This is a genomic window from Paenibacillus hodogayensis (genome assembly GCF_039536325.1).
Classification (GTDB): domain Bacteria; phylum Bacillota; class Bacilli; order Paenibacillales; family NBRC-103111; genus Paenibacillus_AB; species Paenibacillus_AB hodogayensis.
The window spans coordinates 57672-173014 of sequence record NZ_BAAAYO010000005.1 but is presented as its reverse complement, the minus strand read 5'-3'; the positions used below and the strand labels follow the sequence as shown (position 1 = coordinate 173014).

Below are 115343 nucleotides of genomic sequence, written 5' to 3'. Positions count from 1 at the left end.
AAAGCAAAAAAAAGTACCCGCGCCTGTTTCGGCAGCGGGCCTAATGCGGAAAATCCGGCGACAAGACCGCCGGACAGCCCGAAAAAACCCGGGCGGCTTGAGCGGCCCGGGCTTGTATGCTTATCGCCGGCGCGGGCCGGTATCCGGACGCTCCAGGACGTCATTGCGGCCGGAAGCGCAAAATGCGGTCGTCGTCTTGCTGCGGGGTGCCGCGCCCGTCCCGGTTATTCGTTAGCACGTAGAGCGACCCGTCGGGACCTTCCAGCACGCTGCGCAGGCGGCCATAGCGCTCTTTCCAGAGCGGTTCGACTCGATCGACCTTGGGCTCCGTTCCGGCCGCCAGCGTCAGCTTGAGCACCTGCATGCCGCGCAGATTAGCCACGAGCAGCTGCCCTTTCCACGGACCTTGCGTGATGAACGTCATACCCGACGGCGCCCAAGTCGTATCCGCCCCCGAATGGAGCAGCGGCGGACGAAGCGGCGCACCAGCCGCCTTCTGCTTCGGCTCGGTCTGATCGCCCTCGATAAGCGGCCAGCCGTAGTTGCCGCCCTTCTCGATTACATTGATCTCGTCCTTGGCCGTCTGCCCGTGCTCGGAGCTGAACAGCCTGCCGGTGTCCGGCTGCCAGGCCAGCCCTTGGGGATTGCGGTGACCCAGACTGTATACCGGCGACTTCGGGTCCGGGTTATCGGCGGGTATGGAGCCGTCGGAGCGAATTCGCAATATTTTCCCGGCCAGACTGGCCATACTTTGCGACTGCTCCCGTTCCTGCGCGTCCCCGACGGTTATGTAGAGCAGGCCGTCCGGGCCGAAGCGGATTCTCCCCCCGTCGTGCGTCTGCTGCCCGGGCAGCCCGTCCAACAGTACGCGGTCGAGCTTGGCTTTGCCGCCCTCCAGCTTCAGGCGGAGCACGCGGTTTTTCAGCGAACCGTTCGCTTCATACGTATGATACGCGTACATGTAGCCGTTTCCGGTAAAATCGGGGTCCAGCGTCAGCCCGAGCAGTCCGCTTTCGCTGCGGCTGACGACCGGCTTGTCGGTAAAGGCGAATACCGGGTCGGCCGCCAGCCGGCCGTTCTCGATAACGCGGATCGCGCCCGCGCGCTCGGTGAAAAACAACCGGCCGTCCGGGGCGAATACGGCGTCCCAAGGCACGTTCAGCTTATCGGCTACGACCTCCGCCTCGCCGTATGGAATGGAAGTTTCCTCGCGGCCACCGGCCGGCGCAGGTGCACCCTGCGACGGCTGTGGAGTCACTGCGCCGACAGGCTTCCGCTCGCAGGCCGTCCCCAACAGCAGCGCGATCGTGACGGCAATCCCTCCCGCGTATAAACCGGTTCGTCTCATCGTCTTGTTCTCCCTCCCCACGTTTTACGTTCATCCGTTAGCTTTTGGGCCGGTAAGGCTTTCTGGACCTCGGTTCCCCCAAAATTTCGGCCCACATCATACCGCGCAGCGCTTCGCTCTCCGACAGCTCCAGGCCGCCGTCTCGGCCCTCTTTCTTGACGGCAAACGCTGCGGCTTCCTCCTGCTGCCAAGCCTCAGCAGACGGCTTGACGGCTGCGAGGCCGCTTGAACGGTGATCGCCGCGCCCGTTGTCCGGGAACGGAGCAGCCGCTTCTCCAGCCGCCGCGCTCCCGTCCGGAGGCACGCCGTGCGCGGACGCTTCCGCCGCGTTTCTTCCCGCACCGGTGCGGCCGTCGCGTTCGGCCGACGGCTCGGTCGGCTCGGGCCATTTCCTTCCGGCGCTTTTGCGGTCGCTCCCGCCCCCGAACGGAGGCATCATCGGACTGCCTGTCCGCCGCCCCTTCCCGGCTGGTCCGCCCGGCGTCTGCCGGCTTCTGGCGAGCAGCGTCAGCAGAAATCCGCCGATCACGATCACAAGTCCCAGATTGCGGAGCACGAACTCGACAAGATCCTTCATTCTTATTCCTCCCGTCTCGCCGGAATATCAACGCTCACTCGCTGTCCTTGCCGTCCTTGCCCGCAGGCCCCATCTTGCCGAATGAAGACCGCATCTGTGTGTCGGCGTCGATATTCCGCATGTTCATGTAGTCCATGACGCCCATCTTGCCTTCGCGCAGCGCCTCGGACATCGCAAGCGGCACCTGGGATTCGGACTCCACCACACGCGCGCGCATTTCCACCACCCGTGCCTTCATCTCCTGCTCCTGCGCGACGGCCATTGCGCGCCGTTCCTCCGCCTTGGCCTGGGCGATCCGCTTGTCCGCCTCCGCCTGCTCCGTCTGCAAGTGGGCCCCGATGTTTTTGCCGATGTCGACGTCGGCGATATCGATGGACAAAATCTGGAAGGCGGTCCCTGCATCCAACCCTTTGCCGAGCACGGTCTGGGATATGCGGTCGGGGTTTTCCAGCACTTGCTTGTGCGTATCGCTAGAGCCGACCGATGTGACGATCCCTTCCCCGATCCGGGCGATTATGGTTTCTTCGCCGGCTCCGCCTACAAGTCTGTCGATATCGGCGCGAACCGTCACCCGCGCGCGGACTTTGACCTCGATTCCGTCTCTCGCCACGGCGGATACCATCGGCGTCTCGATGACCTTCGGATTGACGCTCATCTGAACGGCCTGGAGCACGTCCCGGCCCGCCAAATCGATCGCGGCAGCCCTTTCGAACGAAAGCGGAATTTGTGCCCGCTGGGCGGCAATCAGGGCGTTGACGACGCGGTCCACATTGCCCCCCGCCAAGTAATGGCTTTCCAACTGGTTGACGGATATCGGCAAACCGGCCTTGTGCGCCTTGATTAAAGGGTTGACGATTCGGCTCGGTATAACACGGCGCAGCCGCATCGCCACGAGCGTAAAGATGCCGACGCGAACGCCGGAGGCGAGCGCGGAAATCCACAGCATCACCGGCACGAATGTGAAAAATACGCTCAGCACGATCACGCCTAGAGCCACAAGCAGCAAAGCGCTTATCAACGTTGTATTCATTACAGAAACATCCTCCTTTTTCATTACCAATCCGTATTGTCCATGGACGGAACCCCGTCTATTCTTCCTTGACGACGACGCGGCCGCCCTCTACTTTCACCACCCGGACTTGCCGGCCGGCTTCGATATACCCGCCCTCCGTAACGACGTCCACCTTCTCGCCCAACACTTCAACCGTCCCCGCCGGCCTTAGCGGCGTCAGCGCGAGACCCGCCGCCCCGAACAGATGCTCTCTGGAGTCGTGGGACACATAGCCGTTATCGGCATTGAGCTCGTCCCGCAGGATGAACTTGTTCCATACCCCGCGGCGCTTGAACAGCCTGACGACCGCAAACACGACGACGGCGGCGAGCAGGGCGGAAATACCGAGCGACAGCAAAGCGTTCTCCGTATCGAAGGCGGCCAGCACGACGCCGCTCATGATCGAGATAATGCCCAGTATGCCGAGAATGCCGAAGCTTGGCGCGAATACTTCGACCAGCAGCAGCGCGATCCCGGCGACGAACATGACAATATGCTCGATTCCGGCGAAACCGGCCACATAATGACCAAAGAAATAAAGGCCGAAGCCGGCGATGCCGAGAACGCCGGGCAGTCCGAATCCGGGCACAAGCAGCTCGATGGCTACTCCGGCGATGCCGATGAGAATCAGTACGACTTTGACGGCCGGGTGAACGAGCACACGCGCCAGCTTCTCCGCGAACGTCGGCTCGAAAGGAATAAGCGTTGCCCCCTGCAAGCCCAAGTGCATAACCGTCTCGTTCACATTGGCGGCGATTCTATCGGCATAGCCGACCTTCAGCGCCTCCTCCGCAGTCAATGAAATGATTTCGCCGGCAGACGAGGTACGACCGATTTGAGGCATATCGACGACGAGGTTTTTATCGACCATCCCTTCGGCGATGGCCGGATTGCGGCCTCTCAGCTCGGCGGCGGCCCTCATCTCGCCGGACCAGTGGGAGACGACCTTCGCCGTCTCGATTTCGTTGCCCGCCCCATCCACAACGGCGGCGGCGCCAATCGTGCCCCCCGGCTCCATCACAATCGTGCCGGCGTTCAGGGCGATATAGCTTCCCGCGGATACGGCCCGGCCGTGGACAAATGCTGCCGTCGGCACCGGGCTGCCGCGGATCAGCTTGCCGATCGCCTCCGCCGACTCGAGCGTCCCTCCGAGCGTATCGATGTCCAGCACGACCGCCGCGGCGTCGGCGCGCTCCGCATCCGCGAAAGCGCGCTGCAAAAAACGGTACAAGCCGCTTTCGATGCTCTGCTGCACGGGAACGACATAAACAAGCTTGCCGGAAGACACCGGCAGCGACTCCGCCTGCGGCCGCGCGATCGGCGTCGAAGCGGCCTGGGCACCGGCACCGAGCAAGGCTGCGCTTGCCAGCACCAGCGCGATCAGGCCAAACGCAAGCAGCTTCAGCCGCGGTATGGGCCGCGGAACAGCATTGCGCATAGTTCCTCCTTCTTGACGGCCGTCCGCTGACGGAAGCCGCCTGGTCATAATGTCCAACTGTCTTACGTTATATTACGCAAACGTCCGCCCCATGTTTCAGTTTGGCGGCACCGGCATGCTTCCAGGAGCAAACGTGGCATATTTACTTCCGGCGAAAGATGTGCTATCTTTATTTCGATGAATATAGAAATAGCATTACCGGCTGAAAGGGAGGGAAGATGATGACGGAACAACATGCGGACGTACGGGAAGCGGTCAAAGTATATAAAGCACTGGGAGAACCGACCCGGCTTAAAATCGCTCTGCTGCTTACGGAGGAGCAAAATCTGTGCTGCTCCGATATCGGCAGCAAGCTGGAATCCGTGGCCGGTTCGACGCTGTCCCACCATCTGAAACAGCTGACCGACTGCGGACTGTTGAATCTGCGGAAGGACGGAACTTATATTTACTATAGTGTGAACCGAGACATGGCTTTGAAATACGCGCCTTATTTATTGCAGTAATTTTTTTTGTTTACTATTTCTATATTATTAGAAATATAAAAATATTTTCGGATCCGGAGAGGAGTTTTTTCTTTTGTCCAACACGTGGAAAATTTACATGCTTGCCGTCGTCAGCTTTTTGGTTGGTACGTCCGAGTTTATTATTGCCGGAATTTTGGATAAGGTGGCGGATGATATCGGGGTTTCGCTTTCGTCGGCCGGTCAGCTCATTACCGTGTTCTCGCTGGCGTACGCCTTCGGAACACCCTTTCTGATGGCCGTTACGGCCCGCGTGGAAAGGCGCAAGCTGCTTCTCTTCGCGCTCGGCGTCTTCATTGTCGGCAATATCGTCGCGGTCGCGCTGCCGGGCTTCGCCTTCTTGATGGGCTCGAGGGTCATCCTGGCGCTCAGCACCGGCGTATTCGTCGTTACGGCTATGACCGTCGCTTCGGAAATGACGCCGCCCGCCAAGCGCGGGAGCGCAATCGCCACGCTCGTAATGGGCTTCAGTACCGCTTTGATCGTAGGCGTACCGATTGGCCGGGTAGTAGCCTCGGTTTACGACTGGAAAATGATATTTGCAGGCATCGGCGTCCTCGGCCTGCTGGCGATGGTTCTGATCGCTACCGTCATCCCGCGTACGGGCGGCGAGGAACCGGTGCCGCTGCGCGCTCAATTGAAGATGATCCGCGAGCCGAGAATCGCCGTTGCCTTGTCGATTACGTTCTTTTGGATTGTCGGTTACTCGATCGCGTATACGTATATTTCCCCGTTCCTGCTTCAGGTGACCGGCATGAGCGAGAAAGGCGTAAGCATAGGGCTGTTCGCTTTCGGCATCGCCAGCTTGTTCGGCTCCAAATTCGGGGGCTACAGCACCGACAAATGGGGAGTGTCCCGCACGCTGATCGGCGGCATGTTGCTCCACGCAGCGGCTCTCGTGCTGCTGGCGACGGTCGCCCACTCCCCGGCGCTCGTATTCCCCGTGTTGATGCTGTGGGCTTTCGCAGCTTGGTCCACCGGACCGACGCAGCAGGTTCACCTGATTTCCTTGGCCCCGGAAGCTTCCGGCATTATGCTGAGCCTGAACAGCTCGATTTTGCAGCTGGCGATGGCGGCCGGCGCGGGCATCGGAGGCGTGTTCGTGAACCAGTCTTCGCTGCTGTCGGTCAGTTGGATCGGCGCAGTCGGAGTCGCCGTAGCCGTAGCTACAGCCGCAAGCTCCCTGACGGTGTCGCGCTACCGCTCGCTGCGCCGTGGGAAAGAACCGGCGCTGCCCGATATGAACGTGTAATTCAGACAAAATCCCAACAAAAAAACACTCCGCGAGGAGTGTTATTTTTGCGTTTAAGGCACGGGCTGCGGACTTGCTCGTCCGACACGCCTAAGAAAGAAGCTTCTGCACGAGCTGATTGACCAGCTTGCCATCGGCACGGCCTTTCACCTTCGGCATCAGCGCGCTCATCAATTTGCCCATATCCGCTTTGGAAGATGTACCGGTTTCTTGGATGGTCTGCTGTACGATAGCATGAATTTCTTCCTCGGTTAACTGCTGCGGCATGTAAACGGCAATGACATCAATTTCTTTCCTGACGGTATCGGCGAGGTCGCCGCGGTCCGCTTTTTCAAATTCATGGAGGGAGTCTTTGCGCTGTTTGATCTCGCGATTCAGAATATCCAGCACTTCGTCATCGCTCAGCGTCTTCTTTTGATCTATCTCAACGTTTTTAATCGCCGATCGAATCATGCGGATGACGGAGAGTTTGAACTTGTCCTGATTCTTCATCGCTTGCTTCATATCATCATTCAATCGTTCGCTTAGGCTCATGAAAACAAAATCCTCCTAGAACTTTCTCTTCCGAGCAGCCTCCGACTTTTTCTTGCGTTTAACGCTAGGCTTCTCATAGTGTTTGCGCTTCTTCACCTCAGCCAAGACGCCGTCTTTGGCAATGGAACGCTTAAAGCGACGAAGTGCAGCATCGATGGTTTCATTTTTGCGAACTCGAGTTTCGGACACTAGTTTTCCCTCCCTCCGAACAGACCGTCCAAGACAAAACACGGTTTATCAAACTACATTATAATTGATACGGAAAGGGGGTGTCAACCTGCTGGTATGACTCGGCAAAAGTCGGCCCTTTTCGAACGTCGTTTGCAAGCGTCAGCCTCGGACGTTCAAGCCCCCGAGCTTCTCGCCGCCAAGCACGTGAACGTGAATATGGTAGACGACCTGGCCCCCGTCTGAGCCGACATTGTTGATCAGCCGGTACCCGCTTTCGGCGATGCCGAGCTCCTCGGCCACACGCTTGGCGGCCAGCAGCACCTCGCCCAGCAGCTCCGCGTCCTCCTCGCCGGCCTCGTTCATCGAAGCGATATGCTTTTTCGGAATGACGAGCGCATGCGTCGGCGCTGCCGGCTGGATGTCGTGGAAAGCGAGCACGTTGTCGGTTTCGTACACTTTGCGCGAAGGGATTTCACCCTTGACGATTTTACAGAAAATACAATCCATCGGCGATTTTCCTCCCCTGAACATGCAAATGGTCGATTAGAACAATCGGATGACGACCTGAGACAAAAATTCCATCTCCAGCCGCTCGGTCATGAAGTCGACGATATGCTTCTGCTGCTGTTCCTGGGTCTCCGTGTCTTCGGGGTCCTTCTGCAGCTTTTCCTCGGAAGCGATCAGCGAATCGCGCAGCCAGGCAAGCTCCCCCTGCTGCTCGGATATGGTCTTGACGATGTGATCGATCTCCTCGGTCTCCAGCACGAATTCGGTCAAATAATTGTAGCTGCCGCCGAACAAAGCTTCTTCCTTGTAAAACGCTTCTTCGGGGTACTTGGTTTGAACGTATTGCTGCAGGGCGAGACCGATAAAATGCGCCGTCACCTCGGGCTTGCAGTTCATTTTCAGATAACGCAAAAAGCCTTGCGGGGAATTGCCCTCGGAATTGCTCATATCCGGCTCGAGATCGTACATTTTCGTGTACACCCAGCTCAAAATTTTAATTTCCGCCCCGGTATAGATCCGATGCACGAGCAGCTCGTGAAAGTCGTCCTTCAGCTCGGCAATGCTCTCGATGGAATCGCTGTAATGGACGATCTGGTTGTACAGCAAATTTTTATAGTTAAGCATATCGTGGAAATCTTTTTCAGTTTCAACGCGGGACAAAAGCCCGTACAAGGTGTGCTTCAACACGACGATGTTGGCGACGTCGGCAAAAACCGGATTGTTCACCAGGTGTTCGTCGTGCGCCAAGAAGAAATCGACTAAACCGTCAATATCCCCGACGTTGTTATACGTATAATCTACCATGAAAAGTGGAGACTCCCTCCCGGTGGTTTAAACAAGCTCTCTCCATGATAACAGAAAAACGGCGCGGTTGCAGCTTTTGTTGCCCGCAAGCCCGCGGAGCCGTTCTACCGCTATGTTTCGAGCCTTTCCAACTGCCGGAGCTTACCCAACCGACCTTCGGGGGGGGGGCCGGACTCCTAGCCGAGTACGATCAAATCCTTGGCGACGGAGCCGTTGACCGACTCGCAGCCGTCCTCCGTGACGATGACGATGTCCTCGATCCGAACGCCGAATTTGCCCGGTACGTAAATGCCCGGTTCGATGCTAAACACCATGCCCGGCTCGATCGGCTGGGCGTTGCCCCCCTGGACCGCCGGCTCCTCGTGAACGTCGATGCCGAGTCCGTGACCCGTCCGGTGGATAAAATAAGCGCCGTAGCCGCCCGCCTCGATGACGCCGCGGACGATCCCGTCCACCTCGGACAGCGTGACGCCCGGACGGACGGCCGCGATGCCGGCAAGATGCGCTTCCTTGACCAGCTCGTAAACGGCGCGCTGCTCCTCGGACGGCTCCCCGACGCTGAATGTACGCGTCATATCGGAGCAATAGCGGTTCAGCTTGCCGCCGGTGTCGACGATGACGAAATCGCCTTTGCGGACGATCGACGCCCCCGGCGAATGATGCGGATTCGCCCCGTTCGCTCCTGCGGCCACCGTCGGGTCGAACGACAGCTCGCGAATGCCTTCGCGCTTCCATAGCGCCAGCAGCTCCTCCAACAGTTCCGCCTCGCTGCGGCCTTCGCGAATAAGCGGAGCGAACGATTCCATGACCCGGTTCAGAACGGCGGCGGAATCCCGAATGCGGTCCAATTCGTAGCCGTCCTTCACCTGCCGCAGCGCCCCCAGCAAGGACGCCCCGCCGCTCCACCGGACATCGGGCAGGTGCCGCATCAAGCCCAGCAAGTGGCCGCTCGGCCATTCTTCGTCAACGACCACGCTTTGTGCGGCAGTCAGCTTTCGTGCGAGCAGGGCGGCGGCATCTTCCCCGTCGCGCCAATAAACGGTGTCCAGCCCGACCGCATCGAGCTCGCCGCGGTGCAAATCGGGGGCAATCACTACGGGAGTCTCTTCGCGCTGGACAACCAAGGCAAGCAGACGCTCGTGCGCCTCGATCCAGACGCCGGTAAAGTAAAAAAAATTCGCTGCGGAGGCGACGATGACCGCATCGCTCCCGCTTTGCCCCAGCCGTTTCTGAAGCTTGCGAATCCTTTCCAGATAAGGGGGATTGTGCATGATCATTTTCCTTTCCAAGGGAGAATGCCTTTCGCTTCGCTTTAGGCCGGCAAAGCCGAGCGCTTATTTTAACTTATTCGGCATTAGGCGGCGGCTATCCTCTATTTGCTTGCTTCCGGGCCGACCACACCGTCCAACGATCTCTTTCCACAATATCGCGATCGCGTTCCGGAATGAGAGCACGTAGACGGACTATCAGCGTCCGGATCTCTTCGTCCGACAATTCGTGCAAAATGGAGCGGCCGCGCCGCGTCTCCAGGTCGTCCGCAAGCTCCCCAAACCTTCTATACGTATTGCGCGTTTCCCAAAATCTCGCCTCGTTAACATGCCCGAAACCCGCTTCTTTCATTGCGTTTACAACCGTTTCCGAGGAGTGTCTTCGCGATGTTTCTATGTGCGCGAGACGAGGAAAAAGCTCGAATATAGCGCCGCGAAAATGATGCTCGCTGCCGGGCAGCAAACAATCTTCGGGGGTCCGGTCTTGTACGATCAGAATGCCTCCCGTCTTCAGCACTCTTCCCGCTTCCCGGAAACACGCATTCAAATCGGACAAATGATGGATGAGCGCCCGTTCGAGCACGATGTCTAAGCTGCCGTCCGGAAGAGGCGTATGCATAGCGTCGCCCGGCAAAAACCGGATATTCGGATAGGCGGAGCAGGCTTCTTTGGCGGTGTCGAGCATGTTGTTCGAAAAATCGATCCCGACCGTTTCCGACGCGCCCAGCTCGGCCATTTTCTTCGTATAAATGCCTCCGCCGCAGCCGATGTCCGCTACGCTTTTCCCTTTAAACGACACGATGCTTTCGAGCAAATCGGCCCACCCTTGGTCGGCGCTCCGCGATGTATACGTATGTCGGTTTTGTTCGGCATGAAAATCGATGGGCATAGCGATCTCCCCTTTGTTTCATTGTATGAAACACGGTTGCATCAAATGAACTATATACACCGATTATACCCCCGGTTGGGAGTCATGTAAATCCGATTATTTGTTTAATTCCGCCCAAGAAAAAGACAGCCCTACCTGCAGGCTGCCCGCTATATTTTACTATTTAGGAGTGCCGCATTATTTGGGCGGAGGCACCGTATCGCCCAAGTCCGGAACGGCTTTGAATTCGATATTCGCCGATTCCGTTCCGTCCAGCTCGAAAACGACAATTTCATTTTCCCCTTGACGAAGCAGAGGAGCCGGAACGTACAAGCTTTTTTGCGGTCCCCGGCTCCAATATCGCCCAAGATTAAAGCCGTTTACCCACACGACTCCCTTCGTCCAGCCTTCCAAGTACAAATAAGTGTCCGCGATTTGTTCCGTATGCAGCTTCCCTTTATAGAAGGCCGGAGTCGGTCCGGTCTCGATTCCGCTCCAAGCCAAGCCCGATAAATCGTCAAGCGGAAGCGGACGAATGGTCCAATCGTACAAATACTGATAGCCGAACCGGACGCCTTCGGTAATTCCTTTCGGATCTTTCATGTATGTGCCGTAATTGATTCTGCCCATGTTTTCCACCAAAATGCTAAGCTTCACGCCTTCCTTGGGCACTTCGAAGCTTATTTTCGCATCCCGGTTCCAACGCTCGATTACACCCAAAAAGAGTCCGTCCACAAAAATATGCGCGCGGTCGTGAACGTCCTGCAAGTTCAGTTCGTGCGCGGGTCGAGGTCCGGAAATCCGAGTCTCGTACAAAATAAACCCGTAATTTTGGCCGAGCTTCTCCATCGGTAACGGATAGACGGATTCGACCGGTTCGGACAGGGCATCCAAGCTGGCAAACAATCCCGCTCCCGCGGTCATGGGAATCGGGCCGTACGCCCGCTTCTCCACCGGATCGGGCAATTGAAGGGCGGGAAGCTCCACATACCGGGACAACACCTCCCGCACGGCGTAAAACTTGTCCGTCGGGTCTCCCGCCTCCGTTAGGAGCACGTCATAGTCGTAACTCGTAATCGTAGGCTGATACTGGTCCGGCTCCGGGCAGTTGGCCCCATTCCAGAATCCGAAATTCGTTCCGCCGTGGAACATATAGAAATTGACCGAACCGTCCTGCCGCAGCATCTCCTCCAGTACGGCCGTCACCTGATCGGCGCTCCGCGTATGATGATGCTCGCCCCAGTGATCGAACCACCCGTTCCAAAATTCCATGCACACGACCGGCTCATCGGCTTGATACTCCCGCAGCTTCGCGAACGCCTCCACCGGACGGGAGCCAAAATTCACCGTAGCCAGCACGCCCGGCAGCGTCCCTCCTTGCAGCATCGCGTCCAGCGGACCGTCCGACGTGAACAGCAGCGCGTCGATGCCCCGCTTCAGCAGGCTTTGCCGCAAAAAGTCCAAATACCGCTTATCGTTGCCGTAGCTGCCGTACTCGTTCTCGATCTGCACGGCGATGATCGGCCCGCCGTTGACGGAAAGGAACGGCACCAGCTTCGGCAGCAGCACGTCATAGTAGGCTTCGACGCAGTCTAGGAACGGTTCGTGAAAGCAGCGCAGCTGCATATTCGAATCGGCCAGCAGCCACGCCGGAAGCCCCCCGAACTCCCATTCCGCACATATATAAGGACTTGGCCGGACGATCGCGTACAAGCCCAACTCGTCCGCCAAGCGCAAAAACTGCTCGATATCGGCCATTCCTTCGAAGCAGAACTGACCCGGCTTCGGCTCGTGCACGTTCCAGGCGACGTACGTCTCCACCGTATTGAAGCCGCAGGCTTTCAGCTTCGTTAGCCGGTCCCGCCAATATTCGGGAACCGTGCGAAAATAATGGACCGCCCCGGATAAAATTCTCAGCGGCTTGCCATCATACCAAAATTGACCGTTTTGCGTTTCCAATCGTGCCATGCGCGTCCCGACCTTTCGCTCGTCTTGATTTGGGTTCTCCCGTCCATCATAAAGAACAGGGGGAATTGGCGCCATGCGCATACCGTCCGTTTTTTTGACCATTTGTGCCGGCGTCTCCGGCAGTCTTATAATAAAAAGGTAAAAACAGTTCTTAACATACGGGTGAGACGAATATGGACATCGAGCTGTACTTCCCCAATATGACGAGCACGCTGCAAATTACCGGCTGCGGCTGCGGCGTCAAGCCGCCCGGCTGGTCATTTCCAGCCCACCATCACCACCTCTTCGAGCTGCTCTACTGCTTCGGCGGGGCAGCCGTCCACCATGCGAACGGCCAAGCGGTACCGTTTCGAAAAGGCGACTGGTTCTGGATCAAAGCCGGCGTGAAGCACGGCACCGACAACGACGGCCCGGAGCCGTACACCTTTTTCAATATCCATTTTGATATCGACGACCCAGAGCTGCGCAAAACGTTAAGCTCGGCGGATTTCGGACTGCTGCCCCATGCGGAAGCGGAACAGACCGGACTCCCCGCCCTGGTGGAGCGAATTGAACGGATGATGGCCGACAGTTTGCCGGCGCTGGCGTCGCCGCTCGTCGGCCCGGAGCCGCTGCCGCCGCTGACGCTTCGCCCCGGACAGAAACTGGAGCTGCAGGCCGTCATCCTGCTTATGATCCAGCAGATCGTCGACAGGCTGCCTCAGACGTTCCGGGCGGAGGCGCCCGTTCCGGCACAGCCCCCCGTCACCACCTCGCTGGAGACCGATGTGGCCCACCGGATCGAGGAGCGTCTGCGGCTGATGGCGCTCGGTTTGGCTGGCAATTCGATCGAGAGCATCGCCCGGGAACTGCATATGAGCCGCAGCCAGTGTACGAAGACGTTTACGAAAGTGTACGGCGTTTCACCCCGCGGCTACGTCAGCCGTCTGGTAACGAACCGGGCGAAGGAGCTGCTCGTGACGACGAGCATGTCCGTGGAGGAAATCGCGTTCGGGCTGGGCTTCCGCTCGGTGAGTCATTTCTCCCGCCAGTTCCGGCGCTGGACCGGGTTATCGCCGCTCCAATACCGGCCGAAAGGCGGATAAACAAGAGTCGGGGCGGCAGCGGTGGCTGTCCGTCGGGTATGCCATGAAAGATGAAAAACCGAGATGTCCGGAAGGGCTGAAGCACGCGCTCAGCCCTATTTTCCGTTTGCTTCGTCGGCGAAAGCTAGGTTTGGTCCCATGCGCATTCCCGTCGCGGTGCTCCTTAAGTTTCATATTTCCTGATAATTCGACAAAATTTGACGTGGTTCATAGAATCCACCAAGAAAATATTGTATACTGATTGAAGATTCGACAACTAATGCCGATACATAAAAGGACGGCCGATTCCGGCACCCGTTATATATTTTACCTTGCGAGGGGTGTAGCAAGTAGCATGATTCAAAAAAACGCAAAAGTGTTTGCTTTAGGCCATCTCATTTTCCCGGTAGTGCTGCTGCTCCTCTTCCTGAATCAGACTCAATTCGTGCTGCTTGCACTTGCGGTTTTATCGTTTTTGTTCACGTCTTTTCTCATCCACAGAGCTTATGTCGTCGGCGATTTGAGCCAGATGCTGCGCATGCCGGGACTGGCCGTCATCGTGTTCATCGACATGGCCATCGTCACCGTCGTTTACGTGCTGCCGAGTTGGAGCCCGGGCGTCAATCCGACGTGGCTGCTGCTGTTTCTATTGCCTCTTTACGCCTCCGAGCTGGGCAAGCGGACTGCACTTGTCATATGCGGGCTTGCCGTCGCGGAGATTTCGCTGCTCACGCTCGTGCAAGGCGGTTCTTTTTTGTCGCTTAATACGGTCATGAGCCTGCTCGGCATTATCGTCATGATTGTTCTCGTAGGCCGGACGTCGGATAACTTGGTTCGTATGGCCTACTACGATTCGCTGACCGGCTTGCCGAATCGCGCCATGTTCAAGGACAGGCTGACCGCCTTGCTTACCAAACGCGGCTCGCGCCAGAAAGGACTCGCCGTTCTGTTTCTCGATCTGGACCAGTTCAAGCATGTGAACGACACCATGGGACACGAAACCGGAGATGCCCTATTGAAAACGGTTGCAGATCGCATTCGCTCGCGTATCGACAAGGATTCCCTGCTCGCTCGCATGGGTGGCGACGAATTCGCTCTGCTCGCGCCGAATATAACCAGCGCCGACCAAGCGACGCAAATCTGCGGCATTATTTTCGAGAGTTTGAGCGAAGGCATTCTGCTTGGCCCGCACGAAATTTACGCGACAACGAGCATCGGCATCGCGCTGTATCCGACACACGGTACCACCCCGGACATTCTGATGAAAAACGCGGAAGCCGCCATGTACCGCGCCAAGCAGCAAGGCCGCAACCATTACCAGTACTACTTGGCGCCGGAGAAGACGGAAGCGCAGATCGAGCGCTTTGCGATGGAAGCGATGCTGCGCAAGGCGCTGGAGAAGGACGAGCTGCTCGTCTATTACCAGCCGCGGGTAAACACGAAATCGGAAAGCGTCGTCTGTGTGGAAGCTTTGGTCCGGTGGCAGCATCCGACGCTCGGCATCGTCGCCCCGAAAGATTTTATTCCGCTGGCGGAGGAAACCGGCCTCATCGTCCAACTCGGCGAGCAGGTGCTGCGCAAGGCGTGCAAGCAGATCAAGAAATGGCAGGACGAGGGCATGGACGAGCTGTCGGTCAGCGTCAATTTGTCGCCGCTGCAATTCCGCCAGCAGCATCTGCCCGGCGTTATCGCCCGCATTTTGCGGCAGGCCGGCCTGAAACCGCGGTTTCTGGAGCTGGAAATTACGGAGAGCGCGGCCATGCAGAACGTGAACCGGAACATCCTCATGCTGCGCGAGCTGAAGGAGATGGGCGTAAAAATATCGATCGACGACTTCGGCACCGGCTATTCCTCGCTGAGCTATTTGAAAAAATTTCCGATCGACGCCCTCAAGGTCGACCGCTCGTTCATTAGCGGCATCCATGAAGATCCGGACGACGCGGCGATCGTCAACGCCATCATCGCCCTGGCCAAGACGCTGAAGCTGAACGTGACCGCCGAAGGCGTCGAGACGGAATCCCAATACTTATATTTGCAGCAGCACCGCTGCGACGAGGCGCAAGGCTATTTGTTCGGCAAGCCGATGCCCCCGGAAACGTTCGAGGAATGGTACAAGCTGAACATGAGGGAGAAGGACTTGATGTTTTCCCCCGATTTTTGACAGGTTCGTTAACCTCTTCCGTTCATCGTATATTAAAAAGCCGCTTCCCCATTCCGCCTTGCGCGGTAGAGGGGAAGCGGCTTTCGCTTATAAGAGGACTGCATCAACGGCTATACAGCCGGGGTTCTGTTATCCTGTCGGCGGCTGGCACATCCGCCCTGGCAACGCTCCGGAAAGCGCGGCTTCCCCGTCCAAGGTCACGGTATGCGCCCCGTCAAAGAAATAGAGCAGCTTCTCCTTTAACGGCCGCCGCCAGATGTGCTCGATCGCCCTAGCGTACAAGCCAAGCTGAACGGCGTAGCGCTGCTTCAGCAGCTCCAGCCGGTCGCCGTACACCGCATCCGTCTTGAAATCGAGCAGGACGAGCTGTCCGCCCTCCTCGAACAGGCAATCGATCACCCCTTGCACAAGCACGGTCTCGCCGCGCACCGCCTCGCCTGCTCCCGGGTAGGCTTCCTCCGCCGGCAGGGCATAATTGAAGGGCACCTCCCGGTACACCTTCTCCGCCCTCAGCAGCCGGTTCCCGACCGGTCCGCTGAAAAAGGCGGCGATCACGCCGGGATCGATTTCTGCAAGATGCTCGGCCAGCAGCATTTGGCGCGACACCATCCGCTCCATCGTGGTCGCGACGACCGACTCCGTCACTTCCCCGGTTAACGGGATATGCTGCATGACCGCATGGTAAAGCGACCCTCGTTCCGCGGCCGTCATCGCTTTTTTGCCAAGGAAATTCGGCCGCTTGGCCAAGGAAAGCTGCGGAGCTCCGTCCGCCGTGCCGTAAGGCCGCGAATTCTTCCCTTCCGCTCCGCCGGCAAGCGCTCCGACCCAGTCGGCGGAAGCTTGCGTATCGTCGGCGCCGAACGAGCGCTCCGCCAGCCGCTTCAGCTCCGATACCGACGTATTGGAGAACAGGGCAGACGCCTGCTCGAACGGATACGTCCAATCGAACCGACCGTCCAGCAAACGATCGTTTTCCTCCACGTCTCTGCGCTCCACCCGTTCGAGCCGGGTCACCGAATCCAGCCGTTCGTCCGCTACAAAGCCGGCTTCCACAGCTGCGGCCGCTTGCGCGAAGCCGAGCGACGAAACAATGCCGACATCCCATTCGGAGGCTTCGCCGGCCATCGCTTCGGGCGCTTCATATGCCGCATCCTCCTCTGTCCCCGCCCGGAGAATGCGGGCGGCGGGATGGCGCACCAACGCCGGACCGAGCCAATCGAGGTACGTGCGAGCCCGCGCCATCTCGTGCTCGGGCAGGCGCCAGCCGCTTTCCTCCTGTATCCGGCCCCATTTTTGCAGCGCGTCTTCCGCCGATTTGAGCGTACCGACGAGCACGAGCTTTTCTTTGGGGCGCGTCAAAGCGACGTAGAGCACCCGGAACTCCTCGGCGAGCATCTCCATCTTCATCCGCCGCCGGATAGCAAGCATCGGCAGCGTCGGGCACGCCACCCGCAGTGCCGGATCGGTATACATGGGCCCAAAGCCGAGCTCTTTGTGCAGCAGGAACGGATCGTACAGGTCGGTCTGGTTGAACGTTTTGCCCAAACCGGCTGCGAACACGACGGGAAACTCGAGCCCCTTGCTTTTGTGAATCGACATGATGCGGACGACGTCCTCCTGCTCGCCAAGCGCCCTCGCCGCCCCCAGATCGGTCCCGCCGTCGCGCATCCGCTGGACGAAGCGCAAAAACCGGAACAAGCCGCGGAAAGACGTCGCCTCGTACTGGCGGGCCCGGTCGTACAGAGCGCGCAGGTTAGCCTGCCTCTGCGTGCCGCCGGGCATGCCCCCGACGAAATCGTAGTAGCCGGTCTCCCGGTAAATATGCCAGATCAGCTCGGCCAGAGAGCCCTGTTTCGCCTCATCCCGCCAGCGTTCGAGCAGCATCCGGAAACGGACAAGCTTGTCGCGCAGCGCCGGGGTCGCGGGCATAGCGGGCCCTGCCTCTTGGCGGGGCGACTCCGCGCCGTCATATGCCGCCAACCAAGCCAGCACGGCCTCGTAGAACGGCTTACCTCGCCCCACGATGCGAATCTCGGCGAGTTCGGCCGCCGTCAGGCCGAACATCGGGGAGCGCAGCACGGACGCCACCGGAATATCTTGATACGGATTGTCGATGACATGCAGTAGAGACAGCATAATTTCCACTTCGGTAGCGGTAAAATATCCGGTATTCAGATCGCCGTAGCCGGGAATGCCCGCGGCCCTCAGCTCGTCGACAAATACCGGAGCCCACTGGGACGTGGCGCGCAGCAGGATGACGATATCCCGGAATACGATCGGTCTCAGACCGCCCGATCCGCGGTCGTACACCCGAAACGGAGGGTGCCCGTCCATCCCCATGAGCCGGCGTATTTGCGCAGCGACGAACCGGGCTTCCAGTTGAGCCGTTTCCGTCTGCTGCTCCTCCTGCTCGAGACTGGCGGCGGCGGCGCTTGCCGCAGCGGCCGGTCCGGTTGATCCGCTATCGTCGGTTTCGTCCGCATCGTCCCCGGCATACGCGGCCGGCTGCTCGTCCTCGCCTCCGCTTCCCCGGTCGATCAGCACCAGCTCGATCGTCTCGTCGTTCGGACTGTCCGGATAAGACGCCCCGCAGACGAGCATCGCCGCGTCGTCGTATTCCATTTCCCCGACCCGCTCGCTCATAATTTGCCGAAAAATATAGTTGACCCCGTCCACGATTTGCCGGCGGCTGCGGAAGTTGCGGGCCAAGTCGATCTTGCGTCCTCCCTGCGGCTCCTCCTCCGCGGACGGGCCGAACGTTCTATATTTGGCCATAAACAGCCCCGGCTCGGCGAGACGGAACCGGTAGATGCTCTGCTTCACGTCCCCGACCATAAACCGGTTGCCGGGGGCCGGCCGGGCGATGAGAGCTACGATCGCTTCCTGAACCGTATTCGTATCCTGATATTCGTCCAGCAAAATTTCCACAAACTGCTCGCGGTATTGCTCCGCCGCATCCGACGGAAGCAGACGGCCGGGCGCGGAATCGGGGTGGCGCAATATATCGAGGCAATAATGCTCCAGGTCGGCGAAATCGACCAGCCCCTTGGCCGCCTTGGCTCGCTTGTACCGGTCCGCGAAGGCGATCACGATATCGGCCAGCTTGCCTACGACCGGGGCCATCGCGGCCAGTTCCTCCGCGTACTGCTCCGGCGAACGCTCGAACAGCTCCTCGCGGATGTCCGCAAACTGCTTTTTGCACCGGTCGCGAAGCTGCTTGACCCTTTCCTGCAGCGCCTTATCCACGTCTTTGCCGCGGGAGGCGTTCAGCTTGCCGAACGAAGTCGAGCGGAACGATTCGTACAAAGCGTCCCAAGATAAATCGGCCGCCGCCAGCGCTTCGCGGACCTGATGCAGATCGTCCTTCACGTTGTCCGCATACGGCAGCGGTCCGCCCGGACGGCCGCACAGCGCAAGCGCCTCCTCCAGCAAGCTTTCCATGCCCCGCAGCTCCAGACGCACATCCTCCAGCAGCGCGGGCCTCCATGGATCGGCATCGCCGGCGAAAGCGGAAGCGTCCCCCGCCCGCGCGAAGCGCTCCGCCATTTCGGTCAGCCAATGATCCGGCCACGGATGGCTGCGGGAATAATCGTACACCCGCTGCACGAGCCTGAACAGCGCATCGTCGCCGCGCTCGCCGCCAAAGGCGTCCGCCAGCTTCCAGAACGGACCGTCCTCCTCCGCTTGGCCGTACTGTTCCTCCAGCAGATCGCTCAGTTCGTCCTGACGCATCAGCGCGGCTTCCGTCTCATTGGCGATACGGAACGCCGGATCGAGCCGAATCCGCTGATGATGCCTGCGGATGACGTCCAGGCAGAACGAATGCAAGGTCGTTATCGAGGCCCGGTGAATGAGCGCCGCCTGCTTGCGCAAATGCTCGGAATGCGGCTGCTCCGCTAGCCGCTTCTCGATCGCCTCGCGGATGCGTTGACGCATCTCTCCCGCGGCGGCGTTCGTAAACGTCGCCACCAGCAGCTGGTCGACGTCGACGGACTCGCGTTCGTCGGAAATGCGCCGGATAATCCGTTCCACGAGCACGGCCGTCTTGCCGGAGCCCGCCGCCGCCGCCACGAGAATGTCCGAGCCGCGCAGCCTCACCGCCTCCCACTGCTCGTCGGTCCAGGTGCTTCCTTCCGGCTTCGGCAGCCGGGCCGGCCGCTCCCCGGCACCGCCGGTTTCATGCGTCATATCGGGCTTCCCCCTTTCCTCGCTTACGGTTTATCGTTCTCCTTGTTACGGCGCTTCCTCCCCGATTGCCTGCCAAACCGCATCCTTCTCGATCCGGTGCAGCCGGTTGTACCCGTTGCCCTCGAACTGCGGCTCGAACTGGCATACCGGCTTGTACGGGCAAAAGGCGCACGCAAGCCGGGTGCCGGAGCGGGCCGGCTTAATGTCGACGGCGCCGTCGGTAATCTCTTCGCCGATTTGCGCGATCATACCACGAACATGCTTTCTCAATCCGCCCCATTGCCGCTCGGAGACGACGGACGAGTTTTTGTAAAAAGTCCCGTCCGCCTTCAAGGCGACCGGAATGAGCTGCGAATGGCCGTTTCGCTCGCGGAACGAGCCGTCCATCAGCATGACCGTCTCGGGATCGTCCAGGACGAGTCCCTTCATCTTAAATCGCTTCAACAGCTGCGCTTCGGCTTCTTCCGCCGACAAGCCGTTTTTGCGCACGAGCATCGGGTTATGTACGTGGAAGTACAGCACTCCGGCAGGCAGCGAAGGCGTGCCCAGCCATTGTTCGGCATGCGTGATGACGACGTCCAGATAAGTGAGCATTTGCAGCGACATCCCGTAATACACATCCGCAAGCTTGAGCGACGTATCGCTCGATTTGTAGTCGATGACGCGCAGCAGGACGCCCTTGTCGCTGTCCGCCCGGTCGACCCGGTCGATCCGCCCGACAATCTCCATCCGGCAGCCGTTGCCCAGTTCGAACTCCAGCGCCGGCAGCGGCTGGCCCGGCCCGAAGCCGACCTCGAGCCCGATCGGCACGAAATGCCCTTGGCGAGCATGCACGCCGAGCACGATCGAAGCCCGTCCGACGATTTGCTTCAGCTTGCGTGCAATATAGCCGTACCGTCGGGAACTGAGCAAAATTTCGCCCTGAAGCCGGGGGGCCAGCTCGTCCACCGCCTGGGAGGCGCGATCCAAGCATTGCTCCGCAGTGAGCGAACCCCATTCCGCTCCCTCGCGCTGCAGCTCCAGAGCCACTTTGCTAAGCGCGGCGTGGAACAGCTGACCGATATCCGGCGCGTCCAGCCGGTAGACGTGCCGTTCGCTCAGCCTTAGCCCGTGCGAGGCAAACTGCGAAAACGGACACGACGCGAAGCGTTCCATCCGCGATACGCTTGCCCGCAGCAGCTCGCCGTACAGTTCGCGGCTGAGCCGTTCCGGCAGCCGCGGCTCGCCGTTACGATAAGTTAGCGATTGCAGCGTACGACCCAGCTTCTCCCGCCATTCGGGTCGCGAGCACAGCCAATTGTAAACGTCCCACCACGTATCGGCCATCGGGACGCCGCGCATCCACTGGCGCAGCTGCACGGCCAGATGGGATATCGCCCGGTCGGGATGAGCGGCGTATTCGAACGGATCGTCTCCGGCGGACGAATCGGGATATTCCGGATCGGTAAGCAGCAGCCGTTCGCGAAGGTCCGGGAACATCGTCTTCAACCGTTTGACGATCTCCGAAGGCAGCAGCGATTTCCCTTCCTCGTCGGCGAGCGGGTAGCTGACCCACAGCGAATCGGATGGGGCCGCCAGCGTCGTATAGATGAGGAAAGACTCGTCCAGCAGCTTGCGCCTGCCTCCCTCGGCCAGCTCCAGACCGGCTTCCGCCAGCCGGTCCCGCTCCGGCTCGGACAGCACGCCGCTCTCCTGCGGCCTTGCGGGGATCACGCCGTCGTTCGCGCCGAGCACGAAGATGCGGCGCACGGCCCCGGAGCGCGTCCGGTCCATCGTGCCGATCAGCACGGAGTCGAGCGAAGGCGGGACGAGGCCAAGTCTGATGCTGTCCAGACCGGCTTCGACGATTCCGGTAAAACGGTCCTCCGCCATCGTCCCGTCGCCCATCATCTCGACGATCTGGTCGAGCAGGTCGATAACGCTGCCCCAAATTTGCGTATGCTCGCGCGCTTTCTCCGGCTCGCCCTTCTCCAGACATTCCCTTCCCCAGCTCTCCAGCCGTTCGGGCACCTTCGTCCGCTCCAGGAAAAGGTACAGCGCCTCGGCCATGCCGCGAACCGTCTTCGCCTCGCGCAAGCCCGCCGACAGCTTCTCCAGCGGAGCGGCGATCATGCGGCGCAGCCGGTCCATCTCGGCGTAAAACGATTCGTCCGGTCCTCTTGCCGCCCCTTCCTGCACATCGTCCAGCATCGAGCCTACCCGGTACATCCACGGACGCTTCTCGGTCCAGCGGGAGCCGTGAATGCCGGCGGCCAGCACGTAATTTTCCAGCCTGCACAGCGCGTCCCGGAGCGACCCGTCGTCTTCCTCGCCGATCGCGGACTCGAGCGGGAACAACAGCTCGGTCTTGACGCAGCGGAATACGGCGTCGTTGCCCCAACGCCCGGCCACGACCTCAAGCGCCGAACGGATCAGCTCGACGACCGGATGATGCAGCACGTCGCGCTTCTGATCGAGGAAAAACGGGATGCCGTAGTCGGTAAACGTAACGGCCAGCAAATCGCCGTACGACTCCAGCCCCCGGACCATCACCGCCATATCCCGCCAGCGGAAACCCTCATCACGAGCCAGCCGGAGTATTTCGCGCGCCGTCCCTTCGGCTTCGGCTCTACGGTTTACCGCAGCGGCCAGCACGATTTCGTTGCCCGCCGGTCCCGTATACGGCTTGCCGGTGCGATACTCGAACGAACGCTCCAGATGGGCAAGCTGCGGACTGTCCGCAAACCGACGCGGCCTTCCTTCCAACAAGACGACCGGTTCCTCCGCAATCCGCAGCTCCTCGGCAAGCCGCTTCAGCCGGACAAGCGTGCGCGCTGTCGGGTGAAACAAGCCCAGTTCGTCCGGCGTATCCGTCGAATCGTATTCGCGGTCGACGCACAAGGTGACGGACACTTGCCTGCTGCAGCGCATAAGCTCGCCGAGCACCTGCATCTCCTGCGGCGTAAAACCGAAGAAGCCGTCTACCCACACCACCGCATCGCGAATAAACGCCGATTCCGGCATGAGCTGGGCCATGTGCGTCAGCAGGTGCTCGGAATCGAGATAATGGTTGGACAACTGGTCCTCGAAGCGCTTGTACAGCAGCAGCAGGTCGTGCAGCTTGTCCGTCGGCAGCGCGTAGGGCCCGCCCGGCTCCTGTCGGCGTTCGGCCTCGCGGACGAACTGCTCGAGACGCTGCGGGTCGATGTTGCATCTGCGGAACTCGCTGTACATCCGGTTCAGATTGTCGATAAAGCCGCTCTGCCCGGAGGAAGCGCGAAACTGCCGCAGCTCTCCGCCGTGCTTGTGCAGCAAATCGTACAGCAGCATTTTTTTGCCACTGTCGTCAATGTGAATACGCGCCGTTCCCCCTGCTTCCTGCATGACCCGGAAGGCGAGCCGGCGAAAGCTGAGCACCTGGGCGCGAATCGTCCCTCCCAAGCCTGGCGTCGAGACGAGGGCATGATCCGCCTGAAAGGTCGCTTGCTCGGGCACGAGCAGCACCAGCGGGGGGCCCTCCGGCTCCCGCCGCAAAATATCCCTGATTTCCTCCAGACAGCGTTCCGTCTTCCCGCTGCCGGTGCGTCCAAGTATGTATCGTATAGCCATAAGGCCTCCTGTACGAAAACAAACGTTCTTATTTGCCATTGTAGCACAATTCGCATCGGCTGTCCGCCATGGCAAAAACAGGAAAAAGGGAGTTCGCCGCCAACAGCGGCTCTCCCTTTTTGTCCCGACTTGCATGAAGGTTTGTTTCTTTATACTTGCTTGGCGACGTTGGCCGGTACATCCGCGCCCGTCTCCGGCTTCGCTGCTTCTCCGCCCTGACCCGGCATCCGGTTGGACGTACGAAGCGGAATTTCCTTCAGGAAAATAACCAGCACCAGCGCCACGAGCAGCAAGGCCGCTCCGGACAAAAACACCGTCGTCAGCGCGGAGCTCAACGCATCGCGCAGCATATCGATCATCTTGGTCAGAATCGGTTGAGCGGCATCGGGCAGCGTATGGCGCAATTGCTCAAGCCGCGGCTGATCGAGCAGCATTTCCGGATTTTGGAATGCCGCCAGCTGTTCGGCTACCTTCGGATCGACCTTCGTCAGATCGACGCCTGCCCCGGAGCCGATCGCCGACTTCAGATTGTTTTTCAAGCTGGTAGCCATAATCGTGCCCATGACCGCAATCCCGATCGTGCCGCCCATATTCCGGAACAACTGAGAAGAAGCGGTTGCTACGCCCAATTGGTCGGGGCGGACTGCATTTTGCACGGTCAGCGAGAAGACCGGCATGCCCAGGCCGAGACCCAGACCGAATACGATCATGCTGATTACCGCCAGCCATATACTGTTCATGAAAGCCATCAGTACCATCCCGGCCAGCATGATCGGCATGCCCAGCATGGCATAACGCTTGTATTTGCCCGATTTCGTAATCCATCTGCCCGTGAACGAGCTGATGATGACCATGCTGATCGACATCGGCATCGTCACATAACCGGAATAAGTCGGCGATACGCCCTGCACCCCTTGCACGAAAAACGGTAAGTAAATCATCGCGCCCATCATGCCGGCGTTCATCAGAAACCCGGTCAGGTTGGAGATCGTTACGATGCTATTCTTAAACAGCGAAAGCGGCAGTACCGGACTTTTCACTTTGGTCTCAATTACCAGGAAAATAAGGAGCGCCACGATAGCTGCGGCGAACAAGCCGATAATTTGCTGCGAGCCCCAGGCGTATTTCGTGCCTGCCCAAGAAAAGCCGACCAGCAGCGGAACGATCGTCAAGGTCAGGAACAACGAGCCCCAATAGTCGATCGATTCGGCCTGCTTCTTATCCACCTTCGGAAACAGCGCCAAAATCAGGATGAACGCGACGATGCCGACAGGAAGGAATATCCAGAATACCCATTCCCAGTCCATATGGTCGACAATCCAACCGCCGAGCGTAGGGCCGATGACGCTGGAAAAACCGAATACGGCCATCATGACGCCGGTCCATTTGCCCCGCTCGCGCGGAGGAAACAAGTCTCCCACGGCCGTGAATGCGGACGCCATAATAATACCGGCCCCGATCCCCTGAATGCCGCGGTACGTAATCAATTGAAAAATATCTTTGGAAAAGCCGGTCAAAAACGCCCCGATAATAAAGAATACAATACCGGCCAGTATAAACGGCTTACGTCCGTAAATGTCCGAAAGCTTGCCGACCAATACGGTCGAGATGGTCGAGGTCAGCATGTAGATCGTGATGACCCACGTGTAATAATCCATGCCCCCGAGAATGGCAATGATGCGAGGCATAGCCGTGCTGACAATCGTCTGATTGATCGCGGCAAAAAACATTGCGGCGATGATCGCGACCATGATGGTCATTTTGCGTTTGTGCGTTAAATGTTCCACGTGTTTTCTACTCCTTTTCCAGTTGATCCATGTGCTCCAGCATAATCGTAAAAATGCGTTTCAAATGCTCGACGTCTTCTTTGGGCAGCCCTTGGAAAAGCAGGGAAATCAGTTCTCTTTGTTTGTTCAGCAGCTGCTCCAAGACGTCCTTGCCCTCTTGCGTGATGCTCAAATACACGACCCTGCGATCGTCCTCACTCCTTTGCCTTTCAAGCAGCTGCCTGGCGATCAATTTGTCCGCCAGTCCGGTAATGGCCCCGGACGTCACGCACAGCGTTTCCGCCAAGTCGGCCGCTTTCTGGGGTCCCTTTGCGTTCAGAATATAAAGTGTACGGAAGTGCGTCATCGTAAAACTGTCGCTCATCCGTCGATTCCACTCGTGGGTCATCTTTTTAACCAAGCTTTTGAACATGCTGCTCAGCTCCAGCAGCTCGTTGCCGGTCTCAGGCATCACGCACCCCCCAATACTTGAATCATTTAATAGTTTAGCACTAAACGTTTTAGGAATAAACTAAGTGCTAGTGTACCTCATCCTCCGACGCGCAGTCAATCCTGCGAATGCCGCCAAAAAAGTGGAAAAAGGCCCATTCTCGATGAATGAGCCGATAAATGTTGGTTTTAATTTATCCATACTCCCGTTTTCGTATGTGTCCGATTGTTGTTGCCCTTACGACGACGGAAGTTCAAGCTGTACATTCAGCTCCAGCCGATATTCCACAGCTTCTCCGGGCGCAAGTTCGGGCAGTCCGCCCCGGTCGCGGATAACAGCCTCCCGTCCGCCTACGACGCAGTTGGACGGCTCCAGACCGAGCACATGATCGCCCTCCCCGGGCATGCGCCACTGCACGAGCAGCGGCAGCGTATCGGCGGACCAGCGCAGCGTTACGGCAACCGGACCGGCAGCGCCGTTGGCGGGGAACGCACGGTTATGTATGCTTACTTCGGCCATTCCTGCCTCATCCTTCGCCTCCGGGCGAAGCCGGTGGTAGTACACCCGTTCCTCCGCTTGCGCATCCGGAGCTTGCCAGCGGTCGTAACCCTCGACGGGCGTTCCCTCCTCCTTGGGGGCAAGCTCGGCTGCCGGAAACCGGACCTCCGTCTGTTCCCCGAGCAGCGGAAAACCGAAATTGAAATGGTACAGCATCAGATGAGGCGCCGACCGGAAACCGCGGTTTTCCACGCGATCGCGGATGACGATCCGATTCTCCCCAAGAAACGAGCTGATTTCCCGGATCAGCCGCAAATGGCCTCCGAATATGGCCGTCTCCTCCACAATGCCCGATACGCGCAGCTCCAGCTCGTCCCCCGACCAATGCTCCCCGGCGGCGATATGGGACGCGGGCGTATGGTGGACGCGGCCGTGCAGGCCATAGCGGCCGTGGGCGTCCGAGCCCGGCGAGCCGACATGCGCAAGCCCGCATGTCATCAGCAGACCTCCGGAGGCGGTGCGCAGCCAATCCGCCCCTTCGGGCCCGTAATACATCGGGTGGACATTCCCGTTAGGAGCTTGCCAGGAAAGCGGTACCCCGCCCAGCTCGGCGAGCGAAATATCCAGCCCTTTTTGCGGCGTTACGTCGTAAGCCAAGCCGGAGCCGGTACGCACCCGGATAACCTCGACTCCGGTTTCCTTGCCGTCGGCATGCTTCAGCCGGGTTACCCCGCCGATCTGCCGGATGTCCCCAACCCGTGCTTCCAGTTCTCGGCGCGTCCATGTTTTGCCGTATAACTTCACCGTATTTCTCCTCTCTTTGCGGGAAAAGGACGTGACGGCGCATTCGAGACCGCAGCCGCGCCGCCAAGCGACAACGGCCGCCCCGGGAGCCAAACGTGCCTGCACGCCCTCGCGGCTCGGGGGTTATACCTTGCGCGGGAAAGTCGTCGACTGCCTGACGATCAGCTCCGGCTTCAGGACGATGCGCCGCTTCGTTTTCTTTTCTCCCCGGACTTCCTGAATAATAAGATCCATGACTTGCCGCCCCATCGCGGCGATCGGCTGGGCGACTGTCGTCAGCGGGGGATCGACGATACCCGCCAACAGCGTATTGTCGAAGCCGATGACGGACAAATCCCACGGGATAGATAGGCGCAGCTCCTTAGCCGCCTGCACGACACCGATGGCGAGTAGATCGTTGCTGGCGAATACCGCGGTAGGCGACCGGTCCGACCTCAGCATCTCCAGCGCGTGTTTCCGCCCTGCTTCGACCGAAGAGACGCTTTCGACGACGAACTGCTTGTCGGCGTCGATTCCGGCCTCGTTCAGCGCGTACCGGTACCCCCTTACCCTCTCCCGGCTCGTCGCCAGGCTCAAATCCTCGGTCAGGACGGCGATATGCCGGTGGCCGAGCCCGGTCAGATGGGAAGCCGCCAAATAGCCGCCCAGAAAGTCGTCAACCTTGACGCTGTCCGCCTCCAGCGACGCCATTTCGCGCGTTACGACGGCGACGGGTATCTTCTGCCTGACCAGATTCCCGATCCCTTCTTCGTCGCTGATGCCCGTCGATATAATAATGCCGTCTACGCGCTTCTGGCGCAAGAACGTAATATAATCGTTTTCCCTGCGCGGCTTGTTGTCCGTACTGCACATGACTAGATTGAAACCGAGCTCGCGGCCGCGATCCTCGACGGTTCGGGCGATTTCCGCATAAAGCGGATTGGCCAGATCGGGAATGAGCAGGCCGATCGTAAACGTGCTTTTGCCGGTCAGAGCGGAAGCGACGACGCTCGGCTGATAATCCATCTCCTGCATGATCTCGTTGACCCGCTCTCTCGTCTCGGTGCTGATCCGACCCGTCCCGTTGATGACCTTCGAGACGGTGGCGATCGAGACGCCAGCCGCTTTGGCAATGTCATAAATGGTTGTTTTCATGTCATGTTCTCTCCCAGAACGGTCCCTCATCAGGTCGTTTTTGACTTCATTATAGCATTTTTCTGAAAGAAACAGCACTTTTTTTGAGGAAACGTAGTTTCTTCTCCGAATATATAACATATTATGTTATATATAAATCAATTTTTATCCAAATTTAGAGGAACAGACTCGATTTGCTCATGGCGGAAAAAAGTCGTGGAAGGACCCGGAAGTCGGATATTACGTAAACGCATATCACGGAATGCACGGAAGCGAGGGCGGTGCGAGGAGCAAGGAGAGGACGGTATGTGGAACGAGGCGAGGACCGTACGTACTTGTCGGCAAAGGAAAAACCGCCGCTTCCCAATGGATGCGACGGCTGTTCCATACAACTGCTCAGTCGGCTTGGCTGTCCGCCGGCGTCACCGCCGCCCGAAGCTCCTGTTCCAGCTCCTCCGCGTACTCCCGAACCTGATTGTCGCTATAACTCAATCGTTCGGCCATCACCCCGATGACGCCGTCCTTCCAGCGACGCACCGCGTCGATATCGAACAGCAACGCCCCGGTCCGCCGGATGAAGAAATCGACGGGCTTTACCGTCATCTCCTGCTCGATGCCGTACAAGAGGGCGGCATACACCTCTGCCGGCAGCCCATGCAAAGCCGCTGTCCCTTGCAGCCCCCCGATGCGCTCGTACACGGCCGCGACGTTCGTGCCGTAGCGCCGCGTCAGCCGTTCGGCCACCCCGCGCGCAAGGCCGAGCCGTTCGCCCTGCTCGGTCATGCGCCTGACAAAGCCGGCGAACTGCGCCGAGCCGCCGACATCGCCGCCGGCAACGGGCAACGTTCTCGTCGAGCTCGGGGCAAACGGACCGCCCCCTTCCGCCCGAAGGTCCTTGTCGAGCATATCCGTCACCGTCTCGGCCATCTTGCGGTACCCGGTCAGCTTACCGCCGGCGATCGTCAGCAGGCCCGACGGCGAACGAAATATTTCGTCACGCCGCGACACTTCCGAAGGCGGCTTGCCCTCCTCGTAAATAAGCGGCCGTACTCCCGCCCAGCTTGCCTCCACGTCGGCAGCCGTCAGCTTCATCTCCGGAAACATAAAATTGCTGGCCGCCACCACGTAATCCCGATCCTCGGCGGTCATGCGCGGATGGGCCGTATCCCCCGAGTAATCGGTATCCGTCGTACCGACATAGGTTTTGCCGTCGCGCGGAATGGCGAATATCATCCGGCCGTCGGGCGCATCGAAATAGACCGCCTGGCGCAGCGGGAACCGCTTGCCGTCAAACACGAGATGGATGCCCTTCGTAAGCCGCAGCGTTTTGCCGTGCTTGGAACGGTCCAGCTCGCGCAGCGTATCGACCCACGGCCCCGTGGCGTTGACCACCTTGCGCGCCCGGATCGTGAACGTTGCCCCGCCGATCCTATCCCGTGCCTTGACCCCGACCAGCTTGCCGTCCTCGTACAAAAGCTCCTCCGCCTTCACATAGTTGACGGCGTCCGCTCCGGCCTCCACCGCCTTCTTGACTACCTCGATCGTCAGGCGCGCATCGTCCGTGCGGTACTCCACATAATAGCCGCCGCCCTTCAAGCCTTCCCGCTTCAACAGCGGCTCCTTGTCCAGCGTCTCCCGGGCGTTAAGCATCGTTCGCCGCTCCCCGCGCTTCACGCCGGCCAGAAAATCGTACACCCTGAGTCCGATCGACGTGGTGAACTTCCCGAACGTACCGCCCGCATAAAGCGGCAGCAGCATCCATTCCGGCGTCGTCACATGCGGCCCGTTCTCGTAAACGACGCTGCGCTCCTTCCCGACCTCGGCCACCATCTTCACCTCGAACTGCTTCAAATACCGCAGCCCTCCGTGGACCAGCTTCGTCGAACGGCTGGAGGTGCCGGCCGCGAAGTCCTGCATATCGATCAGCGCCGTCTTCATCCCCCGCGTTTGCGCATCCAGCGCGATCCCCGCGCCCGTAATGCCTCCGCCGATAATCAACGCATCGTACACGCCGCTCTCCATCTTGCTCATCGTATGTTGACGCTCCGCGCCGGAAAATCGCTGCTCCATCTCCAAGTCCCTTCTCTCTGTAAAAGGTCAAAAAAACCACAAACATCTAGACCGCGCCTGTCGCGCGACCGAGAACGTTCGTGGTTTCTCCTAATCTCCAACCAACTTATTAACTTATAACATAATTATAGCATGCCAACCCGTATTTCAAAAGCCCATCTTTCCACAAAATTCGCCAATCTTTCAAATGAACGGATCTGCCTACTTGAACGCCATTGCCGCATGGACCGCTTTCTGCCAACCGGCGTACAAGCTTTTCCGTTCCTCGGGGTCCATCACCGGGCGGAACGCCCGGTCCAGCTTCCAGCCGTCTGCAATCTCCTGCTTATCCTGCCAGTAGCCGACCGCCAGGCCGGCCAAATAAGCGGCGCCGAGCGCCGTCGTCTCATTAACGACCGGCCGTTCCACGCGCGTATTCAGCAGATCGCTTTGGAATTGCATCAGAAAATCGTTGCGGACAGCTCCGCCGTCGACGCGCAGCCCTTTAAGCTGCAGTCCGGAATCCCGCTCCATCGCATCGAGCACATCTTTGCTTTGATAGGCCAAAGACTCCAGGGTGGCGCGGATAAAATGCTCCTTCGAGCTTCCCCGGGTCAATCCGAACACCGCGCCCCGCGTGTCGCTGTCCCAATAAGGCGTCCCCAAGCCCACGAAGGCCGGCACGACATACACCCCGCCCGAAGACGTCACCCGGGTCGCGTACGTTTCGCTGTCCGCCGCCGATTGCAGCATCCGCATTCCGTCGCGCAGCCATTGCAGCGCAGAGCCCGCCACAAACACGCTGCCCTCCAGCGCGTATTCGATCCGGCCGCCGACGCCCCAGGCGATCGTCGTTAGCAGACCGTTTTGCGACGCGATCGCCTTGTCCCCCGTGTTCATCAGCATAAAGCAGCCGGTGCCGTACGTATTTTTCGCCATCCCGCTATCGAAGCAAGCCTGCCCGAACAGCGCCGCCTGCTGGTCGCCGGCGATTCCCGCGATGCGCACCCGCCTGCCGAAAAAGTGATGCTCCACCGTCTCGGCATACACTTCCGAGGAAGGTCGCACCTCCGGCAGCATGGCGCGAGGAATATCCAGAACCGCCAATAGCTCCTCGTCCCAGCGCAGCTCGTGAATGTTGTAGATCAACGTTCGCGACGCGTTGGAATAATCCGTGACGTGGGCTTTGCCGCCGCTCAGCTTCCAGACGAGCCAGGAATCGATCGTCCCGAACAGCAGCTCGCCGCGTTCCGCCTTCTCGCGTGCGCCCTCGACATGGTCGAGCAGCCATTTGATTTTCGTCCCGGAGAAGTAAGCGTCGATCAGCAGCCCCGTCTTCCGCCGGAACCGCTCCTCGTGCCCCTGCCGCTTCAGCTCGTCGCATATATCGCTCGTTTGCCTCGACTGCCAGACGATCGCGTTGTGAATGGGCCGGCCCGTCTGCCGGTCCCACACGACCGTCGTCTCCCGCTGGTTCGTGATGCCGATTGCTTCAACCTGCTCGGCGTTTACACCTGCCTTCGACAACGCTGCAGCGATCACACCCAGCACGGAAACCCAAATTTCGTTGGCGTCGTGCTCGACCCAGCCCGGACGCGGGAAATGCTGCCCGATTTCCTGCTGCGCCGAGCTTACTGCGCGCCCGCGTTCGTCGAACAGGATCGCCCGCGAGCTGGTCGTGCCCTGATCGATCGCCAGCACGTATTGCTGCGTCATGTTCGTTCCTCCTTGCTCCCATAAAACTCGAAATGTCTCCACAGCTCCGGATTCGATGTCGTGACGGCGGACGCCCCGGCCTGCAGAGCCTGCTCCACATCGCTCGCCGTGCGGATCAGACCGCCGGCGAATATCGGGATGCCCGTTCGGTCGTATACTTCCGTAATCATATGCGGAATGACGCCAGGCAGCACCTCGATATAATCCGGTTTTGTCCGCTCGAACAGAGCGTAGCTTTTTTCCAGCGCATTCGTGTCCAGCAAAAACAGCCGTTGAATCGCTATAAGTCCATTCTGCTTCGTCTTCGTAATGACGCCGGTTCTGGTCGAGACGAGCCCCGCCGGGCGGATGACCTGGCATAAATATTCCGCCGCGCTCTCGTCGTTTTTCAGTCCTTCGATTAAATCGGCGTGAAGCAGCGGTTTTTTCCCGTGAGTCTTCGCCAGTTTGACGATCGATTGGAGTTGGCTGATATGCGTATCCAAAATAACGATATATTCGTAGGACAGCTTCATCAGTTTTTCGAGATCCTTGATTTTGCGTGCCGCCGGCAGCACGATCTGGTTGTGAAAAGTCACGCCGGTTCTCCTCTCCGACCTAGTACAAAGTCAGACCTTAAACCGTATTCGTGGAATGGACGAATCCCTTGCACCCCAAGGGATTGGGCCTTTCCGAATACACAGAATTAGCTCTGACTTTGTACTTGTCATGAAACCATACTGCCTTCATTATAGCTCACGAAGCCGCGAGGATTCCAAGAAGACTTTTAATATTGGGTCAGCGTATTGGTGCAACTGATTACCGTAATAATCAGAGCGTTGATGATGCCGGCCAAATACGGGTTTTTGGTCGAGCGATACAATTTCCGCGAGATGATCGCGGCCACCGGCAATATGATAATGATCGGGAACAGCCATATTTCCACGATGGTGGACACTTTGGTAAAAAAGACGAATCCCGTAGTAAAAAATTTCGTGTACTGGATGACGACGATCACGATCGCGCCGAGTCCGTTGAACAGAGCGAGCAGCGCGGTGTTGATCCATTCCTTTTTGCCAACGTAGTTGAAGCAGTTGATCGCGATCGAGTTAATAATATAGAACAGCAGGAAAAACGGCAAATATTTCAGCGAAATCATGATTTTATCCGGGGTAAACGCTTTAACGGCGATAACCCACGCACGGAAATCGGTTTTGAACAGGTAGTCGGCGATAAAGACGAGACCGAAGGAGGCCACGGTTACAAGCAGCGCCAGACCGACCGTTTTGCACAAATTCCGGAAGCTGATCACGATGCCGGCTTCCCGTAAATTCAAGCCTTGCTTTTTGGCGAAAAACTGGTACGACAGTAGCAGTATCAGCAAGGAAACGACGCCGCTCACCACACACCAGACGCCGATGTAAAAGACGGGCGCCTGCGTGAAAAAGGCCGGGCGCGCTTTGTTGGCCCAGGTGAACAGCGCCATGTAGCTGTAGCCGGAAACGATCGCACTGACGACGAGCCCTCCCCAAAACCACGCTCTCCCCACGCCGACAGGAGCCCGCGAAATGGCCGCTTCTTGGGTCGCTCTGAGCGAGGCGAAGGTTGCCGTATTCAGCATCGCCTTCGTAAAGCTGACGATAAACATGCCGAAGCCGATCAAGCCGAGCAGGTTGAAAAACGTCTTAAATTGCCAAATTTGACTCGTCGGGGCGATCGGATTCGGCGCTCCCAACGTTTGCTCGAAAAACTCGATGCCGTACGAGGCGACATCGCCCGAGAAATGGTTCCACGGATGGTTCTGCGCCGGATTATAAATGATGCGCTGCGCGGATTTGCCGTCGATGACTTGTTTATACGTCGTATAGCTGGTGCGCTTCTCGCCCCCGGCCTCCGTGGAGCCGAAATGCAGGAACGACTGGGCGTTGTCGGTCGTGATGAAATCGCGCGGCGACGTAGTGCTGCCGTCCGGCAACTTGGTGCGGAAGAAAAATTCGTCGTATTGGCCCGCCACAATGCCGACGTCGCGATTGCCGTACTTGTTGTAATACTTTTGCGTTTTCGCGTCTTTGTAGGTGGCGTCGTTGCCGATCAGCAACACCGAGGAGATCAGATGCTTGCCGCTGCTGTTGTCCTCGTCAATCGCCCAGTTGGCCGCTCTCGCTCCGTTGGAGTGGCCGGTCACGCCGATCCGCGTCTTGTCGACATACGGGAGAGCGGCCATCAGTTCAACCGCGTCGTACATCCCGGTACCGCGATTCGGCCACTCCTTCGCCTCCACCGCATCCGAATTGCCGTGTCCGTACATGTCGATGGACATGACCACGTAGCCGCGACGGGCATATTCGACATAATTCAAATCCTGCATTTCACGGTTATTGTACCAGCCGTGGCTGGTAATAATGCCGGGTGCCGGACGGTCCTTCGTCGCGCTGTCCGGCACGAACAACAGCGCGCTCAGAAGATGGCCGGACGGCGTTTCCCAGCGGAGATCCTTGACGGTAACGCGTCCCCCTGACGTTTGCATCAAAGACGAACCGATCATACTGACCACACACAGGGCCAAAGCCATCGCCAAAAACCGCCAACCTTTTTTGTTCTTCATTGGTGTAACCTCCCCATATAGCCCCATTTTTTTCTGGACGAAAAAAAAGAGACCTCACGAAACCATCCAAAAAAACGGATACAATTCGTGTGATCTCCAATTCTCCACCACAGTTATTAACTTGGCTTTATTATAAGACGGTTTGGAAACGGTGTCAATGTGGTTTCTTTATTCCTTTTATAAGGTCAGATAACGCTATCCTTAATGTATTGGAATCTCCATTGTATAAAACATCGTAAGCAGGGATTTTATTAGCTACAGCCTCGGATGACCCTCCTCCGATTCGTGTGACAACTACTCTCACATCCATGTACGTTTTATATACATAAATGATACAATATCCCAATAATTCTTCCAAGCAATTTCTTATATGGGGATACCCACTCAGTGGGAATTACGTTTGAATGTGTATTGAAAACAGGGTCCGTTCCCGAAATTCCTGGAAATCCGGACCCCAACCAAACCGGTGTGAAATGGATACCGATTTCGACGCTGCCTTCCATCCAACTGTATCCGGAAATCAACCAGGATATCATGGATTACTATGCCGGTAAAAAATATCGTAACTATGTTGAAGAACACGAGATCCAACTTGAGAAGCTGCGCTAGTTTGAAACGACAATGCCTTTGCACCTGCAAACTCATAGTTTCCGTTACAAGCTTGTTTCTCTCGAATTCGGCAGTCTGACAATTATATTCTGGCTTCCCATTTCCAAATCATATTACTAGATCCAGCAGACGGAGCCAGAGAGTAATGAATAATTAAATTTGTGGAATCGGCCTCCACATATTGAATGCCCGATGCATCGGCTGAGGCAGGGAGCAGGTTGTAATAGCTTGGAACACTTCCGAGGCCATGTGGAACAAGGAATTGTACGGCTGATGCGTTTGCGGATTGCGTAGAAGTTCCTTTACGTATTCCCTGTTCCCCCACCGCATAACCGTCATGATCCGATGTTGGAGCTGAGCTTCGTTTGGTCCGCAGGATACCTGATGTGTCTACCCATAGATAAGAAGTAACCCAAGAAGTCGCATCCGTGAATTTAAGAAGAGCTTTGTCCCAAGATCCGAAGATATTAATGCAGCCGTTAGTCCAATAGCTGTCTCTGGTTTGTTGGCCCGCTGTTACTGATTTCATTCTTGCACCGGCTATAAAGACTTCCCCTAAATTTGAAAATATGGTTTGTGCATCGCTCATATAATCGGGAGTTGTCTTAAGTCCGCTTATAAATAATTTCGAACTCTCGGTAACTTCAGCAATTTTCGCTGTAATCGGACCCGATCCGGCAAGCTTGATATATCCGCCTGAAAGGGTCAGCTGCGATTCATTCTTTAAAGTTATGGCATATGTTCCCGATTGCGCGTTATCTCCATAGTAATTCCAAGTGTAAAAACCAAGGACATTGATTAAACTTCCATTTGTTACATACATCAGCGGCCCTCTGGACTCCTCCGTAGCGCAGCCAATCAAATTTAACCCCACACCACGAAGCCGGAAAATATATTCCGCAGAGTTGCCGGCATTGGACTGAGGCCAAGGACCGATGTAATCCGCCCCGCAAGCGGTAAAACTGGAATAAGATACATTAATTTTCCATGCGGATTTTTGACAGCCCCCCGCCCAGCAAGAGGTAACCGTATGACTTGTGCCGCCTCCCCCTGGTGCATCCGCATCACCACAAATAAATGCCCGATTGACAGTACGGGATGAAACCCTTTCCAAAGTTATCATCCAAGCATTAATGGTATAATAGCCGATATCTGCATTGCGATATTCCATATTTTTTTGTGTCATAAAGTACACCCTCGGAGCAAAAAAGCAATACGAGCTGTTTCTCGGTAAACTGTCCGATCTTTTGATAAATAGACCTTCCAGATGTATATATCGCGCGAAATCTCCATCCGGGGCAAGAACGATAATCGCTGCATCGACATTATAGTTGTCCGAAGAAGCATTTCCCGGTATAAGACGGGTACCCAGACTGGCAAGCGTCGTTGTTGTTTTTTCGATCATCGTTACCTCTGGACCTTCACCAATTAAGGAATCCCCCGTTTCGATAACGAGCGGCGCTGTAATGTTATACTTCCCTTTTGGGAAAAACACAGTGCCTTCCTTGGCGTTAATGGCTTGTTGAATGGCCGCCGTATCGTCGTTCGCTCCGTCGCCTTTTGCTCCGAACCATTTGACGTTAACCGAACCGCTGAAGCTCCGCTTAAATCTAGCACCCATTGAAGAAACGAGTATGGTCCCGCCATTATCAGATGAAGTAGTATCGGTAGCATCATAGTAAAATGGCCCCTCTTTTTCATGTGTGCGGACAAAGTAAACAAGCTCTGCATCAGGCTGTGTGTTGGCTCTAAGTTCGTCTATGGTAGTAGATATCACCAAATTCATTTTCATCAAATCTTTTACTTTTGTACGGTGATCCACCTCGTCAGCGTAGGCTTTGGGAATCGCAGCGTTCATCACCCCAGTGTAAGCGAGCGCAACTCCCGCCATACCTAATGAAGCAAGCAGCTTCCGTCTGCTAATGATTTCTTTGTTGTTGCTCTCTGACCCGTTCTCTGTCCGTTCCACTTTTTGTTCTTCTAACATTGTCCATTCCTCCTGTTTAATTAGCATTAACAGCGCGGTTTATGGTTAAAATATACGTCTTGCTTGTCAGGCCATCTTCAGCCATAGTGACAATCTGCACCGGATTTGCTCCTACCTGCAGCCTAATCGGAAACGCCTGATTGCTTCCGTATACCTGACCTGTTACCGAGATAGAAGCAGCCGGATTATAGGTTGATGCTGTAACCGTCGTATGCTCTACCTCGTGACCCACATAAACTGCATATGTGTATATGTTTTTATCAAATGTGGGCGTTAGACTGCCCTCGCTTACCTCCAAATTTATTAAATCCGCGTTCGTTACACGCACCTCTTCCTCTATGAAAGTCATTTCGTTGCTGTTGAAATTGGCTGTATAAATCTTGTTCAATTCCGGATTGACCACTAAGGCAATCGGGTTCCTGCCCACTGATAAAGTGGTTGTCGTATGAGCTGCTCCGTCAATCACCGTCACGTTGTTACTGTCATAATTCGCGACATAGATCTTGTTAGTAGCCGAATTGATCGCAAGCGCATTAGGACCCGATCCGACTGTGACGGTCGAGATACTATGATCGTACCCGTCAATCACTGTCACTTCGTTGCTGCTCCCGTTTGCAACATAGATTGTCCCCGTCACCTTGTTGACCTCAACCGCATTCGGAGTTTTACCCACAGGTACGGTAGAAGTGCTGCCAGTCGTATCGATCTTGGTGACGGTGTTACTGTAGAAATTTGCGACGTATACGCTGCCGGTTAGCGGATTGATGGCAAGCGCACTAGGACCCTTACCGGCCGGAATGGTAACCGCTGTATGGCTTGTACCGTCGATCATCGTCACATTGTCGCTGTCCACATTGGCTACATAAATTTTATTGTTCGCCATGTTCACGGCCACTGCAAACGGACTTTCGCCGGTTTGTACCGTAACGGTAGCATTCGTAGCCCCATCTATTACGGTCACATTGTTACTGCCTATGTTAGCAATGTAAATCATATTGGTTACCGGGTTCACTGCTACAGCAAACGGCTTTGTTCCGGCTGCCACCGTAATGGTGTTATTCGTCGCGCCGTCGATCACTGTAACGTTATCACTGTCCACGTTGGCCACATAGATTTTATTCGTTACCGGATTTACCGCTAAAGCATACGGGGTAACTCCTACGTTTACAGTGGCAACGACAGTAAAGCCGCCATATGTATGTTCCATCACGGTTACACTATCGCTATCAACATTGGCCGCATAGACCCTGCCGGTTATCGGATTTGACGCTACGGCATGTGGTCCTCTTCCTGTAGTAACAGCCGAGGCAGAAGCTGCTGCCTCCACTTGTAAACTGGCGGGAAGTCCAGCAGTCAGCAAAGTGAAGACGATCACTCCTATACATACAATCCGCGGCAGGAAACGGGATAGCATGTTCATTAAGCATGACTCCTTTCTTTTTTTGATTGTAAATGCTTTCACTTCCTCTACTAAGCTATACCAGACTATCCTTTCACCGCGCCGACTAATTGCCCGTGAATGAAATATTTCTGTACGAACGGGTACACGGCGACAATCGGTAATATCGTCAGCATTAATGCCGCCATTTTCAAATTATCCGGGTGGATCAGCATTTCTCTGTTCACGAGATTTTTCTGCGTCTCCTCATCCACCAAGGCAGCGTTGACCAAGATGTCGCGCAGTTGGTACTGCAACGTCCACATCGACTTGTCGCGAATATATACCATCACGCCGAACCATTCGTTCCAATAGGCCACTGCGCTGAATACAACAAACGCCATCACCATCGGCAGCACAAGCGGTACAATGAGATGTACAAGGATGCGCGGCTCCGAGGCCCCATCCATCTCCGCCGATTCCAACAGCTCCTGCGGAAGCTGCATGATCGAATTGCGAAAGACGATAATATAGAAAACATTAACGACGGCTGGGAAGATCAGCGCCCCGTAGGTGTTGTTTAACCCGATATTGTTCACCAACAAGTAAGTCGGAATCAATCCTCCGCTGAAATACATCGGGATGAGGATGAAGATGAAGATGAACGCTTTACCGGGCAGCCGCTTGTGCGATAGCGCATATCCCGCTGCCATTGAAATGGTAATAACCAGCACCGTATTGACCACCGTTAGAAACACGGTATTGACGATCGTGCGAAGAAATTGCTTATTGTATGCAACCGTTTTGTATGCTTCCCAATTGAAGCCCTTCGGCCACAAGCCAATGTGTCCCGACGATACGGCCTGATAGCTGCTGAACGAGATGGCGATGGCGTTAATAAAAGGAACGAGTATGGTGATGCAGAACATAATAAAAAAGAAGTAATTGAATATCGTAAACACTCTTCCGGATGTCGACCGGTAAATCATTGAGTAAGCCTCCTGTCCTTAGTACAATCCCACTCCGACAATTTTCTTGGACAGCTTATTCGCCGTGATAAGCAGAACAAATCCGAGCAGGCTCTGCACGACACCGATTGCCGTCGTCAGACTGTACTGGGCATTAAGCAAGCCAATTCGATAAATATATGTGCTGATGACATCCGAAACATCGAGGACGAGCGAATTCTGCATCGTAAAGATTCGATCGAAGCCGATCGTAAATACGGTGGACAGCTTCATGAGAAACAAAAGGACGATCATCGGCACCATCGCCGGTAGTGTGATGTGCCACGCTTGGCGAATTCGGTTTGCCCCGTCGATCATCGCCGCTTCATACAAGCTGACATCAATACCGGCAATGACGGCAAAATAAAGAATTGCCGACCAGCCGACATTTTTCCATATATCCGCGAAGACGGCGATACTCCGGAACAAGCTCTCCTCACTCATGAAAAAAATTTGCTTCAAACCAAACCATTCCATCACGTCATTAACGAGCCCTGTCGTCGGCGACAGGATTTGGTAGAATACCCCTGCAACTACAATCCACGAGAGGAAATGAGGGAGGTAGGAAATGGTCTGCACCACCGATTTGAAACGTTTATTCATGATTTCATTCGCAAGCAGGGCAAAACCAATCGGCGCCGTAAATCCGAAGACGATGTCATAGAAATTAATGACGAGCGTATTTCTCATCACTTTCCAGAACATCTCGTCATGCAGGAAATAGGAAATATGCTTAAAGCCGACCCACGGACTTCCCGCAGTACCGAGAAAAGGCGAGTAATCCTGAAAGGCGATGGTGATGCCGTACATCGGGATGTAATTAAAAATGAACAATAAAATCAGTGCCGGCGCTAGCAGCAAGTAAAGGGTAAACCATGTTTTTTTATACATTCGCTTGCTGTGCCTGCCTGTTGTTTTTGATGGGATATCGAGTTGTGCCTCCATGATGGGAATCCTCCTGTTTTCGAAATCATACTGCAGCAACAAGTAGACGAGAGGGGTGCCCGTGTTGGCGGGAACACGGCTCTCTGGAGAGCACCACAGGAACTCCTACCACTCGACTTCCATTACGCCTTTTTTCCGCAATTCATCTTTATGTGCGGTTATATATTTGGTATGCTCATCGAAGATAAAGCCGTATTTCTCTGTGAATTCTTTTACCCTATCGTCAAACTGCCGCATTGTGATTTTGCCCATAATCGCCTCTACCGTTGCCTTGGAGATGAAATCGTTCGCTTCTGGCCCTTTTTTATCCACTTGGTCGGCAACATCTTTAGGGAACTGTTCAAAGTTCCAGAAACCCAGACCGGCCTTTGCAGCCTGATCTGCAACCGCTTTCATGCTATCGAGTATCGTTTTCGTATAATCCGCACCGAGCACTTGCTCCACAGTCGCATCTCCAACTTCCCGGCCGGCAGTGTATCCGGGGATAAGAGCGAGTTGGAGCGACCAGGAACGGCTCGGGTCATTCAGTTTCTCAACAATCGGCGAACGTTTCCCATCCTTGGCCGTATACGTTTCCCCTTCCTTCCCCCAGAAGATAGCTTCACGCAATTGTTCCGTTGCAAACCCTTCGATCACTTTCCATGCACGATCCCGATCCTTCGTTTTACTGGAAATATACAATCCGTGCGAATTAATCGGCAATGATAATTGGGAATACGTATATTTCGGATCTTTCAATACCGATGGATATTTTTTCAACGGGGGAGCGAAGGCGATTTCTTGCGTTACTGTATTGGGATTCGTCTTGCCTTGCTTCAAATTGCGGGCAAAAGGCAACACTTGATTCGCATCGTCGGTAGACATCAGCACATTTTTGTTCACATATTTATCTTGCCATTTGGCAAGATCGTTTACCGCAAATTCCTTGTCGAGAACGCCTTCTTCGTACAACTGCCGCATTAATTCGGTTGCCTCACGGTACTCCGGCAGTTGGAACGTGCTGTATACCTTTCCATCCTGCACGCGCACACTATAAGGCTCTGCTCCGTACATCGTATAAAAAACTATCCCCCCGTAGCTAAGCACTCTCTGCCCGTTAACCCGGTTGGTTAAGACGACGGAATCCGGTTCCGCTTTCTTGATTTTGCGCATTAGATCCGCCCATTCTTCTACAGACTCCGGCCATTTGCCGTTATTGTATTTCTTCACAAGATCGAAACGCACCAACAGTCCTTTACCTTGCGGAGATTGATTCGCAGCCATCGGAATCCGGTAGTAGTGTCCGCTTGGCGACTTGGCCAGTTCCATCATCTCCGGTGTAATGATCTTCTGGACAAGAGGTGACTGATCGTAATATTTTTTCAAATCGAGAAAGGCCCCTTCATCGGCTCGTTTAATCGCATCGGCGGCGTACATCGTATGTACAATATCCGGCAGTTGCCCCGATGCCAACAGCAAATCGAATTTCGTTTTGTATTCCTGGTAACTGGGCTTTTCGATCTCCAAATCGACATTGGCGTAATCCTTGACAATATTAATAAACGGGTTGTCGCTTAATTTGATGCCATCCGGGGTAGGAATACCGGAATCCGTCATGAACATCTTCAGCTTACCTTTTTCCTCCTGTTTTTTGGCGGCATCCGGCGTAGAGCCTTTGTCCTTCAGCGGTGACGGGCTGTTCCCTCCTGCATCATTGCCCTTGCTTGTGCATCCTGCTGCGACAAGGCTCAACAACAGGATGGCAGCAACCAGAAGAGCAGATCTTTTTGTCTTGTTCCCCAACTTTGACACTCTCCCTTTTTATTAATAACGTTGATTCCTCGGAATCTACAATCATCATAAAGCAAAAAGACCTCCATTGGAGGTCAATATGATCTTGTAAAAGATCACTTTAGAACGTATTCATGCCGACTCGTTTAATAAACAAGACAATTTTAGACCTTTAGTGGACGATTTCACTCCTTTGAGAGCCGGAACTCGCTTGGCAGCATTCCGGTCTGTTCGCGGAAAACCCGGCTGAAGTACTTTTCGTTCGGATAACCGCATTTTTCCGCTACCCAATAAACCGGATTGGACGTCTGCTTCAGCAGTACCCGGGCATTGGCGATTCTCGCATCCCGCATATAATCGTGAAACGGTTTACCGACAATGTCTTTAAAGCACTGACTGAAATAACTACGGCTCATAACCGCCTCTTTAGAAGCATCCGCAATCCGCAATTCTTCGCTCAAATGTCGGTTGATGAACGCCACGGCCTTTAATACGCTTTGGATCACCTCGGCGGAATACGATTTCATTAGTCTCAAGCGGATTTGTTTACGTACGCTCTGGAGCCACTCTTCCCAATCGCTCCAGTGCGCGAATGTCTGAATCCGGTTAAACGGGTCTAATGTTTTTTCAGGAACGAGTCGGGCCCATTCGGTCATCGCTTCATCAAACATGCTTTCCAGCTTGGATACAGAGAGCCTGACCAGCCGCATCTCCGCCAATAGTTCATGAAACATCTTATCGTTCATGACCCACAGAAGCGAAGACCAACGTACCCGAATCGCCAAGAGATCGTTCTCCGGGACGGACGAACGCTTATGGTTCGGCTTATCGACAGAGGCCCCATAAATGTCCCGTTCATTTTCATAATCGTAGAAGGGATTTCCATGCCGGTCTATGCGCACCCGTTCATGGCGAATACGCTCGGCTATGCGGCCAAGCACGTCTTCAGCCTGCTCTTTTTCCAACTCGAATTTGGCAATGTAGTCAATGGCGCCAATTCTTAGCGCTTCTTGAACGGATTCAAAATCTTGATGGAACGTCAGAACGACTATCCCAAGATGCGGGTATAAGCGCCTGACCCTGCGCATCAGTTCGATTCCGGGCATGACCGGCATCGCCAAATCGGTGATAAGCAAATCGACTTCGTGCTGCTGCAGAAATTCAAGCGCCTTCTCCCCATTATTCGCCTCCCCGACCACCGTCATTCCGAAGTCCGACCATGGCATTGTGACGATAAGCCCTTTACGCACCAACTTATCGTCATCCACAATAAGTATTTTCAGCATCTGCGGTCTTCTCCTGTAATGGAATGTATAACACCATTGAAGTCCCTTTACCCGGCTCACTGCATATTGCCAACCTCGCCTTGCCGTCATATTGCACGTTAATGATCCGGGAAACATATTGGATCCCGATTCCCATGCCAACTTTGCCCCGCTCCGTCAGCCCAGCGTCGAACAACTGCCGAATTTCCTCCTCCTGCATCCCAACTCCATTATCGTGCACTTCGATTATGATGCGCCTACTGCTGTCCGAAGCCACCTTCACTTCAATTCTGCCGTCATCACCGATTCCGTGGTATAACGCATTCTCGACCAGCGGCTGCAAAATAAACCGAGGGATCTCCACCTCCATAAGTTCATCATCCGTCTGAATATGTACATCAAATTGAAAATCATAGCGTGCTTGTTGCAGTGCCACATAATCCCTAAGCGCGTTAATTTCTTGCCGAATGGTTGCTGTCCCCTCCTTGCCCATATTATAATTGAGCAATTTGTTAAGGGTTGAGATCAGCCGGTCGATCTCGTCCTGGCCGTTCAAGCGCGCCAACCATCGGATCGTGTCAAGCGTATTGTGGAGGAAGTGAGGGTTGATCTGGAAGAGGAGCTTCTCCACCTCCAGTTGCGCTTTCATCTTCTCATTCCTCTCCTTCTCCACAAGAAGATCCCAAATACGCCCCCGCATGTGCTGAAATCGATCGAGCAGATAATCAAACTCGGCGATCCGCGGATATTTCAACGGGGAATGGAAATCGCTGTTTTCCAAAGAACGAATTTCCTTGTTAATACCCGAGAGCGGTCGGTATACCGTCCTCCACAGCACCCATGCCAGTATAAGCGCAACTGTAAGCGACAGGACAACGATAAAGGCATATTGTCCGAACCAAGCATTGATTTCGCGGTTATAGTCTGCTTTAGGAATAATAATAGCCATTTTCCAACCTTGTTCCGTAGTTTCCGTAAAGATATAGCTATTCTGGTTTTCGAGAAAAGGCTTATCCAAAGACGAAAATGTGGATCCTATGGAAAAATCGCGATCGTTTTCACTATATACGATGCGATTCTGGTCGTCGACCATGACGTGGGCGGCATTCATACCGGATGGGTCTCCACTCAGAATTCCGTCCGCCAGTTGAAGGTTTGTTTCCACATACACATGCAAATTGTCATATCCGGGAAGAAAGATGCGCCTATCGACGGAAAGCACAAGCGAATTGGATGATGGATCCATCGTTTTGTGGAGACCATTATAGCGAATCCCGCTAAAACTTGTCAGGATCGGCAGCTTGTCCGGATTAAACTCTGGCCTGATCTTCTTTTTCTTAAAAGCCGTTTGTTTATTATCGCTAAAATAATAATAAGTTAGTCCCAGATTCGGGTTCGTATAGGTAATTAAGTCGATATAGTTTTGAATGGCCAATTCCAGATTGTATTTATCGTAAACATCCATGTATGATTGATATTGTTCCAAATCTTTGCCAATTCCTTGTTCAAATGACAGCTGCATGGAGACATGATTTAAGCTGTTCAACTCGTTTTCGAGTGAAAATGTGGCCTTTTTCAAATTGTTTTGAATGCTGTTTTGAATTTTGTGTTCCAGAATCGAAACAAAGGAAAAGTAGGATATGCCGCCGATCAAAATAAGGGGAACAAGCGAGTTCAACAGCAGAACGACGATCACTCTGCTTCTCAACGTATAAAGCAAGCCAGATCGGTTGGGAAATGTCGGCATATTTGACTGCATCCACGATGCCGCCTCTCTTTTTTTTCCAAATTATATCACAAAGACATGTATGCCGTGCAATGGCGGACGTTCGATAAGAAACTGCTTAGAGCACCTACAGAACCTGATTAACAAGTTAAACTCTAAAAGCCAAAAATTCCAGCCCCGGGCAACGATGCCCGAAAGCTGGAATTTTTGGCGTCCGCAGCGGCGTGCGGCACAGGTTCTAGTCGAAGCGGTACGTCCAGAAGCGTTCGAAGCTCCAGCGACTGCGGAGCTGTTCGTCTTCCAGCGACAAAATGCCGGACATGTGCTGGAATTGCGAACGGTGAGCCTGGAGCGAAGCCAGCTTTACGCTGAGTACCTCGCTTACGTCGATCACGATGTCCGGCTTGCCGAGCGCCTCCTCGCAGCCTTTGGCGAATGCGATGCATCGTACCTCAGGGCGATCCTCCGGAGCCATGGCAGCCACCGCGTCGATAACGGCCGCCCCTGTGGCGTCGTGGTCCGGATGGACGCTGTAGCCCGGGTAGAAGGTCACGATCAGCGAAGGCTTGACATCGGCGATCGTTTCGGCGATTTTGCCAACCAGAACGCTGCGTTCCTCGAATTCGATCGTTTTATCGTGCAGGCCTCCGAGCCGCAGGTCTTCAATACCGATGCTCGCGCACGACTGCTCCAGCTCCTGCTTGCGGATGGTGGGCAGCGTGGAGCGGTTGGCAAACGGCGGAACCCCCATGTTGCGCCCCATTTCCCCGAGCGTCAGGCACAAGTAGGTGACCGGCGTCCCTTGCCGGATATGCAAAGCCAGCGATCCCGAGCTTCCCGTCTCGTCGTCGGGATGCGGAAGCACGACCAGAATATGGCGTTGTCGTTCCATTGCGTTTCCCCTCCCTGATGAAAGTGTGCCGATCTTATTTAAAATGGTTGGCGGCTCAGCTGCAAGCCGACGATCAGCTTGCCCTCGCTGTCGTATCCGGCGAGCACGAGCACATCGGCGGATTCCTCCGCCCAATGGGTCAGCCCCTCGGAATAGACCCAGCCGGTTTCGGTTTTCAACCCGACCCGGTACGGGCCGCTCCCCGCGATCGAACCTTGATGAAAGCGGACTTTACCGTTTTTCACAAACGTCGATGCGGTAAATTTGGTGCTATCCATATGAGCGGCATAAGCGCCTGTCGTCATTTCCATCTGCAAATACAACTCGATGTCCTTCCATTGGTCGAGCATGTGCTGGACCGCTTGCGAATCGATCGTCTTCATATGCGTCCCTCCTTGCTGGGTAAAGTCCGATTATATTTCTACCGCGAGCGAACCTCGAATATGGCGAATTTCAAGTAGTCCCCTTCGTCGACGCCAAGCAGATGCGGGTGATCTTTGCCCGCTCCCCGAAACTCGATCAGCCGGAGCGACTTGCGCGCATCGGCCGCCGCCTGGACGATCGCCTCCAGGAACAGATCCGGTCCGACATGGTACGAACAGCTGGCCGTCACGAGAAAGCCGCCTTCGTTCACCAGCTTCATGGCGTGCAGATTGATGTCCTTGTAGCCGCGCAGCGCTCCTTCCACGGCCCCCTTCGTCTTGGCGAAGGCAGGCGGGTCGAGAATGACGACGTCCCACGTCCGTCCCTCGGATGCGACCGGCTTGGACGTATCCACTTTGTCGCCCTGTCCCGCCGCCGACCTTACCCGGCGTTCCTCCAGTCCTTTCACTTGCTTGCGCAAATAGTCGAAGGCGTCGGCTACGACGAACTCGACCCGATCGGAAAAGCCGTTCCGCTCCACATTGCGCTTGGCCGTCTCGACGGCATGCTCGGAGATGTCCAGGCACGTCACTTTTTTCGCCCCGGCGCCGCAGGCGTTCAGCGTAAAGCTGCCGGTATGGGAGAAGCATTCCAGTACGGACGCCCCATCCCAATACGGGAACGTCACCGGCTTGCCGTTCGCATTTACCGGCACGAGCCGCTTGACTCCGTTCTCCCCGTCATCCTCCGCCAGCCGGATGCCGCTGCGCGCGCCCCAGCCGGTCATCAGCTTGGCGATGGAGGCGCGGTTTTCGCGCTGGTCGAAAAAGTAACCGGTCTTCTGCCCCTGCTCGATATCCACCTCGATACGCAGCCCGTTCTCGACGATCTCCACATAACGCGGGCAATCGCCGTACAGGGCGCCCTTCGTCTGCTCCAGCCCTTCCAGCTCGCGCACCGGCACGTCGCTGCGCTCGTATACGGCTTGCGGACTCAGCAGCTCGACGAGCGTATCCACAATGAGGCGCTTGCGCCGTTCCATGCCGAGCGAAAGCACTTGAACGACAAGCACATCGTCAAATTTGTCGACGACCAGACCGGGCAAGAAATCGGCCTCCCCGTAAACGAGCCGGTAACCGGTAGCTTCGCCGACAAACCGTTCCCGCAGTTGCATGCATTGGCGGATGCGAGCGGCGAAAAATTCGCGGTCCAGCTCTTCCAGCGGCGCGTAGGAAACGATTCTTACGGCGATTTGAGACTTCGGATTGTAATAGCCGTAGGCCAACGTTTGCCCCGTATGGCTGGTAACCTGCACGATATCGCCCGGCTCGCATTCGCCTTCCAGCTTGGCGATTTCATTGGCGTACACCCAAGGATGCCCCTGCTCCAGACGTTTCTTCCGTTTTCGTTCCAATATAACCGATGCCATAGTTTCCTCCAGCTTTCTCATATAGCCCCCGAACGAGGCTTCGAACATGCCGAGCAGCCCCGGCGCTTGTCGTGCTTGTCATGCTTGTCTATAGGCCCACATATGATGGAATAAAGGCTTGTCGCAGCGTGATTTCTTTCGGATAAAGGAGAAGCGCATGATTACCCATATCGTCTTGCCTATGCTTGTCGGGCTGGGCATTTTCCTGACCGGTATGAAGGTGATGGAGCTGGCGCTCCATCAGTGGGCCGGCTCATATCTGACCGGCCTCGTCGAACGATTCACGCGCACGCCGCTGCGCGGCATGGTGATCGGAACCGGCGTGACCGCCGTGCTGCAAAGCAGCAGCGCCATCACCGTCATTACGATCGGTCTGGTCAACGCCGGCATAATGACGTTTCCCAAAACGCTCGGCATCATTCTCGGCTCAAACATCGGCACCTGCCTGACGACCGAGCTGATCGGCCTCAATTTGACGAAGCTGGCTTTTCCGCTGCTGCTCGCGAGCGGCTCGGTATGGCTGGGCACGCTGCTCCCCTGGACGTTCGTCTCGCGCCGCCGGAGATTTCAGCGCGCGCTTCATCATACCCGGTCGCTGTCGCTTGCGGTGAGCGGCTTTGCTTCCATCCTGCTCGGCGTCGAGGTCATGCAGACGATCGTACCCGCCCTGCAATCACGCGGTTTATTCGGCTGGTTCGTCGAGCACGCGCAGCGCAGCATGATGTGGGGCGTCGTCGCGGGTGCCGCGTTGACGGCCATCGTCCACAGCAGCGCCGCCACCATTGCCATGACGATGGGCTTGGCCACCGTGGATGCGATCCCGGTCGAGCTGGGCATCGCCATCGTCCTCGGCGCCAACGTCGGCACGTGCGTCACCGCCCTGCTCGCGGCGATCGGCGGCTCCAAAAGCGGACAGCTCGTGGCCTGGTCGCATATCGCGCTCAATGTCGGCGGCGCGCTGCTGTTCATCCCGCTGCTGCCGCTGCTGCACGAGGCTTCGGCGCTGCTCGCAGCCGCTCCGTCCGGACAAATTGCCCATGCCCAGACGATCTTTAACGTCGTCAGCTCGCTGATCGCCTTGCCGTTTTGCTACTTGCCCTTTATCCGTCGGGCTGGCGGTCAGCGGTAGCGGCGGGCGAGGCGTACGCAGCGGCAGGAATGCAAACGCTCCGGCTGCCTTCCCGCTTGCGGCCGCCTGTCTCCGCTACCGTTTCGCGGCGTCAGTAACCGCCCGAAGCCGTTCCCGCGTTCGCGCCGCCGACGATCGCCACGCCGGAGCTTGTCCCGAGCCGGGTCGCCCCCGCGGCGATCATCGCCTGAGCCGTCGCCCAATCGCGCACCCCGCCGGACGCCTTCACTTCGACAGACGGGGATACGGCGGCGCGCATCAGCTTGACGTCCTCGACCGTCGCTCCGCCCGGCCCGAAGCCCGTCGACGTTTTGACAAAATGCGCTCCCGCCTCCTCGGCAAGCCGGCAAGCCGTCCGCTTCTGATCCTCGTTCAAATAACCGGTTTCCAAAATGACCTTGACGATCGCCCGGCCCTTTACCGCTTCCACGACCTTGCGGATATCTTCCCGCACGTAAGCTTCGTCTCCAGCTAGCAGAGCGCCTACGGCCAGCACCATATCGATATCGCTCGCCCCATGATCGGCTGCATGAGCCGCTTCGAGCGCCTTCGCTTCACTCAAGCTATTGCCGAGCGGGAAGCCGACGACCGCGCTGACGCGCACGCCGCTGCCGGCGAGCCGACGGATGCACAAGGGCACCCACGCGCTCCCCACGCACACGCTGTAAAAACCGTATTCGCGGGCTTCGTCGCATAACCGGCCGATTGCCTCTGGCGTAGCATCCGCTTTAAGCAGCGTATGGTCGATATACGCGGCCACCCTCCGCGAATCCGCAGACGCTTCCTTGTCCGCGTCCGTAACGATATGCAGAGCTTCCAGCGCCCGTTTCAGCACCGAATCGTTGTTATCATAGCCCGCCTGCTTCTGCCGTGCCCACGCCTCGTGAGGCTCAAGCCATTCGACGCCGTTGATTTCCTCCACCTGGGCCTTCAGCTCGCCGCCCGTGGCCTCGACCAGATAGTAGTGAACCTCTTTGTCCACATGGCCCAGCTTCGGATGCTCGTACCGATAATCGACCCGTTCCAGCACGGACACGATACGTCCGTCGATGCCGGTTTCCTCGCGGATTTCCCGCAGCGCCGTCTGCTCCACCGTCTCGCCGGGCTCCATCTTGCCTTTGGGCAGAGTGATTTTACCGTACCGGTCCATAATAAGCTGGATTTGCGTATGTCCTTCGTTCACCCGATAGACGACACCGCCCGCCGATATTTCCTTCATCGTACACCATGCCCCCTTCTAAGAGTAGTCCGTCCCGGAACGGGACCAATCGAGAAGAAGGATTCCGCTTTCCGATTGTACCGGATTACGAAATCCTCCCTTTCGCCGTTTTTTTGCCGCACCGCTCCGTCAGCCGTTGACCGCCGTCGGGGTCATGGCGGGAGCGACGACGCGAACGAATTCGCCTTTGCTTTCGTTAACTCCCGGCTCGGTCAGCTTGACTTGACATACTTGCCCGAGCAGCTGCTCGGAGCCCGGGAAGACTAGATTGATATAATTGTCCGAATAGCCGCTTAGCAGGCCGCTGTCCGGCGCACCCTTATACGTGCGTTCGGGAATGACCTCCAGCGTCCGTCCGGCGAATTTCTGCGCATAAGCCAGTTGCATCCGCTCCGACAAGTCGATCAGCTCATGCACGCGCTCGTTTTTGATCTCCTCGTCGATCTGATCCTCCATCCGGGCGGCCGGTGTGCCGGTACGCTTCGAATACGGGAAAACGTGCATCTCGGCAAACTGCATCTGCTCCATGAACTTGTAGCCGTTCCGGAACATCTCCTCCGTCTCGCCGGGGAAGCCGACGATGACGTCGGTCGTAATGGCCGCGCCCGGCAAAGCCGCGTGCAGCTTCTCGATCTTGCGGCCAAATTCGGCCGTGGTGTATTTGCGGCGCATCCGCGCCAGTACCGCATCGTCGCCCGCCTGCAGCGGCACGTGCAGATGACGGCACATTTTATCGGAGGCGTTCAGCACCTCGAGCACCTTGTCGGTAATCTGGCTCGCTTCGATCGAGCTGATGCGGATGCGCTGCAAGCCGTCGACCTTGTCCAGATCCCACAGAAGCTCGGCCAGGCCGTAGTCCTGCAGATCGTCTCCGTATCCGCCGGTATGAATGCCCGTCAGCACGATTTCCTTATAGCCCGCCTCGACCAGCATATGCGCCTGCTTGATTACGCTGTCCGGCTGACGGCTGCGCATCAAGCCCCGCGACCAAGGAATAATGCAGAAGGTGCAGAAGTTGTTGCACCCTTCCTGGATTTTCAGAAACGCTCTCGTCCGGTCGGCAAAATCGGGCACGTCCAGCTCCTCGAACTCGCGAGTCTTCATAATATTGCGCACCGCATTGATCGGCTGGCGCTGCTCGCGGTATTCGTTGACGAGCGGAATGATCTTGTCCCGGCTTTGCGTCCCGATGACCAGATCGACGCCGGGAATCGCCATAATCTCCGCCGGAGACGTCTGGGCGTAACAACCGGTTACGGCGACGATCGCGTCGGGATTGCGGCGGATGGCGCGGCGGATGATTTGCCGGCTCTTCTTGTCCCCGGTGTTCGTCACGGTGCATGTATTGATGACGTACACGTCGGCCGTCTGTTCGAAGTCGACCTGTTCGTAGCCTTCGTTTTTGAACAGCTGCCAGATCGCTTCCGTATCGTAAAAATTCACTTTGCAGCCCAGCGTATGAAACGCGACTGTAGACATTCGAATCAGCCTCCCATCTCTCCTGCTTCGTACAGCAGACACGTCAATCCGACAACCCCGGCCGTCTCCGTACGCATAATGCGAGCCCCGAGCCGGACCGGCACGCAGCCGGCGGCTTCGGCCTCCTCGGCTTCCCGCTCGGAAAACCCGCCCTCGGGTCCGACGATGAGCAGAATGTTCATGCCGTCCGCGCCGCCATGGGAAGCGATGGCTCGCTGCACCGCTTCCTTGAGCATCGAGCCTTGTTCCTTCTCGTAGCAAAACAAAGCCGCATCGGCCTCGCGGACCGACTGCAGCAGCTCCTTCCACGACCGCGGCGCGTCCACGGCCGGAACCCGGTTGCGGTGCGCCTGCTCCGCCGCTTCCTTGGCAATTTTGCCCCAGCGCTCCAGCCGTTTCGCTTCTTTCTTGGCGTCGTACTGCACGACCGTGCGTTCGGAAAGGAAAGGGACAAATCGGACGGCGCCGACTTCCGTCCCTTTCTGAATAATCGTCTCCATCTTGTCGCCCTTCGGTAAGCTCTGGGCGATCGTTACGCGTATGGCCGGCTCGGCGTTCATCGGCAGCCATTCGGCCACCTTGGCCGTCACCCGGCCTTTGCCTAGCTCGGCAATGACGGCGAGCGCCTCGCGGCTCGTCCCGTCGCTGACTATCATCGAATCGCCGACGCGCGCCCGCATGACGGTCGCGATGTGATGGGCGTCATCCCCGGTCACGATCGCTTCGCCATCGGTCAGCTGCGCGGGCGGTACAAAGTATCGTTGCATGTCTTACTCCTTCTAGCGTAAACGTGTCGTCCTCCATCATACAACGTTTCCCCGCGGATTTCTACTGTTTGCGAATAGGACCGCAAGGCCGCCTCCGCTATATGAAGATGGAGATGAAGCGGCTCATCGCATAGATTAGGTCCCCGCCCAGCTGGAACAAAGGCTGAATGGTCACGCGGGAAAGCGGCGGAATGAAGACGATCAATAAAAAGACAAAAATGCCCCATTGTTCATTTTGCGCCATTTTCATCCGGATATGCAGCGGCGCCAAATCTTCGATAATCCGGTAGCCGTCCAGCGGCGGGAGCGGAATCAGGTTAAAAATGAACAAAACCACATTCAGCTCGATCAACCGCCGCAAAAACAAGTCGATCGCCTTGACGACTCCCGCCGAGGCTCCGTCGAGCACGCCCGTGGAAGAAAAAATATGGTAAAGCACCAGCCCGATAAACGCCAGCAGCAAATTGCTGAGCGGCCCGACGGCCGACACGATAATACCCATCAGCCGCGGGTTTTTGAAATTGCCGCGATTGACCGGCACCGGCTTCGCCCAGCCGAACCCAGCGATCAGGATCAGAATCGTCCCGAGCACGTCCAGATGCACGCGCGGATTCAGCGTCACCCGTCCGAGATTTTTGGCGGTCGGATCGCCGAATTTGTAAGCGGAGTAAGCATGGGCGAACTCGTGCACCGTGAAAGCGAGCACGAGCACGATCAGAATAAACGGTAGCTCCTCCAGCGGATAACGCAGAAAGCTGTTCAAGCCTTCCATCCGGTTCCCTCCTTATCGCTTCTTCGCTACGATCGCAACCCAGTCCTGATCGCGTTCGATGCGCTCGATGTCGAAGCCTGCTTGCCGCAATCCTTGCGCGACGGCCTCTTCCTTGTTTTTGTAAATACCGGATGTAATGTAGACCCCTCCGCTCTCCAGTACGTCATACACGTCCTGAACGAACAGCAGGATCACTTCCGCCAAAATATTGGCGACAACGAGCTTTACCGGCAGCCGTATTCCGATGTCCGCCGCCTTCTCCGCGCCCTCGCCGTCTTCGCCGCGCGCCAGTCCGGCTCCCCGCAGCACGCCCAGCAGATCGCTTTCCATCACGGCGACGCGGTCTCCGACTCCGTTCAGCTGCACGTTCTCGGTCGCGCTAATAACCGCGACGGGATCCAGATCGAGCGCCAGCACGCGAGCGGCGCCCAGCTTGGCGGCCGCAATCGCCAGCACGCCGGAGCCGGTGCCCACATCGATCAACTCCATACCGGGCTCCACTTCCCGCTCCAGCGTCCGCAGGCAGAGAGACGTCGTCGGATGCGTTCCCGTGCCGAACGCCATGCCCGGGTCCAGCTCGATAATCATCTCGTCCGCACTCTCGGGCTCGTAGCTCTCCCAAGTCGGCTTGATCGTCAGCCGGTCGGAGACGCGCATCGGCTTGTAGTATTGCTTCCACGAATGCGCCCAGTCCTCTTCGTCGACTTCGCGTACCGATATGGTCGCTTTGCCCACATCGTAGTCCAACTCGTCTCTCACGAACCGGACATGCTCCTCCAGTTGGCGGACAAGCGCCTCGACGTCTTCCGGATCGGCAAAATAAGCCTGCACGATCGCTTCCCCTTCGGGAATATCGTTCAACGGCGTATCGTACAATTGACCGAACGACGTATCCCGCTGCTTCGCCAGCGTCCCCGACTCCTCGATCGTCACGCCGCCTGCGCCCATCTCATGAAAGCCGCTGGCGATCAGTTCGGTAATTTCCTCGCGCGTATGTATCGTAATTTCGTGCCAACGCATGATGCCCGTTCCCCCTATTTGCTAATAAGACGGCTTCCGCCTCTGCTTGTTTAGCCTCAATCTGTTCCATTGTACACTATCCCGGGCGCGGGAGTAAAACGGTCCGCCCGCAAGAAGCGGCCGTCCGCTACACCGGTGCGGCGCCTCCGGAGCGGGCGAGAGCCCGGCATTGCGGTAACCGAAAGCCGGGTCTGTCCGGAGCTTGGCCGCAAAGCTGGCTCTCCGCTTTTCCCCTCTGGTACAATAGACGAAGATACTGCCGATTCCGGGAAGGGAGTGCAACACCACCAATGGCACGTAACCGCCGATTGACGACCGAGCAGGATTTGCAGGAAGCGATGGATCAGGAAATCACGATACGGGTGTTCAGGGACGATCATATGATCGATTCGGGAGGGGTCATTATTCGTTTCGACGACGACATTGTCGTCATCCAGTCGGGGGTAAGCGAGCTCGCCTACCATTCGCGGCAGCTCTGCGAGTTTTTTGAGATGAGGAAGCCGTAAGCATGGAGCGACCGGCGGCCCGTTCGCGCAGCGAAGAAGGGGCGGCCGCTTATCCGCTGCCTGAGGGGGCGTGACTCCAAGGGGGGGCCGTCAGTCAGCCCTCCCTCTTCATTTGTGCAAAACCGGCCTTTGCCGACACTCCGAGAGACGGTTTACAGGATCGGCGAAAGCAGGCGCGCGCACGACTCCAGAAAACGTTTGAACAGCGGGCGCTTCCGGTATACTTCTTCTGTCAGCAGCTTGCTGTTATGCTGATCCTCGGTAAAAATACTTTGCAGCTTGGCAGCCGTCCCCGTATCGTACAGAACGGCGTTCACCTCGAAATTCAGCTTGAAGCTGCGCAAATCGATGTTCGCGGTCCCGACCGAAGCAATCCGGCCGTCCACGACGATCGTCTTGGCGTGCAGGAAGCCTTTGTCGTACAAATAGCATTTCACGCCGACCGTCAGCAACTCCCCCAGGTAGGAGGTAGACGCCCAATACACAAGCGGGTGATCCGGCTTGCCCGGCAGCATAATACGGACGTCGACGCCGGATAACGCGGCCATTTTCAAGGCGGTCATCAAGCTTTCGTCGGGCACGAAGTACGGAGTTTGAATCCAGACGCTTTGCTTGGCAGCGTGAATCATTTTAATATACGCCTTCTTGATCTGCTCCTTGTCGTTGTTCGGCCCGCTCGCCACGATCTGTACGCCGACCTTGCCGGGATGGGATGCCTCCGGAAAATACGGGGCCAAATCCCCGATCTTGTTGTCCGATGACAAGTTCCAGTCGAGCACGAACTGCGTCTGCATCTGGAACACCGCCCCGCCCCGCACCTTCAGATGCGTGTCCCGCCAATCCCCGAACCTCTTGTCCAGACCAAGGTATTCGTCGCCGACGTTCAAGCCCCCGATATAGCCGATGGAACCGTCGATAATCGCCAGCTTGCGGTGATTGCGGTAGTTGAGCCGGAAGTTCAAATACGGAATTTTCGATGGGAAAAACGCGGCCGATCGGCCTCCCGCCTCCGTCAGCAGACGGAAATACCGCTTGGAGAGCCCGGAGCTGCCGACAGGGTCGTACAAAAAGCGCACCTGTACGCCTTCTCGTGCTTTCTTTGCCAGCGCTCCAATCAAAGTCCGGCCGAGGCCGTCGTCCTTGACGATGTAATACATGAGATGAATGTGATGCTTCGCCTCGCCGATCGCCGCGAGCAACGAAGCGAACTTGCCGTTGCCTTCGGTAAAAATCTCGATATCGTTATCCTGCGTATACAGCGAACGGGCGCTGGCCAGGTTCATATAGATCATATCCTGGTAATGGATCATCGTCGGATCGTGAAAATGAATCTGACGGATGTCCTGCTTTTGCCGATCCGTCAAATGCTGAATAAATTCGCGCTGCTCTTCCTTGATTTTGTAAATTTTGCGCCGGCTCAGATTTTGCCCGAGGAACAAATATAGAATAAACCCGACACCCGGCAAAAAAAACAGCACCATCAGCCATGCCCAGGTTGCTCCGACGTTGCGTCTTTCCAAAAAAATAACCGTTGCGGCCAGAAGCAAATTGAACAAGGAGAGCAGCGAATACAAATTTTGCGTAGTAATCATGTCAGCGCAACTCCTCAACCGGTTGAACGCGGCCCATCCGCTTTGCTTTCCGCCGCTGTCTGACCGGTATAATGGGATTCATCCCGGCCGGAAGGCTCAATCGTTGCCCGGGGGATTAAAACGAAGCTGCAGCAAGCCGTAAATGTGCACGATGACGATTTTGGCCACCGCATAGACGGGAACCGCCACCAGCATACCGAGCGGACCGACCAGACTGCCTACGACTAGCAGCAACAGCAGAATCGTCAAAGGATGGATTTCCAACTGCTTGCCCATGATTTGCGGCGAAATCAGGTTGCCTTCGATCTGTTGGGCGATAATCGATACGATAATGACTTTCACGACCATGAACGGGGAATCGACCATGGCGACCAATATAGCCGGTACCGCAGCGAGGAAGGCCCCCACATAAGGAATAACGTTGGTGATCATGGCGGCCAGCGCCAGAAGGAAGGCGTAGTCGACGCCGATGATCAGATAGCCGAGCAAGCAGAGCACGCCGACGATAAAGGCGACGATAATTTGCCCGCGTATGTATAAGCTGACCGTCTCGTCCATTTTGTCCAAAATGTCGCGGATGCTTTTCTTGCGTCCTTTGGGCAGCAGCTTCAGCAGCCCTTCGCGGATTTTATCCCCGTCCCTGAGCAAGTAGAACAAGATGAACGGCACCGTAACGGCGAGAAAAAAGACGTTGGCGACAAAGCCGATCACCGACTTGAAGTTGGCGCTGAGCAGATTGAAGCCGAGAACGAGATAGTCCGATACTTTCTCGGACATTTTATTGAAATCGACGTTAAAGCTGTCGGTGAACCGGGCGAACCATTCGCTTTCCACCAACTCCTGGCTTTTGACGACGACGGTGTGGATCAGCACGGGCAAACTGTTGATCAGCTCCGTGAACTGCCGCTTGAGCACTGGCGCGACGAAGATGACGATCAGCGTCACGACGAGGGCGAAGCCCAAATAGACGATCAGGATGGCCGGCGATTTCGGGATACGCTTGCTAACGAGCAGGTTGACGAGCGGTCGGAGCAAATAAAACAAAATTCCCGAAAGCAGGAGCGGCGAGAACAACGTCTGGACGAGCACCTGAAGCGGGTAAAAAATAAAGTTGATTTTTACCCCTACCCAAATGATCAGGAAGACCAGCAAAATTCCGTAGCCGATCCGGAAAAATTTCGTTTGAGGCATCATATCGCACCAACCATCTTTCGAAAGTAGCGTGGCCGTTCCTTAACGGTTTCATTATAGCAAATTAACCTTCGCAGCGACAGGGCGGCGGGACGTCTGTCCAACGCCCGGCCTCCGTTATACAATATGTAGCCGGGAACGGAAAAATGGCGGAAACCGGGGTTTCCGCCATTGATGTTTTTAGGCAACCACTTTTTGTTCGGAGACGACCTTCGGCTTCAGCTTGCCGATCGTCAGACTGATCGGAAGCGCCACAAGGGCAATGAACGTAGCGATCAGGAATACGTCGTTGACGCTCATCGTGAAGGACAGCAGCTGGATTTGCATCTTATCGGTCACGCCGCTTTTGACGATATCCGTCGCATGTCCGGTCGAGTACGACGCCAGCAACGAAGTAAAGATGGCGATCGAGAACGAGCCGAATACGTTACGCGTCCAGTTCGACATCGAGGAAGCGTGGCCCGCCAGATGAGCCGGAATGCGCTCCATGCCGGCGTTGCTCCCCGGCATCATCACCATCGCGATGCCCATGTTGCGCACGATCATCCATACGAGAATGTACGCGTGAGAGACGCTGACGCTAAGCCAGCTCAAAGCCAGCGTACCGATACCCAGCAGCAGAATGCCCGTGGTGAGCAGCCAGCGCGGACCAACCTTTTCGTAAATCTTCGCGACGATCGGCATCATCAGCGCCATGACCAGCGAAGCCGGCAGCAGGATCAGGCCGGTTTCCATCGGCGTGACGTGCTGGATGTTTTGCAAAAATACCGGAATGAGCAGCATGCCGGAGTACAGACTGATCGTCAGAATGCTGATAACGATCAACGTCAGCGTGTAGCGGCCGTTGGCCAGCACGCGCAAATCGAGCAGAGGCGTCTCGGCCGTCAGCTCGCGCCAGATGAACAGCAGCAGGAACACCGTGCCGATGATAAAGAGCGAGATGATTTTAACCGAGCCCCAGCCCCAGGCATGGCCCTGACCCAAAGCGACGAGCAGCGAGGCGCTGCCGATCGTAACCGTCACGAAGCCGGCCAGGTCGAACGATTTCGGCACGTTCAACCGGTAATACGGAATAAATCGGTATACGAAGAAGAGCGAGATCAGACCGACCGGTATGTTGATCCAGAACAGCCATTGCCAGCTCCAGCTTTCCAGCAGCCAACCGGCGAACGTCGGGCCGATCGCAGGCGCCAGCATAGCCGATACGCCCCATAGGCCGATCGCCATCGCCTGCTTCTCGCGCGGGATCACCTGATAAATAATCGTCATGGTCGCGGGGACGATCAAGCCGCTGAACGCGCCCTGCATAATGCGGAATACGACAAGCGAACCCGGGCTCCAGGCAAATGCGCATAAGAAGGAAGCCAAGGTAAAACCGAGCAATGCGAACAAATACAAACGCTTGTAGCTGAAGCGCTCGCCCAAATAGCCGGTAATCGGCGCGATCGTGCCCATCGCCAGCATGAAGCCGGTCAGCGTCCACTGAATCGTGCCTAAACTTGTTTCAAAATGCTGCTGCAACATCGGCAATGCGATGTTGATCGTGCTTGTCGCCAATGTCGATATAAACGAACCGAAAAAGATGGCGATCATGACCGGCCAAAACCGGGCGTTCTGCAAATGCTTCTGTTCACTCATCCTGTTTTCTCCCACTCCGCTTCCACAATCGATCTGCGCGATCGACCTATATATATTGAATAAGGGATTATCATACTCCCATTCCCGGAGGCTGTCAACAGTCCTGTACACTTCAGGTCTGGCACGTTTATTTGGAAGGCTTGCCGCTCACAGCCGCTGCCGGAATCGGCGCCGCGGAGCGGAATTGCGCCATGTATACGACTGTCGCGACGATGATCAGTCCCCCGAGTAAAACAAGGATATTGCTGTAAAGCAGCCCCTCCGCCGGCGCAAACGGGTTAAGCCGGAATGAAGCGTTGCCAGCGTCCATCGCTTTGCCGATCAAAGTGGTAGCGGTCGCTCCGGCGATGAAGTTGAGCATCGCGTACAACCCCATGCCGACGCCCGTCTGCTCCTTCGCAAGCGTACGCGAGATCGTGTTGGACATCGCGATCTGAATAAACGACTGCCCGACCGTGCCGAAGATCATCAAGCAAGCGACCCAAACCGGCGACAACCCCACGACCGAGGACATCGCGATAAAGCTGAACAAAATCGAGACGGCCGCGATCGCGAACAAGTAGCGGTTGCCCTTCTCGTCGGCCAACCTGCCTCCCCTTTTGCCCAGCAGCGCCGCACAGATCGCCGAAGGGAACAGAACAAAGCCCACGGACAGAGGCGTCAGATGATTCAAGGCGGCCAAAAACTGCGGTGCCATGAACGGAATGCCGAAGTTAAGCCCGGTGAGCACGAAGGCGATGCCCAGCCCAAGCGCGTAAGCTTTGTTACGGAAAAGCGACGGCTGGACGAACGGCTCGGCGGCAGTCCGGATGCGCAGCAGGAACAGCGCGAGCAGCAGAGCGCCAAGAACGCATAAGAGCCAGCTGCCCTGCGTAATCGCCAGCAGCAGGGAGGCCACCGTGCCGGCCAGAGTCAGACCGCCGATATAATCGATGCTTTTGGCGGCGCCCGTCTCGTCGTCCAAATATTTGCGGAAGAAAGGCAGCACGAACAGAGCCAAGATCGACAAAGCGAACAAATAACGCCAACTCACCAAGCCGGATACGATCCCGGATACGATCGGTCCGAGCGCGGCTCCGAGCGACAGGCCGACGGCCGTCATCCCGAGCGCTCTACCCCGCTTCTCCGGGGAAAAGTAACGGACCGGCACAATCATCGCCGTAGCCGGGATGACGGAGGCTCCAGCGGCCTGAAACAGTCTTCCCGCGATAACCATCCAAAACTCCGTGGCGGCCAAGCCGATAATCGATCCAAGGGCGAAGGCCAGCAGCCCGTAAGTGAGCAAATCTTTCAGCCGGTATTTGTCGGCCAGCTTCCCGAACGTGACTGAGCCGATGGCGTAAACGATCATATAACCGGTAAGCATCCAGCTGACCTGGGATGCCGTGAGGCCGAACTCCGCCCGGATGACGGGCAAAGCGACGTTGAACATCGAGGCGTTCATGACGGAAATAATCAAGGTGAAGACGAGCACGCGCAGCAGCATATTCGCTCGCTGCTCGCGCCCGGCAGGCGTCAGTTCCATGGGTATACCTCGCTTCGCGGTTAGAATGTATGCCCCATATTATATACTTTCCATATCATTAAGTATAGTTAATTTTCGTTAATATGATGGCTTTGTTTCCCCTGCATCGAAACAAAAAGTCCGCATTTTTTGCGGACTCGGATTTTGATTCAGATTATTATTTATTTACGCATAAATGATATTTCTTAAGAACGATTGGTACTCGTGTTTGTCACACTTAAACTGCACATGTAGCGTATTGCCGTTCTCAACTATTGAAATCACCAGTACAGATGAGTCTTTCTTTTTCAGCGCTCCAATACCTGCTCCGATTATTGAGCCCGCCCCGCCTGTGAGAAGACCACCAATGATTGCACCGTTTATTATTTTACCCGTGCTTACGGAGCCGTTTTCCAACCAATTGTAATCTGCCATCTCGCACTTGTATCCATCAATAAAACAAGTATTAGGCTCGGAGCCTTTTCGAATTGGAACTTGGGACATAGTTGTTGATTTTGGGTAACCGCCCAGTAGTGTAAGTTTTATTACGCCAGCCATAATTCCCCACCATCCTAAATTTTCCATCGAACTGGATTATACTATAATAGAGTAATTATTGCTCGATAAAATTCGTTTTCTTGACCAAACTCTTTACAATCCGCTTTCCTTGGACTACTGATCTGCTTAGATAGAAGATCAAAAAAGCAAAAAAAAGCAGACCGTCCCCGTCAAGCAGGTCCAGTCTGCCTTCCTCATATAGCTGCCGGGCGCATCACGCAAGCGTCAAGGAAACGCCGCGGCTCTCAAGCTGCTCCGCCATCTCGCCGCCGAGCCGGCGGTCGGTCACAATCTCATGGACCTCGTCCAGCGCCGCGACGTGCGTAAACGCCTGTACGCCGAACTTGCTTGCATCGGCCAGCAAAATGACGCGATCGGCCATGCCGATCATCTTTTGCTTCAGCCGGGCCTGCAGCTCGTGGGATTCGCTGATTCCCCGTTCCAGATGTACGCCCTTGCAAGAAAGGAACGTCTTGTTCACATGGTAAGCGTCCAACGACCGCTCCGCCAGCGGACCGATGTAAGAGAGCGAGCGGGAGGCGAGAAGGCCGCCGGTGGAGATGACCTCGATCTTCTCCTTGCCGGCCAGTTCCATCGCCACCTTGATCGAATTGGTCAGCACAGTCAGCGGAATGTCCGGCAGTTGGGCGGCCATATACCAAGCGGTAGAGCTGGCGTCGAGCAAAATTCGCTCGTTTGGGGCAATCCGCTTGACCGCTTCCCTGGCGATTCGCCGCTTCTCCTCTGCGTAAGTGACTTCCCGCTCCGCGTAAGGGGTCTCCGACTGCTGATCCTTCACGCTGACCGCGCCGCCGTGGGATCGGCGAAGCCGCCCCCCTTGCTCCAGCCGGTCGAGGTCGCGGCGGATCGTTTCCTCGGTCACCTCGCACAATTCGCTCAGCTCGGAAACCCGGATGCTGCCCCTTTCGTTGACCAACTGCACAATTTTCTCATACCGTTCCGCGACAAGCATACGTTCCCTCTTTCTGATCATAGTAGCCGTCTTCCGCCCGGACCGTTTACGACAAGCCGGTCAACCGCCAGAAGCGGCCGTACGCGTCCTCCCAGGCTTCCCGCTCCTGCGGCTCGTACACCGTCACCGGGAACGATTCGCGGATGACCGAACGCGCTTCCCGGATATCGCGGAAGTCGCCGCGGGCAATCCACTGGACGGCCAGGTTGCCGATCGCGCTGCCTTCCGCGGGTCCCGCCCATACCGGCTTGCCGATCGCGTCGGCCGACCATTGGCACAGCAGCGCATTCTGGATGCCTCCGCCGACCATATGCAGGCCGCCGAAGCGGTTGCCGGACAGACGCTCGATCGATTCCAGCACATAGCGGTATTTTAACGCCAAACTTTCCAAAATACAACGGACCGCCTCGCCGCGCCCTTCGGGCGGACGCTGGCCGGTTTCGCGGCAGTAGTCGGCGATACGCCCAAGCATCGGCCCCGGCGCCATAAACCGCGCGTCGTCGGGATCGATCCAGGCGGCGAAGGCCGGCGCCCGCTCGGCCAGCGCGATCAGCTCCGGATACGGGCAGGACTGGCCTTCCCGCTCCCATTGCCGCTTCGTTTCCTGCAAAATCCACAGGCCCATGATGTTTTTCAACAGCCGGAACGTCCCGCAAACGCCGCCCTCATTCGTAAAGTTCTGCCCAAGCGCCTGCTCGTTCATGACCGGCCGGTCCACCTCGGTACCCATCAGCGACCATGTGCCGCAGCTCAAATAAGCGAACGGGTGCTCCGCCGCCGGCACGGCCGCCACCGCGGAGCCGGTATCGTGCTCGGCGACAGCGATAACCGGAACGGAGGCGATACCAAGCTCGGAGACGACCGACGGCAGCAGCTGCCCGACGGCCGTGCCGGGCTGAACAACCGGCCCGAACAGGGAGCCGGATACGCCGATTCGCTCCAGCAGCTCCGGGTCCCACTGGCAGGTCAGCGGATTGAACAGTTGGGTCGTCGTAGCGTTGGAAAATTCGTTGTGCCGCTCCCCGGTGAGAAAATACCGCAGCAAGTCCGGAATCATCAGCAGCCGCTTGGCTTCGCGCAGCAGCGGACTGCCTGCCCGCTTCATCGCTGCCAGCTGGTAAATCGTATTGAACGGCATAAACTGAATGCCGGTACGGGCAAAAATATCGCGCCGCGGCATATCCGCGAACACCTGCTCCATCATTCCGTCGGTATGAGCGTCTCGATAATGGTACGGATTGCCGAGCAGCTCCCCGTTGCCGTCCAGCAAGCCGAAATCGACCGCCCACGAATCGATGCCCAAGCTCTGCACGGCGATGCCGCGATGCTTCGCGGCAAGCAGCGCCTGCTTCATCTCGTGAAGAAGGCGCAAAATGTCCCAATGCAGCCTGGAGCCGACCTGCACGGGCTCGTTCGGAAAGCGGTGAAGCTCCTCCGTCACGATACCGCGGTCGGTCAGCCGGCCGAGCAGCGCTCTGCCGCTGCCCGCGCCAAGATCATATGCGAGAATGCTCGCCACCTGGCATCCCCCTCGCTTCCCGAGTTACACACCGCGCTTCAGCAGCACGTCGCGTTCGTAGCTCTTCACTTCCGCCAGCCAATCCTCGCGTACCGGCACGCCCGATTTGGCGCAGTAGTAGTCCCATACTGCCCCGAACGGATACGTCTTGAATTCCTCCGTCAAAGCGAGCCGAGTCGTGTAGTCGCCCGCAAGCTCCGCCTGCCGCAGCGCCTCTACTGGTACGAGCATGGCGCGCAGTAGCGCCTTGAGCGTGTTGCGGGTGCCGATAACCCAGGCGGCGACCCGGTTGATGCTCGCGTCGAAGAAATCGAGCCCGATATGCGTCTTGCCGAGCAGATCCCCTTGCACCAGTTCCTTGCTGATTTCCAGCAGCTCGTCGTCTAGCGTGACGACATGATCGCTGTCCCATCTCATCGGGCGGCTGACGTGCAGCAGAATGCCTTCCACGAACAGCGACAACGCCGACAGCTTGTTGGAGATCACCTCGGTCGGGTGGAAATGGCCGGCGTCGAGGCAGATCAGCTTGTTGTTCTGCAAGCCGTAGCCCATGTAAAATTCGTGCGAGCCGACGACATACGCCTCGGAGCCGAGACCGAACAGCTTGCTCTCCACGGCGTCCAGGTTATGGGCCGGGTTCAGCTCTTCCGCGAACACTTCGTCGAGGGCGCTCTTCAGTCTCCGGCGCGGAGCGAGCCGGTCGACCGGGACGTCCTTGAACCCGTCGGGAATCCATATGTTCGTTACGCATGTCTGGCCCAACTGTTCGCCGAAGTAAGCGCCGATGCTGCGCGACGCTTTGCAGTGATCGATCCAGAATTGGCGGATGGCCGGGTCCGAATGGCTGAGCGTAAAGCCGTCGCTCGACTTCTCGTGCGAGAAGCAGGTCGGATTGAAATCGAGCCCGAGCCCTTGCACTTTGGCCCACTCGACCCATTTCTCGTAATGCTTCGGCTCGATCCGGTCCAGCTCGACCTTCTCTTCCGTATCGGCATAGATGGCGTGCAGATTCACCTTATGCTTGCCGGGGATGAGCGAGAACGCCTTCTCCAGATCGGAGCGCAGCTCCTCCGGCGTCCGGGCTGCGCCTGGGTAATTGCCGGTGACGGAAATGCCGCCGGTCAAATCTTGGTCGCGGTTCAAAAACCCGCGCACATCATCGCCTTGCCAACAGTGCATGGATATTTTGATGGCCGCCAGCTGCTCCAGCACCCGATCGACGTCGATTCCGTGGGCGGCATACAGCTTCTTGGCTTCCTCATAGCTATTTTCGATAACGGATGGCATAATTGCGGCTCCCTTCGGACAAACCTTGATTTGATCGTACCTGGAATGACCCGTTCAGGCAATCGGGTAAGCGACGACGGACATGAGCGCGTTCGCCGCCTGGGTCGCATCCAGCCTACTGTACTGGACGACGACGGGAATATCGCTTTGCACCTCGATGGCGTACGGAACGCCGACCGGAATGCGCGCCCCGTCCCTCTCAAGCGAGCTGGTGCGGACATGGCTCGTGCGTCTGGCCGGAACGGTGACCAGGATATTTTCCAACGGCTCCCGGTCCTCGAAAAAAATCGTAAACGTCAGCTGCGCGTCCTCGGACGAGCGGTTCAGCACGCACACCGATTCGTGACTCGTCAGCTCGCCGCTGCTTTTCTCCGGAATGTAGCCGTCCGGAATGAACCAATGATTTGCTCCTGCACCTTTGTGCATAGTCCCACCTCGTTTTATTTATCGAGTAAATGCCGCCGGAACGCCGCCGTCGATCGTCAGCATGCAGCCGGTCGTTTTGTCCGACTTGGATGAAGCGAAGAAGGCGATGCCTTCGGCGATATCCTTCGGATAAATGTTGACGAGCAGCGTCGTCCGCTTGCGGTAATATTCTTCCAATTGGTCCGGCTCGATGCCGTACGCCGCCGCGCGCTCGTTGCGCCATCCCGAATTCCAGATCGCCGACCCTTGCAGAATCGCGTCCGGCAAAATCGTGTTGACGCGGATGCCGAACTCGCCACCCTCGGCCGCGATGCAGCGGGCCAGATGGGCTTCCAGCGCCTTGGCCGCGCTGTAGGCGGAGGCGTTCTTGCCGGCGTAGATCGAGTTTTTGGAGCCGATGAACACCATGTTGCCGCCGATTCCTTGCGCCTTCATCAGCTTGAACGCTTCGCGGGCGACGAGGAAATAGCCGGTGCCGAGCACATTGATGTTCAAATTCCATTCCTTCAGCGACGTTTCGTCGAACGGGCTGGAGGTAGCGAGACCGGCGTTGTTCACGATAATATCCACGCCGCCGTAAGCCAGCGCCGTCTCGGCGTAAGCGGCCCCGATGTCGGCCTCGCTCGTGACGTCCATCTTGACCGCAATCGCCCGGTTGGCGCCGTACTTCTCGTTAATGTCGGCGGCAACCTTCTGCGCGCCTTCCAGATTCAGGTCGGCCAGCACGAGGTGCGCGCCCTCGGAGGCGAGCCTGCGCGCCGTCTCGCTGCCGATGCCTCCGGCACCGCCCGTAATGAACGCCACCTTGCGCGAGAACTCGGCCTCCGGCGGCGCCAGCGTCAGCTTGTAAAGCTCGAGTGGCCAATATTCCACGTTGTACGATTCGTTCTCGGTCAGCGACACGAACGAGCCGAGCGCCGTAGCCCCTCTCATCACCGCAATGGCCCGGTGGTACAACGCTCCGCTCACCTGCGACATCGCCCAGCTTTTGCCGGTGTTGATCATGCCGACGCCCGGGATGAGGATGACCCGCGGAGCGGCCTCGAACATGACGTCGCCTTCGTTGCGGTTGCGCTCGAAATACGCCCGGTATTGCTCCTTGTAGGCGGCGACGCCTTCCTTCAATTGAAGCTTCAGTCCTTCGATATCGTCCGCGTCGGGCGTCCAGTCGATGAACAGCGGCACGACCTTCGTATGCACGAGATGGTCCGGACAGGCGGCGCCGATCTGCGACAGCTCCGCCGCATCGCGGCCGCCGACGAATTGCAGCACGTCGTCCCCGTCGTCGAACGACAGCAGCATCTTCTTCGCGTCGCTGACCGCGCCGCGCACGGTCGGCATTACCCGGGCGGCGATGTCGCGCCGGGTCTCCGCCGGAAGCGCTTCGTGTTTGACGCCTCCGAACAGCTTCGCCGCATCGACGCGCGCCTCGATGTACGCCTCCGCTTCGCTGATGATCGCGATCGTCTTGGCGTAGCACGCTTCGCTTGTCTCGCCCCATGTGACCAAGCCGTGCTTCTCCATCAGCACGAGCTCCGCCTGTGGGTTGGCGAGCACGCCCTCGGCGATCATTTTGGACAGAGTGAAGCCCGGTCTGACGTACGGCACCCAGACGAACCGGTCGCCGAATATTTCGCGAGCAACCGCTTTCCCGTTATCCGCGCAGCACAGGCTGATGATCGCGTCCGGGTGGGTATGATCGACATGTTTGAACGGCAAAAAGGCGTGCAGCAGCGTCTCGATCGAAGCGCGCGGATGCTTGGCGTCGATCATGCAGTGGGCCAAATAGCCGACCATCTCCTCGTCGCTCATCTCTCCGCGCTCGAACAGCGGGCGAATATCGTCCATCCGCAAGCCGGTGAAATTGCCCGCCTTCATTGTTGCCAGATCGGAACCGCTGCCCTTCACGTACATCACTTCCGTCTCGCGGCCGCGGAAGTCCTTGACGGTCACCTTACTCGACGTGTTGCCGCCGCCCCAGTTGCACACCCGCCGATCGGTGCCGACCAGGTTCGAGCGATACACGAGCTCGTCGAGTCCTCCCTGCAGCTGCGCCGCCTTCGTGCCATCCCACAAGCTTTGTACCATAATAGGGTGTCTCCTCCGCTTTTCGTTAGTAATTAATTCTTTGTTTATGTTTGTTTTCAATATATCATGTTTGTTTGTTTTTGAATATACCGATTTTAAACAAAATCAAAACAAAAAAACCCTTCCTGAACGGAAAGGGTCGAATGTCAAATTCTAAATAAACAGACACGTTTTATTTCCAACGAGCGCGCACGGTAACGGTTTCGGGTTTCGGGTTTCGGGTTTCGGGTTTCGGGTTTCGGGTTTCGGGTTTCGGGTTTCGAATTCCGGTTTCGGATTCCAATGGGGTTGTGTATGCCCCCGACAGCGCATAAGCCCTCCCGGCGTTTCGTTGGCTACATCGCCACGTCATGATACAGCACGCCAAGCATAAATACGATCTGAAACAGGCACAGAAGAGCGAACAATGCCATCACGACGACAACGCCGGCCTTTCCGAGCGATTTGGCCGTGCGAAGCAGCAGCTGACTCAGGCTCATATGCCCACCTCCTCTTCCTTGCTTTTCGCGCCGTTTGCGGCAACCAAGCGCACCGCAGGGGACGGCTGCTGCGTATGGCTTCATTCACACGTTCCGCCCGGCCAGCTCCGGCCATCGGAAATGCTCCCTCTCCGTCTACCCCGGAATGGCGCTCTCCGTCGGTCTCTACCCCTGCGGCCAAGGCTGCTCGGGTATGCCGCTCGCCGATTCCGCGGTCCACTTCCTGTTGGCATAGCCGTAAGGGGCATTAAGCAGCTTCAGCCATTCGGGATGCTCCTCTGCCCAACGCTTCACCGTCTCCGCCGCCTGCTCGCGGTTCGACGCGCCCTTCAGCGCTTCGGCCAAACCGGGCAAGCCGGACAAAGTTCGCGTATCGATTAGAGGCGGCGCTTGAATCGGAGCGGTCGTACCCGCCACCGCCGGACCTGTCATGCCGGAGCTTGCGGCGGAGCTGTCCGAAGCGACCTCGGTCCGCGTACCGTCCAGCTCCAGCAAATAATGCCGCACGGCGGCCAGGGCGCGCACCGCCGCCCCGAAGTCCACCTCCAGCTGCGGATCGCCGCCGCCCTCGATCACCCCGCCGCCGTATTCGAATAGAAGCCCTTTATATGAATCGTCCGTTGCCCGGGCCGCTTCGGCGTATTGCCGGACCGCCCGTTCGCGGTGGCCGAGCGATTCGCTTGCCACTGCATCCTCCAGCCGGTGGTAAGCCGTCGCACCCTCGGACGCCACGGAATCGGCCAGCTTCATCGCACCCGCCTCGTACCGGTACGTCTCCGTCCGTTCCCGCTGCCAAGGACCTGCCCCGGCGGAGCCGATCAAGCCGCCCTGCAAGACGAGAGCGCCGTTCTCCAGCGTGAACGATTCGACGGACGGCATGCCGACCGTTCCCGGCACGACGGACCAGCCACCGTCGGAGCTCCGCTGCGATACGGTGTAGCCGAACGTTGTCGTGTGTGCGCCCGTCGTGCCCCAGCGCCAGACGATCTCCTTGACGCCGTCGCCGGTCAAGTCGCCGACCGCTTCGACCCGGACGAGTCCGCTATCCCCCTCGGGAAGCGGCACCGTATCGGCCCGGAAGCCCCCGTCTACGGCGGACACGATGACCGCTACCGCTTGCCGGCTTGCCGGCCGCCCGTCGCTTTGCGGCGGCGGCTCCACGGCGAGCGCTGTCGCCCAGACGGCGGTCCCGGCCGCGTCCCCGAGCGCGAAGCGGCTGATCGCGAGCGGCTCCCGCTTGGCGTCGTACGCCGCGGCTAACCGCTCCAGCCATTCGCCGAGATCGGTCGGGCCGGCACCGGCGGCAGCGTTGCTCCCGTCTGGGGACGCTGTCCGCAAACTGCCGATCGTGCGGGCCAGCTCCGCCCGCAGCCCGTCTGCGGACATGTCTGCCGCGGACGCAGCCACAGCCGAGGGCGTGTCGTTCTTGCTGCCGGACTGGTTCCCGCAACCGGCGGAACCGTTCAAGGCGAGCAGTGCCGCCGCCACTATATAGATATACCGCATCGATCTTTTCGCCCTTCCTTCTGTAACTTTAACCAATTAGACTTTTCCGCTGCGGAAAAAGTTCAGTGCGGGCCGGCGTTTCAAATGAAAAGCTGCAAGGAAACGGCTTGCGGGAGTCCTGCTGCACGATGCGGTTCGAGCATCGACATGCATGTCGCGACAAGGCGCACATACGCAAACAAGCCCGTCCCGAATCGGACGGACAGCAGCAGGAAGCGATCGCCGAGACGATCGGATTCTATTAACCGAAAGCGAAGTCCGTCGTCCTCATCATGTTCGGCGACGAGGACGATCGGACGCTGCGCGGCGGCATCGGCCGGCTTGACCCGGTCCGCCGGCGAATCCGCAGCGGAGACGTCCGGATCGCGCTGGCGGATATGATCGAGGCGACCGACGATCCGGCGCCTCAATCGTCGTAGTCGGCCAGACCGTTGTCGATCAAATATTGCATTTCCGCATCCAAAATCGCTTCGATTGCCGGCTCGTGCAGCTTGACGTCGGACTGCCCGAGCACGTAATCGACCAGTTCGTCGCTGTCGATCTCGACGTCCGCGTTCGACCGCTTCTGGAGCTTGTTCATAAACGCCTGTTCATGCTTCAAGACGTTCCTGATGGCGGCGGCATCCGCCTTCGTGCGGGCGGCGATGTACTGCACCAGCTCCGCTTCGTTTAACGTGTGGCTCAACGGCGTTCTCCTCCTGTTCTTCCGTAGCGCCATTGTAGCACATTTCACCCGAAGCTCAAACGGGGTGCAGGCAAATATGCCCGATAATCGCCTGGCACGTCTTGTGCAGGCCGGCAATAAAGCGGAAGGCCCCTCCGTGGGAGAAAGACGCCAAGGGGCCCGCGAAGTACAGCCCCGGCAAGCTGCTTTCAAAGGAGGCGCCGAGCTTCGGAAAGCGCTCCCCGCCTGCGTCGCGCTCCCCGTCCTCCCGCCCGATCCGCGCGGACAATGCGGGCGACAAAAACGGAACGCGGTCTACATCGATCCGGTAGCCGGTGGCCGCCACCAGATGGTCGGCGGTCCGCCGCTCCCCGTTCGACAGCAGAAGACTCAGCGCGCCGTCCGGAGACGCCTCGGCCGCTTCGATCGAGACGCCTCCGGTCTCGCGCACAAGCCCGTCCACATAAGGCCGCAAAAAGTGGGCGATGCTGCCCGGCGGCGGCACCCGTTTCTCTCGCTTCTGCTCCTCGGGCAACTCGTAGAACGTGTACGCCGCCTGCACAAGCTCCTTGCCCGACGTGACAGCCTCTCGGTAATTCGGCGCTTCGCGCCGGTAGATCAGCTCCGTGTCGGCGCCCGCCCGGTGCAGCAGCGCGGCGGCTTCCCATGCGCTCTGCCCGCTGCCGAGCACCGCCACCCGCTTTCCGGCGAACGGCGCATAATCGCTGCGGCCGTATGTGTGGGACACGAGTCCGGACGGCAGGCCGGCCAGCGCGTCCGGGATGTAGGCGTAGTGCTGCAAGCCGGTGGCGACGATCGCGCTGCGGGCGCGCAGGACGGTGCCGCAGTCGGTTTCCACGACGTATCCCCCTGCCGCCGAATCGAGCCGTACCGCCAATTCGGGGGTGAAGACCACCCCCGTACGGGATGCGAACCAGAACGCATAGTCCACGAAAACGGGGCGGGGCAGTGGCACGGTCACGGCCGTGCCGGTCTCTTCCTCGAACCGCTGCAACGTGTATTCGCCCCGCTCGTCGGACAGCTGAATCGAATCGGGATGCGTGCGGATGAACATCGACTGGGGCATCTGGCTTTTCCAGAAATGCATCGGCCGGCCGAGCAGCTTGTAGTTGAGCCCTTTGGCGCCCGCGTGCGCGGCCAGGGAGATGCCGTACGGTCCCGCGCCGATAATGATCAAGTCGAGCATGGCCGCTTCCCCGCCCCTATTCAAGCTCAAAGCCCTTCTCCTGCAAAAAAGTCCGCATATGGCCGCGCCGGCGCGCCCGGAGACGATTCGCCATCTCCTTCGACCATGTCGTGTCGCGCTTGCCGCCCTCGCGGGTCAGTCCGAACTGGCGCAGCTCCCCGTTGTACCGCTCGATGCCTGCGGCGAACGCGTCTTCCGAATAGCGCTCCCGATGAAGCACCGTCTCGACCGGCAGCCGCGGCCGGATCGTCGGCGCCTGATCGGGATAGCCGAGGCACATGCCGAATACGGGGTATACATATTTCGGCAGCTCCAGCAGTTGGGCCACGTCGCCGGGATTATCGCGGATGCCCCCGATGAACACAATGCCGAGTTCGAGCGACTCTGCGGCGACTACGGCATTTTGCGCCGCCAGTGCCGTATCCACCGTCGCGATGATGAAGATTTCCGTCGAGTCCGGCACGCGCGTCTCCTCCTCGAGAGAGGCGGCGTAACGAAGACGGTTCAGGTCGGCGCACCATACGAGGAATACGGGGCACTCCTCGATATACGCCTGATCGGCGGCCAAATGCGCCAGCCGGCGTTTCTTGTCCGGATCGGTCACGGCGACCACGCTGTACGCCTGGACGTAGCTGGACGTGGAGGCGGCCTGGCCCGCCTCGACGATCGCAAGCAACTGCTCCTCGCTCACCGGATCGGGCTTATATTTGCGGATGGATCGGTGGCTTTTCAACTGTTCGATAACTGCATTCATGGCTGTATAGTCAGTCTCCTTCACATATAATGGGTAAAAGAAAAACACAACAGGAGCTGTTGTGTTTTCCAGTGGACTGGTCAAAGTCGATTTTTATTCTTTTATAATTCCTATATACTTACTCGGTTTTGTACGAATGATACCATTTTCCAATCGATGCTGTCAATTGTTTTTCGTCCCGGCTCCCGATCGGTTACGTTTTTAAGCAAAAGACCCGAACCGGATTGAAATCATCGGGTTCGGGTCTTTTGAAGAATATGCGCAGAGCTTGCGCACGCGCCATACGGGTTTCGGATTTATCGGCCCGCCGCTGCCGATTCCGGCTGCGCCGCAAGCCCTCTCTTCCTGCTTTCGAGCCATTCGCTCATGGCGTAAAGCCCTTTGTAGTTTTGTTTGACGAACTGGATAACCTTTTGTTCCTTTTCCGAAATCGACTTGCGCTTGACTTGCACGTTCATTTTGCCGTTTCCCCGCTTTACCGCATATTTTCCGAGCACAAGAACCATTGTATTCGCGACCTCCCGCTTTATTCCCGGCAGATGCGAATAAAAGGCTGCCCGTTTCGGCCTCACTTCTCGACCGCGGCCGCCTTGCGGTGGGTCAGCAGCTCGGATACGGTGATGAACTGGAATCCTCTCTGCCGCAGCTCGGGTAAAATTTGCTTCAGCGCGGCGACGGTCTGCGTCTTGCCTTCCACGTAATCGTGAAACAGCACAATATCCCCGTTGCGGGCGTTGTTCAGCACCTTATTGACGATTTTGCCCACGCCCGGCGTATTCCAGTCTTCCGTGTCCTGATGCCAAGACCACAGCACGACAGTGTAGCCGGCCTTTTTCGAGGCGTTGACCACCTGCTCGTTGTAGTAGCCTCCCGGAGGGCGGAACAGATGCGGCTTCTGTCCGGTAGCGTTGACGATGCTTTGCTCGGTTTTCGAAATCTCGTTGTCGATATGGTCGGCCGAACGCTTGCGGTTGTTCATGTACTTGTGGCTGTATGTATGATTAGCGATTTCATGCCCGTCCAGTACTTCCTGCCGTACGAGCTCCGGATATTTCTCCACCCGCTGCCCGACGACGAAAAAGGTCGCCTTCGCCTCATATTGCCTCAGCAGCGCCAAAATCTCCGGCGTATCCGTCGGATCTGGGCCGTCGTCGAACGTCAGTGCAATCACCTTCTTGTCCGTCGGCACCTCCCATACGATGTCGCCGCGCGCCTCGTAGTAATCTCGCCCTTTCTTCGACGGCGCCGAATACGCCGAGCCGAATACGGCTGTCGTCAAGCAAATGGTCATGATTAGCGATTTTCCAAGGGTACCCATATGTCCTCCTCTTCCGCTCCTGTTGTTCGAAGCCGGGTTTGCCAAAACGCGCCTATCGGTAATATCTCCCCAAATCGCCGCGCTATACCAAACAATCGCTGCGGGCTGCAGCGGGGCGGGGCAATCCCATAAAAAATCGGCGGGAAAGCGAGGCTGCGGTGAGCCTTTGCTCCTCCAATCGCACTTGAAATCGGATTCCCTTTTGTCTCTTGCGATTGCCCTGCGCCTCTCCGCAGCCCCTCCGCCGATCCGCATTGTAAGCGGCCGGCGGTTGTGATATAATAACAAGACTTTGCGATGGAGTGGTGGCTTATGGTAACGATTTTGCGCCTATTACCGATTCATAACGATACCGAAACCTTGACCGATACCGGTCAAGGTTTTTTGTTTCCGTCAGGAAAAAAAGCTGTGGGAGGTAATGATTTATGACCGAGGGGAACAAAGCATCCATGCTGGCGGTTTGGATCAGCCTGATCAGCAACGTCGCGCTGACCGCCTTGAAGCTGATTGTCGGGCTGCTGTCCGGCTCCCAGGTGCTGATCGCCGATGGCGTCCATAATGCCGGAGACGTAATCGCTACGACCGCCGCGCTGAGCTCGATGCGCATCTCCAAGCGTCCGGCCGATGAGGATCACCCGTACGGCCACGGCAAAGCCGAAGTACTCGGCTCGGGTATCGTGGCGATCATCCTCGTGCTGGCCGCCCTTTATATCGGTTACCATGCCGTACTCGCCTTCTTCCACGAGCCCGAGGAAGCGAGTTACCTCGCGCTGGGCGCGGCCTTCGTATCGGTCGTCTGGAAGCAATGGCTGTACGTGTATACGATTCGGGTCGGCAAAAAAGAGAACAGCAAGGGGCTGATCGCCACCGCTTACGACCATCTGGCCGACGTCTACGCGTCTATCGCCGCCGTGGCCGGGATCGGCCTGGCGCTGGTCGGGGACCATTACGGCATTCACCTGCTAACTTACGGCGATCCGGCAGCCGGGATTATCGTTTCCGTGCTGGTCATGAAGCTTGCCTGGCATATGGCCCAGGAAGCGATCGATATCCTGATGGAGAAAACCGTCAGCCACGACAAGCTGGAGCAATATACGACGCTCGTCCGAAGCATTCCGCAAGTGAAGCGGATCGACCGGATTCGGGCGCGCGAGCACGGACATTATATTCTCGTCGACTTGCGGGTCAGCATTCCCGGCGAACTAACCATCCAGCAGGGACACGATATTTCCCGTTCCATCAAAGGCGCCGTCATGAAACGCCATCCCGAGGTTGACGAAGTGCTGATCCATCTCAATCCGTGGTATAAGGAAGACAAAGAGCCTTCAACCCCACTGTAAAAAGTGGCGTTGAAGGCTTTTTCTTTGCCGGAATAAGACAAGGTGCAGGCCGGGGTTTTCCTTAATCCCTATGCGATCGAAAGGGGTTGGCGAACCCCCTTTGCGATCAAGAAGGGGATGTTCCGGGGATGTCCTCCGGCGCGCCAGTTCCGCGCGAGTCCCGATCGGCGTCCGTTTCGAGCGGCACTTCCTCAGGCAGCGTCTTCGTAATCCCGGGAACCTCGCGCGGCTTGTATTCGATCGAGTCGGACGAGTACAGGGCGATGGACATGCTGCCTCCTCCGGCGAAAGCGCGGATCAGAACCGGCTGGTTGTAAGCGTTCTGGAACGTAAAGTCCGGCCCGCCCCAGCTGACCGTCGCGTCCCGTCCCGGCAGCACGTAAGGAACGTGGCGGCTGTGGGAATAGCGCTGGACGATGCGCAGGCCGGCGCGATCGATCGCATTGAACAACGTGGACGATACTTGGCAGATGCCGCCGCCTATGCCCTCGGACAGTTCCCCCCGCACGATGATCGGCGCGCGCTTATAGCCGCGGGCGGCCGTTCGTTCCCCAACGATCCGGTTGAACGAGAACGTCTCGCCGGGAAAGACGACATGGTTGTTGATCGCTTTGGCCGAAAGCGCGATGTTATGCGAGCGGCTTTTGTTGCCGGAATTGTAGTACGTCACGTAGCTGCCGATCGGCTTTTGCCGGATATGGGCAAGCAGCTCGCTGTCGACTTTCGGATACACCGTGCGCCGCTGCAGCTCGAACCGCGCCGGACCATTGCCGTAGAAATAAGCGTAAAACTGTTCCGCAAGCGCTTCGCGGTTCAGCGTATAGCCGGTCCGGCCGGCTACGATCTTGCCGTTGTCGCCGATCACCGCATTAAGCGGCGGCTCGTAGGTTCGCTGCTCCAGCTTGGCGATCAGCGCATCCAGCTTGGCCGTATCGACGACCGTCTGGCCCGGAAGAGAATAGTCCGCCCTCTCCACGGAAGCGATCATCTGGCCGGCGTGCTCCAGCGACAGAGGCCCGGACGTCGGCGCCTGCTGCTGCACCATCGGTGCCAGCAGCAGCGCCCCAAGAAGCCATGCGGATTTCATTGTCAGTAGTCTCTCCTTTTATCGGCCCGGCACCGCCGCCGATTTTCGTGTTCCTCGCTAGTCGCCAAGCCGGACGCGCCCGCCCATCGCCTTGCGTACGCGCGTTCCGGCGTATACGAACAGCGGGAACAGCAGGTAGCCTGTCAAAATATAGATCGTTCCCGTCGTCGAGACGAACACGGCCAGCGTCTGGAAGCCGGGCACAAGACGAAAGGAGAAGAGCAGCAGCAAAAGACCGAGCGGCACGATGAGCGCATCCGTTTTCTTCAGCTGCAAACATTGCGCCAGTCCGATCGATACGGCATACAAATGAATGCCGATTTTAATAAATTCGCCCAAAACCCATACCATCATAATCATCGACTCGACATGCTCGAAAAAGTCCGCAATGGCTATGTAGCGGGCCGCCGTGTAGACGGGATAAACATAATGCGACGTACTCTCTCCAAGCAGCATCAGCAGCGCCAGGTTCGTTACCAGCATAACCGCACCGATGCCTGTCGCGGCCCACATCCCCCACTTCAAAGCCGTACGGGAGTCCTTCACATTCGGGAGCAAGTAGACCATCAGGAACAATTGGCAAAACCAGCCGCCCACCACTAACGACCCTTTGAAGACGGGCTCGAAGCCCCGTTCCAGCAAAGGCATTACTTTACCCGGATCCAGCTCGGGAATGAGCAGGGCAAAAATCAGAATCGTAATAAACGTGATCAGCGGTACAAACAGCTGCCCGATGCGGGCCAGCACCTCGATGCCCGCGCGGAGGGCCCAGACGCACAGCGCCAGCATCATGCCGATTACTACCACGACCGGCGTCTTGAAGAAGAAATTCAGGACGATAAATTCCCCGTAGTCCCTCACGACGAACGACAAAATATGCAGCTGGAACACGATAAAAAGCAAGCCCAGCGTCTTGCCGACCATTTTGCCGAATACGTTCTCCAGCAGCGTATGAAACGTACCGTCCGGAGACAGCCGGTGAAGCCGCCAGGCCAGCCAGACGGCAAGATACCCGACGCCGATCACCACAATCGGCGTCATCCACATGTCTCTGCCCGACAAGCGCGTCGTAATCGAGGGCATCAGCAATATGGAGGAGCCGAGCACCATTTGAAACAGAAGCAGCGCCATCTGCCAGACGGAGATTTGTCCGCGGTTCATCTTCAGGACTCCTTACGTTTGGGGCGGGGGCTTCAAGTAATCGCCGAGCGGCTTGTACAGAGCTTCGATCCAGCCGGTCAAATAAGTAGCCTTGGGACTGAGGAGCAGGGTTGCCGACACCGCAAGGGCAAAAACCACTATAAACGCGTAGGCCAGCGTGTCCCGCCCTCCCGTTCGCCACGATTTCCGGTCAACCGCCATGACGACGATGCCGGCTGCCCATACAAAACCAAGCGCGATACTATTCATCCCCACCCTCTTCTCTTCTGAACAAGCTCGGAATATCCCCGGTCATGACCCCCTGCCGAACCGTAGCGATCTGCACGTCCAAAACGGGCTTCACCTCGGCGAACCGCTTTCCCCAGTTCGCTTTCTCCTGTTTCCATGCCTTGGGATACTTTTTATGAAACTGCTCTCCGAAATCGAGCACGTCGGCTTGCTTCTTCTGCAAGCTCTCTAGCGCCCTCTCTATACGGCTGCGGATATACGTGTTGGCGCCCTCGACGATTTGCTCCAATTCCTCCGGCTTCATCGGATCGAGGCTCGCCGTATTTTGAACAATATCGCCCTCGTACCGCACCTTGATCCTCATCTCCCAAGTACCGTCGGGCAAAATGCGCGGCAGCCGCTCGGTGCTGCTGCTCGATAAGCTCATCGTGATCTTGCCTCTACCCGCCGGATAGGCAATCTGGGTAGAGGATTTCACCCGGTCCGTCAGCCACAGCGTGCCCAGCATCGAATCGTTATCGAGGGTACCTACCAGCTTGCCGTTTTTGAGCACCGCCAAGCCTCGGAAGTAAGGCTCGTCCGTATTCCGGATGTGGCCCTTATCCACCATCTCCGGACCGGAAAGCACATGCGGCACATAAAAGGTTTGTTCCGGGTTGCGTACGATTCGCTCCAGAATGTGCTTCATATCGACCTCTGTGCTCACCTGGGTCTTGGAAAGCTCCCGCAGCGCTTCGACCGCGCTGCGCTCCAGATACGGGACGACCTGCAGCACTTCATTCGCCCTTCCTTCCGACACATAGAAGGATGCCCGCTCGCGCATGCCGATGAAGCGCAGCACGAATTCCAAATCTTCCTGAATGCCGTGCTCGGCCCGCTTTTTGCCGATAATGTAAATGTTATTGTGTCCCCAGTACAGCCTTCTCGACAGCCTCTCCTGCAAATGCCCCAGCGCTTCCGACAAGGAACCGCCCGAGGCGCTTGCCGTGATCGTTCCGCTTTGGTCCTTCGAGGAGCCGGAGTCGGAGCCTGACTGTGCGGAATCCGCCGAGCTGCCCGTCGGCAAATACACCTCCACGGACAAATGCACCTTGTTCTGATCGTCTTGGTCGATGCCGGCCCCCATTACGATCGCCATATCGTTGATCTCGATCCGGTCCCAGCAGCCTGTCAGCAGCAGAAGGGCGGCCATTGCGGCCAACGCCCCCGATCGCGGACTTATCCGCATCATCGGCCTCCTTTCTCCGCATTCCGCCCTTTCCGCCTGAGCCCGCCGCCGCTTCCGGTCAACCGGGGCCTCTTCAAGTTCGCCCAGGCTGCGGGCCGGACAAGCACATCCTTCCATTCCCCGGCCATTCCCGGAGCGATCGGCGACAAATAAGGGACGCCGAACGAGCGAAGCGAGCATAGATGGATCACAATCCCGATCAAGCCGGTCAGCAGGCCGAGCAGCCCCATGAACCCGGCCAGCAGCATGATCGGAAAGCGCAGCAGCCGGATCGAGATGCCGATCGTATAGTGCGGGATCATGAACGAAGCGATTCCCGTAATGGCCACGACCATCACCATCGGCGAGGAGACGAGCCCGGCCGACGTCGCCGCTTGTCCGATCACGAGCGCGCCCACGATGCTGACGGCAGCGCCGACCTGCTTTGGCAGCCGAACGCCCGCTTCGCGAAGCGCCTCGAACATCGTCTCCATAATGAACGCTTCGACCAGCGCCGGGAAGGGGATCTCCTCCCTTGACTTGGCGATGCTCAGCAGAAGCGAGGACGGGATCATTTCCTGATGGAACGTCAAAATCGCTACGTAAGCCGAAGGGGCGAGCAGGGCGACCATCATGAACAAGTAGCGCAGCCAGCGGATCGCCGTAGAGATCATGTAGCGCTGGTAATAGTCCTCGGGGGACTGGAGCAAGGAAAACAGCGTGATCGGGGCAATCAGAACGAACGGCGTGCCGTCCGTCACGATGACTGCCCGGCCTTCCAGCAGCCCGGCTGCGGCGGTATCGGGTCGCTCTGTGTCCATCAGCTGCGGAAAAGGTGAGAATGGGCTGTCTTCGATCCATTCCTCGATATTCCCGCTCTCCAAAATGCCGTCCGTATCGATGGCGGCGAGCCTTCGCTCGATTTCCTCGATCAGCTCCGGAGCGGCAAGCCCTTCGATATAGCCGATGGTTACGCGGCTTTTCGTGTAACGCCCGATTTCCAGCGCCTTCGTCTTCAGGCTGGGCGTCCGCACCCTTCTGCGCAGCATCGCCACGTTGTCGCATAGCGATTCGGTGAAGCCTTCTCGCGGTCCGCGGATGACGGACTCCGCTACCGGGTCCTCGATGCTGCGCTTGCGCCAGTCGGACAAGGAAAAGGCGTAGCCGCCGGCGATCCCGTCGACCAGCAGCACCGGATGGCCGAGCGTCGTCTGCTCGAACAGATCGCCGAGCGTCTCCACTTCATTGAGGCGAAGATGGGAAATTTCCCGGCCCAGCGCCTCCCTAAGCTGCTGCTGCGTCTGGTCCGGCCCGGGCTCCCGTGTCGCGAACAGCCTGATTTCATTTAACCGCTCTTCGTTCGTCAGCCCTTCGAAATAGACGAACAGAGCCGGCACCGTTTGCCATACCAGGCACTCCACATAAACGATGTCGCTGCAAACGTCGAACATCCGCTGCACGGCGAGACGGTTGCCGGCCAGCTCGGGTGTCAAACGTTCGTCGTGATTTGCTGATGGCTGAATCATCGTGAGGTTTCCTTCATTGGATTCGTAATCATTCTGGCATTTGTTAAGCTTTCCACTTCTTCCTACCGATATTCCGCAGCGGGACGGACCGGCGCAAAAATAAAGCTGCCGCACCGCATCAATGCGGCCGGCAGCGTAAAAAGTTGGCGGAGGCGAACCCCCTTACTTCCTCTTCCTTAAATGTCTTCAACAGCTCATTGATCAAATTTTGCGTTAGGCCGGCATGCTCCAGACCGGGAATATGGGAGCGTATCCCGTCGAGATCCGACCCTAGCCCGACATAACTCACGCCGCCCAACGAGCAGAAGTGGTCGATATGACGGATCAGATCGGAGATCGTGGCATTTCTATCGCTTTTCGTAAAAGGCGGATTGTACACCACGTGCACCGTCGCCCCCTTGGCAAACAGCGCAGCCGCTTGCCCGTCGGTCAAATTGCGGGGATGATCGCAATGCGCCCTGGCGTTGGAATGGCTCGCGATCGGATAGTCCGCCAGCTCGACCGTCTCCCAAAATGCCCGTTCGCCTAGGTGGGACACGTCCGTAAGCCGTCGGTGCCGGTTGTTCATCGCCACCACCTGCCGCCCCCACCGCGTCAGCCCGGCATTGCGCGGTTCCATGGCTCCGTCCGCTGCCAGGTTGGCCTCGTTCCACGTCAGGCCGACGGACATGACCCCGAGCCGGTACAGCAGGGCGAGCTTGTGTTCGTCCGTGCCGATTGCATCCACGCCCTCCAGCGTCAGCATCGCCCCGATCTCGCCGTCCTGCAGGCGATCGAAGTCGTCCCAGCATGCGATGGGCTTCATGTCGGGATCGACGGCCAGCACCTTTTCGTGAAAATAATGCAGCTGGTCAAGCACCGCCTGGAACTTGTGCTCCTCCTTCACCTCGGGCGGAACGAACAAAGCGAACGCCTGCGCCCGAATGCCTCCCGCCGCCAGCCTCCGCTTGTTCGTCTCCAACTCATCCGCGTCGGCGAAAGACAGCCTTCCGCCATGCCTCCACAGCTTGTATAGGGCGTCGCCGTGCAGATCGATAATGTCCATCTCCGTTCCCCTCCCCGTACCATGCGATCGTGATCACTATCACTTTATGAGCGAATGTTGGGGGATACACCTATTCCACCAAAAGTCCGGCGAATAACTTCCGGCCATTTCGCACCTATCACCCGTCCCATCTATCATTCGGGCACACAAGCATCGTTACGCATGAAAGACAGACAACGCCTCGCTCAAAAACTGCTGCTGCGTATGCGCCGAATATTCGAACCAAGGGAAGAGAGGGAGCAGCGATACCCGATTGTTGCGCACCGCCTTCAGCTTGCGCCACGGTTCGGTTTGCCGCAGCGCCTCCCACTGGGCCTGCGCATCGGTCGCGCCGGGAAACATGAGCAGCAGCCGGTCCGCGTCGAGCTCGGCCAGACCGCTGAAGTCAAGGCGCTTGTGCGAGTCGGTTCCGGCAATGCCCGACGGCGGAGCCAGTCGCAGATCTTCGTACAGCACCCCGGCAACGGAGCGTGCTCCGTATGCGTAGCAATGGTCGCGCACCATATGAAGGACGAGCACCTTATCGTCCTTCACGATCCCGCTTACGCGTTCCCTGGCGACAGCGGCGGTACGATCGTACTGGTCGAGCCAGCTCTCCGCCTCCTCGACGATTCCGAGAAAACCGGAAGTGACGCGCAGATGCTGGCGCCAGTCGGCATCGAGCCAAGGCACGAACAAAGCGGGGGCGATCTGTCTCAGCTTCTCTTGCTCCTCCGCCGGGACGAAGTGGTCGACGCCGATAATGCAGTCCGGTGGAGCAAGACGGAGCGCTTCGCGGTTGAAGGCATAATCGTGGCTTAGCTTTGTCTGCACGTCGGTTTCGTATTTTTTGCGATAAGCATCGGTCCACGAATGATCCATCGGGGCGGCGATCGGCACGATCTGCAAGGCAAGAAGCTGGCCGATGTTCGGAAAGCTGTAGGCGGCCACCTTGCGCTGCCGTTTCTTGATAAACGTCGCGGGCGGGATGCCGACCTGCTGTTTGAATTTGCGGATGAAGTAATATTCGTCGCTATACCCGACCTGTCTCGCGATTTCCCGCAGACGGCCCGGGGAGCCGTCCATCAGCTGCTTCGCCTTATTGATCCTCAGCCCGGTCAAATAATCCATGGCGCTAATGCCATGCTTCTGCTTGAACGAGCGCATGTAGTGATAGCGGCTCAAGCCGGCCTGACGGGCAAGTTCGTCGATCGTCACGCTTTGGTCCAGATGCCGCTCCATATAGTCCAACGCCCGGTCCATGGCCTCCTCCGCATGGCTGTCCTGCGCAGGCTGTGCAGACAGCGCCGCATCCTCCAGCAGCCGGCACAGCGCCTCGTGGAACGCCGTCTGAGCACGCAGAGCCCCGAGACCGGTTCCGGCCTCCCTGAACTGCCGGATGCCGGACAGCGCGGCCTGCATCCAGCCCGGATCGGACAAGACGAAACCGCCGTGCAGCGGGAACAGGTGCCGCCGATCCTGGGAACGGGTTTCCTCCAACGCGGGTGCGGCAAGCTGCCCCTCCTCGATCGCATCGAAACGAACGGCCCACAAGCCATGCTCTTCGCCGTTCTGGCCCGATTCGCGCAGCGTCGCTTGCATCGTAACCTGCACAAGCTGCCGGGGCAGGCAGACGAACGCGCCGCCCGGTTTGAGCGCGGTCATATGACCGTCGGCGACAATATGCGCCTCCCGATCGACCGCGATCAGGAGTAGGTGCGCGGTCGCGTAATGCAAGCCAACCAGCGGACTGTCCGGGCCGATGCTTACGATGTCGCGCAGTCTGAACCACAAGTGGCGGAGCGCGTCATAGCCGTCTGCCGCCGCGAGCGCTTTTTCCCGTTTCAACGAAGTCACGTCCCTTTTTTCGATATATACCCCCATTCTAAGTGATAATCATTCTCAACGTCAATCGTTTAGCGGATTTCTTTGGCGACAATGGGAAAACGGCAAAGAACCCCCGACATGGAAAAACAATGTCGAGGGTTTGGTCGCTTGGGAAACGCGGTCAGCCGCCGGTAACCTCCACCGGATTCGGCTTGCCGAGAAACCGCCAGAATGCGCCGCCGAACAGGTCGGCCACATCGCGGCGAATTTCTTTCTTCTTGATTTTCCAGCCGGTGTCCAGCAGATCGGCATACTTGTCGCTGAGCACATTGGCGATAATCTCGCGGGAATGATCCCATTTGTACAAAAGCTGGTCGAGCACCCGGCAGTCGGAATGCTGCGGCGTTACGCTCGTGCCGAGCAGCTCGAAGCGCATCCGGGTCATTTCCTCGATCAGGCTCGGGTTGTTCAGGAACCACCAGCAGCCGAATACGTGCAGGTTGCGGAATTTGCGGGCGGCGACAGCCAAACCGTGCTGATTCTCCCGAGCCAGCATCGTGCACAAAAACTTGTTATCCGGATGGAGCGCGCACATCTGCTCGACGGCCCGGACATCGCTTAAGCCCACGCTATCCCCGGCATCGCCGAGCGCCGGATTGACCCGCTTGTTGACGCCGATCATCATCGCAAACGGAATGTTGAATTCGCGGGCGATCGGGACGATGCACTTCTCGATAATGTCTCCGCGCGCGGACTGCTCCGGATAACGGAACGACGGTGGCAGCGAAACCGCCATGTACAGCGGGTTCATCTTGCGAATCCATACGCGCAGAAACTCGCGGATGCCCTCGACCGTCTTGTCCGTCACCGCTTGCTCGACGTCGTAGCCCCATTCCTGCAGCCGTTCCCACGTTTTCTCTTCCCACTGCATCAGCAGCGGATCGATGCGCAAAGCGGTATTGAACCGCGGATCGACGGTGTCGATCTTCTCCCAGCCTTCGCGCTCGGTGTCGACGAACGGATCGTTCGTCATACAGACGTTCGCCACGTTGGACAGCTCGAAGACGAGGTCGATATATTCGCTCGTCGACTTGGATGCGAAGAAAGCGCGGTACGCCTCCAGATCGCGCGAAGCCACGTCCAGCCCGAGCCGGTTCAGCACGGTCAAGACGCCGCGGCATGCCTCGCTATAGGGCGAATGGTCGATAAAGAGCGTTTTCCAGACAAGGTCCGCCTGTTCTTTCTTGGTCATGGCCCAAAACGTCTCATACTCCAGCTCCGGATAGAAGCGGAATGTTTCGGCAACGAGGTAATGGTAAGTCAGCAGCTCGTCGATACCCCACAGCAGCATATTGCCGAAGTCCTCGGTAAACAGGTGGGTATGAATGTCGGATATCGGGGTCGTGCGCACGGTTTCGCGTACGAACGAACGCAGTTCCTCTTTGCTTTGAAAAGCCATTTCTCGACTTCCTTTCCCCGGTTGACGGAGTTGATGATGTTAACGTGTGCATAGTCTTTATACTACTATTCTACACGTTTTTGGTCCTATTTGCCAAGCAGTCGGATATGTTTTCCGATATGGCCGATCAGCGCTTCGGTGAACGCCTCCTCATTACGATCCATCGAGCGGAAAAATTCGTCCTTGAACAGGCTTTGGCCGTTTCCGTCTTTGGCCTGGAGCAGCACGCCGTACGTGATGTGCAGCATTTGCCGGGCGTCGTCGTCGTTCAGGTAGTCCGGCAGTTCGGCATCGGACACGCTGTCCAGCGGCTTGATCGCCTTCAGGTCGGCTTTCACGTGATAATAAGCGGTCGCCTCGTGGAAATGCTCGTAGGCGTAAGCGTGCATGCGGCGGTACAGGTCCGGGTTTGTGCGGGCTACGACACGCATTGCCTCCAGCCAGTTCGTGCCGGCCGTCTTCAGGTGGAACCGCCCTTTCGTATGAACGCCGATCATCGGGAATACGGTAAACTTGTCGCTGCCGGAGTGAATGCTCAGCTTGTAGCCGAAATGGTCCGCGATCGCGGCGTGCACCTTCAGCTCTTCCTCGAACTGGGCCACGTCTCCGATATAGTCGATCCCCTTCTGGAACTCGCCGCAGAAGCGCGGAGCCATCGAGAACAGCTGGACGCCCCGGTTGTACAGCTCTTCCGCGATCAGGAAATGGGATGCCGGATCGGTCGGCGTAAGAGTCTCGTCGATCGACACTTCAAAATCGATCTCACGGCCGGCCGTTTGGATATATTTGCGGAAAATATGCTCCATATAATCGATCGCCTTGGCGTAAATGAGTACGTTTTTGGCCAACGATAACGGGCTGAAGACGAACTCGGTACCGGCCGCTTCGAGCGCGCGATTCAAATACCGGCTCTCGTAATGGGAGCGAATCTCCGGAGACACCTGGGCGTATTTGGCCAAAATATCCGCATCCGACAGCCCTTCGATCGTATTGTCGATATGCTCCGAGCAGTCCAGCGTCAGCATCGTAAAGCCGAGCCCGAGCGCCAGCTCGATGTCCGCCTCGACCTTCAGATGGTCGCCGTCGGCGCCGAAGCCGTCCTTGTAGCCTTCCTGAAAAGCCGCGTAGCACGCCGCATCCAGCACTTCCTTATAGTCGCGTCCGGTCAGGTTCAGCTCGCGGATGCTTTGCTGGGCCAGAATCGGACGAATGTCTTTGCCGCGTACGGTCTCGATATGCCCTGGCGATGCGATGCCGAGCCGGTCGCCGAGGCCGATCGTGGAAATGCCCGTGCCGAAAGCGCGAGGCGCGGTATAGGGAAGAAAGCGGTTAAGCGCCAGACGATTTTCATGGGTCAGCGGGCACAGCTTGGCCGCAACCGAACCGCCTTGCACCGCTTCTCCCTGCAGCGCGTCGGCCAGCTCTCCCGTTCCTTCGACGAGCAGCCCTTTACGCCCGTTCTGCTTGATCATGACGATGCGTACGCCGCCCGTCTCCGCGAGCGAACGCTCGTATACTTTCGTTTCCGTTCCCCCGTTATTCCATGCTTCAATTACCGAATATATCGCCTGCATCGAAGAACCTCCTCATAAAATGAACGACTTGTTGTCGCGTCAGCCTGCGGCAAATGGGCGGCCTGGACCGCCCAACTCGCGCCTAGCCTCATCTTAGCGCAACTTCCGTCCTGTTTCTGTTCATTTTTTGCGGAATGCACGATATATTCAACAATTTTTGCGCTTTATCGCGGGTCCGGGACATGTTCCGGCTGCGAAGCTGCGACGGTTCCGTCATGCAGACGAAGCCACGTATCGAAGCCGCGCTCTCCTTCGCGCAGCCGGATCATTCGGGCGCCGCGGACGAACCCCTCGCGCCCGTAGGTGTGGTAGCCGCTTGCCCGGCCGTAGCAAAGCCGGATGCCGTGCAGCTCTCCCCAGAAGTCGTTGATATGGTCATGGCCACAAAAGGTGCCCATCACGTCGCCCGTCTCCACCATCGCGGCGAATAAGCCGCCGTTCAGCTGCGAGCAGCAGACGTCCTCATGCTTCTCTCCGTAGCACGTAACCGTATCCCAGGCTTGGCGGTATTCGGGCAGCGGAATATGGAAAAAGGCCAGCGCCGGCAGCCGTTCCCCGCCGTTCGCAGCGGCGAGCCGGCCGGACTCGGCCACATACCAGTCGATCTGCCCGCGCTTGATCCAATCGTAGCCCGGCACGCGTTCATTGTCCGAGTACGCCCCGGAGTCGAAGCCGAACAGCGCCGCCGCCGGCGCTCCGGAGCGGTCTTCCAGAACGAGCGTGAAATTGCCGGTGCCCGGCACGCTTTCCGGCCCTCTGCCCGATACCGCATGCGCGCATGACTCGACCACCAAGCCCAGTTCCTCGCGCGTAATCAAATTTTCGGTATCGTGGTTGCCGAACACGACCGCCCACGGAATGCCGGCTTCCTCCGCACAGGCGACCGCGTCGCGGAACGCGCCCTCGGCATCGACGCACGGCTGCTCCCCTTCGCGGACCGCTCCGGTATAGATTACATCACCGGTATAGACGATCAGATCGGGACGTTCCTCCCGGATGATCCGTTCCATCAAATCGCGCGAGCGGGCATCCTGTTCGTTGCCGTTCATCCAATGCACATCGGTAAATTGGGCGATCGTAAAGGTGCCGTCCCGGCGAAATGTCAACTGCTTCTTGCCGCTCATGCCCGTCCCTCCCTGTGTGTCGATTCGTCAGTTCCAGCTAAAGCCGATGCCGTTCAAAAAGGCCCGGGCCAGCACCATATGCCCGGTCATATTCGGATGGACGCGGTCCCAAGCCAAAGTCGCCGGGTAATAATGTGGAAGCACTTCCTCGAACGCCTTCTGCGTATCGATAAAAATGGCGCCGAATTCGACTGCCAGCTTTTCCACCACCCGCCCGTAGCGGTCCATCTCCGCCCGCATCGGATCTTGCGGATTCGGCTCGATATAGAACGGGGTCATCAGGACGAGCCCTTTGACGAGCGGCTTCGATTTCGCGACCAGCTCGCGCAGAGTCGCTTCGTATTCGTCGATCCGCACATGAATCTCGGGCTGCGCCGGCATGTCGAACTGCCGCCATACGTCGTTGATGCCGATCATGATCGACAGCCAGTCCGGCTTCAGATCGATCACGTCGGTCTGCCAGCGCTGCTGGAGCGACCGGACCGTATTGCCGCTGCTGCCGACGTTGGTGACGCGGATTTCGCGCGACGCGTACATCGTGCCGAGCAGGGCGTCGACAAGCGCCACGTAGCCTTTGCCAAGCGCTTCTCCCCTGCCTTCCCCGATCGGTCTCGCCCGTCCGCAATCGGTAATCGAGTCTCCTATCATGACCAGCCGGCTTTTCGCTTCAAGTAACAAAATGGTTCCCCTCCGTGAATATGGTAGCGTTCACAACCCATTATAAGGGAACCGTGCCGGAGTGGACATGCCTTTTTCCAAAAAAATAGAAACAGCCCGTTCCCCTCCGGCAAACCGCGGCCGCGACCGACCGCCTTGTCGAAGGAGAACAAACTGTCTCGCATAGCTATCATTCCATCGTTTAGTTTTGAAACAGAGCGGCTGCACCAATCAAGCCTACATCGTCTTTCAAGCCGGCCGGCACGATTTCATAGGTGCCCCGGTAAGGCTTCATGACAAACCGCTCCGTCTGAGCGATTAAAGACGGGAACAGCTGATCGCCCGCCTTGCTCACGCCGCCGCCGATGACGATGCGGTCCGGATTGAACGTATGGACCGCGTTGGCAAGGCCAAGCGCCATGTAGCGGATCGCCCGGCCGATCACTTCGACGGCAACCGGATCGTTCTGCTTATGCGCCTCGAACACATGCTTCGCGGACACCGCTTCGTTGCCGGATTCCGCCAAGCTTGCAATGAGGGACGGCCTGGTCTGCATTAGCTTCATCGCGGTGTCGCGAATGGCCGTGCCGGAGGCGAACATCTCCCAGCAGCCGCTGTTGCCGCATATGCATGCCGGTCCATTCGGATCGATGATGGCATGGCCGAGCTCCCCGGCAAACGAAGACGTGCCCAGAAGCAGCTTGCTGTCGAGTACGATGCCCGCTCCGATCCCGGTGCTGAACGTAACGTAAACCATATTCTCCGCGCCTTTGCCCGCTCCTCGGACATACTCGCCCCAAGCCGCCGCATTGGCATCGTTAACGACCTGCACGTCGACGCCGAGCGCCTCTCCCATCCACTTCTTCAAAGGGACGTTTTCCCACTCCGGAAGGTTCGTGCCGTGAAGCACGATGCCGTCCTTGCTGTTGACCGCTCCGGGAGACGCCAGTCCTACTCCCGATAACGGATAGCCCTGCGCAACGGTATGAATCATGTCCACCATGCGCTGCACCACTTCTTGAGCCGTACGCGCATCGGCGGTGTCCATACGTGCGCGGTCCAGTATGTCGCCCTTCGAATCGAACAGGGCGGCGGCTATTTTGGTTCCTCCAAGATCGATTCCTACCACGTAGTTTTCTCTATTTTGCAACGCCATTCACCTTTTTTCAAATCTATGATCAGCCGTACTTAGATCGCAAGAAGGCTGTCGGATAATGCCCGCAGCTGTACGGGGTCGATCGGAGACAGACCGGATCGGCCGTGACGGACCGCCGAACCGAAATGCACCTCGGTCACGCCAGTCTGTTGGATGAAAGACACGACGGCTTCGGGAGTCAGGCCGTTGCCGGCCAAAATACGCAGCGAGCTGCCGTTTGCGGCTTCGACCAGCCTGCGAATGGCCGGAATCGCCTGGGGAGCCGGCTTTGGCCCGCCCGACGTCAGCACACGGGTCACTTGCGGGTAACGCAGCAGCGTTTGCAGTCCTTCCAACTGGTCTTCCAGCTCGTCGAAAGCCCGGTGAAACGTCACTTGCAGCCCTTGCGCCTTAGGCAGCAGGGCATCTAGGACAGCCTCGTCGATTCGGCCTTCGCCCGTCAGCGCGCCGACGACGATGCCGGCCGCCCCCGCGTCGGCAATCGCCTCGATCTCGGCCGCCATCGTCTCCAGATCACGCTTGTCGTATACAAAAGAGCGGCTGTGCGGCCGGACCATGACATGAACCGGTATTTGCACCGACCGAACCGCCTGCCGCACCAAGCCGATGCCCGGCGTTAAACCGCCTTCGGTGATCGCCGTAATCAGCTCCAGCCGATCGGCGCCGTTCGCCTCGGCTGTCAGCGCATCGTCGATACACGTGGCGATGACTTCCAACATCATAACGAATCCTCCCGCTCGCCCTCTTTACCGCTCCGGGCGTACTGCATGGCATAATCAGCAAGCAGTCTTGCTCCGTAGCCGGTCGCACCGGTTTCCGCATAGCCGGCATCCTGCTTGTACTGCACCGTACCGGCCATATCGATATGCACCCAGCCCATCGATTCGGCGACGAAACGGCGGATGAATAAAGCCGCTACAATCGCGCCCGCGAGCGTAGAAGTGCCGACGTTGCGCATATCCGCATAAGGGCTGCGGAGCTCCGCTTCGTATTCATCCATGAGAGGCATCGGCCACAGCCTCTCTCCATTGCGCTCCCCGATCTCGACGAGACTGCGGCTTATGTCCGCATCGCCCCATATGCCGGCGATTCCGAGTCCAAGCGCGTCGCCGACGTTGCCGGTCAGCGTAGCGATGTCGATCGCTTGCGCCGCGCCAAGCTTGGCGGCGTGGATGAGCGCGTCGGCAAGGATGAGACGCCCTTCCCCGTCCGTATTCGCAATGTGAACGGTCAAACCGTTCGGATAACGGATAACGGACGAAGGGAGTGTGGCGCGGGCATCCGGCAAATTATCCGCCACGGCAATCAGCGCCGTCACGCGAGCCTTGGCCCGCTGCCGGACCAGTATATCCATCGCACCGATAACGGCGGCCGCACCGCCCATATCCATCCGGGCATCGCTAATATCTCTGCCTGTTTTGGCGTTCATGCCGCCCATGTCGAACGTAACGGCTTTGCCGACCAGCGCGAGCAAAGGCGCGTCGGAGTTTGCCTCGTACCGGAGCTCGATCAGCGCCGGAGCGTGCTTGCTGCCGGCCCCGACCGCAATCAGCCCGTTCATGCCGCGGTCGATCAGCTCTTGTCCGCGATAGACGCGGATCGTGACCGGGGTATCCTTGAACCGCTCCGACGTCCACTGTACGAACGTATCCGGGTTCAGCGCATCCGGCGTCTCATTGACCCAGTCCCGCGTCAAATTCGTCCCCGCCGCCCGATGCCGGGCCGTCTCGATGACCGCGTCCAGCTCGCTCTGCGACAGCTCGCTCCAGTCTTCCGAGCGAAGGTTCAAGCCGGCTTCGCCGATAAGCTTCGTTGCGCTCCGGTACTTGTCGAATCGGTACAAGCCGAGCAGCCAGCCCTCGATCCAAGCTTGCAGCCACTCCGCCGCAGCCTGCTTACTCTCGTCGCCCGCCGCCGCATCATGGCGTCTCGCAAGCGTTGCCCCGCTCCGCCCTTCCTGCAGCATAGCGCGGGCCCCTGTTCCCCCGGACCGGCGCACCTGCTCCAGCGTCACGCTCCCGCGCGCGCCCATGCCAACGGCGAACGCGTCCCGCTCGCCCTCCGAGCGGGCGTAAAGCCAGGTCGCGACGCCCGGCCGCTTGCGGCTGTCCGCCAGCGAATACGGAAACGATTCGCCGGTATAAGCCGGGTACATATAAACATCCGTTACATCGGACTTGTCGATGGTAATAGACATGGCGATCCCTTCTTCAACCTTGTGATGAGGCTCCGGACGGAGCGCTTCGGAAATGCCGTGATCCGGCCTTCTCTTCTACTTTTCGTTTTTCATGATCTCTTCGTCATACAAATGACAGGCTACCTGGTGCCCCGGCTCCACTTCCCGGAATACCGGCTCCTTAAGCTTGCATACTTCCATGCAGGCCGGGCAGCGGGTATGAAAGCGGCAGCCGGTCGGGGGATCTACCGGGCTCGGCAAATCGCCCTTCAATATAATCCGTTCCTTCTTCTGATTCGGATCGGGAACGGGGACGGACGACAGCAACGCCTGCGTATAAGGGTGCAGCGGCCGATCGTAGAGCGTATCCTTGTCCGCCGTTTCCACGAGCGTACCGAGGTACATGACCCCGATCCGGTCGCTGATATGCTCGACGACGCTCAAGTCATGAGAGATAAACAAATAGGTAAGGCCATACTCCTCCTGCAAATCCTGCAGCAGGTTCAGCACCTGGGACTGAATCGAAACGTCCAGCGCCGATACCGGCTCGTCCGCGACGATCAAGCTCGGGCGCACGGACAACGCGCGCGCGATGCCGATCCGCTGACGCTGCCCTCCGCTAAACTCGTGGGCGTAACGTTCCGCGTGAAAGCTGCTCAACCCTACCGTCTCCAGCAGCTCCCGCGCCAGCTTATCCCGCTCCTGCGGACTGAGCTTCGTATGAATGAGCAGCGGCTCGGCCACCAGATCCTTTACTTTCATCCGGGGATTCAATGAAGCGTAAGGGTCCTGAAACACCATCTGCATATGCTTGCGAACCGGACGCATCTGATTGTCGCTGAGAGCGCCGATATTTTGTCCGTCAAACCATACTTCTCCGCCGTTAGGCTTGAGCAGTCTCGTAACGAGCCGTCCGGTGGTAGACTTGCCGCAGCCGCTTTCGCCGACAAGGCTGAACGTTTCCCCCTTGTTGATGGCGAATGAAATGCCGTCGACCGCGCGCAAATATTTGTTGGCGCCGAACCAGCCCTTTTTGATGCTGAACGATTTTTGCAATCCCTTTACTTCAACGAGCGGAGTCTCCTTCATGCGCTCTCACCTCCATTCGGCTGCGTCAGCCAGCAGCGGCTTTTGCGCTCGCCGTCTTCGACCTGCAGCAGCTCCGGCTCCTGTGACAAACACCGCTCCATGACATGCGGGCAGCGCGGCGCAAACTTGCAGCCTTGCGGCATGGCGCTCAAATCCGGCACGTTGCCGCGAATGGACTCCAGCCGGCGAACCTTCTGACGAAGCTTCGGCACCGATTGGATCAGCCCTTTCGTGTATGGGTGCTGAGGCCGCTCGAACAAGTCTTGCACCGAAGCTTCCTCGACCACGCGCCCGGCGTACATGACGACAACCCGGTCGCACATTTCGGCCACGACGCCGAGATCGTGCGTGATGAGCAGCATGCCCATCTCCTGCTCTTGTTTCAGCCGTTTCATCAAGTCCAAAATTTGCGCTTGAATCGTCACGTCGAGCGCCGTCGTCGGCTCGTCGGCAATGAGCAGCTTCGGGCTGCACGACATTGCCATGGCGATCATCACGCGCTGTCTCATGCCTCCGGACAACTGGTGCGGGTAGTCGTCCACCAATTCCTCGGCCCGCGGAATGCCTACGAGCCTAAGCGTATGAATGGCGTGCTCCCGCGCGCGCTTCCGCCCGTATCCGAGATGGAGCATAATCGGCTCCTCCAGCTGCCGGCCGATGCGCAGCACCGGGTTAAGCGAGGTCATCGGCTCCTGGAAAATCATCGCCAGCTCGTTCCCCCGGTAACGCCGCATTTCCTTTTCCCCCAGCTTGGTCAAGTCCGTGCCTTCGAAACGGACGGAGCCTGCGGCGATTCGTCCCGGCGTATCTTTGAGCAGACGCATAATCGACAGGGAGGTCACGCTTTTGCCGCAGCCGGACTCGCCGACGAGGCCCAGCACCTCGCCTTTATTTATATGAAAGTCAACGCCGGACACCGCCATTACGCTGCCGCCATCGCGTCGGAACTCCGTTTTCAATCCTTGTACTTCAAGCAATTTGGGCGTCACGGTCTGGCCCCCTTTAGTTTTTCGTCTTGGGATCGAGAGCGTCGCGCAGCCCGTCCCCCACCAGGTTAAAAGCAAGTACGGTCAAAAATATCGCCGCTCCGGGAATGTATACGATATGCGGAGCAATGCTCAAATAATCGCGCCCCATGCTCAGCATGGCTCCCCAGTCAGGCTCCGTCGGCTTGGCGCCCATGCCGAGAAAGCTGAGCGAGGCTGCGGCCAATATCGCGCTGCCGATTTTCATCGTTACGTTTACGATTACACTTGCCACCGTTTCCGGGAAAATATGCTTCCACATAATGCGCTCGTTTTTGGCGCCCATGGATCGGGCCGCTTCTACGAACAACGTCTCTTTGGCCGACAGCGTCACGCTGCGAATAATTCTTGCGAAAGACGGCGTGCCGAATACGGCAACCGCGATAACCACGTTGGATAAGCCGGGCCCGAGAATGGCGACGATCCCGATCGCCAACAGCAGATCCGGGAACGAGAACAGCACGTCGCTGCTTCGCATAATAAGCCGGTCGAGCCAGCCGCCGTAATAACCGCTGTATATGCCCAAAATCGTGCCCAGCACGGCTGCGATAAATACCGCGCTCAAGCTGACCGCTAACGTCAAGCGGGTTCCGTCAATAATGCGGCTTAATATATCCCGGCCGTATTCGTCCGTTCCTGCCCAGTGCGACGCTGACGGAGGGGACATTAACGCGTCGTAATCCGGCTGGTTCGCGTCATACGGCGTCAAGTACGGACCAAAAAGGGCGAGTACGAACAGCAACAGAATGAAAATCGCGGCCACCAGAGACAATTTTTGTTTGCAAAATTTAGCGAAAAAGACGGCCGCGGCGCTTTTCTTTTTATCAGATGCAAGTGTCTCCCGTGGCTCGGAACCCGTCTCTACTATCGTCGGATTGTCCTTCATCTTATCCCTCCTAGTTCGACGCATAGCGGATTTTCGGATTGAGTACACCGTACAGCATATCGACGATCAAGTTAATGAGTATGAATTGAGTGGCGAACAGCAGCAGCAATGCCTGAATGACCGTATAATCGCGGAATGCGATAGAATCGACCAGCAGTCTGCCCAATCCCGGAATACTGAATACGGTCTCCACCATAACGGAGCCGCCAAGCAGGAAACCGAACTGCAAGCCCGCGACGGTTACGACCTGAATGAGCGAATTGCGCAGCGCATGCCGGCCGACAACGACAAATTCTCTGAGTCCCTTTGCCCGTCCGGTCCGGATGTAATCTTCGCGCATCGTTTCCAGCATCGAAGATCTGGAGTACCGTGCCAGCATGGACATGATGCCCGCTCCGAGAGTAATGGACGGAAGCACGTAAGATTTCCACGAGTCAATCCCGCCGGTAGGAAACCAACCGAGCTGAACCGAGAAAATTTGAATCAAGACGAGACCCAGCCAAAAGCCGGGAACGGAAATACCGGATATCGCGGTCAGCATCCCCGCATAATCCGGCCACCGGTTGCGGTTTACCGCAGAGATCGTGCCGATCACCAGCCCGATGACAAGCGCCCAGCCGAGACTCGTGAACGTCAGGATGATCGTCGGCGCGAATCGGCTCGCCAGCATGTCGGACACCGGCACGCCCGAGCGCAGCGAAGTACCCAAATCGCCTTGCAGAAGCTTGCCCATATAGTTGATATATTGCTGCCACAACGGCAAATTGAGACCGAGCTGTTCGCGGATGCCGTTAATCTCCTCAAGCGTGGCGTCCTTGCCGGCAACGAGCCGGGCCGGGTCGCCGGGAATCAAGTGAATGAACAGAAAGACGAGCACCGATACGATAAACAGCAGCGGAATGACGCCAAGCAGCCTTTGTAAAGCATACCTTCCCACCTCGCTAGCCCCCTTTCATTGAAAAAGGAAATGACAGGGGGCGCTTCTCAGCAATGCGCCCGAAACGCCCCCGTATCCTTTTGGAATCGAATGGTTATTGCTTCACTTCCGCATTGCGAACGCTGATGGAGCCGTCCGGCAACGTTTTGACGCCGTCGATGTAAACCCGTTTGCCGGAGATGACTTGGTCGACGCCCATGAACGCCCAAGGCGCGTCGTTCCAGATCGTTTTTTGGATATCGGCGTAAATCGTTTTTGCTTTCGCCGGATCGGTCGCTTTGTTCGCATCGGCGATCCATTTGTCGACGTTTTCGTTTTTGTAATAAGCGGTGTTCGAGCCCGCCGGAGGGAACATTTCGCTGCTGAACAACCCTCTCGTTGCTCCGTCCGCATCGCCGGACGACGGCGACCAGCTTACGTACCACATTTGCACTTTCGCTTCTTGCGGCGTTTTGGCCGAGTTGATTTGCTGCGACAGCGTGCCGGCTTCCATCGATTTCACTTCCAGCTTGATCCCGACGAGAGCGAGCTGCTGTTGAATGAACTGCATGCCTTTCATCGTTTCGGAATCGTTCTCGCCCCAGATTTCAGCGGCGAACCCATCCGCATAGCCCGCTTCCGCAAGCAGCTTTTTCGCTTTTTCCACGTCGTAGTCGTACCCGGTTTGCTTGGAATAGTGCTGCGTCTTGGAAGACATCGTGGAATCCAGCTTGGAGCCGAAACCGGATTTGACGACTTTCGTGTAAGCTTCCTTGTTGATCGCATAGTTGATCGCTTGACGGACCTTCAAGTCGTCGAACGGCTTTTTCATCGTGTTCAGCGTGACGTAACGAACGATCGTAGAATCGATTTTGTCGACGACGATGTCCTTTTGATTTTGCACTTCGGTTACTTGCTCGGTCGGCATCGGGTAGATGAAGTCCGCTTCGCCCGTTTTCAGCATCGCGATCCGGGAACCGTTTTCCGGAACCGGCTTGAACGTAACGCTGTCTACCTTCGGCAAATCTTTTTGCCAGTAATCGGCATTCTTCACGACGACGAGACGGTCGCCTTGTACCCACTCTTTAAATTTAAATGCGCCTGTTCCTACAGGGTTTTTGGCAATAACGTCGCCTGGCTCTTTCAACGTTTTCGGGCTGATCATCAGAGCCATGGCCATTTTGTTCAGGAACGCGTTATACGGCTCGGTCAGCGTGACGACTACGGTTTTCGCGTCGGGAGCCGCTACGTTGGCTACTTTGGCGAAGCTCTTGCGCAGTCTCAGGTTGTTCTTCTCGTCGCGGATGCGATCGAGATTCAATTTGACCGCTTCCGCGTTGAAATCGGTGCCGTCGTGGAATTTGATGTTTTCTTTCAATGCGAAGGTGTATACCAGTCCGTCTTCGCTAATTTTGTGGGAAGCGGCCAGCACCGGCACGACATTCATATTTTCGTCGAAGCCCATCAAGCCCTCGTACATCGCTCTTGCCCCGGAAATCGAATTGGTGTCGCCTGCATTGTGCGGGTCGAGTGTAATAAAGTTCGCGTTGACCGCGATGACGATGTCTTTATTGTTTTTCGATACCGTTTTGGTTCCCTCGCTCTTCCCTGTGCCGGCATCTGCGTTGTTTTTGCCGGTATTGCCTCCACAGCCCGCAGCTACGACCGCCATGATCAGCAGCAGCATCAGCATCGACCCTACTTTTCCTTTACCCTTCATTTGTTTCACTCCCCTAGGTGGTATTTTTATATTAGAATGCCCCATCCCGCCATATATAGGATTGGAGTTTATTCTCCCGTTTAAGCCTTCAGTTCAAACACCGCACGGCGTTCTCCCACTTCCGTGCCCCCGTCATTGGCGATGACGTTCGGCACAAGCGCGTACAGCCGCTCTATCGTCTCCCGATTGCCGTATTCGATCCGCTCCAGGATGGATGCGATGATGCACGGCCATACATGCTCGGCTCCGTCGGATACTTTCAACGATATACCGATTCTTTCTTTTCTCAGCCCGATGCCGTATACGCCCTTCGCGCCGCCCTTTGCGGACAGGTTAGAGTCTTTGAGCAGCGCCGAGCAAACGAAACGCGTATCCGCTATCATATCCGGGTTTTCGTTCATCAAGCGGGCCATTCGGGCTGCTGCCTCCCGGGTGTCCGCATCGCCGATGAGGTCGGGACAGGCGAGCTTCAAAAAGGAATAAGCGATGCTATGCAAAGGCAGCGCGAAAATCGGCAAGCCGCAGCCGTCAACGCCTTGGGGAATCGAAGCTTCCGGAACTTCCGCGATGGAAGCGAGCGTTTGCACGATTTCCCGCTGAACGGGATGATCGGGGCTATAATACGTGCGCTCGTCCCAGCCCATATGCTTGCTCAGCGCGATGAGGCCGATATGCTTGCCCGAGCAGTTGTGGAAAATTTTTCGCTTCGCTTCGTGCGCCCGATGGCGCTCCGCCTTGGCGTCTTCATTGAGCGGATAAGTCGCGCAGCAATGGAGGCTTTCCTCCGCAATGCCGGTTTTGCGCAGCATCGATTCCAGCGCCTCGATGTGAAAAGCTTCCCCGCGATGGGACGCGGCGAACAGTGCGGCTTCATGGCCGTCAAGTCCGTAAATCTCGTCAATGCGCCTTTTCATCGCCGGAATCGCCTGGAACGGCTTGGCCGCAGAGCGGAGAAAGGTTAGATGCTGCGGGTCTCCCGACGCATACAAGACACGGCCTTTCTCATCCACGATGCTGACCGCTCCGTAATGTACGTTCTCCAGTACGCCTCCGCGGTATTCCTCAACCAATGGTACAAATCCCATCTTGCTTCCCCCCATATGGACTGTAATAAGCCGTTTTACGGTTCCAAGCCGCTATTCCAAAGAAAAAAAACGGTTTTGCGACATCAATCCCGAGCCGATCGTAACGGCTTGTTCATGCAGCTCCGAACGAACGATTTGGAACGATTCCCGCAATGGCTCCCAGGCGAACCGGGAATAACAAAGGTCGACCACTTCGTCTACTATTTCCGGAAACTTATCCGCAAGCTCTCCGCTCAAAATAACGCTGTCGGGGTTATACATGCACACGATATTGTTAATCGTAATCGCCATATACATAAGCGCGCGGTCGATCAAATACATGGCCCACCGCTCTCCCGCCCGTCTCGCTTCGAACAGCTCTTCGATCGAACGGACCGGATGCAACTTGTTCGCTTCCGACAGCAGCGAGTTGATGTTGATATACGTCTGCAGGCAGCCCGCCTTCCCGCAGTCGCACAACATGCCGTTCGGATCGATCGTCGTATGCCCGATTTCCCCGGCGCTGTTCGTCTTGCCTCGATAAATTTCCCCTTCGACGATAAGCGCGGAACCGACTCCATTGCCGAAGCCGAGCAACGCCGTGCGATTGGAGCCGATGGCGGCGCCCTTCAAATGCTCGGCAAGCGCTTTCACCTTGAGCTCGTTGTCAACGGCCACATCGTAGCCCGTAATCTCCTTCAACCGTTCGGCTAACCGAACGTTTTTCCAGCCAAGCTGGACAGAGAAGACAACGACTCCCTTGGCGTTGTCCACGATACCGGGAAGACCGACGCCGATGCCGATCAAGCGGGCGCAGTCGATATCGTTCGCCTTCGTTAACCGATCGATCTCGGCGCCGATCCGTTCGATCGTGGCATCCGCGCTTTCATTCGCAGATCGGGGGTACCGGCCGTCGGCTATAACATTTCCTTGTAAATCCACTATGCCGATATGAATCCGATGCCAATCCAACTCGACGCCTACCGATAGCACTGCCGCGTCTACCATGGCCAGCAGCGTCGACTTTCGGCCCAAGCCGCCGGGCGATACTTGCTCGGTCTCGAGCAAATACCCTTCCTCGGTCAGCTCGCCGACAATGCGGCTTATCGTCGTGGGACTCATTCCGGTTTGCTTGGCGATGGAGGCACGGGAGATCGGCTGCTGATTTTTAATAATTTCAAACACCGTGAGCCGGTTTTGCCGTTTCATAAAATCTTGATCGTGCTTTTTCACTGTCCATCTCCCCATTTTTTTCATCAGTGAAGTAATTAAAGCGGAATAACACGATATTTAATGGATTTCAGGTTATTTTTAAAGAAATTATGTTGTTTTTCAATTTATATTCTCCAGTGATATTAATAATAAAGGATGCACTAAAAAGATGTCAATATAAATAACACAAAAAACCGGATGCAAAAAAAGGCGGCTGCTCGCAGTCGCCCTTCTCGCTCGTTCTATAAGCTATGTCCTTCTACAACAGGCCGCCGCATTCCCGTACAACCCGCATCGCTTGGTGGTGCACGCTTTCGTCCATGACGGCCGTCAGCAGGTAATTTCGTCCCATCGTATCGTCCTCGCCGCCCGTGCTCATGCCGCTTGCACTGGCATCAGCCGCCGCCAATATAGCCGCGTTCGGATCGGAGAAATCGCCGCCGAGCGTCAAATTGCCGAGCCCGCCGAAGTCCGCCTGAATCGGATTCTCGATATGGTCGCTTCCTTCTCCGGGAAACCGGCCGATCGCATCGACGCGCATATCTTCGATCCTCAACGCCTTCAGCTTGGCCGCGGCCCCCTGCGCTTCCTCGTAGCTATGGAAATAAGCCAACACGTTTTTTTCCGTCATTGTTGCTATTCACCCGCCTCAGTCGTTATGCTGACGCTCGTCTGCCGCCGCAGCCCGTTCGGCCGCCTCGCGGTCGTCCTCGTCGGCAAGCGCCTCGGAAAACTCCACGTCCTCGTTTTTGGCCCATTCGTTATCGGTATCGTTATGGTTTGAGTTGGACTCGTTTACGAAACTCATCGTCATTTCCTCCTTCGGATGCATAGGGATTTGTACTTGTTCAGTTTTCCAAACCGGCGAAATGTTATACCCGCAAATAAGAAAAGCTTCGGATCGAAGCGTATTCGATCGTACAAAATTAGGATAACGATTCTTACATCTTATAACACGAGCAAGTGATAATGGTTATCACTATCAATGTCGATGCCACATTTGGCAAAATGAGCAGTGCGGCGCGAAACAAAGCCGGTTTCCCGGCTTTCGGCGCTTCGTAGCGCTCGAAAGAACACTATCTCAGCAAAGTGACAGGCATCCGGCACGGATAAGGTTCTTTCGGACACTATCCCCAGCCTCCACCGCCAAAATACGTCGGCTTCCCGGCTTTCGACACTTCGTAGCGCTCGAAAGAACACTATCTCAGCAACGTGGCAGGCATTCGGCGCGGATAAGGTTCTTTCGGACACTATCCCAACCTCCACCGCCTAAATACGCCGGTTCCCCGGCTTTCGAGGCTTCGTAGCGCTCGAAAGAATACTATCTCGGCAAAGTGACAGGCATCCGACGCGAAAAAGACCGCCTCCGCAGCGCAAGCGCCGGGTTCGCGGTCTTCGGTCTTCTGGGGCAAAACGTGTCAGTCGCCCAAAAACGCTTTTTTCATCCGTTCGAAAATCGATTTATTCTGCTCATGGGTATGCTCTCCGCTTTGTCTGGCGAATTCGCGGAGCAGCTCGCGCTGCTGGTCGTCCAGGCTCGTTGGCGTTACGACGACGACTTTCACCTGCTGGTCGCCCTGCCCGTAGCCGCGCAGCCGCGGAACGCCTTTGCCTTTCAGGCGGAAGTAGGTGCCAGTTTGCGTGCCGGCGGGAATTTTCAGCTTCACTTTTTCCGAAAGCGTCGGGATTTCGATCTCGTCGCCGAGCGCCGCCTGGGCAAACGTAAGCGGTACTTCGCAGAAAATATCGTCGCCCTCGCGTTCGAAGAAATCATGCGACTTGACGCGGATGACAATGTACAAATCCCCTGCGGGTCCGCCGCGCGTCCCGCCTTCTCCTTCGCCGGATACGCGCAGCTGGGCGCCGTCGTCCACGCCGGCCGGAATTTTCACGTGGATTTTGCGCTGACGCTTGATCTTGCCCGCGCCGTTGCAGGACGAGCACTTGTCCTTGACGATCGTTCCTTGCCCGTTGCAGGTCGAACAGACGCGCCGGTTGACGATGCGCCCGAATGCCGTATTTTGTACGACCTCCTGCTGTCCGGAGCCCCGGCACGTCTGACACGTCTCGGGTTTCGTTCCCGGCTTCGCGCCGGAGCCGTGACAATTGTCGCACGTTTCCGTACGCGGAATCTGGATGTCCATCTCCTTGCCGAACACCGCTTCCTTGAATTCGATCGTCATCGTATACTGCAGGTCCGCCCCGCGCTGCGGCGCGTTCGGATTGCGGCGCTGACCGCCGCCCCCGCCGAAGAACATATCGAAAATATCGCCGAAGCCGCCGAAATCCTGCTGCCCCCCGAAGCCGCCGCCCATGCCCTGACTCGGATCGGCCGTGCCGAACCGGTCGTAGTTGGCCCGCTTCTGGCTGTCGCTCAGCACCTCGTACGCATCCTTCGCTTCCTTGAACTTGTCGGCGGCGTCATCCGCCTTGTTCACGTCCGGATGGTACTGGCGGGCCAATCGGCGGTACGCCTTCTTGATATCGTCCTCGGAGGCGTCCTTGCCGACTCCGAGCACTTCATATAAATCCCGGTTGCTCACCGTTCCACCTCCCCCAAAACTTCGCCCCGAAAAAGGGGCGTATTTTTCTTCGCAGCCCGCATCGATATAGCCGCTATTGCAAAACGAAAGTCAAAGCCAAGGATAGCCCTGGCTTTGACCTTAGACGAAATGTTCGCTCGCCTTCGTCCGAACAGCTTACTTCTTGTCGTCCACGACTTCGTAGTCGGCGTCGACGACGTTATCCCGCTTAGGACCTTCCGAGCCGCCGGCTTCCGCTCCGCCCTGTTGAGCTTGCGCGTCTTGAGCCGCTTGCTCGTACAGCTTGACGGACAGCTGCTGAACGATTTCGGACAACGATTCGGTCGCTTTCGTGATCGTTTCGAGGTCGTTGCCTTCCAGCGCCTTTTTCAGTTCTTCCTTGGCCGCATTGGCTTTGTCGATTTCCGCTTGGTCGACCTTGTCGCCGAGATCTTTGACCGTTTTGTCGACGGTGTAGATCAGCTGATCGGCCTGATTGCGCGCTTCGACCAGATCCTTGCGCTTGCGGTCTTCTTCGGCATGCGCCTCGGCGTCCTTCATCATTTTATCGATTTCCTCGTCGCTCAAGCCGCTCGAGGACGTAATCGTAATTTTTTGGCTTTTGCCGGTTCCTTTATCGAGAGCGGATACGTTCACGATGCCGTTGGCGTCGATATCGAACGTAACTTCGATTTGCGGTACGCCGCGCGGAGCCGGAGGAATGTCGCCGAGCATAAACCGACCCAGCGTTTTATTGTCGGCGGCCATGGAGCGCTCGCCTTGCAGCACGTGAATTTCCACGCTTGTCTGGCTGTCCGCGTAGGTCGAGTACACTTGCGATTTGCTTGTCGGGATCGTCGTATTGCGGTCGATCATCTTCGTGAACACGCCGCCGGCCGTCTCGATGCCGAGCGACAGCGGAGTAACGTCGAGCAGCACGACGTCTTTGACGTCGCCCGTCAGGACGCCCGCTTGAATCGCCGCGCCGAGCGCCACGACTTCGTCCGGGTTAACGCCTTTGTGCGGCTCTTTGCCGATCAACTTCTTGATCGCTTCCTGTACGGCCGGAATCCGCGTGGAGCCGCCGACGAGCACGACCTTGTTGATTTCGTTGGTCGAAAGCCCGGAATCGCTGAGCGCTTGACGCGTAGGGCCGAGCGTACGCTCTACCAGTTGCGCGGAAATTTCTTCAAACTTGGCGCGGGTCAGGCTCAACTCCAAGTGCTGCGGTACGCCGTCTACAACCGTAATAAACGGCAGCGAGATCGTCGTCGTCAGTACGGTGGACAGCTCTTTCTTCGCTTTCTCGGCCGCATCCTTCAAACGTTGAACGGCCGCCTTGTCCTTGCTCAGGTCAATGCCGTGCTCTTTTTTGAATTCGGCTACGAGGTGATCCATAACGACTTGGTCAAAGTCGTCGCCGCCAAGACGGTTGTCCCCGCTCGTCGCTTTTACTTCGAAGATGCCGTCGCCGAGCTCGAGGATCGAGACGTCGAACGTGCCGCCGCCAAGGTCGTATACGAGAATCGTCTGGTTCGTGTCCTGCTTGTCAAGGCCGTAAGCAAGCGCGGCAGCCGTCGGCTCGTTGACGATCCGGAGCACTTCCAGACCAGCGATTTTGCCCGCATCCTTCGTCGCTTGACGCTGGCTGTCGTTAAAGTAGGCCGGAACGGTAATAACGGCTTGCGAAACGGTCGATCCCAGGTACGCTTCGGCATCGGCTTTCAGCTTTTGCAAAATCATCGCCGAAATCTCTTGTGCCGAGTAATTGTTGTCGTCGATCTTTTCCTTGTGGTTTGTGCCCATATGGCGCTTGATCGAGATGATCGTGCGGTCCGGGTTCGTGATCGCCTGGCGCTTGGCCGTTTCACCGACGACGCGCTCGCCGTCTTTCTTGAAGCCTACGACAGAAGGAGTCGTCCGGTTTCCTTCCACGTTGGGAATGACGACCGCCTCGCCGCCTTCCATAACCGCTACGCAAGAGTTTGTCGTGCCGAGGTCGATTCCGATTACTTTACTCATATTCAATACCCTCCTAAAGGTTGTCGTGAACCGTTTGATATGTCCTATACCCGATATCGAAAACGCATGATCGTCTTCGGGGGAAATCCGGCGCGAATCAGCCGCTTACTTTGACCATCGCCGGACGCAAAACCTTGTCCTTCAATATATAACCGGTTTGCATCTCTTCCAAAACGATGCCCTCTTCATGCTCCTCGGATTCCACCTGCATAATCGCCTGATGGAATTCGGGATTGAACGGAGCGCCGACCGATTCGATCCGCTTCAGACCTTCTTGGGCCAGCACTTGATCGAGCTGCCGGTAAATCATGTCTACGCCCTTGAGGAGCGCTTCGGAGTCGCTGCTGTCTTTGGACACGGCCAGCGCTCTTTCGAAGTTGTCGACGATCGGCAGCAGTTGCTCGATCAGCTTCGCGGAAGCGTATTTCGCGAAATCTTCCTTCTCCTGACGCGACCGGCGGCGGAAATTGTCAAAATCGGCCTGCGTACGCAAGTAGCGCTGGTAATGCTCGTCGGCCAGCTTGCGCTGCTCCGCCAGTTCGCCCTCGGCTTCCGCCTCTTTTGAATTGTCTGCCGATTCGGACGCTTCGGCTTCACCGCTGACGGTTTCTTCCGCAACGTTCTCTTCGCCTTGCTTCACTTCCTCTTCCTGCTCGAGAGTCGCTTGACGCTTCTCTTGTTCGGTCACACCGTACACCTCCATCATCGTCGAAAACAGCTTTTTATTTCAATCGTCGGATTTCATTTTAATAACCGTATGAATGCGCAGCACCGCTGCCGCCACTTCTCCGGCAGCCCGCAAAGCGTGCATCTTCACCGGAGTCGGGTCGATGACTCCGCTCGCCAAACAATCGGCCACATGGCCGGTGTCGCAATCGATGCCGTGCCTGTCCGACTGCTCCGCCAGCTGCGCCGCCTTGACGGCCTCGACCTTTTCCAGGGGATTGAAGCCGGCGTTCTGGGCCATCTGGGCGAGCGGCTTGCGCAGCGCCTGGGCCACCGCCTCGACGCCGAACGCCTCCAGACCGGCGACGGTCTCGCGATAACGCTCCAGCTCGTGGGCGATCGCCACTTCGACCGAGCCGCCTCCGGGCAAATACCCGCCGCGTATGGCCGCCTGGACAGCGGCGGCGGCGTCCTGGGCGATGCGCGCCCGCTCGCCGACCACCTCGCGTGTGCTCGCGCCGACCAGCACGGTGGCGGTCGGCTTGCCCGCTCCGCCGGCCACCCGGACCCGCCGGATGCGCGTATCGTACAGCAGCGTGGCGCAGCGGCCGGTATAGGCCGCCAGCTCCGCCTCCGGCTTGCCGAGCGCGGACCGTCTAGCCGGCCTCGCCCCGGTATGCTCGCACAGCCGTTCCAGCTCGCGCTTGGGCACCCGCTGCAGCAGCATGATGCCGTGGTCGGCGCAAAACTGCTCCGCTTCGGGATCGGCTCCTCGATCGAGCGCCACCAGCCGCACGTTCAAGGCGAGCAGCTTGCGAAGATGGCCGGCGAACCGTTCCTTCAGCTTCATAAAGGTCTGAAAGCCGGCTTCCGTAACGAGCGCCTCTTCCTCCAGCTTCTCCGGCTCCAGCGAGTCGTACAACACAAGGACGGCCGAATCCGCCAGTGCTTCCTCAAACTGCTGCGCTTGGAACGGCTTCTGCTCCAACAGTAGCCCCGGCCATACTTCGCTGGACTGCCTTTCGTGCGAAGAGACCAGGTCGGCGAACCGAAAGCCGTCGGCGAGCAGCCTTTCCTGCCCGAGCCGGACCGCCGCTTCCACGACGAGCTCGGCGATATCGCCATGCTCGCGTCCCGCAACGAACGCGATCCGGTACAGGATCGGATCGTCCGGGCCGTTCACGGTGCGCGAGCGGGCCAGCATCCGCTCTGAGGCGAAGCCGACTCCGTCCGTAATGCCTTGCACGACCTTGGCGACGGGAACACCCTTCACGACTTGGGCGACGCCTTCGGATACGAGAGCGCCGGCGAGCACGGTGGCCGTCGTCGTGCCGTCGCCGATCTGCTCCTGCTGCGATCGTGCCACCTGCACGAGCATGCGGGCGGCCGGATGCGAGACGTCCATCTTCTCCAAAATGGTGGCCCCGTCGTTCGTCACCAGCACTTCTCCGCGCGCCCCGACCAGCATCGTGTCGAGCCCCTTAGGGCCGAGCGTGCCTTCCACGGCCGAGCAGATCGCCCGGATGGCCGCGGCGTTGTTCAACAGGGCGGCGTGACGTTCTTCTCCCTCATGCTTCGCTTGGCTCATAGCGTTCCTACCTCTTTCGCAAGTCAGCCTGTCTAACCCGCCTTATTTGTACCAGCGGGCCATCATCAGAGCCATATCTTTCGATAAATGGTCCAGCAGGCTGATCACTTTCCCATATTCCATTCTCGTAGGTCCGAGAATGCCGACCGTTCCGAGCAATTGTCCGTCTATGGAATAGGATGCCGTTATTAAACTGCAGTTATTAATCGCTTCGACGCTGTTTTCCGTGCCGATGCGCACCTGAATGCCCCGCGGGGCGGCCGAGAACAGCTTGACGAGCGTATGGGCTTCGTCGAACAGATCGAGGATGCCCTTGACCTTGTCGACATCCTTGAACTCGGGCTGCGTCAGCATGTTCGTCGAACCGCTGACGAAGATGCGGTCCTCCTCGTCGCTTTGCAGCGTGCTCTCGATCATGCGGGTCAATTCCTCGTACTTCGACACGTATTTGCCCAGCTCGGAGCTCACTTCGCTGTGCAGTCTGGACTTGAAATGAATAAGCGGCACCCCGGATAGCCGGGCGTTCATCAGGTTCACGATTCGTTCCAGCTCGCCGACGGGCATGCCTTCGGGGATGGCAATGATTTTGTTTTCCACATGTCCGGTGTTGGTCACGATGATCGCTACGGCCGACGTATCGTTCAGCGGCACGATCTGCAAATGCTTCAGCGTCGTATTCAGCAGCTCCGGGCCAAGCACGATCGACGTATAGTTCGTCAGGCTCGACAGCACCGTCGCCACGTGCTGAATCATATGCTCCATCTCTTGCAGCCTTTCGGCGAAAAACAGCTTCAAGACGTCCAGTTCCTTGACGGACAAGCTTCCCAGCTTAACCAGATGGTCCACGTAATAGCGGTAGCCTTTATGTGAAGGGATGCGTCCCGCCGAGGTGTGAGGCTGCTCCAGAAATCCGAGCTCCTCCAGATCCGACATTTCATTGCGGATCGTAGCCGGACTGAACCCGACATCGCTCCGCTTGGAAATCGTCCGTGACCCGACAGGCTCGGCTGAACGAATGTAGTCGTCGACAATGGTGCTCAAAATCAATTTTTGACGTTCAGATAACATGCACGGACCTCCTTTAAATTCCAAGCTTCAAGCGAGCCGTTAGCACTCAATCGAAAGGAGTGCTAAACCTTATTACAAAAATACCAAAAAGAAAAGCCCCTTGTCAAGTCAGTCAAGGCGCTTCAACACGGCTATTTCGTCGCAATTATGCTGCTTTTTGCAATGGATGCAATCCGTCCAAACCTTCTCCGGGAATATTTCCTTTTGGACGACCTCAAACCCGTTTTTCTCGAAAAACGCCACCTCGTAGGTAAGGGCCATAATTTTCGGAATTTCCTGCTCTCTCGCCTCGCCGGTCAGGAAGTCGACCAGCTTGCGGCCGATCCCTTGTCCCTTGTACCCGTCGCTTACGCCGAGGGAGCGAATTTCCACCAGATCTTGGCCGAGCCGGAACAGCGAGCCGCAGCCGACGAACCGGCCTTCGTATTCCGCGATCACGAACGTATCGATATGGCGGCCGAGCGCTTCCTTCGAGCGCGGCAGCATAATTCCTTTTTCCGCATAAGATTGAATGATGTCATAGAGCGAGTCGACGTCGTCCGGTGTCGCTCTTCTGCAAGTTACTGTCATCGCACTTCCCACCCGTTATTCAATAATATGAATAAATATACAACAAGCGCACGCGCGTTTCAAGAACAATCTTGGGCAGCGCGGAAATTTTGCATGGAGAAAAGGGAGAGCGCGACGCTCACCCTTCATTCCTTCTCTTCGGCCGTCCGCGCAAATTTTGGGGAAGGAGCCGGTGCCTTCGATAAAACGCCAATCCTTTAAACAATTGGAAATTTATTCGGCACCGGCCGACCAAACATTCAAATCGGTACGGAACTGGATTCGTCCCGGCTCGCCCAACCGGGCATACGCGCGTTCGGTCCATTCGTAGCCCTCCCAGCGCTTCCCGGTCACAATGATCGTCGTCGGCCACAGCATCGCCGCCAGTTGGGGCAAATCCGCGTGGCGCAACATATTGACGACCTCATAGCCTTCTCCCAGTCGTTCCGGATCGTCGGCGCGCGTAAAGCTGGACGGCATGTCCTCCAACACGAGGGTGGAGACGCTTCCGTCGAGTAATACCGCCAGAAGCGCAACGACGGCCATCTCTCCTGCTCCCGCCAGCAAAATGCGGTCCCGGTCGACCTCTGGCATCAGGCGAACGGCCTCCAAGCCACGCAGCGCGTCCCATACCCGCATCGCCGCGACGGTTTGGCCGATAAGCGCTGCAGCCCGGCGAATATGCCAGTTCAGCTCCGTTCCCCAAGCCGTATCGCCCGTCCCCCGTACGTCGATGCGGGCTTTGATCCATTCACCCTTCAAGCCGGCCAGGCTGCGGAACGGCTCCTCTTCCTTCCGATGAGACGATTGCCGCAAACAAACCGCGGCAGGCCGTATGGAGTCGTTCGCTCGGCCGCGAAGCTCTCCATTCAATCGCCACTCCCCCTCGGACGCAAACGAAAATTTGCGCGAGAAGCTGTCTCCGTTCCAATATTCCTGTTCCAGCTCCACCGCAAGCGGCAGCGGCTGTTCCGGAAACGCGCCGAAGCATTCCTTGCGAACGCCGACAAGCAGCCGCGTTTTCTCGGCGGCAAGCTGGTCGGCCGACCGGATGTCCGTCGGCTCCGGCAGCCGGATCAGCCAATTTTGCACGGTCGTCGACCGATCGTCGGCGGGTGGCTGGCCCTTGAACACAAGCAACTGCTCCTCCGGAAGCTTCACGCCGTCGAAATCGGCAGCTTCGTCAGTTGTCGTCGGCCTGCCCGCCAAATGGGTCAAAAACCAGCTAAAAATTCGTTTTCGCGATGCCGGGGTATACATGTGCTGCTCACGAAACGCCAACAGATCGATCTTGTCGCCGGCGCCCAGATTCACGTACAACTCCTTCAACTTCTCGTACACTTGCCGCACCGCATCGATCCGGAATACGCGGTCGCGGTCGGGCGCCACGATCAGCACCGGCCGGGGAGCCGCCAGGGCGTAGCTTTCCGCCGACGACCAGCCGTCGGCATTGTTCGGAAAGTTGCAGTCGCAATGGTAATCGAGCGTCCGTTCGCGGATATGCGAGGCGAGATCCCCGGTTCCCGACGATGAGGCCATTGCCTTGACTCGGTCGTCGGCGCAAGCGGTCCACCAGCTGATGCTTCCTCCGCCTGAATGCCCGGTTACGCCGAGCCGCCGCTCGTCCACCTCATCGAGTTCGCCAAGCAGGTCAAGACCGCGAATGGCGTTCCACACCTCCGCCGCAGCCGGCGTATACCCTCTGCTGACCCAATCGAAATTGCCGCGTGAGTAAGTGCCGTGGTGAACGCCCTGTACTTCGCCAAGCTGGATCGTATCCAATACAAGCGTCACGAAGCCTTCCTGGGCAAAGCGGCGCGCATGCTCCTGGTAATTGACTTTCTGCGTCTGGTGGTGTCCGCACAAATACAGCACACCCGGAGCCGGAGCTGTCAAGGCGGCCGGTATGTACAGGTTGGCTGCAACATACAGTCCGGGCAAGCTCTGATAGTGCAGTTTGTCGATCCGGTGCGTCCCGCAATCGACCGAACCCGTGATCCTCACATGCATGGGGGTGCGTTCTTCCGCCAAATAGACGTCAATGCCAAGCATTTCGTGAAATCTCCGCTGCCGGTCCTTGCGCCAGCGCTCAAAATCCGCCGCCGTGCGAAAAACAGGCAAAGCTCTATCCGACGCGGCCTTAGCCGCCTGATTCAAATACGTTTTCATATGCATCTCTTCATCCGTCCTTTTACCGTTTGATTCGATACAATCTTTAAGACTATTATAGGGCGCTGGGCAATGATGATCCACAACCATATGTTCCGTGAAACGAAGCGCGAAACAGAGACCTCGTCAGTCAAGGTCCCTGTTTGTCCCATTATCGCTTTCGATTCAAGTCTGGATGGAGCCAAACGTTTTAAATGCAGCCAACCCTGTTCCAATGTATTGAAATTTCGCCGTGCCATTGGCGGCGATTCCGGAAGTATGCCCGGGCGCAGAGATGGCGGAGACGCCCGCGACCGTACATTTGTATACGCGATCCGCAGCGTATGCGATCGCACCTGCTGCGTACGATGTGGAAGGCGCCCAAGCTGCCGTGGACGCATATCCGCCGGCTACGCATACCCAGCCGATTTCTCCCCCGGGTATCGGATTCGTATGATAAACAATATCCCGCTGCGACCACCGGTTGCCATCGTTCGGGATCGCCGCGCCGTAGGTGACGACAGGCGCGAGCACATTCGCGGGATTCGTAAACCTGTTGCCAAGCAGCATAGGCTGGGGCTCTCCCGACGTGACAAGGAGGTCCTCCAATTGCGCGTCGACGGAAACGTTCCCGACCAGAACGGCCCTCTGATAGGTCCGGATCGATCGTTGCGTATCGCGAATCACGTTGCCAATCGCCAAGGAATTCGGATATGCCAAGGAAAGCCCGGTAGCCCCGCCTTCGAATTGATTGAACGCAAACAACGGCTCGCGCAGCGAATTTACCCCCCCGGCTACGCACGGATTGGTGGTTCCCTCCGTCCGGAAGCTGTTGCCAAGCAGAAGGAAACCTTTGCCCCCGCCAGGCTTCATAGTCAGGTTTGCCGCGTAGTTCAACGCCTGTACCTCGTTTCCGATCAGCTTCAGGTCATTCGTGGCCGAACCGTTGGCGTTCATGAAAATCCCGTTGCGTACACCCCGGATCTGGTTATGGTGGATGGAACAGCTCGTCACGTCTTTACCGATATAGATGCCGCCGCCGACTAAACCGTCGTTGATGTTGTGGACTACATTGCCGCTAATAATCGTATTATGCGCGTATTCCACGCCGATCGCGGCTTCGTAGCTGTCCTTCGCCGCAACGTTGCCGCAGTCGCTTATAAAATTGTTCACGACCGAATTGGAATGGGTATAGTAAATTTGTCCGTCTTCCCCCGTACCGTGCACATTGATGCAGGCGAGACGCGTCGTCGTATCCGTTACATACATATCCGGCTTACCGCCGCCGCATATTGTATTATTGGAAGCTACATTATGATGCGTGCCCTTGTCGAAATCGATCGAGGTCAATGTCTTCCCCTCAAAATGACAATTGACGATTTTATTGTACCGGGTCGCGCCGCCCGCCAATTCGATGACATTCCAGGAAAACTCGCCCTCGAAGCGGCAAGAGTCGATGACGACCTGCTCCAAATGATGCTCGAATGTCGGCTTCATCTGCAGCCAATCAGAATGCAAACGGATACAAAACCCGACTCCAGCTGTCCCCTTCTGGACGAACGAGCAGCGTACGATCTGGATATTGCGGCATCCTCCGACACCGCCGCCCGTACCTGTACTCGTATCGCCGTTATCCTTAGCAGACAGGAGCAGTACTGGACCCGACGGGCGTCCGTAGCCACTGTCGTAACCGGCATCCCTGAACAGGACGTTTTCGATCGTGCAATCTTCCGCATCGTTGACCAGCATCGTATAGCTGATGCGATGCTCAAGCGGATTTCTGCCCGACCCATGCTGGTCCAGTACAAGATCGCGCACTTCCGCCCCCGCCGTTCCGACCAGTTCCACCATCGCCCGATAGCTTTCGTTCCAGCCTGACGTTTGCGACGCTTTCAAAACGGTACGAGCTCCCTCGCCCTGCAGAACTACGCCGCTTTTCATTTGAAGCGGTCCGGTCAGCATATAGACGCCGTACGGAATGAAAACCATCCCGCCACCCTTATCGCTTAAGCAATCGATTGCTTTTTGAATGGCAGCCGTGCAGTCCGTACTGCCGTCTCCTATGGCGCCGAACCGGGTGACTGAGCAAATCGGCATATCGGTCGGACATTCATTGCCGTATACGTATCCGGTTACGGTCCCTTCGCCCTGCAGCTGACTCGCCTGCATCATACCGCCTGATCCGAGCGCGACTGCCGCCATGCCCATCGAAGCCAGCAGCTTTCTGCGGCTGATCGCAGGTTTCGATTGCGTATTTTCTCCCATTCTCGCACCTCTTCCATTTCAAATAGTGTTTATTGCCTGCTCTCGGCAATCACTTTGACCGCTTCTTCCTCCGCCGCACGAAATGCGGTGTTCATGTCGATATCTCCGACAGCAAGGGGAAAAATTTGTTTCCGGTACACCGACACCAGCTTGGCGTCATATTCCGTTTTGGGAGCAATCGGCGCAGGCTTGTTTTGCAGGAAAGCGGCATAGTTTTTGTCCCCGAACCCAGTATCCCGACCGAGCCGCTGCCTGACTGCATCCGTATTGAGAACCGGAATAAGTCCTTTGCCGGCTATATGATTTTGATACGTTTCCGACACCATATATTTCAGCACTTTCATGGCGGCATCTTTGTTTTTCGTCTGTGAGGTCAGTCCGAAGTAGGTCGACGCCAATTGACTGCCAACTCCAGGCATATCGGGGAAAACCGGCAGCGGCAAAATGTCCCACTTCATCGTCTTCAATTCCGTCGGGACGGAAGTTGGAAGCGTATTCAAATAAACGAGCATGGCGAGGTTTTGTTCTTTCGCGAACTGATTCAGACCCGGCAAATCCTTAAGCGCACGCATGCCTTCGCGATACCCGGCCATCTGGGCCGGCCGGACAAATACCGTGTCGAACAGCCGGCGCCACCGTTCATCCGTCTGGATCGTCGGCAAGCTTGTATTCAAATCCGCATGCTGAATCGACAACGAACTCAAATTGACCATTGCATTATTGGCCGCGAACCCGTAGTACTGCTTGCCGCCGTCCATACGGGTCATTTTTTTGGCCAGCTCGAGCACCTCGTCCCAGGTCATGTCCGCTTTCGGATAAGGAACGCTGAATGCATCGAAAATGTCCTGGTTGTAGAAAAGCGCCAAATTGCTGCTTACAACGGGCAAGCCATACATTTTGCCACCGGACGCCTGTTTAACCGCCTCGACAACCGTCGGCTCGAGCAGACTCAGATCGATGCCATACTGTTTGATCGAATCCGTCATATCGAATTCCAGCTTGTGGCCGATCAGCCTGCTTTCGTAATTGCCGATCGAATCGAGGTAAATGTCTATTCGGGTTCCTGCGGCAATCAGATCATCCATCGACGTGCCATTGCCCTTTTGTATGTACTTGATCGTATAAGCGGGAAAAGCCTTGCGTATCGCGTCTCCGTAGTTCTGGTCGAATATGTTCGCGGACATGCCGTTTTCCGAAAAAAAGATCAGCTCCGCAGGTTCCGTATCCGGTTTGTCCGCATTTCCACCACTGCTTTTGTTCCGGCGGTCTCCTGCAGTATTGCCGGCTGCCCCTGTCCCCTCGACATCGGAGCCTTTGCCGCAGGCGGACAATCCGGCTGCGGCAGCAACCATAATAATCAGGCAAATAAAACTTTTCATCCGCATGGCGAATCCCTCCCCCATTATAGGCTGTACTCTCGTTTATTTATTCTTGAACTCGGCGATTGCTTTGACCGCTTCTTCCTCGGCGGCGCGCAGCGCGCTGTTCAGATCGGTTTGTCCGAGGAAGGTCGCTATGAAATGCTTCTGGTAAATCGCATTAAGCTGCGAGTAGTAAACCGGTCTGAGGGCAAGCGGAGCGAACTTGTATTGGACGAGCGCATTCCAGTTGCGGTCCTTGTATACGGAGTTTTTGCCCAGCTCCTTTTTGACCGCATCGGACGTGACGATCGGCGCGATGCCTTTGCGTGCCAGCTCCTTCTGGTGTTCGTCGGACAGCAAATACTGGATGGCAATCATCGCTGCATCCTTATCCTTGGCCATGGACGTAATCCCGAACAGCTTCGGTGTCGCCATACTGCCGACTCCCGGCTGTCCGGGCAATGGCGGAAGCGCGACTATATCCCAATTCAACGCTTTCAACTGCTCCTCCCAAACGTTGATCAGCCCGGATTGGTAGGCGAACATCGCTACGGTCTGGTCTTTGACGAACATATCGAGGGTAGGGAAGCCTTTGGTCGCCTGAATCGCATCCTGATAGCCCGGTATTTTGTTCGGCTGCTCGTAGAAATAGTCGTAGAAGCGTTTCCACCGTTCATCCTTGTTGATCGTCGGCGTATCCGTCTTCGGATCGGCGAGCGGAATGGAAAGCGGGTTCATGCCTTGAATCGTACTGGTGTTGGTACCGAAGCCGAAATATTGCACCCCGCCCTCCTTGCGCGTCAGCTGCTTCGCCTTGTCCCACATCTGCTCCCACGTCATCCCGTCGGAAGGGTAGGGGATGCCGAATTTGTCAAACAACGACTTGTTGTAATAAAGCACCATGCCTTCCAACTGGATGGGCAAAAAATAAGCTTTGCCATCCGAGCTTTGCTTGACGTACTCGACGGACGCTTGGTCCAGCCTGTTCAAATCGAGCTGATGCGTCTTGATCAGAGCCGACATGTCGTACTGGATGCTGGCGGGATAGGCTTGCGATTCGAAGAATCCCGGACCTTGCATGAAGACGTCGAACCGGGTTTTGGAAGCGAGCAGCGTGTCCAACGACTGGCCCTTGGCGCCGCTCAAAATGTATTTGATCGTGTATTGCGGAAACTTCTTGCGCAGCGCGTCGCCGTACAATCGGTTGAAGTTTTCTTCGGAGTCCCCGTTGGACGTGTAAAAGACGATTTCTGCGGGACCTTCCGCCGCTTTTTTTACCGCTTCCCGCGCGGCGTCATCGGTTCCGGCGCTTTGTTGTGGCGAAGCTTCGCGGCCGCAGGCGGCCGTTACCGCGGCGAGCGCAAGGGTTAAAGCAATTCCGGTCATTTTTTGGGCAAGCATCGTGATTTCCCCCTTGATTGATAGGATCCTTATGTCCGCCATCCGCGCCAATCAGGCAAATCGCAATGCCGCAGCATGCCGGGCAATACATATTCGCCGATGCCGGTGTTGTCGTAATACTCCGAACGCACACATGTCGTCCGGAATATACAGGTGCGCGGTCACATACATGCCAGGCATGGATTGAAAAATGACTTTCTTGATGCGATACCCGTCTCGCTTTTCAATTCCGTTCGTGACCGGGCGAAGCGGCGTGTGCCGGGGCGGCAGGGCGCCGATTTCGGAAAGCAGCAGGCTCTCGCATATGCAGGCGATAGGCTTCCAACTGCTCCGTGTTCGCCACCGCATCACGAGCTTGATCTAGGCTTTGAAATCCGCTGATTTATTGCCGTCTCATAACCATTCCGAGTCCCGGCAAACCGGCGTTACAGCACGTACCATTCATTCCGATGAGTTTATGCCACAGCATCGCCCCCCCTTCATCGATTAACAAACGTTATTCTTAAAAACAAGCGATTTTCCTCTATTTATAACACAAACGTTTGTTTTTTTCGCAAAAAAAATTTCTCTCCCGTTTGCTGCGTCCTCTGCCAAGATAACAAGCGCCCGTTACGGAGGTGAGGGCGCCTGGGTCGACTGACGGACTGTCAGTACGCTTTCCACGATCTGTTCGAATCGGTCGCTTTCCCGACCATCCTGCTCTGTAATCGTATCCATCAGGCGGCGTGCAAGCGCGTCCACATTCGGCCCGACCGTCGTAATCGGCACAGGCAGCATGCTGTGAAGCTCGGGCACGTCATCGTAGCAGACCAAAGACAATTGATCCGGAATACGCACGTTCGCCGCATTGGCCATTTTAGCGAATTCGAACATGAGGCCTTGGGAATCGACAATGAGGGCCGTCGCTCTGTCTGGGTGCGTTTTGTCCAAAAACGCTGCTATTTTGTGCTCCATCCGCGGATCGGAAGGTTTGGTAATCACAATATCGTCGGGGCTGTACTCCAGATCAAAGTCGACGAGTCCTTGCGTATAGCCGACC

Annotated in this window: 96 protein-coding genes (1 of these 96 only partly in view); 9 read left to right on the top strand and 87 right to left on the bottom strand. The window is 57.3% G+C overall.

Translation table 11 applies throughout. From position 1 onward, the window contains the following. Positions 1–160: 160 nt before the first annotated feature. Genes ABD796_RS10205 through ABD796_RS10190 form a run of 4 tightly spaced genes read right to left on the bottom strand, consistent with a single transcriptional unit; the run spans position 161 to position 4414 of the window. The gene (locus tag ABD796_RS10205) at positions 161–1348 is read right to left on the bottom strand and encodes a PQQ-dependent sugar dehydrogenase (protein WP_344906856.1); all 1188 of its coding nucleotides are present in this window, start codon (positions 1346–1348) and stop codon (positions 161–163) included. 37 nt (positions 1349–1385) lie between these two features. Further along, positions 1386–1925 carry a hypothetical protein gene (locus tag ABD796_RS10200; protein ID WP_344906853.1) on the bottom strand — a complete coding sequence of 180 codons (540 nt, stop codon included), beginning with the start codon at positions 1923–1925 and terminating at the stop codon, positions 1386–1388. Between the two features lie 34 nt (positions 1926–1959). After that, complete coding sequence (floA, locus tag ABD796_RS10195) at positions 1960–2955, bottom strand: flotillin-like protein FloA (protein WP_344906850.1); 996 nt, start codon at positions 2953–2955, stop codon at positions 1960–1962. A 58-nt stretch (positions 2956–3013) separates the two neighbouring features. Further along, the gene (locus ABD796_RS10190) at positions 3014–4414 is read right to left on the bottom strand and encodes an NfeD family protein (protein ID WP_344906847.1); all 1401 of its coding nucleotides are present in this window, start codon (positions 4412–4414) and stop codon (positions 3014–3016) included. Between the two features lie 221 nt (positions 4415–4635). Between ABD796_RS10190 and ABD796_RS10185 the strand changes: the two genes are divergently transcribed. Both ABD796_RS10185 and ABD796_RS10180 read left to right on the top strand, forming a co-directional pair. Beyond that, on the top strand, positions 4636–4917 hold the full coding sequence (locus ABD796_RS10185; RefSeq protein WP_344906844.1) for an ArsR/SmtB family transcription factor: 282 nt from the start codon (positions 4636–4638) through the stop codon (positions 4915–4917). A gap of 73 nt (positions 4918–4990) precedes the next feature. Continuing rightward, complete coding sequence (locus ABD796_RS10180) at positions 4991–6187, top strand: MFS transporter (protein ID WP_344906841.1); 1197 nt, start codon at positions 4991–4993, stop codon at positions 6185–6187. A gap of 90 nt (positions 6188–6277) precedes the next feature. Here the strand turns inward: ABD796_RS10180 and ABD796_RS10175 are convergent, their stop codons facing one another. The 7 genes from ABD796_RS10175 to ABD796_RS10145 all read right to left on the bottom strand — a co-directional run bounded on the left by ABD796_RS10175 (position 6278) and on the right by ABD796_RS10145 (position 12307). Then, on the bottom strand, positions 6278–6721 hold the full coding sequence (locus ABD796_RS10175; protein ID WP_344906838.1) for a GatB/YqeY domain-containing protein: 444 nt from the start codon (positions 6719–6721) through the stop codon (positions 6278–6280). A 15-nt stretch (positions 6722–6736) separates the two neighbouring features. Further along, positions 6737–6910 carry a 30S ribosomal protein S21 gene (rpsU, locus tag ABD796_RS10170; RefSeq protein WP_010491812.1) on the bottom strand — a complete coding sequence of 58 codons (174 nt, stop codon included), beginning with the start codon at positions 6908–6910 and terminating at the stop codon, positions 6737–6739. Between the two features lie 141 nt (positions 6911–7051). Next, positions 7052–7399 (bottom strand): histidine triad nucleotide-binding protein, encoded by a 348-nt coding sequence (locus ABD796_RS10165; protein WP_344906832.1) that lies wholly within the window; start codon positions 7397–7399, stop codon positions 7052–7054. Between the two features lie 36 nt (positions 7400–7435). Then, positions 7436–8203 carry a hypothetical protein gene (locus tag ABD796_RS10160; RefSeq protein WP_344906829.1) on the bottom strand — a complete coding sequence of 256 codons (768 nt, stop codon included), beginning with the start codon at positions 8201–8203 and terminating at the stop codon, positions 7436–7438. Between the two features lie 176 nt (positions 8204–8379). Continuing rightward, positions 8380–9474 carry a M24 family metallopeptidase gene (locus ABD796_RS10155; protein WP_344906826.1) on the bottom strand — a complete coding sequence of 365 codons (1095 nt, stop codon included), beginning with the start codon at positions 9472–9474 and terminating at the stop codon, positions 8380–8382. 94 nt (positions 9475–9568) lie between these two features. Further along, on the bottom strand, positions 9569–10360 hold the full coding sequence (locus ABD796_RS10150; protein WP_344906823.1) for a class I SAM-dependent methyltransferase: 792 nt from the start codon (positions 10358–10360) through the stop codon (positions 9569–9571). Between the two features lie 177 nt (positions 10361–10537). Further along, complete coding sequence (locus ABD796_RS10145; protein WP_344906820.1) at positions 10538–12307, bottom strand: glycoside hydrolase family 35 protein; 1770 nt, start codon at positions 12305–12307, stop codon at positions 10538–10540. A 173-nt stretch (positions 12308–12480) separates the two neighbouring features. Here ABD796_RS10145 and ABD796_RS10140 point away from each other — a divergent pair, with 173 nt between their 5' ends. Together ABD796_RS10140 and ABD796_RS10135 are read left to right on the top strand one after the other, a co-directional pair. Next, positions 12481–13392: a helix-turn-helix domain-containing protein gene (locus ABD796_RS10140; RefSeq protein WP_344906816.1), complete on the top strand. Its 912-nt coding sequence runs from the start codon at positions 12481–12483 to the stop codon at positions 13390–13392. Positions 13393–13726: 334 nt separating this feature from the next. Beyond that, a complete protein-coding gene (locus ABD796_RS10135; RefSeq protein WP_344906813.1) occupies positions 13727–15532 on the top strand; it encodes a putative bifunctional diguanylate cyclase/phosphodiesterase in 1806 nt (601 codons plus the stop codon). 129 nt (positions 15533–15661) lie between these two features. Here ABD796_RS10135 and addA read toward each other — a convergent pair whose 3' ends face one another. The 10 genes from addA to ABD796_RS10085 form a co-directional block, all read right to left on the bottom strand. Continuing rightward, complete coding sequence (gene addA / locus ABD796_RS10130) at positions 15662–19720, bottom strand: helicase-exonuclease AddAB subunit AddA (protein ID WP_344906810.1); 4059 nt, start codon at positions 19718–19720, stop codon at positions 15662–15664. Positions 19721–19765: 45 nt separating this feature from the next. After that, positions 19766–23308 (bottom strand): helicase-exonuclease AddAB subunit AddB, encoded by a 3543-nt coding sequence (addB, locus tag ABD796_RS10125; protein WP_344906807.1) that lies wholly within the window; start codon positions 23306–23308, stop codon positions 19766–19768. A gap of 149 nt (positions 23309–23457) precedes the next feature. Then, positions 23458–25095 carry an MDR family MFS transporter gene (locus tag ABD796_RS10120; protein WP_344906804.1) on the bottom strand — a complete coding sequence of 546 codons (1638 nt, stop codon included), beginning with the start codon at positions 25093–25095 and terminating at the stop codon, positions 23458–23460. A 7-nt stretch (positions 25096–25102) separates the two neighbouring features. Next, on the bottom strand, positions 25103–25546 hold the full coding sequence (locus ABD796_RS10115) for a MarR family winged helix-turn-helix transcriptional regulator (RefSeq protein ID WP_344906802.1): 444 nt from the start codon (positions 25544–25546) through the stop codon (positions 25103–25105). 216 nt (positions 25547–25762) lie between these two features. After that, complete coding sequence (locus ABD796_RS10110) at positions 25763–26827, bottom strand: aldose 1-epimerase family protein (RefSeq protein WP_344906799.1); 1065 nt, start codon at positions 26825–26827, stop codon at positions 25763–25765. A gap of 123 nt (positions 26828–26950) precedes the next feature. Then, positions 26951–27961: a LacI family DNA-binding transcriptional regulator gene (locus ABD796_RS10105; protein ID WP_344906796.1), complete on the bottom strand. Its 1011-nt coding sequence runs from the start codon at positions 27959–27961 to the stop codon at positions 26951–26953. A 375-nt stretch (positions 27962–28336) separates the two neighbouring features. Further along, positions 28337–30010 carry a glycerol-3-phosphate dehydrogenase/oxidase gene (locus ABD796_RS10100; protein WP_379116229.1) on the bottom strand — a complete coding sequence of 558 codons (1674 nt, stop codon included), beginning with the start codon at positions 30008–30010 and terminating at the stop codon, positions 28337–28339. Between the two features lie 201 nt (positions 30011–30211). Next, on the bottom strand, positions 30212–31705 hold the full coding sequence (gene glpK / locus ABD796_RS10095) for a glycerol kinase GlpK (RefSeq protein WP_344906794.1): 1494 nt from the start codon (positions 31703–31705) through the stop codon (positions 30212–30214). Beyond that, positions 31702–32283: a glycerol-3-phosphate responsive antiterminator gene (locus ABD796_RS10090; RefSeq protein WP_344906791.1), complete on the bottom strand. Its 582-nt coding sequence runs from the start codon at positions 32281–32283 to the stop codon at positions 31702–31704. Before ABD796_RS10090 ends, glpK begins: the two co-directional genes overlap by 4 nt. A gap of 188 nt (positions 32284–32471) precedes the next feature. Then, on the bottom strand, positions 32472–34289 hold the full coding sequence (locus ABD796_RS10085; RefSeq protein ID WP_344906788.1) for an alpha/beta hydrolase family protein: 1818 nt from the start codon (positions 34287–34289) through the stop codon (positions 32472–32474). A gap of 387 nt (positions 34290–34676) precedes the next feature. Between ABD796_RS10085 and ABD796_RS10080 the strand changes: the two genes are divergently transcribed. Further along, positions 34677–34898: an NUDIX hydrolase gene (locus tag ABD796_RS10080; protein ID WP_344906785.1), complete on the top strand. Its 222-nt coding sequence runs from the start codon at positions 34677–34679 to the stop codon at positions 34896–34898. An 82-nt stretch (positions 34899–34980) separates the two neighbouring features. Here the strand turns inward: ABD796_RS10080 and ABD796_RS10075 are convergent, their stop codons facing one another. The 10 genes from ABD796_RS10075 to ABD796_RS10030 all read right to left on the bottom strand — a co-directional run bounded on the left by ABD796_RS10075 (position 34981) and on the right by ABD796_RS10030 (position 47660). After that, entirely contained in the window at positions 34981–36885 is a 1905-nt protein-coding gene (locus ABD796_RS10075) for a glycosyl hydrolase family 28-related protein (RefSeq protein ID WP_344906782.1), read from the bottom strand. A 16-nt stretch (positions 36886–36901) separates the two neighbouring features. Continuing rightward, positions 36902–38305, bottom strand: coding sequence for a cadherin-like beta sandwich domain-containing protein (locus ABD796_RS10070; protein WP_344906779.1), 1404 nt, complete (start codon positions 38303–38305; stop codon positions 36902–36904). A gap of 65 nt (positions 38306–38370) precedes the next feature. Next, a complete protein-coding gene (locus tag ABD796_RS10065; protein WP_344906776.1) occupies positions 38371–39252 on the bottom strand; it encodes a carbohydrate ABC transporter permease in 882 nt (293 codons plus the stop codon). 18 nt (positions 39253–39270) lie between these two features. Beyond that, on the bottom strand, positions 39271–40215 hold the full coding sequence (locus ABD796_RS10060) for an ABC transporter permease (RefSeq protein ID WP_344906773.1): 945 nt from the start codon (positions 40213–40215) through the stop codon (positions 39271–39273). A gap of 105 nt (positions 40216–40320) precedes the next feature. Then, positions 40321–41997, bottom strand: coding sequence for an extracellular solute-binding protein (locus ABD796_RS10055; protein WP_344906770.1), 1677 nt, complete (start codon positions 41995–41997; stop codon positions 40321–40323). A 173-nt stretch (positions 41998–42170) separates the two neighbouring features. Next, entirely contained in the window at positions 42171–43271 is a 1101-nt protein-coding gene (locus tag ABD796_RS10050; RefSeq protein WP_344906767.1) for a response regulator transcription factor, read from the bottom strand. Continuing rightward, a complete protein-coding gene (locus ABD796_RS10045) occupies positions 43246–45009 on the bottom strand; it encodes a sensor histidine kinase (protein WP_344906764.1) in 1764 nt (587 codons plus the stop codon). The genes ABD796_RS10050 and ABD796_RS10045 overlap by 26 nt, the downstream gene beginning before the upstream one ends. A 205-nt stretch (positions 45010–45214) precedes the next feature. Then, a complete protein-coding gene (bshB2, locus tag ABD796_RS10040; RefSeq protein WP_344906761.1) occupies positions 45215–45868 on the bottom strand; it encodes a bacillithiol biosynthesis deacetylase BshB2 in 654 nt (217 codons plus the stop codon). A 38-nt stretch (positions 45869–45906) separates the two neighbouring features. After that, on the bottom strand, positions 45907–46251 hold the full coding sequence (locus tag ABD796_RS10035) for a DUF1806 family protein (protein ID WP_344906758.1): 345 nt from the start codon (positions 46249–46251) through the stop codon (positions 45907–45909). 38 nt (positions 46252–46289) lie between these two features. Then, positions 46290–47660, bottom strand: a complete 1371-nt coding sequence (locus ABD796_RS10030; RefSeq protein WP_344907427.1) for a class I SAM-dependent rRNA methyltransferase — start codon at positions 47658–47660, stop codon at positions 46290–46292. A 157-nt stretch (positions 47661–47817) separates the two neighbouring features. Here ABD796_RS10030 and ABD796_RS10025 point away from each other — a divergent pair, with 157 nt between their 5' ends. Then, positions 47818–48789, top strand: a complete 972-nt coding sequence (locus tag ABD796_RS10025) for a Na/Pi cotransporter family protein (protein WP_344906755.1) — start codon at positions 47818–47820, stop codon at positions 48787–48789. Positions 48790–48880: 91 nt separating this feature from the next. On the opposite strand, the gene deoC is transcribed toward ABD796_RS10025, so the two are convergent. The 5 genes from deoC to prmA all read right to left on the bottom strand — a co-directional run bounded on the left by deoC (position 48881) and on the right by prmA (position 54046). Continuing rightward, entirely contained in the window at positions 48881–50008 is a 1128-nt protein-coding gene (gene deoC / locus ABD796_RS10020; RefSeq protein WP_344906752.1) for a deoxyribose-phosphate aldolase, read from the bottom strand. 129 nt (positions 50009–50137) lie between these two features. Continuing rightward, on the bottom strand, positions 50138–51487 hold the full coding sequence (gene mtaB / locus ABD796_RS10015) for a tRNA (N(6)-L-threonylcarbamoyladenosine(37)-C(2))-methylthiotransferase MtaB (RefSeq protein WP_344906749.1): 1350 nt from the start codon (positions 51485–51487) through the stop codon (positions 50138–50140). 5 nt (positions 51488–51492) lie between these two features. Continuing rightward, the gene (locus ABD796_RS10010) at positions 51493–52254 is read right to left on the bottom strand and encodes a 16S rRNA (uracil(1498)-N(3))-methyltransferase (protein WP_344906746.1); all 762 of its coding nucleotides are present in this window, start codon (positions 52252–52254) and stop codon (positions 51493–51495) included. 97 nt (positions 52255–52351) lie between these two features. After that, entirely contained in the window at positions 52352–53026 is a 675-nt protein-coding gene (locus tag ABD796_RS10005) for a site-2 protease family protein (protein WP_344906743.1), read from the bottom strand. Positions 53027–53038: 12 nt separating this feature from the next. After that, positions 53039–54046, bottom strand: coding sequence for a 50S ribosomal protein L11 methyltransferase (gene prmA / locus ABD796_RS10000; protein ID WP_344906740.1), 1008 nt, complete (start codon positions 54044–54046; stop codon positions 53039–53041). 290 nt (positions 54047–54336) lie between these two features. Here prmA and ABD796_RS09995 point away from each other — a divergent pair, with 290 nt between their 5' ends. Next, a complete protein-coding gene (locus ABD796_RS09995) occupies positions 54337–54552 on the top strand; it encodes a hypothetical protein (RefSeq protein ID WP_344906737.1) in 216 nt (71 codons plus the stop codon). Positions 54553–54704: 152 nt separating this feature from the next. Here the strand turns inward: ABD796_RS09995 and cls are convergent, their stop codons facing one another. The 12 genes from cls to ABD796_RS09935 all read right to left on the bottom strand — a co-directional run bounded on the left by cls (position 54705) and on the right by ABD796_RS09935 (position 69313). Continuing rightward, on the bottom strand, positions 54705–56144 hold the full coding sequence (gene cls, locus ABD796_RS09990) for a cardiolipin synthase (protein WP_344906734.1): 1440 nt from the start codon (positions 56142–56144) through the stop codon (positions 54705–54707). Between the two features lie 96 nt (positions 56145–56240). Then, the gene (locus ABD796_RS09985; RefSeq protein WP_344906731.1) at positions 56241–57338 is read right to left on the bottom strand and encodes an AI-2E family transporter; all 1098 of its coding nucleotides are present in this window, start codon (positions 57336–57338) and stop codon (positions 56241–56243) included. A 177-nt stretch (positions 57339–57515) separates the two neighbouring features. Next, positions 57516–58973, bottom strand: coding sequence for a DHA2 family efflux MFS transporter permease subunit (locus ABD796_RS09980; RefSeq protein ID WP_344906728.1), 1458 nt, complete (start codon positions 58971–58973; stop codon positions 57516–57518). Positions 58974–59100: 127 nt separating this feature from the next. Then, complete coding sequence (locus ABD796_RS09975) at positions 59101–60498, bottom strand: MFS transporter (protein WP_344906725.1); 1398 nt, start codon at positions 60496–60498, stop codon at positions 59101–59103. Between the two features lie 165 nt (positions 60499–60663). Next, positions 60664–61035: an immunoglobulin domain-containing protein gene (locus ABD796_RS09970; RefSeq protein WP_344906722.1), complete on the bottom strand. Its 372-nt coding sequence runs from the start codon at positions 61033–61035 to the stop codon at positions 60664–60666. Positions 61036–61249: 214 nt separating this feature from the next. Next, the gene (locus tag ABD796_RS09965; RefSeq protein ID WP_344907424.1) at positions 61250–62008 is read right to left on the bottom strand and encodes a DeoR/GlpR family DNA-binding transcription regulator; all 759 of its coding nucleotides are present in this window, start codon (positions 62006–62008) and stop codon (positions 61250–61252) included. A 46-nt stretch (positions 62009–62054) separates the two neighbouring features. Then, positions 62055–63527 (bottom strand): rhamnulokinase, encoded by a 1473-nt coding sequence (locus ABD796_RS09960; protein WP_344906719.1) that lies wholly within the window; start codon positions 63525–63527, stop codon positions 62055–62057. Between the two features lie 24 nt (positions 63528–63551). Beyond that, the gene (rhaA, locus tag ABD796_RS09955) at positions 63552–64814 is read right to left on the bottom strand and encodes an L-rhamnose isomerase (RefSeq protein ID WP_344906717.1); all 1263 of its coding nucleotides are present in this window, start codon (positions 64812–64814) and stop codon (positions 63552–63554) included. Positions 64815–64868: 54 nt separating this feature from the next. Then, entirely contained in the window at positions 64869–65240 is a 372-nt protein-coding gene (locus ABD796_RS09950) for a sensory rhodopsin transducer (RefSeq protein WP_344906715.1), read from the bottom strand. A gap of 18 nt (positions 65241–65258) precedes the next feature. Continuing rightward, positions 65259–67328: a bifunctional aldolase/short-chain dehydrogenase gene (locus ABD796_RS09945; RefSeq protein ID WP_344906712.1), complete on the bottom strand. Its 2070-nt coding sequence runs from the start codon at positions 67326–67328 to the stop codon at positions 65259–65261. 335 nt (positions 67329–67663) lie between these two features. Further along, positions 67664–67807, bottom strand: a complete 144-nt coding sequence (locus ABD796_RS09940; RefSeq protein WP_344906709.1) for a hypothetical protein — start codon at positions 67805–67807, stop codon at positions 67664–67666. Between the two features lie 165 nt (positions 67808–67972). Beyond that, positions 67973–69313, bottom strand: a complete 1341-nt coding sequence (locus ABD796_RS09935; RefSeq protein WP_344906706.1) for an FG-GAP repeat domain-containing protein — start codon at positions 69311–69313, stop codon at positions 67973–67975. A 272-nt stretch (positions 69314–69585) separates the two neighbouring features. Between ABD796_RS09935 and ABD796_RS09930 the strand changes: the two genes are divergently transcribed. Continuing rightward, positions 69586–69732 (top strand): hypothetical protein, encoded by a 147-nt coding sequence (locus tag ABD796_RS09930; protein ID WP_344906704.1) that lies wholly within the window; start codon positions 69586–69588, stop codon positions 69730–69732. Here the strand turns inward: ABD796_RS09930 and ABD796_RS09925 are convergent. The 5 genes from ABD796_RS09925 to ABD796_RS09905 all read right to left on the bottom strand — a co-directional run bounded on the left by ABD796_RS09925 (position 69720) and on the right by ABD796_RS09905 (position 73256). Then, complete coding sequence (locus tag ABD796_RS09925) at positions 69720–69998, bottom strand: hypothetical protein (RefSeq protein WP_344906702.1); 279 nt, start codon at positions 69996–69998, stop codon at positions 69720–69722. The two genes, ABD796_RS09930 and ABD796_RS09925, sit on opposite strands and share 13 nt — an antisense overlap. A 55-nt stretch (positions 69999–70053) precedes the next feature. Next, the gene (locus ABD796_RS09920) at positions 70054–71214 is read right to left on the bottom strand and encodes an NAD(P)-binding domain-containing protein (protein WP_344906699.1); all 1161 of its coding nucleotides are present in this window, start codon (positions 71212–71214) and stop codon (positions 70054–70056) included. Beyond that, complete coding sequence (gene nfsA, locus ABD796_RS09915; RefSeq protein WP_344906696.1) at positions 71201–71938, bottom strand: oxygen-insensitive NADPH nitroreductase; 738 nt, start codon at positions 71936–71938, stop codon at positions 71201–71203. Before nfsA ends, ABD796_RS09920 begins: the two co-directional genes overlap by 14 nt. A 296-nt stretch (positions 71939–72234) precedes the next feature. After that, positions 72235–72444 carry a hypothetical protein gene (locus tag ABD796_RS09910; protein WP_344906693.1) on the bottom strand — a complete coding sequence of 70 codons (210 nt, stop codon included), beginning with the start codon at positions 72442–72444 and terminating at the stop codon, positions 72235–72237. 62 nt (positions 72445–72506) lie between these two features. Beyond that, positions 72507–73256, bottom strand: coding sequence for a polysaccharide deacetylase family protein (locus tag ABD796_RS09905; protein ID WP_379116243.1), 750 nt, complete (start codon positions 73254–73256; stop codon positions 72507–72509). Between the two features lie 425 nt (positions 73257–73681). Between ABD796_RS09905 and ABD796_RS09900 the strand changes: the two genes are divergently transcribed. Further along, entirely contained in the window at positions 73682–74596 is a 915-nt protein-coding gene (locus ABD796_RS09900; protein ID WP_344906690.1) for a cation diffusion facilitator family transporter, read from the top strand. A gap of 106 nt (positions 74597–74702) precedes the next feature. Here the strand turns inward: ABD796_RS09900 and ABD796_RS09895 are convergent, their stop codons facing one another. The 34 genes from ABD796_RS09895 to ABD796_RS09730 all read right to left on the bottom strand — a co-directional run. Further along, positions 74703–75683 carry a VanW family protein gene (locus ABD796_RS09895; RefSeq protein WP_344906687.1) on the bottom strand — a complete coding sequence of 327 codons (981 nt, stop codon included), beginning with the start codon at positions 75681–75683 and terminating at the stop codon, positions 74703–74705. Between the two features lie 57 nt (positions 75684–75740). Continuing rightward, entirely contained in the window at positions 75741–76844 is a 1104-nt protein-coding gene (locus tag ABD796_RS09890) for a GerAB/ArcD/ProY family transporter (protein WP_344906685.1), read from the bottom strand. 12 nt (positions 76845–76856) lie between these two features. Next, positions 76857–77093: a hypothetical protein gene (locus ABD796_RS09885; protein ID WP_344906682.1), complete on the bottom strand. Its 237-nt coding sequence runs from the start codon at positions 77091–77093 to the stop codon at positions 76857–76859. Beyond that, complete coding sequence (locus ABD796_RS09880) at positions 77086–78300, bottom strand: Ger(x)C family spore germination protein (protein WP_344906679.1); 1215 nt, start codon at positions 78298–78300, stop codon at positions 77086–77088. The genes ABD796_RS09885 and ABD796_RS09880 overlap by 8 nt, the downstream gene beginning before the upstream one ends. Then, positions 78300–79805, bottom strand: coding sequence for a spore germination protein (locus ABD796_RS09875; protein ID WP_344906676.1), 1506 nt, complete (start codon positions 79803–79805; stop codon positions 78300–78302). The genes ABD796_RS09880 and ABD796_RS09875 overlap by 1 nt, the downstream gene beginning before the upstream one ends. Positions 79806–79923: 118 nt before the next feature. Beyond that, positions 79924–80850: a dipeptidase gene (locus ABD796_RS09870; RefSeq protein ID WP_344906672.1), complete on the bottom strand. Its 927-nt coding sequence runs from the start codon at positions 80848–80850 to the stop codon at positions 79924–79926. A 156-nt stretch (positions 80851–81006) separates the two neighbouring features. Continuing rightward, complete coding sequence (locus ABD796_RS09865; protein ID WP_344906669.1) at positions 81007–82677, bottom strand: helix-turn-helix domain-containing protein; 1671 nt, start codon at positions 82675–82677, stop codon at positions 81007–81009. A gap of 160 nt (positions 82678–82837) precedes the next feature. Continuing rightward, complete coding sequence (locus tag ABD796_RS09860; protein WP_344906666.1) at positions 82838–84115, bottom strand: glucuronate isomerase; 1278 nt, start codon at positions 84113–84115, stop codon at positions 82838–82840. An 86-nt stretch (positions 84116–84201) separates the two neighbouring features. After that, positions 84202–85689: a tagaturonate epimerase family protein gene (locus ABD796_RS09855; RefSeq protein ID WP_344906663.1), complete on the bottom strand. Its 1488-nt coding sequence runs from the start codon at positions 85687–85689 to the stop codon at positions 84202–84204. 164 nt (positions 85690–85853) lie between these two features. Next, the gene (locus ABD796_RS09850; protein ID WP_344906660.1) at positions 85854–86813 is read right to left on the bottom strand and encodes a metallophosphoesterase family protein; all 960 of its coding nucleotides are present in this window, start codon (positions 86811–86813) and stop codon (positions 85854–85856) included. Between the two features lie 27 nt (positions 86814–86840). Further along, on the bottom strand, positions 86841–87491 hold the full coding sequence (locus ABD796_RS09845) for an SGNH/GDSL hydrolase family protein (protein WP_344906657.1): 651 nt from the start codon (positions 87489–87491) through the stop codon (positions 86841–86843). Between the two features lie 181 nt (positions 87492–87672). Beyond that, positions 87673–88620, bottom strand: a complete 948-nt coding sequence (locus ABD796_RS09840) for an ROK family protein (protein WP_344906654.1) — start codon at positions 88618–88620, stop codon at positions 87673–87675. Positions 88621–88658: 38 nt separating this feature from the next. Further along, positions 88659–89348, bottom strand: coding sequence for a copper homeostasis protein CutC (locus ABD796_RS09835; protein ID WP_344906651.1), 690 nt, complete (start codon positions 89346–89348; stop codon positions 88659–88661). Next, complete coding sequence (locus ABD796_RS09830; RefSeq protein ID WP_344906644.1) at positions 89345–90823, bottom strand: M17 family metallopeptidase; 1479 nt, start codon at positions 90821–90823, stop codon at positions 89345–89347. Before ABD796_RS09830 ends, ABD796_RS09835 begins: the two co-directional genes overlap by 4 nt. A 75-nt stretch (positions 90824–90898) precedes the next feature. Further along, on the bottom strand, positions 90899–91891 hold the full coding sequence (locus tag ABD796_RS09825; RefSeq protein WP_344906639.1) for an ABC transporter ATP-binding protein: 993 nt from the start codon (positions 91889–91891) through the stop codon (positions 90899–90901). Further along, positions 91888–92880, bottom strand: coding sequence for an ABC transporter ATP-binding protein (locus tag ABD796_RS09820; protein WP_344906634.1), 993 nt, complete (start codon positions 92878–92880; stop codon positions 91888–91890). Before ABD796_RS09820 ends, ABD796_RS09825 begins: the two co-directional genes overlap by 4 nt. A gap of 13 nt (positions 92881–92893) precedes the next feature. Next, on the bottom strand, positions 92894–93802 hold the full coding sequence (locus ABD796_RS09815; protein WP_344906631.1) for an ABC transporter permease: 909 nt from the start codon (positions 93800–93802) through the stop codon (positions 92894–92896). A gap of 10 nt (positions 93803–93812) precedes the next feature. Then, entirely contained in the window at positions 93813–94739 is a 927-nt protein-coding gene (locus tag ABD796_RS09810; protein WP_344906628.1) for an ABC transporter permease subunit, read from the bottom strand. A gap of 94 nt (positions 94740–94833) precedes the next feature. Then, entirely contained in the window at positions 94834–96438 is a 1605-nt protein-coding gene (locus ABD796_RS09805; RefSeq protein WP_344906625.1) for a glutathione ABC transporter substrate-binding protein, read from the bottom strand. Positions 96439–96518: 80 nt separating this feature from the next. Beyond that, the gene (locus ABD796_RS09800; RefSeq protein ID WP_344906622.1) at positions 96519–97523 is read right to left on the bottom strand and encodes an asparaginase; all 1005 of its coding nucleotides are present in this window, start codon (positions 97521–97523) and stop codon (positions 96519–96521) included. A 51-nt stretch (positions 97524–97574) separates the two neighbouring features. Next, positions 97575–98735: an ROK family transcriptional regulator gene (locus ABD796_RS09795; RefSeq protein WP_344906619.1), complete on the bottom strand. Its 1161-nt coding sequence runs from the start codon at positions 98733–98735 to the stop codon at positions 97575–97577. A gap of 238 nt (positions 98736–98973) precedes the next feature. Next, positions 98974–99345 carry a hypothetical protein gene (locus ABD796_RS09790; RefSeq protein WP_344906616.1) on the bottom strand — a complete coding sequence of 124 codons (372 nt, stop codon included), beginning with the start codon at positions 99343–99345 and terminating at the stop codon, positions 98974–98976. 18 nt (positions 99346–99363) lie between these two features. After that, positions 99364–99522 (bottom strand): YfhD family protein, encoded by a 159-nt coding sequence (locus ABD796_RS09785; RefSeq protein ID WP_344906613.1) that lies wholly within the window; start codon positions 99520–99522, stop codon positions 99364–99366. A gap of 610 nt (positions 99523–100132) precedes the next feature. After that, positions 100133–101257: a molecular chaperone DnaJ gene (dnaJ, locus tag ABD796_RS09780; RefSeq protein WP_344906610.1), complete on the bottom strand. Its 1125-nt coding sequence runs from the start codon at positions 101255–101257 to the stop codon at positions 100133–100135. Between the two features lie 156 nt (positions 101258–101413). Next, the gene (gene dnaK, locus ABD796_RS09775; RefSeq protein ID WP_344906607.1) at positions 101414–103258 is read right to left on the bottom strand and encodes a molecular chaperone DnaK; all 1845 of its coding nucleotides are present in this window, start codon (positions 103256–103258) and stop codon (positions 101414–101416) included. Between the two features lie 97 nt (positions 103259–103355). Continuing rightward, entirely contained in the window at positions 103356–103946 is a 591-nt protein-coding gene (gene grpE / locus ABD796_RS09770) for a nucleotide exchange factor GrpE (protein ID WP_344906605.1), read from the bottom strand. Positions 103947–103985: 39 nt separating this feature from the next. Beyond that, positions 103986–105512 (bottom strand): TCP-1/cpn60 chaperonin family protein, encoded by a 1527-nt coding sequence (locus ABD796_RS09765; protein ID WP_344906603.1) that lies wholly within the window; start codon positions 105510–105512, stop codon positions 103986–103988. Between the two features lie 42 nt (positions 105513–105554). Next, positions 105555–106580: a heat-inducible transcriptional repressor HrcA gene (hrcA, locus tag ABD796_RS09760; protein ID WP_344906601.1), complete on the bottom strand. Its 1026-nt coding sequence runs from the start codon at positions 106578–106580 to the stop codon at positions 105555–105557. Between the two features lie 108 nt (positions 106581–106688). Then, positions 106689–107150 (bottom strand): N-acetyltransferase, encoded by a 462-nt coding sequence (locus ABD796_RS09755; protein ID WP_344906598.1) that lies wholly within the window; start codon positions 107148–107150, stop codon positions 106689–106691. Between the two features lie 213 nt (positions 107151–107363). Then, positions 107364–109304, bottom strand: a complete 1941-nt coding sequence (locus ABD796_RS09750; RefSeq protein WP_344906595.1) for an alpha/beta hydrolase family protein — start codon at positions 109302–109304, stop codon at positions 107364–107366. A 159-nt stretch (positions 109305–109463) separates the two neighbouring features. Beyond that, a complete protein-coding gene (locus ABD796_RS09745; RefSeq protein ID WP_344906592.1) occupies positions 109464–111542 on the bottom strand; it encodes a glycosyl hydrolase family 28-related protein in 2079 nt (692 codons plus the stop codon). Between the two features lie 29 nt (positions 111543–111571). Further along, entirely contained in the window at positions 111572–112927 is a 1356-nt protein-coding gene (locus tag ABD796_RS09740; protein ID WP_344906589.1) for an ABC transporter substrate-binding protein, read from the bottom strand. Between the two features lie 36 nt (positions 112928–112963). Next, complete coding sequence (locus tag ABD796_RS09735; protein ID WP_344906586.1) at positions 112964–114304, bottom strand: ABC transporter substrate-binding protein; 1341 nt, start codon at positions 114302–114304, stop codon at positions 112964–112966. Positions 114305–114913: 609 nt separating this feature from the next. Next, positions 114914–115343 carry the end of a LacI family DNA-binding transcriptional regulator gene (locus tag ABD796_RS09730; protein WP_344906583.1) on the bottom strand. Its footprint extends 551 nt past the window's final position, so 430 of the gene's 981 nt are visible here — the last part of the coding sequence; its start codon lies beyond the right edge, outside the window; its stop codon occupies positions 114914–114916.

Excerpts from the sequence above, each read along its gene's own strand:
- mtaB (WP_344906749.1), bottom strand. The coding sequence starts at position 51,487 with ATGTCTACAGTCGCGTTTCATACGCTGGGCTGCAAAGTGAATTTTTAC.
- ABD796_RS10030 (WP_344907427.1), bottom strand. The coding sequence starts at position 47,660 with ATGGCATCGGTTATATTGGAACGAAAACGGAAGAAACGTCTGGAGCAG.
- ABD796_RS10050 (WP_344906767.1), bottom strand. The coding sequence starts at position 43,271 with ATGCTGAAAATACTTATTGTGGATGACGATAAGTTGGTGCGTAAAGGG.
- ABD796_RS10035 (WP_344906758.1), bottom strand. The coding sequence starts at position 46,251 with ATGAAGACGATCGATTCGCAAGCGGTCCAGCACATGCTCGACCAATGG.
- ABD796_RS10205 (WP_344906856.1), bottom strand. The coding sequence starts at position 1,348 with ATGAGACGAACCGGTTTATACGCGGGAGGGATTGCCGTCACGATCGCG.
- ABD796_RS09965 (WP_344907424.1), bottom strand. The coding sequence starts at position 62,008 with ATGCTTGTCGCGGAACGGTATGAGAAAATTGTGCAGTTGGTCAACGAA.
- ABD796_RS09975 (WP_344906725.1), bottom strand. The coding sequence starts at position 60,498 with ATGGAACTGACGCCTGCCGGGCGCGAGCAGCGAGCGAATATGCTGCTG.
- ABD796_RS09850 (WP_344906660.1), bottom strand. The coding sequence starts at position 86,813 with ATGAGCGGCAAGAAGCAGTTGACATTTCGCCGGGACGGCACCTTTACG.
- ABD796_RS10070 (WP_344906779.1), bottom strand. The coding sequence starts at position 38,305 with ATGAACATGCTATCCCGTTTCCTGCCGCGGATTGTATGTATAGGAGTG.
- ABD796_RS10165 (WP_344906832.1), bottom strand. The coding sequence starts at position 7,399 with ATGGATTGTATTTTCTGTAAAATCGTCAAGGGTGAAATCCCTTCGCGC.
- ABD796_RS09950 (WP_344906715.1), bottom strand. The coding sequence starts at position 65,240 with ATGCACAAAGGTGCAGGAGCAAATCATTGGTTCATTCCGGACGGCTAC.
- ABD796_RS09835 (WP_344906651.1), bottom strand. The coding sequence starts at position 89,348 with ATGATGTTGGAAGTCATCGCCACGTGTATCGACGATGCGCTGACAGCC.
- ABD796_RS09790 (WP_344906616.1), bottom strand. The coding sequence starts at position 99,345 with ATGACGGAAAAAAACGTGTTGGCTTATTTCCATAGCTACGAGGAAGCG.
- ABD796_RS09735 (WP_344906586.1), bottom strand. The coding sequence starts at position 114,304 with ATGCTTGCCCAAAAAATGACCGGAATTGCTTTAACCCTTGCGCTCGCC.
- hrcA (WP_344906601.1), bottom strand. The coding sequence starts at position 106,580 with ATGTTATCTGAACGTCAAAAATTGATTTTGAGCACCATTGTCGACGAC.
- rhaA (WP_344906717.1), bottom strand. The coding sequence starts at position 64,814 with ATGCCATCCGTTATCGAAAATAGCTATGAGGAAGCCAAGAAGCTGTAT.
- ABD796_RS09755 (WP_344906598.1), bottom strand. The coding sequence starts at position 107,150 with ATGACAGTAACTTGCAGAAGAGCGACACCGGACGACGTCGACTCGCTC.
- ABD796_RS10135 (WP_344906813.1), top strand. The coding sequence starts at position 13,727 with ATGATTCAAAAAAACGCAAAAGTGTTTGCTTTAGGCCATCTCATTTTC.
- ABD796_RS09875 (WP_344906676.1), bottom strand. The coding sequence starts at position 79,805 with ATGATTCAGCCATCAGCAAATCACGACGAACGTTTGACACCCGAGCTG.
- ABD796_RS10145 (WP_344906820.1), bottom strand. The coding sequence starts at position 12,307 with ATGGCACGATTGGAAACGCAAAACGGTCAATTTTGGTATGATGGCAAG.
- bshB2 (WP_344906761.1), bottom strand. The coding sequence starts at position 45,868 with ATGGAACGACAACGCCATATTCTGGTCGTGCTTCCGCATCCCGACGAC.
- ABD796_RS10005 (WP_344906743.1), bottom strand. The coding sequence starts at position 53,026 with ATGGAAGGCTTGAACAGCTTTCTGCGTTATCCGCTGGAGGAGCTACCG.
- ABD796_RS10155 (WP_344906826.1), bottom strand. The coding sequence starts at position 9,474 with ATGCACAATCCCCCTTATCTGGAAAGGATTCGCAAGCTTCAGAAACGG.
- ABD796_RS10025 (WP_344906755.1), top strand. The coding sequence starts at position 47,818 with ATGATTACCCATATCGTCTTGCCTATGCTTGTCGGGCTGGGCATTTTC.
- ABD796_RS09910 (WP_344906693.1), bottom strand. The coding sequence starts at position 72,444 with ATGGTTCTTGTGCTCGGAAAATATGCGGTAAAGCGGGGAAACGGCAAA.
- ABD796_RS09985 (WP_344906731.1), bottom strand. The coding sequence starts at position 57,338 with ATGATGCCTCAAACGAAATTTTTCCGGATCGGCTACGGAATTTTGCTG.
- ABD796_RS10075 (WP_344906782.1), bottom strand. The coding sequence starts at position 36,885 with ATGTTAGAAGAACAAAAAGTGGAACGGACAGAGAACGGGTCAGAGAGC.
- ABD796_RS10100 (WP_379116229.1), bottom strand. The coding sequence starts at position 30,010 with ATGGAGCAGCGATTTTCCGGCGCGGAGCGTCAACATACGATGAGCAAG.
- ABD796_RS09740 (WP_344906589.1), bottom strand. The coding sequence starts at position 112,927 with ATGCGGATGAAAAGTTTTATTTGCCTGATTATTATGGTTGCTGCCGCA.
- ABD796_RS09880 (WP_344906679.1), bottom strand. The coding sequence starts at position 78,300 with ATGCGGATAAGTCCGCGATCGGGGGCGTTGGCCGCAATGGCCGCCCTT.
- ABD796_RS09935 (WP_344906706.1), bottom strand. The coding sequence starts at position 69,313 with ATGCGGTATATCTATATAGTGGCGGCGGCACTGCTCGCCTTGAACGGT.
- ABD796_RS10010 (WP_344906746.1), bottom strand. The coding sequence starts at position 52,254 with ATGCAACGATACTTTGTACCGCCCGCGCAGCTGACCGATGGCGAAGCG.
- ABD796_RS09765 (WP_344906603.1), bottom strand. The coding sequence starts at position 105,512 with ATGAGCCAAGCGAAGCATGAGGGAGAAGAACGTCACGCCGCCCTGTTG.
- ABD796_RS09945 (WP_344906712.1), bottom strand. The coding sequence starts at position 67,328 with ATGGTACAAAGCTTGTGGGATGGCACGAAGGCGGCGCAGCTGCAGGGA.
- ABD796_RS09830 (WP_344906644.1), bottom strand. The coding sequence starts at position 90,823 with ATGTCTATTACCATCGACAAGTCCGATGTAACGGATGTTTATATGTAC.
- ABD796_RS10160 (WP_344906829.1), bottom strand. The coding sequence starts at position 8,203 with ATGGTAGATTATACGTATAACAACGTCGGGGATATTGACGGTTTAGTC.
- ABD796_RS09980 (WP_344906728.1), bottom strand. The coding sequence starts at position 58,973 with ATGAGTGAACAGAAGCATTTGCAGAACGCCCGGTTTTGGCCGGTCATG.
- ABD796_RS09860 (WP_344906666.1), bottom strand. The coding sequence starts at position 84,115 with ATGGCTTTTCAAAGCAAAGAGGAACTGCGTTCGTTCGTACGCGAAACC.
- glpK (WP_344906794.1), bottom strand. The coding sequence starts at position 31,705 with ATGACGCAGCAATACGTGCTGGCGATCGATCAGGGCACGACCAGCTCG.
- deoC (WP_344906752.1), bottom strand. The coding sequence starts at position 50,008 with ATGAAGGAAATATCGGCGGGCGGTGTCGTCTATCGGGTGAACGAAGGA.
- ABD796_RS10175 (WP_344906838.1), bottom strand. The coding sequence starts at position 6,721 with ATGAGCCTAAGCGAACGATTGAATGATGATATGAAGCAAGCGATGAAG.
- ABD796_RS10190 (WP_344906847.1), bottom strand. The coding sequence starts at position 4,414 with ATGCGCAATGCTGTTCCGCGGCCCATACCGCGGCTGAAGCTGCTTGCG.
- ABD796_RS10105 (WP_344906796.1), bottom strand. The coding sequence starts at position 27,961 with ATGAAAACAACCATTTATGACATTGCCAAAGCGGCTGGCGTCTCGATC.
- ABD796_RS09825 (WP_344906639.1), bottom strand. The coding sequence starts at position 91,891 with ATGAAGGAGACTCCGCTCGTTGAAGTAAAGGGATTGCAAAAATCGTTC.
- ABD796_RS09870 (WP_344906672.1), bottom strand. The coding sequence starts at position 80,850 with ATGGACATTATCGATCTGCACGGCGACGCCCTATACAAGCTGTGGAGG.
- ABD796_RS09900 (WP_344906690.1), top strand. The coding sequence starts at position 73,682 with ATGACCGAGGGGAACAAAGCATCCATGCTGGCGGTTTGGATCAGCCTG.
- floA (WP_344906850.1), bottom strand. The coding sequence starts at position 2,955 with ATGAATACAACGTTGATAAGCGCTTTGCTGCTTGTGGCTCTAGGCGTG.
- ABD796_RS09970 (WP_344906722.1), bottom strand. The coding sequence starts at position 61,035 with ATGGCTGGCGTAATAAAACTTACACTACTGGGCGGTTACCCAAAATCA.
- addB (WP_344906807.1), bottom strand. The coding sequence starts at position 23,308 with ATGGCTATACGATACATACTTGGACGCACCGGCAGCGGGAAGACGGAA.
- ABD796_RS10200 (WP_344906853.1), bottom strand. The coding sequence starts at position 1,925 with ATGAAGGATCTTGTCGAGTTCGTGCTCCGCAATCTGGGACTTGTGATC.
- ABD796_RS10140 (WP_344906816.1), top strand. The coding sequence starts at position 12,481 with ATGGACATCGAGCTGTACTTCCCCAATATGACGAGCACGCTGCAAATT.
- ABD796_RS09855 (WP_344906663.1), bottom strand. The coding sequence starts at position 85,689 with ATGCAGGCGATATATTCGGTAATTGAAGCATGGAATAACGGGGGAACG.
- addA (WP_344906810.1), bottom strand. The coding sequence starts at position 19,720 with ATGACGCATGAAACCGGCGGTGCCGGGGAGCGGCCGGCCCGGCTGCCG.
- ABD796_RS10115 (WP_344906802.1), bottom strand. The coding sequence starts at position 25,546 with ATGCCTGAGACCGGCAACGAGCTGCTGGAGCTGAGCAGCATGTTCAAA.
- ABD796_RS09905 (WP_379116243.1), bottom strand. The coding sequence starts at position 73,256 with ATGGGTACCCTTGGAAAATCGCTAATCATGACCATTTGCTTGACGACA.
- cls (WP_344906734.1), bottom strand. The coding sequence starts at position 56,144 with ATGATTACTACGCAAAATTTGTATTCGCTGCTCTCCTTGTTCAATTTG.
- ABD796_RS09940 (WP_344906709.1), bottom strand. The coding sequence starts at position 67,807 with ATGAGCCTGAGTCAGCTGCTGCTTCGCACGGCCAAATCGCTCGGAAAG.
- dnaK (WP_344906607.1), bottom strand. The coding sequence starts at position 103,258 with ATGAGTAAAGTAATCGGAATCGACCTCGGCACGACAAACTCTTGCGTA.
- ABD796_RS10060 (WP_344906773.1), bottom strand. The coding sequence starts at position 40,215 with ATGGAGGCACAACTCGATATCCCATCAAAAACAACAGGCAGGCACAGC.
- nfsA (WP_344906696.1), bottom strand. The coding sequence starts at position 71,938 with ATGAATGCAGTTATCGAACAGTTGAAAAGCCACCGATCCATCCGCAAA.
- prmA (WP_344906740.1), bottom strand. The coding sequence starts at position 54,046 with ATGCGTTGGCACGAAATTACGATACATACGCGCGAGGAAATTACCGAA.
- ABD796_RS10085 (WP_344906788.1), bottom strand. The coding sequence starts at position 34,289 with ATGAAGAACAAAAAAGGTTGGCGGTTTTTGGCGATGGCTTTGGCCCTG.
- ABD796_RS10045 (WP_344906764.1), bottom strand. The coding sequence starts at position 45,009 with ATGCAGTCAAATATGCCGACATTTCCCAACCGATCTGGCTTGCTTTAT.
- ABD796_RS09785 (WP_344906613.1), bottom strand. The coding sequence starts at position 99,522 with ATGAGTTTCGTAAACGAGTCCAACTCAAACCATAACGATACCGATAAC.
- ABD796_RS09885 (WP_344906682.1), bottom strand. The coding sequence starts at position 77,093 with ATGAATAGTATCGCGCTTGGTTTTGTATGGGCAGCCGGCATCGTCGTC.
- ABD796_RS09815 (WP_344906631.1), bottom strand. The coding sequence starts at position 93,802 with ATGAAGGACAATCCGACGATAGTAGAGACGGGTTCCGAGCCACGGGAG.
- ABD796_RS09930 (WP_344906704.1), top strand. The coding sequence starts at position 69,586 with ATGTTCGGCGACGAGGACGATCGGACGCTGCGCGGCGGCATCGGCCGG.
- ABD796_RS10150 (WP_344906823.1), bottom strand. The coding sequence starts at position 10,360 with ATGCCCATCGATTTTCATGCCGAACAAAACCGACATACGTATACATCG.
- ABD796_RS09995 (WP_344906737.1), top strand. The coding sequence starts at position 54,337 with ATGGCACGTAACCGCCGATTGACGACCGAGCAGGATTTGCAGGAAGCG.
- ABD796_RS09750 (WP_344906595.1), bottom strand. The coding sequence starts at position 109,304 with ATGCATATGAAAACGTATTTGAATCAGGCGGCTAAGGCCGCGTCGGAT.
- ABD796_RS09805 (WP_344906625.1), bottom strand. The coding sequence starts at position 96,438 with ATGAAGGGTAAAGGAAAAGTAGGGTCGATGCTGATGCTGCTGCTGATC.
- ABD796_RS09895 (WP_344906687.1), bottom strand. The coding sequence starts at position 75,683 with ATGAAATCCGCATGGCTTCTTGGGGCGCTGCTGCTGGCACCGATGGTG.
- ABD796_RS10185 (WP_344906844.1), top strand. The coding sequence starts at position 4,636 with ATGACGGAACAACATGCGGACGTACGGGAAGCGGTCAAAGTATATAAA.
- ABD796_RS09745 (WP_344906592.1), bottom strand. The coding sequence starts at position 111,542 with ATGGGAGAAAATACGCAATCGAAACCTGCGATCAGCCGCAGAAAGCTG.
- ABD796_RS09800 (WP_344906622.1), bottom strand. The coding sequence starts at position 97,523 with ATGGGATTTGTACCATTGGTTGAGGAATACCGCGGAGGCGTACTGGAG.
- ABD796_RS09890 (WP_344906685.1), bottom strand. The coding sequence starts at position 76,844 with ATGAACCGCGGACAAATCTCCGTCTGGCAGATGGCGCTGCTTCTGTTT.
- ABD796_RS10065 (WP_344906776.1), bottom strand. The coding sequence starts at position 39,252 with ATGATTTACCGGTCGACATCCGGAAGAGTGTTTACGATATTCAATTAC.